The sequence below is a fragment of the Serratia sp. PL7 genome (assembly GCF_945957435.1).
The window spans coordinates 798,063-909,621 of sequence record NZ_CAMFLB010000001.1; the positions used below are offsets into that span (position 1 = coordinate 798,063).

The following is a 111,559-nucleotide window of genomic DNA, read 5'->3' on the forward strand; positions in this document are numbered from 1 at the left end:
CTTCAACGTTGGCAAGATGAACGCAAGCGCCAGGGATTGCCCAAGCCGCCGCAGCAGGGTTACGCACAATTTACCGAACGCTGGTGGCAGCCTGCCGATCTCAGCGGCAGCGACGACAGCGTCTGGTGGTTGGGGCATGCCTCGATGCTGCTGCGGTTGAGCGGGCGCTATATCCTGATCGATCCGGTGTTGTCCGAACGTGCATCGCCACTGAGCTTTTACGGCCCGAAGCGCAGAACGCCGCCGCCGCTGACGGTGGAGCAACTGCCGGCGGTGGATGCGGTACTGATCTCCCATAACCATTATGACCACCTTGACAGGCGCACGGTGCGGCAATTGGCGCGGCGTTTCCCTCAGGCCGAGTTCATCGTGCCGCTCGGCTTGAAGCGCTGGTTCCGCCGTTATCGGCTGAAGGTGCATGAGCTGGACTGGTGGCAAAGTCTGCCGTTGGGCGAGCTGACGGTCTACGCCACGCCGGCGCGGCACTGGAGCATGCGCACGCTGTGGGATCGCAATCGCTCACTGTGGTGTGGATGGGTGATCCACCATCCGGGGCTGCGGTTTTATTTTTCCGGCGACAGCGGTTATTCGGAACGGCTGGCGGAGATTGGTCAACGGCTGGGGCCGTTCGACGTGGCGGCGCTGCCCATCGGCGCCTACGCACCGCGCTGGTTTATGCAGGAGCAGCATATGGATCCGCAGCAGTCGGTGACGCTGTACCGTCAACTCAATCAGCCGCGCGCCATTCCCATCCATTGGGGGGTATTCGAATTGGCGGATGAGTCGCTGGACGAACCGCCGCAGCAGTTGAATCTGGCGCTGAGTGAGGCGGGGCTTGAACAGCATCAATTCCACCCGCTGAAGATTGGCGAGCGCATCGCGTTGCAGGATTCTCAGCAAGCGTGGTCTCTTCGCCCTGCGGTACAGAGGAAAGAATAAGAGCAACGGTTTGAAAGCGCGGCAGTAATTAGCAAAATTGATAAGTGCGGGTGGTGATTCAAATAACCACCCGATCTTCAGGATTTAATTCAACGCCACACTTTTGCTATTCATAAGATTATTCCGGTTATTCGGACTGATGGTTTTCGGATTATTTAGGATGAAGCCACTGGCCAGCGGGAGAGGCGTCTGGACGTTGCATGCTTATGCAACCGTTGTGCAGGACGGTAACATCATCGCCCGCCTGTGTGCTGCTCCTGCTCGTGCGGTGTGGCGGCAGGGCTGAAGGCTGATGATGATGCGTTTTCGACGGTAAAGGGGCGGAGCAGCGATGAATAAATTGGCCCCCGTTCATCGATATTCAAATGTTGCATATCAAATTCCATAAAGATTCAAATTTTTTAACGCTATAAGCGGCAAAAAAGCGAAAATGACGAGACGGACATGCGACAAAACGATGAAAGTTTTGTTAAAACTCCACCAGAATGCGGGGTCTGGTGCGGTGGTTTTTGCAAGCAGAAAATAGCCGATGCTTCAACATCTTTTGGCCTATTTAAGCAAATGTGGCTCTCGACCGTTTCAAATATGTGCGACATGTCGTTCAGTGATTAAAAATGGCTTGCCATCGCATACAGAGTATGTGATAACGCATCTGGGTAAAACGAGGTACAGTTCTGTATATGTGTGGCATTTTCAGTAAAGAAGTTCTGAGTAAAGACGTTAGCGTTGAATACCGCTTCTCTGCCGATCCTTATCTTAGTGCCTCAAGCAGTAACGACTCTAGTTTGTCTATGTAACGCCCACGGGCGGTTTAAACAATCCAAAGGAAATACTCAAGATGGCAAAGATCAAAGGTCAAGTTAAGTGGTTCAACGAGTCTAAAGGTTTCGGTTTCATCACCCCGGCTGACGGCAGCAAAGACGTGTTCGTACACTTCTCTGCAATCCAGGGTAACGGCTTCAAAACCCTGGCTGAAGGCCAGAACGTTGAGTTCGAAATCCAAGATGGCCAGAAAGGCCCATCTGCAGTAAACGTTACTGCTATCTAATCAGCGTCAGCTGTACAAAAAGCCCGCCTTCGCGCGGGCTTTTTCGTTTCCGTCATCCGGCGGCGATGACGATGCCTGCGTACTGGTTGCGGCCTTTGATCCCCGGATGCGTCGGATCCTGCGCGCGCCGATGGCTGTTGCGGCGATAGCTGGTGTATTTGAAGCGCTGCGGCCGCTGCGGGTCGACGTCCGGCGTGCAGATGGTGCAACTGCCGGCGCGGTCAACGGCGGCGAAACCGAGCGCCGTCAGCTTGTATTCGGCAATTGCGGCCAGATCCAGATGCCGGTAATGCGGGCTGATCAGCGTGGCGGGCAGCGGCAGGCGCTGTTTAAAATTCTCCACCAGCGCTTCATCGACTTCGTAGCAGCATGGGCCGGCGGCGGGGCCGATAGACACCACCCAATCGGCGGTGTCGCCATCTTGGCGAATGCGGGACGCCATCTGCTCCAGAATGCCGTCCAGTAACCCGCGCCAGCCGGCGTGTACCGCCGCGATAGCGCCACCGTCGCGGCGGCTGAACAGCACCGGCAGACAGTCCGCCGTCAGTACGCTGATCAGAATGCCGGGCTGGCGAGTGTAGAAACCATCGGCCTCGCCGCACGCCTGCGCCGGTTGCAGCACGTCGACGATGCGGGTGCCGTGTACCTGCTTTTTTTCCGGCAGCGTGGCGCTGTAGGGCAGTAGATGCCCTGGCAGCAGCGCGAGTTTGCTGCCGAAGCCGTGCTGAATGTGAGGCACCGCATCGAGCAGCGCGGAACGATCGCTCATAAGTTATGTTCACCTGCGTGAGAAAACAGACTCTCAGTGTAGCCAGCTTTTTCCCCGCTTGGCCAGGTGTTGTTGGCGGCGAAAGCGAGTGGGGATGCGCCTTGCATCAAACCGGCGCCTTCTTTAGACTAGCCGCGCCCTGTCTCTCTGGAAGCCCATTCATGTCTTATCAATGTCCCCTGTGTCATCAATCGCTGCATTTTTCATCACAACACTGGCGTTGTGGCGGCAATCATCAGTTCGATCAGGCCAAAGAGGGCTACGTCAATCTGCTGCCGGTACAGCACAAGCGATCGAAGCAGCCGGGAGACAGCGCGGAAATGATGCAGGCGCGGCGAGCGTTTCTCGACGGTGGATATTATCAGCCGTTGCAAGAGCAGGTGGCCGAGTGGCTGGATTTGGCGCTGGCGGCCGATGCTGGCGCGTTGTTGGACATAGGCTGTGGGGAAGGGTATTACACTGCCGCGGTGGCCGCCAGGCTGGCCCAGGAGCGCAATATGGCGGTCAATGGGCTGGATGTCGCCAAGGTGGCGATCCGCTACGCCGCTAAACGTTATCCGGCGGTCTCGTTCTGCGTCGCTTCCAGTCACCGTTTGCCGTTCGCCGATGGTGCGTTGGATGCGGTCTTGCGCATTTATGCACCTTGCAAGGCGGAGGAGCTGGCACGGGTAGTGAAGCCGGGCGGCGTGGTGCTGACGGTGTCGCCGGGCCCGCGTCATCTGTACCAGCTGAAAGAGCAGGTGTACCAGCAGGTGCAGCTGCATGCCGAACAGGATGAACAGTTCGCCGGATTCGACTGCGAGCGCAAAGAGGCGCTGGCCTATACGATGACCCTACCGGGCACGCAGGCCGCCAATCTGCTGCAGATGACGCCGTTCGCCTGGCGCGCCACGCCGGAGGTGCAACAGCGGTTGGCCGAGAGCGGCGAGTTTGTGTGCGAGACGGACTTCGTGCTGGCGTTGTACCGACGTCGCGCTTAAGGGGCCTTGAACTCAAAAACAAAAAAACCTGCCGCGGCAGGTTTTTTTCAAAGCGAGCGCTTCAGGCCAGGTAGCCGAGGTGCTCCAGCAGAATGTTGACGCCGATACCGATCAGCACCACGCCGCCGAGGATTTCGGCGCGCTTGCCCAGCAGCGGGCCGATAAAGCGGCCGATCATCATGCCTAGCGTCGCCATGATCATGGTGGCGCAGCCGATGGCCATCGCGGTATGCACGATGTTCACCTGCAGGAAAGCCAGACCGACGCCGATGGCCATCGCGTCGAGGCTGGTGGCGATGGCGGTGGCGACCAGCAACCAGAAACCATGACGTTTGACCTTCTCTTCTTCATCGGGCTTGTTACGTACCCCTTCGACGATCATGCGCATGCCGAGAATGAACAGCAGCGAGAAGGCGACCCAGTGGTCCCATTCCATGATGTATTGACTGGCGAACAGGCCGATGGCCCAACCGATGAGCGGGGTGATCGCTTCGACCACGCCGAAGATCAGGCCGGTGCGGATCGCTTCGCGGAAACGGGGTTGATGCAAGCTGGCACCTTTGCCGATCGACGCGGCGAAAGCATCCATGGACATGCCAAAAGCGAGAATAAGCGTTGCTGAAAGGTTCATGTGAAATAGCCTCGGCCGGGTGGCTCCATATACACGTAACCCACCCCCAACCAAACGACGGAGTTACGTGTCTATGGTCTCGCCAACCTTACCTGGCTGCCCGCACCACGTTTCTTACGGCGAAACGAGTATGTTGATACGGGCGTTTCTGGCTTTTTATTCTCCAGAAACCGGCTACTCCCCAATGACGGCGCAACCATATCATATTATTTCCGCCACGGACAACCTTATTCTATGGCAATGTTTGTTCTTAATTGAGACTCGTTTTCATTAATCTAATTTCATGCGGGAATATAATGTAGCCAGGGGTAACAATGTTGCAGAAATAATAGTCAGAAAGGAGATTGCGCTGCCGATTAATTACCCACAAGCAGCGCAAGGTTTGAGCTAAAATAACGTTAATTTTTCTTTATTTATTGATTATCAACAAAAAAGTGGTAAATCTTCTCCAGGTCGTCCAGGTGGGTCACCTGAACCAACAGCCGGCGCTGTTCCAGGTCGACGGCCAGAATGCCGTCCTCCGATAAATTCATGGCTTTAATGCGGTTATATTCGACAAACACATTGGCGAAGAAAAAACCGTGCGCTTTAAACACCATCTTGGGAGCGCGAATATAAGAAATATAGATGGCGAGCAACGCCAAAGAAATAAGCAGATAGGTGGTTAATACCGCACCGTTGTCGGTGACATTGCGGTAAATCAGAATGGCGATCAGGCCGACGAAAATCAGGCTGTCGAGGCGGTGGCGGCGTTTAAGCGGTACTTTGAGCCGCGTTTTACCTTTCAGCAGATCCATGCCGAATTCGTCGTACAGCGAATACAGCAACAGCAGGGCGATAAACAGCATCAGTACGGCGTCGGTCAGTGACATCTCTTGCTCCATAAAAAAGCCGGGGGTTGCCCCCCGGCCGTTTCGAACGATTACAGGCCCAGCAGGCCAATCCAATAGCCAAAGATACCGATGACGAAGAAGCCGATGATGATCCACAGCGCGTTGACTTTCTTGCGCAGCAGCCACATACAGGCGAAGGTCAGCAGCAACGGCACCAGGCCCGGCATCAGCTGGTCGAGGATGGTCTGCACCGTGGTGACGTTGGTATGCCCGGTCTGGTCGGTTATCTTGGACACCACTAGCGGGATATTCACGTGCGTCCACTTGTTGACCAGCGCCCCCATGACAAACAGGCCGAGAATGGACGCTCCTTCCGTCAGTTTCTGCAGGAAGCCGCCGCCCATGTCGTTGACGATATCGACCCCTTTACGGTAACCGTAGGCCACGCCGTAGTAGCGGGTCAGCAGGCGCACCAGGTTGAACAGCACGAAGAACAGGATCGGTCCAAGCAGGCTGCCGCTCATGGCGATGCCCGCCCCAAGCGCGGCGAACACCGGTCGCACGGTGCCCCAGAAGATCGGGTCACCGACGCCCGCTAAAGGCCCCATCAAACCGACCTTGATGCCGTTGATTGCGGCGTCATCGATCGGCGCGCCGTTGGCGCGTTGCTCTTCCATCGCCATGGTCACACCGAGCACCGGCGCCGCCACGTAAGGGTGGGTGTTGAAGAACTCCAGGTGACGCTTGATCGCCTGTTTGCGATCGTCATTGTTTTCCGGATACAGGCGGCGGATCACCGGCACCATCGAGAAGCAAAAACCCAGCGCCTGCATGCGTTCGAAGTTCCATGAACCCTGGAACAGGTTCGAACGCAGGAATACGCCGCGAATATCGGCCGGCGTGAGTTTCTTTTGAGCAGTTGTATCAACCATTTCTCTCACCTATTCCTAGTCGAGTTCGTTATCGAGATCGTTCGCGTTAGCCGGGCCGGCCTGTACAACTTGAGACTTGTTGTATTTCGGGCTGAGCTGGATATACAGCACGGCCATCACCACGCCAATGACGCCGAGCGCCACCAGGTTGAAGTTGGTGAAGGCAGCGGTAACGAAACCGAGATAGAAGAACGGCATCAGGTAGCCGGCGCGCATCATGTTAATCACCATTGCGTAACCGACCACGACGATCATGCCGCCGGCGATGTTCAGGCCGCTGGTGACCACTTCCGGGATCGAGTTGAGCAGGGCGTGTACCCCGGCGGTGCCGACCGAGATGGCGACAATGACCGCCGGGATGGCGATACGCATCGCCTGCAGCAGCAGGGCGCCGACATGGATCCAGCTAATGGCGCGCAGGCTGCCGCGCTCCGCCGCGCTGTCTGCTGCGTGCTGGAACGCCACGGTGAGGGTACGCACGATGATGGTCAACACCTGGCCGGCCGCCGCCAGCGGAATGGCCAGGGCGATACCGGCGCCGACGCTTTGCCCGCCGGCGATGACCAGAATGGTCGAGATGATGGACGCCAGGGCAGCATCCGGCGCGACGGCCGCACCGATGTTCATCCAGCCCAGGGCGATCATTTCCAGCGTACCGCCGATGATGATGCCGGTTTTCATATCGCCGAGAATGAAGCCGATCAGGGTACAGGCGACCAGCGGACGGTGGAACTGGAACTCGTCGAGGACGGAACCCATCCCGGCGATACAGGCAACGATAAATATCAGCACAATCTGAAGAGTGGTGATCTCCATTGCACTTCTCCTATGACCAAAAAAGCTCTGAGTAAAATAATTAGCGGCTGGCGCCACTAATTGAGTTTGTTAATCAGGTCCATCATTTTTAGCCGGCTGTCGGACGAGACCTTACGCACCTCCAGCTCGATACCGCGATCGTTCAGTTTCTTAAACGCTTCGATATCTTTTTCATCGACGGAAACGGCGTTGTTCACCTGGGTTTTCCCCTGGCGGAACGCCATGCCGCCGATATTGACGGATGTAATCTCCACGCCGCCTTCCACCAAACGCCAGACGTCAGTCGGGTTGGTGAATAACAGCATCACGCGATCGTTGGCGTATTTCGGGTTGTTCCAGACGCGGATGGCCTTCGCCACGTCCACCACGTGGGCGGTGACGCCCGGCGGGGCAACCTGGGTCAGCAGGGTCTTGCGCACATGGTCGGCGGCGACTTCATCGCTGACGACGATAATGCGGCTGACGTTGGTCTCTTTGGTCCAGCGGGTAGCGACCTGGCCGTGGATTAAGCGATCATCGATGCGCGCCAGGCCGATTTTCATGTGGTCGTTCGGCCCCAGCGGCGCCTGAGGGGCAGCGGCTTTGGCGACGGGTGCTGCGGGTTTTGCGGGTTCTTCCTGCGGTTTTTTCAGCGCTTTCACGCCTTCACGGCCGGTTTCCAACGCCAGCGCCACCAGTTCATCGAAAGCGGGGTTGTCGTCCCGCGCCATGAAGGTTTCCACCAGCATCGGGATGTTGACCCCGGTGACGACCTCATAGTTTTCTTTGTCGACCGCAATGCGGCTGGCGGCGTTGAACGGGCTGCCGCCCCAGGTATCCACCAGGAACAGCACGCCGCCGCTGGTATCCAACCCACTGATTTTTTCGTTGTACTTGACGATTAACGTTTCGGCATTCTCACCGGGAACGAAGTCTATAAAGGCGACGTTGTCCTGCTCGCCCAATAGCATCTCCGCCGTTTTCAGCAGTTGTTCCGCTGCAGCCCCGTGTGTGCCGATGATAATAGCTATTGCCACTCGCTACCTCCTCGTTGAACTCCAGACGCGGTGTGTGTCGTTTCTCCGCGCCGTCTTGGCAGTCACTTCCGCGGTTCAGATACATTATGGTAGAAAAAAAGAAACGCACGCCTAACATTTCTCACGCAGTTTCAAATGCCTGTGCGTGATACTTCACGAACGCGAGATTTATTTTAGTGAGTGAAAAAATATTTTTTGTGACGCTGCTCCGCTATTGAATGCTCGGAGAAATCTTAGCTGTCGCAGACGATATGGTGTGGCGCCACCCTAAACCGCCGTTGAAAAAGCCGCTTTGTCCCCCAGAAAAATCCTGATACAGTAATTTCTTCTTTCATCACTAAGGAGTGAAGGGCCTCAGCCCTCCCTATGGACTGTCACCGAAGTTACTGTTTTTCCAGGTTTCACCCGCCACCTGCTGGCGTTGTATATGCTGTTCGGCCCTTCGGCCATCTCCCGGTAACCCCATCCCGTCACCTTGCTATTGTCGACTGCGCCCATGCAGCGGCGGCATCGTCACGTCTGAGCGGCGAGCGCTCATTCCCACTTTTTTCTGGAGTCTGATATGGAATTTTTAATGGACCCCTCTATTTGGGCGGGGTTGCTTACGCTGGTGGTGCTGGAAATCGTCCTGGGCATCGACAACCTGGTGTTCATCGCCATTTTGGCCGACAAATTGCCGCCGAAGCAGCGCGATAAGGCGCGCGTTATCGGCCTGTCGCTGGCGTTGCTGATGCGTTTGGGCCTGCTGTCGGTGATCTCCTGGATGGTAACCCTGACCACACCGCTGTTCAGCGTCGGCGATTTCAGCTTCTCTGGCCGCGATCTTATCCTGCTGTTCGGCGGGGTATTCCTGCTGTTCAAGGCCACCATGGAGCTGCATGAGCGGCTGGAAGGGCAGACGCACCAGGATGGCGCCAACCGCGGTTATGCCAAGTTCTGGGCGGTGGTGGTGCAAATCGTGATCCTGGACGCGGTGTTTTCGCTTGATGCGGTGATTACCGCCGTAGGCATGGTGAACGATCTGCCGGTAATGATGGCGGCGGTGGTGATCGCGATGGCGGTGATGCTGTTGGCATCCAAGCCATTGACCAACTTCGTCAATGCGCACCCGACCATCGTGGTGCTGTGCCTGAGCTTCCTGTTGATGATCGGCCTGAGCCTGATCGCCGAAGGCTTCGGTTTGCATATTCCGAAAGGCTATCTGTACGCCGCGATCGGCTTCTCGATCCTGATTGAATTGTTCAACCAGATCGCGCGTCGCAACTTCATCAAGCATCAAGCGCGTCGGCCGATGCGCGAGCGCACCGCGGAAGCGATCATGCGCCTGATGGGGCAGCAGCGCGCGCAGCAGTCGGACGATGAGGTCGCTTTGCCGAGGGATGAAACCTTTGCGGCGGAAGAGCGTTATATGATCAGCGGCGTGTTGACGCTCGCCTCGCGTTCATTACGCAGTGTGATGACGCCTCGCACGGACATCTCCTGGGTCGACTGCGAGCGCTCCCGCGAGGAGGTGCGCGCCCAGTTGCTGGATACGCCACACAGTCTGTTCCCGGTGTGTCGTGATTCGGTGGATGAGATCGTCGGCGTGGTACGCGCCAAGGATCTGCTGGTGGCGCTGGAGCAGGGTGAAGATATTGCCGAGTTTGCCGCCCGCACGCCGCCGATCGTGGTGCCGGAAACCATGGACGTCATCAAACTGCTGGCGGTGCTGCGCCGCGCCAAAGGGCGTCTGGTGGTGGTCACCAATGAATTTGGCGTCGTGCAGGGGCTGGTGACGCCGCTGGACGTCCTGGAAGCGATTGCCGGTGAGTTCCCGGACGAGGATGAAACGCCGGATATCGTGGCGGAAGGCGACGGCTGGCTGGTGAAGGGGGGAACCGATTTGCACTCGCTGGAACAGGCACTGGCCTGCGATGACCTGGTCAGCCCAACCGCAGACTACGCCACCCTGGCGGGGCTGCTGTTGGCTCACTACGGCCAGATGCCGGTGGTGGGGGACATCATTGAACTGAACCACCTGCGTTTCGATATCGTCGAGGTCTCCGACTATCGCATCGAATTGGTGCGTGTTACCCGCGTCGTCTTTGACGAGCCGACGCAGTCGTAACCCTCCCGCCGGGGGCTCAGGCCTCCGGCGGATCCTCTTCCGCTTTCCTGACGCGCGATTCGTACTGTTGCAACCACAGCGGGAAAACGTGGATCGGCATCGGCTTGGCGAAATAATACCCCTGCAGGGCATTGACCTCGCGTGAGCGCAGATAGTCGGCCTGTTCCTCCGTTTCGACACCCTCTGCCACCAGTTTCAGCTTCAGCCTCTGCGCCAGCGTAATGATGGTGTCGGTCACCGTGGCGTTGACCGCGTCGGTGCCGATGGCCGCGGTAAACCCGCGGTCGATCTTCAACACGTCCGGGCTGAGGTTTTTCAGGTAGCTCAGCGAGCTGTGGCCGGTGCCGAAATCGTCGATAGCCAGCATGATCCCCATGTCTTTCAGCGTGCGAATCTGGTCATACTGGATCGCCGACAGCGCGGTGCGTTCGGTCAGCTCCAGCATCAATGAGGGCATCGGATGTGCCGGCAGCCAAATCTGGCGGATATCGTCGATGATGTTGAGCGTTTTAAAATGCTCGGCAGCAACGTTAATGCTGATGTAGAAGGACGGTCGTGGCGGGAACAGCTGCAGATTTTCCGTCACGGTGTTCATCAGATAGCGAGTGAGCGGAATGATGAGGTCATGCTGCTCGGCCAACGGAATAAACACGTCTGGCGAGATCCACCCCTGCCGCTTCTTTTTCCAACGCAGCAGCATCTCTACGCCGGCACAGCGCCCGGTATCGCTGTGAATGATCGGTTGGCAGTAAACGCGGAACTCCCGATGGGTAATGGCATGGCCAATGTGGTAAGACAGGCTCATGCGGTTAGCGGTGAGCAGGTAGACCACATAGGCCGCCAGCAGGCTGATCAGCAGCGCCAGCGGGATATGGCGCGGCAGTGCGGAAAACGCCAACATGCCGACCTGCGGGCCGAACAGCGAAATCGAGAACGGGTAACGCTCGGAACCGGCGGTGTAACGCAGATCGTTGGTCAGGGTGTCGCGGCGCAGGATTTCGCGGCGCCCGTATTCCAGGCTGCTGTCGGCTACGTTCAGCACCATGCGCTGAACATAAGGCTCCTGGGGTTCGAGTAAAAAGTTCGATAACAGCTCGATATTGAAGACGTGCAGCACGCCGCTGCTTCTATCGCCGGGGGAGGGTGTCCACATCACCAACGTGGGCAGTCCTTTGCTCACCGCCAACGAAGGGCGCAGCGCCAGCCTGACGTTGCTGTTGACGAAAATCGGCAGCACGGCGGCCAACTGATAATGTCGGGCGCCAAACAGACTGGAGCAGTAGATGATGCCATTTTTTACCAGCAGCATGGCGCGCAGCGCCTGATTTTGCGCGGCGCGAAAGCGCAGGGTCGATGAGACGTTCTCGCAGGGTTGTTCCAGCATGTCCATACTGCGTTCAGCCTGCAGCTGCGCGGGGGACAACAGCTGGTCAATTTTGCCGACGGTGCGGGTGGCCAACGTTTGCTGGCTCTGCTCGATGCTTTTGACCTCTTGATAGTAACGGGTATACAGCGATACCAACAGAATAGCCACGCCCACCGCTCCGGCCAGCAGCCAACGGTAGTAACGATATTGGGACGCGGCGAGGTGGGTCATCAACATCCGGTAAATCCTTGTTCGGTAATCCAGCTCCGAGTCACAGTCAGGCCACAGCTCCTTAAGTTGCGCTCGGCTAATTCTAGCCTGAGGTTATACAAGATTGATGGTAACTCAGTAAATTATTTCGATTTGGCAAAACAGAAGGTCAATTTGCAGGCTAACCGCTGGATCGATGAGAAAAATGCAGGATATTTTCTGGTGACATTGTCACTAAAAACGGTCAATGAATTGATTGCCCATAAAAAACCCCGCCGGGCGGCGGGGTTGTCTGTCAGTCGCATTGCACCTTGATTGCCAGGCCACCGCGTGATGTTTCTCGGTATTTGGCGTTCATGTCTTTGCCGGTTTCGTACATGGTCTCGATCACCTTATCCAGCGAAACGCGCGGTTCGCTGGTGCGGCGCAGAGCCATGCGGGCGGCGTTGATCGCCTTGACCGAGGCGATGGCGTTGCGCTCGATGCACGGCACCTGTACCTGGCCGGCGACCGGGTCACAGGTCAGCCCCAGGTTGTGTTCCATGCCGATTTCCGCCGCCACACAGACCTGCTCAGGGCTGCCGCCCAGCAGTTCAGCCAGGCCTGCGGCCGCCATGGAGCAGGCCACGCCGACTTCGCCCTGACAGCCGACTTCGGCGCCGGAAATGGACGCGTTCATCTTGTACAACGCGCCGATGGCGCCCGCTGCCATAAAGTAACGGATGTAGATATCCGGGCTGACGGACTCGATAAAGTGATCGTAGTAAGCCAGCACCGCAGGCACGATGCCGCAGGCACCGTTGGTCGGCGCGGTGACGACGCGGCCGCCGGCGGCGTTTTCTTCGTTAACCGCCAGTGCGAACATGTTGACCCAGTCGATCACGTTCATCGGATCGTTGGACAGTTTGTCCGACGCCACCAGCATGCGGCGCAACGCGGAAGCACGGCGCGGTACGCGCAGCGGCCCCGGCAGCACGCCTTCGGTGTTCAGACCGCGATCGATACAGGCACGCATGGTTTGCCAGACGTTGCCGAAGTAGGTTTCGATCTCTTGCTTGCTGTGCAGCGCCAGTTCGTTCTGCATCACCATGCCGGACAGTGACAGCCCGGTCTCGCGGCAGTGGTCGAGCATTTCGCGCGCGGAGTTGAATGGATAAGGCATTTGCAGCTCTTGCTCGGCGTCCTTACCGAAGTTCTCCTCGTCGACGATGAAACCGCCGCCGATGGAGTAATAGGTCTTGCTGTACACTTCTTTATCGCCGGCGAAGGCGTGGATTTGCATGCCGTTCTCGTGCAGCGGCAGGTTGTCGCTGCGGAAGACCATGCCGCCGTCGCGTGGGAAATCGACTTCATGCAGGCCGTTGGCCAGCATCAGGCGTTGACGTTGTTCTACATCGCGAATAAAGCCAGGAATGCTATCGATATCGACGGTGTCCGGCATGTTGCCGGCCAGGCCGAGAATGATGGCGATATCGGTATGGTGACCTTTACCGGTCAATGAGAGTGAGCCGTAAACGTCTACGGCAACACGCGTGATAGAAGGCATCAGGCCTTTATTTACCAGATCGTCGACAAACTGTTTGCCGGCTTTCATCGGTCCAACCGTATGAGAGCTGGACGGGCCGATGCCGATCTTAAACATGTCGAAAACGCTAATCACGCTAAAACTCCTTAAAGAGACGTATTGTTATGGCTGCGGCGGTTAAAAACCGCGCAGGGAACAGCGATATTGTAAAAGGGCCGTGCGGGTTCGGCTGCCTTTTTCGCATGAAATTAAATAATCCGTGGTGTCGCTTTTTTTACTGATTACCCGGGGCGAACCCTTATGCGAGGTATCCGCTTTCGCCCAAGCTCCATTAGCGGTAATCGCGCCAGCTTTCCGTGCTGAACGCCGCCGGCTTAATCCCTGTTTCTACAGTGGTTTATCTCGGACGGTGGTATTTTACAGGTATTTCGTAAGGTTTAAGAGAGGGTTTACAGTTTTTTTAAAACCATTCAATCGGAACGGTAGTTGAAAAAGCGTTCAAATGAAGTGATTTCGATCGCTTTACCGGCAGCGGAGGCCGTCGGCCATGCCAGATTGCGAGTCAGATCACGTAATATGGGCTAAATACTGACCTGCTGCGCCAGACGCCGAATGATGGCTGCGGTCAGCCCCCAGATAAACTGGCTGTGATACCAGGAGAGGTAAATGCGGTGCGTATGGCCGGCGCGATGAATATCCAGCGGATAGTAACGCGACAGGGTCAGCGCTTCCCTCAAGGGCATCTCGAACACGTCCGCCACTTCACCCTCATTGGCGTGGAACTGCACATCCGGCGAGACCAGGCCGACGATGGGCGTGACCTGAAATCCGGTGCTGCTGTCGAGCGGCGCCATTTGGCCGAGGACGGTCACCGCCTGCGGTGGTATCGCCACTTCTTCCTGCGCTTCTCGCAGCGCCGTGACGATCGCCGACCCGTCTTCGGCATCGGTTTTGCCGCCGGGGAAGGCCACCTGGCCGGCATGTTTGCGCAGCGAATCGGCACGGCGGGTCAACAGCAGCGTCGGCTCTGCGCGGCAGACGATCGGGATCAGCACCGCCGCCGGGCGCACATTGTGCGAGATCTGCGCCGCCTGCGGCAGCTGCAGTTGAAAACGGCTGATAAAGGCGTGCAGCGAGGCCGGTGTGTTCGATGGGATCACGACAGGGCACACTCCCCAAGCTGCGGCAGAATACGGCCAACCTTGTCGAAGGTCTCCTGGTATTCCGCCTGCTCCTGGCTGTCCGCCACGATGCCGCCACCGGCGGAGCAGTGGATGCGGCCGTTTTCGGTGACGAGCGTGCGGATGGTGATATTGGTGTCCATGGTACCGCAGGCGCTTAGGTAACCGATACTGCCGCAATAGGCATTGCGGCGCTGCGGCTCCAGCTCTTCGATGATTTCCATCGCCCGCACCTTGGGCGCGCCGGTGATCGAACCGCCGGGGAAGCAGGCGCGCAGCAGTTCGGCCGCCGAGGTCTGTTCCGGCAGGGTTGCGGTGATAGTGCTCACCAGGTGATGCACGGCGGGAAACGGCTCCACGGCAAACAGTTCCGGCACCCGTACGCTGCCAGGCTGGGCGACGCGGCCGATATCGTTGCGCAGCAGATCGACGATCATCAGATTTTCAGCGCGATCCTTGGGGGAATCGGCCAAACGGCGAGCCTGAGCGGCGTCCTGTTCCGCGTCCGCCAGCCGCGGCAGCGTGCCCTTGATCGGGCGGGTTTGGATACGCTGCTGCTCCAGCCACAGGAAGCGCTCGGGAGAGACGCTCAGTACGCTGTTGTGCGGCAGGCGCAGGAAGGCCGAGAACGGCGCGCGGTTGCAGGCGCTCAATCGACAGAAAGCCTGCCACTCATCTCCCTGATAGTCGGCGGAGAACCGTTGCGCCAGATTAATTTGGTAACAGTCACCGCTGCGCAGGTAGCGCTGAATACGTTGGAATTTCTCGCCGTATTGCCGCCGGCTCATATTGGCGCGCCAGTCGCTCAGCAGCGTGAAAGGGCGTTCTGTCGGCGCGGTTTGGCTATTGAGCCAGCACCAGCGCTGTTCCACGTCGCCATAGCTGAGCAGCGTCAGGGTTTGCAGACGGTGATCGGCGATCAGCGCCCAGTCATAAATGCCCACCGCCATGTCCGGCAAGGCGAGGTCGGCTGCGGCCAACTGCGGCAAGCTTTCCACCCGCCGCCCGAGATCGTAGCCGAACAGCCCCAGTGCGCCGCCCTGAAATGGCAGATCCGGGTTAAACGCCGGTTGCCAACCTTGCGCCACCAGGTGTTGCTGCAGCAGGGAGAATGGATCTTCCTTCGACTGAATAGTGACGCCGTCACTTTCTATTTTCGTGCTGGCGCCCTGGGTGGTGAGCGTAACGCACGGCTGCGCGACCAGGATGTCGAAGCGGTTATGCGAATGGTCGGCGAAGCCCGAATGCAGCAGCATCGCCCACGGGTGGGTTGAAATCGGGGCGAAAAGCGTCATCAGGGCACTGCGGCTGTAGGGCAAAGATTTTATGTTTGGGGCGGTTACGCTCATGAACGTCAATAAACCTGGCTGTGAGGACGGCGATATCTGGCGGCTAGTGTGCCATAGACGGTCACGTCATGCATGTTTTGCCACGCGCGACATGGAGCACAGTTCACATAAACGGCAGTTCAATAAACCTGAGATAAGGCATTTTTTGCGCCATTGATTATACTTCGATATGTTAAAAATTTAACGTCAAATGCACTGGACGTTTATTCATCGAGGGCGCAAGACCCGAGAAATATAAAAAAGGTTCGTTAATTTCATACTTTTATTGTTGCTTGCTGTTATTAAGCTGGCGATGCGAAACGGTTTTGCCTGTGTTTTTTCATGGTGGCCGTCTTGTGAAAGTTATCCCTTGTTGTGGAACGCTTTTCTTGTCGAAAGCATGAAAAGACAAACAAGATTAATCTTATTTAGCCTGCGGCGGAAATGTGAAGGTTCGCGTTTTATTTCGCTCGTGCGCTGAAGCGGTTTCTATTTTTTAAAAAAATAAAATTATCATTTTGTTACATTATTAGTGAAGAGCTACCTATGTCGTTAATGCTGAGCGTCATCGTCCCGATGCACAATGCGGGGGAGTTATTGGAGCCGTTCCTGGTCTCGCTGCTGGCCCAGCGCGAGCAACGGTTGGAGGTGATCATCGTCAACGATGGTTCCACCGACGGTTCGGGAGAGATCGCGCACCGTTACGCGGCGGTGCATCCGCATATTCGCGTGATCGATCAAGCCAATGCCGGCGTTTCTAATGCACGTAATGCCGGGCTCGCCGTTGCCCGAGGTAAATATGTGGCGTTTCCGGACGCCGACGATTTATTGGCGCCCGAGATGTATTCCACGCTGTTGGAACAGGCAGAACGACACCAATTAGACGTGATGCAATGTAATGGTGAACGCTATTTTACCAGCCAAGACGAATTACAGCCGATTTTTCCCGAGGCGCGTTTACGCACTACCGACGTTATCACTGGCGTTCAGTGGTTCGAACGTGCATTGAAGTCGCGAAAGTTTATTCATGTTGTATGGCTGGCAATATATCGCCTCGATTTTATTCGCCAGCATCGGCTTTATTTTGAGCCGGGGTTGCATCACCAGGATATTCCCTGGACGACGGAGGTCATGTTTAATGCCAAACGGGTCAAATATTTAAGCACGCCGCTGTACCGGCAACGGGTGCACGACAAGTCGATCAGTAACCGTCGTCGCACCGGCAAAGCGAACGTAGAGTATCAGCGTCACTATATGAAAATCGTCGAAATGCTGGAGCGGCTCAACCGGCGCTATGCGGGCACTGTCGCCATTCGTCCCGCTTTCCATTGGCAAATCACCCGTGAGGCGTTGGGCATTTGTCACAGTATCCGTCGTGAGCCGGATCCGGCCGCCCAGAGTCAGATTACCGAAGAGTTCTATCAGCGCGGCATCGACAGAGCGATGTTCGCCAATACGCGCGGCCTGAAGCAGGGGTGGCATGTCATGCTGTGGCGGCATCGCCTGAAGCAGTGGCGCAGCGATAACGGCTGTTCGCAACCGGCCTGAGCCACAAGACGTTGGGATCCGCCGCGTTAGCGCGTATACTCGCTCTCCCTTTTGCCGGAGAGAACGACACATGCATGCAGGTATGCCATTACTGAGCCACGCGGAGCAGCAGGAAGCGGCGGATCGCATCCATCAGCTGATGGAACAGGGCATGAGCAGCGGTGAGGCCATTGCTCGCGTTGCGCAGGAAATTCGTGAGCAGCATCAGGGCGCTCAGGTTGCGGTGCTGTTCGATGACGAAGACGAGCAGCAGGATGCCGCACCGGAGGCGTCGCGGGATGACGATGCTGAAGAAGACGAAGACTATTGATGTTATCGAGGCCGCGCAAGCGGCCCCGTGAGTGTCAACCGTTGACCACCACTGCGGTGGCGGCCTGTTTCGCTTGTTCCACCGCCTGTTCCGTGGTGTCCGCCGTCGCCAGCGCTACACCCAGGCGGCGCTGGCCGGCGATTTCCGGCTTGCCGAACAGACGCAGCTGGTTGTGCCCGCGCAGCGCGTTTTCCAATCCGCTGAAGCGCACATCGGTGCTGGTGAGCTGTGGCAGGATCACCGCCGAAGCGGAAGGGCCGAACTGGCGGATAGCGCCGATCGGCAAACCGAGAAACGCGCGCACGTGCAGGGCGAACTCAGACAGATCCTGTGAAATCATTGTGACCATGCCGGTATCGTGCGGGCGTGGCGACACTTCGCTGAAGATCACGTCGTCGCCGCAGACGAACAGCTCCACGCCGAACAGGCCGAAGCCACCCAGGGCTTTCACCACCTTCTCCGCGATAGCCTGAGCACGGCTCAGCGCCGTAGCCGACATACGCTGAGGCTGCCAGGATTCGCGATAATCTCCGTCTTCCTGACGGTGCCCGATCGGCTCGCAGAAATGCACGCCGTCCACGGCGCTGATGGTCAGCAGCGTAATTTCAAAATCAAATCTTACCAGCCCTTCGACGATCACCCGGCCACCACCGGCACGACCACCCTGTTGGGCGTAATCCCAGGCGCTTTGCAGCTGTTCGGGCGTGCGGATCAGGCTTTGGCCTTTGCCGGAGGAGCTCATCACCGGTTTGACGATGCACGGGTAGCCGATGTGTTCGACCGCCTGCCGGAAGGCGATTTCACTGTCGGCAAAGCGGTAGCTTGAGGTGGGTAGAGCGAGCTCTTCCGCCGCCAGACGGCGGATGCCTTCACGGTTCATCGTCAGGCGGGTGGCTTCGGCACAGGGCACCACGCGGTGGCCCTGGCGTTCAAGCTCGACCAGCATGGCAGTGGCGATCGCTTCGATTTCGGGAACGATATAGTCAGGCCGCTCTTGTTCGATAACGGCTTTCAGCGCGTCACCATCCAGCATATTGATGACGTGGCTGCGGTGCGCCACATGCATGGCGGGGGCGTCGGGATAGCGATCGACGGCGATCACTTCCAGACCGAGGCGCTGGCATTCAATGGCGACTTCTTTACCCAGCTCCCCGGAGCCGAGCAACATAACGCGGGTGGCGGAAGGGCGCAGGGCGGTTCCAATCGTTAACATAGTGTCGTACCTGGATCGGTGAAAGTAAGCGGATTGATGATCGGCGGGCAGTATATACGAAAACGATTGCGTTCACAGCCGCTGCGCCAGGTTTGTTGCTAACTGACTGTTTTTATAACAAACAGAAATATTTGCCCTGCATGAGCGATTATGCGTTAATAACCGACGGCGAAAGAAGGCCTACATATCACAGGGTTTTCGCGTCTCGTGCCGTTAAGGCAGGTTTATCAAGTAAAGGAAACACAAATGAGCAAGATCACTGGTCACGTTAAATGGTTCAACGAAAGCAAAGGTTTCGGCTTCATCACGCCTGCCGACGGTTCTAAAGACGTTTTCGTTCATTTTTCCGCTATCGTTAGCGATGGGTTCAAAACCCTGGCTGAAGGCCAGCAGGTTGAATTCTCCATCCAGGACAGCCAACGTGGCCCTGCTGCAGCCAACGTCGTTGCGATTTAACGACTGCGTTGCCAAGAAACCCGCCGCCGGCGGGTTTTTTTATGCCCGCACCCCGTAACGCCGCCCATCTCTGTTATCATTTACCCCTGATTCGGCGCCAACCTGCGGGCGCGCCGCCATTCCATTCGTCATATAAGAGTTATCGCCGTGAGCACAGTTTCTTTTTCTTCCCTGCCGCTGCCAGCCGAACAGTTGGCCAACCTCAACGAACTGGGGTACGCCGAAATGACGCCGGTACAGGCCGCCGCATTGCCCGCCATCCTGCAAGGGCGGGACGTGCGCGCCAAGGCGAAAACCGGCAGCGGTAAAACGGCGGCCTTCGGCATTGGTCTGCTGAACAGTATCGTCGTCGGTCAGGTCGCCACGCAGGCGCTGGTGCTTTGTCCCACCCGCGAGCTGGCCGATCAGGTGAGCAAAGAGCTGCGTCGCCTGGCGCGTTTTACGCAAAACATCAAGATCCTGACGCTGTGCGGCGGCCAGCCGATGGGGCCGCAGCTCGATTCGCTGGTGCATGCGCCGCACATCGTGGTGGGGACGCCGGGCCGTATCCAGGAACACCTGCGCAAGAAAACGCTGCAGTTGGACGAGCTGAAGGTGCTGGTGCTGGATGAGGCCGATCGCATGCTGGATATGGGGTTCGCCGACGACATCGACGATGTGATCAGCTATACGCCGCCGCAACGTCAGACGCTGCTGTTTTCCGCCACGTACCCGGCAGGCATCGAGCGCATCAGCGCGCGCGTTCAACGCCAGCCGCTGAGCGTCGAGGTGGACGATGGAGAAGCGCAGGCCTCCATCGAACAACGCTTTTATGAGACTACGCGCGATCAGCGCCCGGCGCTCCTGGTGTCGGCTATTCGCTATCATCAACCCGCGTCCTGCGTGGTGTTCTGCAATACCAAACGCGATTGTCAGACGGTGCTTGAGGCCCTGGAGGCCCGCGGCATCAGCGCGCTGGCGCTGCATGGCGATCTGGAACAGCGCGACCGCGACCAGGTGTTGGTGCGTTTCGCCAACCGCAGTTGCCGGGTATTGGTGGCGACCGACGTTGCCGCACGCGGGCTGGATATTAAAGAGCTGGAGCTGGTGGTCAACTACGAACTGGCGTTCGATCCCGAAGTGCATGTGCACCGTATTGGCCGTACCGGCCGCGCCGGCATGAGCGGGTTGGCGATCAGCCTGTGCACGCCGCAGGAAATGGCGCGTGCGCACGCGATTGAAGACTATCTGCAGATGAGCGTCGACTGGTCGCCGGTGTCCGAGCTGAGCGGGGCGGCCAACGGCTCGCTGGAGGCGGAAATGGTGACGCTGTGCATCGACGGCGGCCGCAAGGCGAAGATCCGTCCCGGCGATATTCTCGGGGCGCTGACCGGTGATGCCGGGCTGACAGCGGCGGAAGTGGGCAAGATCGATATGTTCCCGGTGCATGCTTATGTCGCGATCCGCAAAGCCAGCGCGCGCAAGGCGCTGCAGCAGTTGCAGCAGGGCAAAATCAAAGGCAAAAGCTGCAAGGTGCGGCTGCTGAAATAAGCCGAAGGCGGGCGGCGGTTTGCCTTCCCGCCACGATCTATTTATACTGTATATAACAACAGTAATTTGAGTATTTGAGGACGCACGCATGGCGGTTGAAGTTAAATATGTGGTGGTGAGAAACGGTGAGGAAAAAATGACTTTCGCGAGCAAGAAAGAAGCCGACGCCTACGACAAAATGCTGGATCTGGCGGACAACCTCGGGGAGTGGCTGCAGCAGGCGCCGCTGACTCTGGATGACGAACAGCGCGAAGGCTTGAGCTTCTTCCTGGCGGAGAATAAGGACGCGCTGGGTCTGATTTTGCGTGGCGCTTCGCCGGCGGAAACCCTCAAAAAACCGGCGGAAAGCAAAGCGAAAAAAGCGACATCTAACCCAAAAGAGGGATCTGCGTCAGAAAAGCAAGCAGCATAATGACTTATGTTGCGGTGTTGTGATGAAAAAGGATCTAAAATGAGCCGTGAAATAACTTTCTTCAGCCGCTTTGAGCAAGACATTCTGGCCGGGCGTAAAACCATCACCATTCGGGATGCCAGTGAGTCGCACTTCGAACCGGGCGAGGTATTGCGCGTAAGCCGCAATGAAGACGGCGTCTTTTTCTGTTTTATCGAAGTGCTGTCGGTAACGCCGGTGCGCCTGGATGCGCTGACCGAACGCCACGCACAGCAGGAAAACATGTCGCTCGGCGAACTGAAGCAGGTGATCAAGGAAATCTATCCGGGCCTGGATGCGCTGTTTGTCATCGAGTTCGTCAAACGGTAACTCTTTGCCGAAACCCTGTTGTGAGCCAGGGATGGGCGCCCGGATAGCGCTAATCACAACGGGAGGACATATGAAAAAAATGGGTTTGGCTATCGCCTTGTTGGCCATGATGGGAGCATCAACCGCGGTGTGGGCGCAGGATCAAGAGCAACGCACCGCCAAGGTGGGGCAGTGTGCGGGCCTGCAGCCGGCGGATATCGCCGCCCAGGTCAAGCGCGACTTCTTGCAGAACCGCATTACGCGCTGGGAGGCGGACAAAAAGCTGCTGGGTACCGCAACGCCGATTGCCTGGGTTAGCCCGGATGCCATCAGCGGCAAGGATCAGGTGTGGCAGGTACCGTTAACGGTGCGTGGCACCAAGGCAGATAAAACCTACAACGTGACGCTCAACTGCAACACCGGCGAAATCGCCTACAGCGCGCCGCAGTAATACTGTTTTGCAATAAAAAGCCCGCCTGGTGGCGGGCTTGATGCATCAAGACGAGGTCAGTCGCTGAACGGGATCACCAACTCACCCGGCTTCACTTCCAACCCCTTCGCCAGTTTTTTGGCCAGCGCTTCGGTTTTGCTGTTGTCAGGATTTAGCACATAAGCTGGCTTTTGGTCGAAGTAAGACTTCAGTGACTGGTTCAGATACGGCGTCAGCGCTTTCATTACCGTCTGCATTTTTTCCGGCTGCACGCTGTAATCAGTCAGCTCCATGTCCTTCAGGAAAATGGCGCCCTGCGCCCGGTCGTAAACCGGCTGCGCCTTCAGCGTCAGCTTCAGATCCGCGGTCTGCGGGCCGAGAATCGACGTGATATTGACCTTGGCGTCGCCGGAAAGGGTAACTTTACCCGGTTCGCTGCGGCCGATTTGGCTTTGCAGCTGAGTCAGCACGATATTGGCGTCCACCAAGCCGGGCACGCCGATCTGCTTCTGATAGTCGTTGTGTTTCTGCAGGTAATCATTCACTTCCTGCTCGCTCAGGGTGTACTGGGTCAGTTGATTGCAACCGGCCAATACGCCGGCGAACAGCAGGGCGGCTGCGCCCATCAGGATCTTCTTCATTAATGCCTCATTGCGACTGCTGGCGAAAAGTGCTGCAGATAATTGATTAATCATTATAAACGTTCCGCCTGCGCGTGAAAACGACAGGCGGCGATGTGCAAAGGATAGTGCGCGCAAAAGCGGGTGAGACCTATCGGACAACGCCGAAAGCATCAGCGCCGCAATCGTAGCGCCAAGAGAATTACGCCGGCCACGCAGGCCGCGCTCCCCAACAGCGGGAACAGCGGGATGCCCCACAGCCGCAGCGAAGAATGTATCAGATAAGGCGCCAGGCCCAGAGCAAAAGCGGCGGTGACGATGGCGATAGCCAGCGTGACGGCGGCGCGTTCCAGCGCTTTGCTCAATTGGCCGAGGTTCTTGACGTTGATCTCGGCATTGAGCTGCCCCCGCTTCAGGCGACGTACCAACAACCGCAGGGTTTGCGGCAGCTCCTCTCCGGCGTCGAGCGCTTCCCCGCCCAGGGCCAACAACCGCTGGCGCACGGCGTCGGGGGCATAGCGCTGCAGCACCGTTTGTTGCAACATCGGCTTGAGCGTGGCGACGATGTCGAAGGCCGGATCCAATCGGTGCAGTACGCCGTCGGCGGTGATTAATGCCTTGAACAGCAGCACCAGATCGGGCGGCAGCGCCAGCTGGTGTTCACGCGCCATCACCAGCAGGTCGGTCAAGGCTTTACCCAGCGTCAGGGTGGCGGCGGCCTGTTTGTCGAGAAAGTTTTGCGCCGCCAACTCCAGATCCAGCAGGTCCAACGGTTCGCTGTCCGACCAGGCGATCAGCGTGTTAACGATGCCTTCGGATTGGCGATCGGCGATGGCCTGCAGCAGCAGGAGCAACTGGTTGCGCCGCCGCTCGGACAGCTGGCCCACCATACCGAAGTCGATAAAACCGACGCGGTCACCGCTCAGCGCCATGACGTTGCCGGGGTGGGGATCGGCGTGATACAGCCGATGCTCCAGCACCATGCTCATAAAGGCGCGGGCGCCGCGTTGCGCCAGCAGCGGGCCGTCAAAGCCTGCCGCCGCCAATTGCTGAGGGTTCTCCGGCGCGGTACCGGGCAAGTATTCCTGCACTAACAGACGCGGAGACGACCATTGCCAATAGATTTTCGGCACGACCACGTCGGGTTCTCGTGCAAACATCTTGGCGACGCGATCGCAGTTATGCCCTTCGTGAGTCAAATCCAGCTCGTGATTGAGCGCCGTCGCCAGCGCTCGGACCATCTGCCGCGGCCGATAGCGTGCCAGCGTGGGGCTCTGCTGCTCCACGGTTTCCGCCAGCGAGGCCAGCAGCCGCAGATCGGCGTGGATGGTTTTCGCCAGACCGGGCCGCAGCACTTTCACCACCACCTGTTCGCCGCTGTGCAAGCGGGCGCGGTAAATTTGCGCCATCGACGCTGCCGCCAGCGGCGTGCGATCGAACTCGGCAAACAGGTGCTCGGGCTCGCCCCCCAGATCGGCAACGATCTGCGGCGCCAGTGTCTCCCATGGCAATACCGCCGCTTGGCTGTGCAGGCGATCCAGTTCGTCGGTCCAGGCCGGATCTAGGAGGTCAGAACGCGTGGCCAGGATCTGACCGAATTTGACGAAGGTGGGGCCCAGCGCCTCGAGCGCCTCCCGCAGCCGTTCAGGTAGGGTCTGTGCGTCCTGCAGGGCGGGCTCGCCGCGGACACCGCGCAGCAATGCCCCCAGGCCCAGCAAGCGCAGAACGTCTTGCAGACCATAACGAATCAGAACGGAGGTAATTTCCTTCAGCCGCGCCCGATCGCGAGCGGTGGCGAGCACCATTTTCAACATCAGTACGCCATGTCCTTTTTGTGACTCTCGAACGTTATTGTTCCATATCCAGTAGCAACGGCACCTCGCTGCGCTGCGCCATGCGGTTGCGGTAGGCTTCCACGTTATCCGGCAGCGCAACCCCGGCGACGATCGACAACGAGCGTAGCAGCGGGAACAGGTGAATGTCGTCCTCGGACAGCTCGCCGTTCACCGCGTCAGCGGAGACGATCAGCGGTGACAGGGTATGCAGATCGGCCTCCAACTGGGCGATCAGATCGGCGCTGTTGGCGAGATGCTCGGCGAAATCCCCGATTGACGCCTGTTTTTTATCGATAAAGTACTGGCGGGCACTGGCGGTGGCAAACTCTTCGAAATCGGCATGCGCAATACGCGGCAGCAGCAATTTTGCGCTGTAACCGCCGACCCGCTGCAGCCATTCGGCGATAGCCGGGTTGGTGCGGCCGGCCAGGACCGGCTTGCCGTCCAGCCCATCGACATAGCGTACGATATCCAGGCTTTCCGGCATCGCTTCACCGTTGTCTTTAATCAGGATAGGCACCATTTTTTGGCCGATCAGGTTGAACGGGGTCGTCTCATCGTCGTTGAGCAACGTGACCAGGCGAATCGGCAAACGTTTCAGGCCGAAAATCATGCGGGCTTTAACGCAGAATGGGCAATGATCGTAAATGAACAGTTTCATGCTTGCTCCGGGTTGTCAGGTTTTAACAGCAATAGTTACCACAGCTTATCGAGGCTGTCTTGACGTGCGTGTGTTGGATGGTGCGTTATTGCGATATTGCCCGCGCACCGGCACGGGCTAGAGGGCGTTATTTCTTGGCCGGTACCGAGTTGAGCACATCGATCAGGTGAATGCGAGCTTCTTCGAGGTCGATTTTGTCACGTTCATTGGCGGCGGTGACGACCTGCAGCTGCTTGATAATATCGTCCTTCAGGCCGGCGTCGCTGGCGAGGATGTGGGCCAGTGCTTTTTCCACCAGGGTGGACCGCGCATAAATCATGCGCAAGTTCAGTATCATATGTTCGAGTAGTTGCGGTAATTTTGCTTCTTCGCTCATGCCGACGGGCTCCTGTGGGTGTTTTTACTAACAGGATAGCAGCTGTTGCCGATTCGGCCGGATTTCTATGGCGTTAACCGCCGCGCAGCATCATCGGGGCGCTGCGTCGTGGGCTGAACTGCCAGTACAGCGCCAGCAGCGTAGCGAAGCCTACTGCCCCAAGCAGCAACCAGGGCAGCTCCGGCATGTTCATCGTGCGTCCGGTATCGTACATCCAGCCGCCGCCGGTGTAACCCAACGCGCCACCCAGCGCCAGGCCAAGGCGACTGAAGCCCATATAGCTGCCGCGCGCACGCGGATCCGCCAGCGAAGCGCTTAGCGTTTCGCGCGCCGGCTCGGCGATAATCGATCCCAGATAGAAGCAGCAGATCAGTGTGAACACCCCCTGCAGGCTGGTGGCGAGGCCAATCGGCAGCAGGCTGAGCGTCATCAGCAACAGGCCCGCCATCAGGCGTTGCTCAAGCCGGAAGTGTTTTTCTCCCCAACGCGCCAGCGGATAGAGCAGCGACAATGACAGCGCCGCTTCAATCGCATACATCCATTTTACTGCCGCCGGTGAACCGGCGATTTCGTTGACCACGATCGGCAGCATCAGCATCACCTGTACCGCCAGCATATAGTAACCGGTCAGCGTTAGGACATAGGTGAGGAAGCGGCGATCGCGCAGTACCCGCAACATGCCTTCCTTCATCGGTATACGCACGGTAGAGATGCGGTAAGCCGGCAGTAGCCAGGCGTTCCAGCCGGCGGCGAGCACGAAGATCGCCGCCCCAACCCAGCAGACAAAGTGGAAATCGTACTGCAGCAGCCAGCTGCCGAGCAGCGCGCCGACCACCGCCCCCGCGCTGTCCTGCATCATCAGCAGCGAGAAAAAACGGCCGCGTTCATGCGGGCGGGTCAACTTGATTACCAAAGCGGTGCGCGGCGGATCGAATAACGTGCCGCCGAGGGCGGACAGGGCGCAGGAGAACCACAGGAGCCAAGGTTCATCGGCCATCGCCATGGTAGCGAAACCGGCGGCGCGCAGCAGCATGCCGGTGACGATCATCGGCTTGGCGCCGAAGCGATCGGCGATGGCGCCGCCAAAGATGCCGAGCCCTTGTTGCAGCAGCTGACGCAAACCCAGCGCGATGCCGACGATCAGCGCCGCCCACCCTAATTGATCGACAAAGCGGATCGAAATAAGCGGGAACACGACAAAGAAGCCTAAAACCACCAGCAGGTTGTCGAGCAACAGAAAATATTTACCCAAGCTGCGCGCTTGCGACACCAGAGACATGCATCACCATGAGCAATTAAGAGAGAGGGGGAAGGCAACCCCCACCATTCTCTACCCAATTGCCGGGCGGCGACAGGGGCGGAGTAGATAATATTTTTTTATCGTCAAGGTGTTACCTGCACTGCAAAATGGGCGGAAAAACGCCGTAAAACGTGTGTTCGGCGATTTACTGAGCGACCGGGATTTTACCTCGGGGGCGGGCTACGGTTATATTGAATGCAGGGAAGTGCGGTTCTGAGGCGCTATTGGCTAAATAAAGTCATGGCATTAGATCGGCGCCGGATAATTAACCATGCGGCTTCCCAATAAATACTTCTTATCGAACCGTTTTGACTGCGGGGGAAATGATGTTCGGCTACCGCTCTGCATCGCCAAAAGTACGTCTTACTACCGACCGGATGGTGGTCCGTTTAGTGCATGAACGGGACGCCTATCGTCTGGCGGACTATTATGCCGAGAACCGGACCTTTCTCAAACCCTGGGAGCCGGTGCGCGATGAAAGCCACTGTTATCCGTCCGGCTGGCAGGCGCGCCTGGGGATGATCGCTGAAATGCAAAAGCAGGGCAGCGCCTACTATTTTATCCTGCTCGATCCGGAAGAGCAGGAAGTGCGCGGTGTGGCGAACTTCAGTAACGTGTTGCGCGGTTCGTTTCACGCCTGTTTCCTCGGCTATTCGCTGGGGGAGAAATGGCAGGGGCAAGGGCTGATGTTCGAAGCCTTGCAGTCCGCCATCCGCTATATGCTGCGCCAACAGCGCATGCACCGCATCATGGCCAACTATATGCCGCACAACCAGCGCAGCGGCGCATTGCTGACGCGTCTGGGATTCGAACGCGAAGGTTACGCCAAGGATTACCTGCTGATCGACGGCCAGTGGCAAGACCACGTTTTGACGGCATACACCAATAAAGAGTGGCTCCCCCCACGTTGAGGCCAAACGATGAAATATGAATTGAACGCCAAAGAGGCCCGGGTCATCGGCTGCCTGTTGGAAAAACAGGTGACGACGCCGGACCAATACCCGCTTTCGCTTAACGCCATTACCCTGGCCTGTAACCAAAAGACCAACCGCGAGCCGGTGATGGATCTGAGCGAGAGTGAGGTGCAGCAACTCCTCGATCTGTTGCTGCGCAAACATTTCCTGCGCACCCTCAGCGGATTCGGCAATCGGGTAGTGAAATACGAGCAGCGGTTTTGCAATTCCGAGTTTGGCCAGCTGAAACTTTCACCCGCCGAACTGGCGGTGATCGCCGCTTTGTTGCTGCGCGGTGCGCAAACACCGGGCGAGCTACGCACCCGCACCAATCGGATGCACGAGTTCAGCGATGTCAGCGAGGTCGAGCAGGTGCTGCAACAGCTGGCCACGCGGGAAGATGGCCCGTTCGTGGTGCGCCTGGCTCGTGAGCCGGGCAAGCGCGAAAGCCGGTTCATGCATCTGTTCAGCGGCCAGATTGATGAAGCGCCGCCGGCGGCGTTCGAATCCGAGGAAGACAGCGAACTAAGCGCCAGGGTCAGCGCATTGGAAAACGAAGTGGCGGAGCTGAAACGGCAGCTGCAACACCTGTTGGCGAGGGATGCGAATGACTAAATTACGAGTAGGCGTGGTGGGATTGGGCAGTATCGCGCAGAAGGCTTACCTGCCAATCCTCGGCCAAGCGGCGGATTGGACGCTGGTGGGCGGTTTTTCGCCCAATCAGCAAAAAGCGCAGCCGCTGTGCGACAGCTACCGCATGGCCTGTTTCTCCCGGCTGGACAGCCTGGCCGAACAGTGCGACGCGGTCTTTGTGCACAGCAGCACCGCCAGCCATTTTTCGGTCATTGGCGAGCTGCTAAACCGCGGCGTGCACGTTTACGTCGATAAGCCGCTGGCGGAAACGCTGGAGCAGGGCGAGCAGCTGCTTGAGTTGGCCGAGCGGCGGGGCAAAACGCTGATGGTGGGGTTCAACCGCCGTTTCGCACCGCTTTACCGGCAGCTCAAGCAGCAAATGAATCAACCGGCCTCCATTCGCATGGATAAACATCGGGCGGACAGCGTCGGTCCGCACGATCTGCGTTTTACCCTATTGGATGATTACCTGCACGTGGTAGACACGGCGCTGTGGCTGGCGGGCGGACGCGAGCAACTGTTGAGCGGCAGCTTACGGGCCAGCGCCGCAGGCGAAATGCTGTACGCCGAGCACCACTTCGCCTGCGGCGACACGCAGGTGACGACCAGTATGCATCGCCGCGGTGGCAGCCAGCGCGAAAGCGTGCAGGCGGTGACCGACGGCGCGCTGTATCAGTTGACCGATATGCGCCACTGGCTGCGTGAAGATGTACAGGGTGAGTTGGAACAGCCGGTGCCGGGTTGGCAAAGCACGCTGGTGCAACGCGGCTTCGACGGGGCGGTACGGCATTTCCTTGATGCCGTCGCCAACCAGAGCGCGCCGGAAACCGGCGGCGAACAGGCGCTGGTCGCCCAGCGGGTGGTCGAGCGTTTGCTGCGGGATAACTCTATGTAACATATGGCGGTAGCTATTCTTTTCCGGATGCGTAAACTGAGCCGATTGTTTCACTGACGCCTGCTGTTGCAGGCGTTGATATTTACGGTACCTATCAGACAACCACATGAACCTACTCAAATCCTTGGCTGCCGTCAGCTCGATGACGATGTTTTCGCGGGTGTTGGGCTTTGCCCGCGATGCGATCGTCGCGCGCGTGTTCGGGGCCGGCATGGCAACGGACGCCTTCTTCGTGGCGTTCAAACTCCCTAATCTGCTGCGCCGTATCTTTGCCGAAGGCGCGTTTTCGCAGGCCTTCGTGCCGATCCTGGCCGAATACAAGAGCCAGCAGGGTGAAGAAGCGACGCGCACTTTTATCGCTTATGTCTCCGGGCTGTTGACGCTGGTGCTGGCGGTGGTGACGGTGTTGGGGATGCTGGCCGCGCCCTGGGTGATCTACATTACTGCGCCGGGCTTTACCGACACGCCCGACAAATTTGCGTTGACCTCGGCGCTGCTGCGCATCACGTTCCCCTACATTTTGTTGATCTCACTGGCGTCGCTGGTGGGGGCTATTCTCAATACCTGGAACCGCTTCTCGATCCCGGCCTTTGCCCCCACGTTGCTTAACGTCAGCATGATCGGCTTCGCGCTGTTCGCCGCCCCGTATTTCCACCCGCCGGTGCTGGCGCTGGCCTGGGCGGTGGTGGTGGGCGGCGTGCTGCAGCTGGGTTATCAGCTGCCGCACCTGCGCAAGATCGGCATGCTGGTATTGCCGCGCCTCAAACTGGGTGATGCCGGGGTCTGGCGCGTGATGCGCCAGATGGGGCCGGCGATCCTCGGGGTGTCGGTCAGCCAAATCTCGCTGATCATCAACACCATTTTCGCTTCGTTCCTGGTGTCCGGCTCGGTGTCCTGGATGTACTACGCTGACCGCCTGATGGAGTTTCCGTCCGGCGTGTTGGGCGTGGCGTTGGGCACCATCCTGCTGCCGTCGCTGGCCAAAAGCTTCTCAAGCGGCAACCACGACGAGTATTCGCGCCTGATGGATTGGGGGCTGCGCCTGTGCTTCCTGCTGGCGTTGCCGAGCGCCATCGCGCTGGGTATTTTGGCCAAGCCGTTGACCGTCTCGTTATTCCAGTACGGCAAGTTCAGCGCCTTTGACGCAGCGATGACGCAACGCGCGTTGGTGGCGTACTCGGTAGGGCTGATGGGGCTGATCGTGGTTAAAGTGTTGGCGCCAGGCTTCTATTCGCGGCAGGACATTAAAACGCCGGTCAAGATCGCCATCATCACGCTCATCATGACACAGGTGATGAACCTGGCGTTTATTGGTCCGCTGAAGCATGCCGGTCTGGCGCTGTCGATCGGTTTGGCGGCCTGCCTGAACGCCACGTTGTTGTATTGGCAGCTGCGCAAGCAGAAGATCTTCCAGCCACAGCCGGGTTGGGCACTGTTCCTCACCAAGCTGGTGATCGCCGTGCTGGTGATGTCGGCGGTGCTGATTGGTGTGATGTGGCTGATGCCGGCCTGGGATCAGGGCAATATGCTGGAGCGTTTGCTGCGCTTGGCGGCGGTGGTCGTGGCCGGCGTGGTGGCCTACTTCGGCGTGCTGGCCGGGTTGGGTTTCCGCCCGCGTGATTTTGCGCGCCGCGTCGCCTGAGTCGAATGCAAGAATAAAAAAGGTCGCCTTGGCGACCTTTTTGCTTTCCGCGCAGTGCGGTTTACATACGTTCGACGGTTTCGATGCCGAGCGTGTCCAGACCCGTTTTCAGCGTTTTAGAGGTCAGCAGCGCCAGCTTCAGGCGGCTCTGACGCGCTTCTTCGCTGTCGGCGTTGAGGATCTGGCAGTGCTCGTAGAAACCGGAGAACAAGCCCGCCAGATCGTACAGGTAGCTGCACATGACGTGCGGCGTGCCTTCACGTGCAACGGTAGTGAGCACCTCTTCGAACTGCAGCAGGCGAGTGGCCAGTGCAATTTCACGCTCTTCGGTCAGTGTCAGCGGCAGCGTCAGGCTGCTTTCGTCGATCCCGGCGCGTTTGAATACCGATGCCACGCGGGTATAGGCGTATTGCATATAAGGCGCGGTATTGCCTTCGAAGGCCAGCATGTTATCCCAGTCGAAAACATAGTCGGTGGTGCGGCTTTTCGACAGATCGGCGTATTTCACCGCGCCGATGCCGACCACGCGGGCCACGGTCTTCATTTCCTCTTCCGGCATGTCCGGGTTTTTGCCGGCGATCAGCTGTTCGGCGCGTTCGATGGCCTCATCCAGCAGATCGGAGAGCTTCACGGTGCCGCCTGAGCGGGTTTTGAACGGCTTGCCGTCTTTGCCCAGCATCATGCCGAACATGTGGTGTTCCAGCGAGACGGACTCAGGCACGTAACCGGCTTTGCGCACGATGGTCCAGGCCTGCATCAGGTGCTGATGCTGGCGGGAGTCGATGTAATACAGCACGCGGTTGGCGCCCAGGGTCTCGTAGCGATATTTGGCGCAGGCGATATCGGTGGTGGTGTAGAGGTAGCCGCCATCCTTTTTCTGGATGATGACGCCCATCGGGTCGCCGTCCTTGTTCTTGTATTCGTCGAGGAACACCACGGTGGCGCCTTCGCTTTCCACCGCCAGCCCTTTGGCTTTCAGATCGGCGACGATGCCCGGCAGCATCGCGTTATACAGGCTTTCGCCCATCACGTCGTCTTCGGTCAGCGTGACGTTCAGGCGGTTATAGGTCAGCTGGTTTTGCGCCATGGTGATGTCGACCAGCTTGCGCCACATTTTCAGGCAGTACTGATCGCCGCCCTGTAGCTTCACGACGTAAGCGCGCGCGCGCTCGGCGAACTCGGCGTCTTCGTCGTAATGTTTCTTGGCTTCGCGGTAAAACTGCTCGAGATCGGACAGGCCCATATCGCTGGCGTTTTCATTCTGCATTTTTTCCAGGTAGGCAATCAGCATGCCGAACTGGGTGCCCCAGTCGCCGACGTGGTTGGCGCGGATCACTTTGTGGCCCAGAAACTCCTGGGTACGTGCCGCGGCGTCGCCGATGATGGTGGAGCGCAGATGGCCGACGTGCATCTCTTTCGCCACGTTCGGCGCAGAGTAGTCGATAACGATGGTTTGCGGTTCAACCGGGGCAATGCCCAGCTTCGGTGCATTCAGCACCTGGTCGGCCTGGCGGGCGACCCAGTCGCTGTTCAGGAAAATGTTGATAAAGCCGGGACCGGCGATTTCCACTTTACTGGCGACATCGCCGAGATCCAGCAGTTGCACCACTTTTTCCGCCAGCTGACGGGGCGGCATGCCCAGCTTTTTGGCGACTGACATCACGCCGTTGGCCTGGTAATCACCAAACTGCGCCTTGGCGGAAGGGCGGACCTGCGCTTCGCAATCGGCTGGCGCACCAGCGGCGATCAGCGCCTGGCTGACTTTATCTGAAAGAAGAACCTGAATATTCACCGGGTTACCTTAATGACGAACGAGGAGCTGAAGCCAGCCCCTGCGGGATTCAACGGTGGCGGGCGCGACGGGCGACCTCCACAAAACAGCCTGCAATTGTAACCGATCTGACGGAGCCCGTCAGCAGTTGGCGCGGCCGCTGCGATGAAACAGTTGTCGGGTGCGGCGCGTAGAATGCCTGAAGGTGAAAAGCAGAATGACCTGACCAGAATGTACGGAGGGGAGAGTTATGAGGCTAACGCTTTTTATTGTGACGCCTGGCATCCAGCGTGTTGGTGCGGCGTGATTTAAAATGACGGTAGATGGCGTATACGGCGATAATTATCAACACCAAGGAAATCGTCAGCAATAACATAATGATCATCTCGAATTTAAATTTTCTCCAAAGTAGCTGAGTTGTACTGGTGAATCAATTGTCCGAGGTTAAATTAAGATAATCCTTAGTTTTTTATTAATTATTGAATTTTATTGTCTTTGTTTACAATGGGTTGATTGTTGTTTTTTTGTGAATTTGATAAGTGGCTAAAGTGTGATTAAATGAAGCGATTCAATCGGTTTAACCCGCGAATCACGAATGGTTTTGTGAAAAATAACTTAAATCATAACGTCATGATTAAGGGTTATAATGGCTTGCGAAAATTCTTAATTTTTATTTTTCTGTTGACTTAATAAGCTGCCTTCTTAATAAAAAGTTGGTTTTTTGCTCTCTCCGCACGCAACCGAAAATCATTCTGAATGACTGCTGAAAACCCTCTCAACGCTGGCGAGCGCTGTCGCCACCGTGTAAATTACGGCGTTTAACTTTGTGCTCCGTTGTTTTGAGGTTCCTATGACCACTCCCTTGCAGGCCATTGCCGAGCTTGACGATCTGAAGCTCGACCTGCCGCGTTTCGAGCAGGCGTTGCAACAATTTGCCGCCAGATTGCGGCTTGATCTGTCTGCCTTTATCGCCGATCACATCTCCCTGCGTTGTCACCAGAACGCTACCGCCGAACGCTGGCGCCAGGGATTGATGCAGTGTGGGACACTGCTGTCCGAATCGATGATCAACGGGCGGCCTATCTGTTTGTTTGATTTACAGCAGCCGCTGGCCGTGGGGCCGTGGCGCATAGATTGCGTCGAGCTGCCGTACCCCGGGGAGAAACGCTATCCGCATGAAGGGTGGGAACATGTCGAATTGGTGCTCAGCGGCGATCCGCAGACGCTGCATGCACGGGCGTTGAGTCACCTTGCTGATGAAGCGTTGTTGGCGCCGGGGATCAAGCTGAAGCAAAGTTCGCCAAAAGGCGAAGGCGAACGGCTGCCGAACCCGACGCTGGCCATCACCGATGGAACGGTTACGATCAAGTTTCATCCTTATTCCATTAGAGACATCGTCGCCAGCGAACAAGGCTAGCCAGCCAGTGCCGCACAGGCTTGCGCCATGCGATCGAGCGCTTCATTGAGCAGGGCCCGCCGGCAACCGAAGTTCAGCCGTACAAAGCGCCGATCGCCGAAATCCAAACCGGCGCTTAACCCAACGCCTGCGCGCTCGAAGAACTGATGCGGGTTATCCACCGGCAAAGCGCTGCAGTCGATCCAGGCCAAATAGGTGGCTTCGATCGGTAACAACGTCAATCCCGGCATAGCGTTGATGCGCTCTGTCAACCGATCGCGATTGGCGCGCAGATAAATTAACTGCTCATCCAGCCAGGGTTGCCCGTATTGATAGGCCGCCTGGGCGGCGACCAGCGCCAGCAGATTAACCTCCGGGACAATGCCGCTGCGTGCGCGTTTCAGCTTTTGTCTCAACGCTTCGTTGGGGACGATCGCCATCGAGGCGCCGAGCCCGGCGAGATTGAATGTCTTAGACGGTGACATCAGCGTCACGCTGCGTTGGGCCGCATCTTCATTCAGGGTGGCGAAAGGGATGTGTCGCACGCCGGGTTCAAGTAGCAGCTCGCAGTGGATTTCATCGGAGCAGACGATTAAATCGTGCTCGCGAGCGAACTGATGGTGCTGCAACAGTTCATCCCGGCGATAAACGGTGCCTCCGGGATTTTGCGGGTTGCACAGCAGCAGGAGCTTCTCATTGCCGCTGAGCCGATCATGCATCGCGGAAAAATCCAGCACCCAACGTTGGCCTGCCGCCGTTAGCGGCACCGAGAGGTGTTTACGCCCCGCGAATTTGGCCGCTTTGCGAAACGGCGGATAAATGGGAGAGGGAGCCAGCGTGCTCTGATGTTCTTCGGTGCAGGCGCGCACGCACAGGTTCAGGCCACACACCAACCCAGGCAGGAAAATGATCCATTCAGGCTTGATGTGCCAACCGTAGCGCTCTACCATGCGGCGGATAAAAACCTCAAGAAGATCAGGGGATGGGTGGGTGTAGCCGAATACGCCGTGCGCTACGCGCCGCTGCAAGGCTTCTATCACCGCCGGCGGCGAGGCGAAATCGCTGTCGGCGACCCAAAGCGGGAGGATGTCGCGGCCGCGATATTTATCCCACTTAACGCTGTCACTGTGACTGCGGTCTACCCATTGATCAAAATTGAATGCCATAGTTACAACCCTGAACCGGTTTATGCCTATGCATGAGCCTACGTGAGAAATGAAGAAATGAACAATTGCCGCCGTATGTTGGCCGTTATCTGGGGGTGACAATGATAAAACTGGAAGTTTGTTGCTTTAGCGTCGACTGTGCGCTGACGGCCGAACGGGCGGGCGCCGATCGCATCGAGTTGTGCGCCAGCCAGAGCGAAGGGGGATTGACGCCGAGCTATGGCACGCTGCGTCTGGCGCGCGAGCGGGTTGCGATCCCGGTGCATCCGATCGTTCGCCCTCGCGGTGGTGATTTTTGCTACGGCGCGGTGGATTTCGAGGTGATCAAGCAAGATATCCGCCACATCCGCGAGATGGGATTCCCCGGCGTAGTGGTAGGCATGTTGGACGAAGAAGGGCACATCGATCTGCCGCGCATGCGCGAAGTGATGAGGCTGTGCGAGGGGATGGCGGTGACGTTCCACCGCGCGTTCGACATGTGCCAGAATCCGATGGTGGCGCTGGAGCAACTGACTGAGCTGGGCGTGGCGCGCATTCTGACCTCCGGCCAACAGCAGAGCGCCGAACTTGGCCTGCCGTTGCTGCGTGATTTGCATCAGGCCAGCCAGGGCCCGGTGATCATGGCGGGTGCCGGTGTGCGCCTCAGCAATCTGCACAAGTTCGTCGATATCGGCCTGCATGAACTGCACAGCTCTTCCGGCCATCTAGCGCCGTCGACCATGCGTTATCGCAAGGCGGGTGTCACCATGTGCTCCGATAACGAGTTTGACGAATTTAGCCATTATTGCGTGGATGGCGAAATGGTGGAGGCGATGAAAAACGCGCTGGCCTTGGTTGATCCCCTGGCGCAAAGCGCATAAACACGCAGCTAACCGTGTTTGATAACCGGTTTCCGGGCCGTAAGACCCCTTTGCGTGTCACCGAGCCCTCGGCGATCACGCAAGTACCAGGCCCCGGCGTTTTGCCGGGGCTTTTTTTATTTTGCGGATGAGATGATTAGTGCTGTGCATCGGGCGAGAAGTTGAAGACTTCGCCCGGAGTAATGCCGCAGTTTAAAACGCGCACCGCATTATTGCCACTTCCGGGATTGACCAGGATATCGTGGATAGTGCGATTGTTGTTCATGACAAAACGCGCGTAGTAGAGGTTGCCGATGCGTATCCAGGGAATCGCTTCATTGCTCTCGACAGTGTCGGTATAATTATCGTTGTACGAGCGGGCCCAAATGCCAGTCGAAGCTTGCGCGGTAGATTGATCGCCGATAGAGGATGCGATGGCCCAGAATGTTCTCAATCCCATGCTCCGATGAATACGTTGACCCAAACCTTTATAAGCCGGGTTGTCTCCATTGGCGGTCAGGATATTGCTATCCGCCGTCAGATTCCCGTCAATAAACCAGCCAACAGGCTGTTTGTCAGCACCGATGGCGATCATGTTGCTGTTCGTCAAACAATTTAGCGGAGCCGCATGTAGCTGATAGCTGCGTTGCGCAATGCTCAGTGTGCCTCTAAGAATGTTGTAACCCGCTTCATTGTTCAGACTGCCGTTCGTCCACATTGGCATGACGGTGTTGCTGAATGAAAGTTGATACCCGCCGTTCGCTTCGAAGCGAATGGCCTGAGGGGAGAGTGAACCCTTCGGTCCATTAGCGGTAGCGAAGTTAACATTGCTGATTTGCACTGGGGTGATATTTGATTGGCCAGTAGACTTTCTTAATACCAGGAACCCTCCAACGGTATCACCATAGTCATTAATATAAGAACCGTTGGCGATTTGAATATTGGCGGAGGAATCCGAGTCGATATCAATTCCGGTACCATTTCTGTCTGCCATGAAATTGCTCAGGCTAAGGCCGCCTAAATAGGAGGTTCCTTGTGTTGTAGTTTTGATAAAGATCTTTTTGCCATAAGAGAACACATTCACCATAAACGTATTGTCGTGGCGATCGAGATTGAAAGCACAAGAACCGGCTACGGCGATAGAGGCAGTCACCGCGTTTTCTGTCGGGCGCACGACGTTGGCATTGACGTGAACATTGGTAAATCTGTTGATGTCCCTGCTTTCATAAACCCTGTAGTCGCAGCGTACTGCCCAACCGTAGATATTCTCAAAGCTGTTGGCTTCTCCACGAGCTTCAACAAAATCATAGGCGCCTACATAACGGCAGTTGGCGACTGACAGAGCGCCGGTTGCGGTAATGGTGGCTCCGTATGGAACAAACGCCTCCGGCTGGGTGGCAGTATATTTCTGATCTGGATAGAGGAACGACCACCCATCAAAGACAACGTTCTTATCGCAGGCGAAACAAACCGTACCTGCCGGCTTTTTGATGATGAAAGCACTATCGTCAGCAAGGCCTGCCCGATTAGGGCCATTGTTTGTAAGACTTGCAGGGCCTTGAGCAATACCGCGGCGGGATCCTCTGACTGTGACGCCATTTGCGACGTTGATAGGTTGAGTGCTGGTCAGCAGATATTGAGCATTTTCCGAAGCATAGACCACTTTGTTTTTTAAACTCGCGGCATAGTTTAATGTCGCGCTGATTGCTGCGTCAGAGGCGGAAGTGCCACTAGGATCGGCACCGAAGTGATCGAAAGTCAGTTTCTGATCCAGTCGTTTCCAGCGCGCTCCTCCCGTTGTAACCACCACGGTACCGTTATTGTCCGCACTGGTTGTATCCGTTTTCGCATAATAGAATTCGCCGCCTCCGGTGAAGTGTCCAGCGGTGTGAGAAACTAAAAAGACAATCTGGTCATCTGTAACTGGCGTCAGATTACGCAATTCACTGATGTTATTAACACTAATCATATTGTTCATGAAATTTCTCCTGTTGGTTGGCAACACTATTCTCAATCAGGCTGGACGTTTCAAAAAGTCGATGAGGTTTGCTGGGTGCTGATACAGCGTGAAGTTCAGGCCGCGGAAAGTGGAGCATGGATTGGCCTGGTACCTTGTAAAGACGCAGCACCGTTTCAACGCTGTTATTCGGTCGGCGGCCCCATCTCTTCTTGCGCTCGCTATGCCCTGCTGATAAATTTGTGAGTTAAAATCCTTTAAATATCATGATATTAAATGATTTTTTGGTATTTATTTGCGTGGTGAATGATTTGCGCTCTGCCGCTCATTATCGCGTCTGCATTTTATACCTGCTCACCGCCGGTTTTATGGCCGGAACATCACAGCATCAATTGAGGAGAGCCGTCGGCGCAGCCACAGAGCACGCCGACGGCGGACTTTACAAGGAGATAACGATAATGACCCGAACGGCACACTGTTTGACCGCTGCGCTTTTGCTGACGTTGGCCCTGACCGGCTGCCAGACCGCCAAGCGGCCTGTTTCTACATTAAGTAAGCCGCCCAGCGCGGAAGAAGTTGCCGAGCAAGACAAACGGCAGCGTGAAGCTGAGCGCATGCAGCAGTGCCAGCGCGAACTGGATGCCATGCGCGGTATGGATAACGAAAAATACCAAAAATTCAAACGCGAGTTCGATACTTTGATGGGCGGCGCGGCGCAGTATGCCGGGGTACGCCAGCGGGTCAACACGGGCACGCAGGAAACCGTTGACGCCCTGTATCGTTATCGCACCAGCCGTCTGTGCGCAGACATCAGTTCTGCCATGATGACCGGCCTGGCTGAGCGCGGAGAACGCGCCCAATGACTCTCCGTGCGAGAAAGGCGCTACTGAGCCTGATGATAGCGTTGGCGTTTGCGCCGGCGGTGGTCGCTGCGGATGACGACGTGCCGGCGTTATTGCAGTTTGCCGAGCGCTATCAGCGGCAAGATGCACCGGCAGCGGATACCGCAGTCACTCAATCCCAAGCCCCACAAAAGTCAGCATCCCGGCCGGTTCAAACGCGTGAGACGGCGGCGCATAAGAAGCAGCTGGCGCAGTGGCAAAAGGCGCTGCGCGAGAAAGAGGCCCGATTGGAGCAACAGCAGGCGGTAATTCAATCACTGCAGCAGGAGCTGACCGCGTTGCGCGTCGCGTCCACCCTGACGGCTGCCGACAAACCGTCACCGGCGCCCGATCTGAGCGCGTTGAGCAACTTCGCCAGCGGCGTGCGGCAGGCGCTGAACCTGACGCCGCAGGAGCGTAAGGCTCAGGCGCAGATCGCCGAAACGCAAGCGGCGTTAGCGCGGCAAAAGCAACAAACCGCGGAGCGCGATCGGCGTATTGCCTTGCTGGAACAACGGCTGGCGGTGCTGCCTGGCCAGGCGGATAACGCCTGGCAGGAGAAATTGGCCGCGGTGCAGACCGCCCACGATAAAGCGCGCCAACGTTATGAGCAGGATAAAAAAGCGGCCGCCGCTGAGCTGGAACAGCAGAAGGCCGAGGCTGCCAGGCTGACGGGCGAACTGCAGCAGCAGCTGGCGAAACTGCAAAAAGAGCAGGTGGATCAACGGCAGCAGGGGGGGCAGCAAGAGCAAAGCCTGAAGACGACGCTGGCGCAGCAAAAGGCCGAAACCGCCAAGGCTGCGGGTGAACTTCAGCAGCAGCTGGCGCAGGTGCAAAAAGAGAGGGATATCGTACGCCAACAGGCCGAGCGGCAAGAAAAAAGCCTGAAGACGGCGCTGGCGCAGCAAAAGGTCGAAGCCGCCAAGGCTGCGGCTGAACTTCAGCAGCAGCTGACTCAGCTGCAGAAAGAGCGTGATGGTCAACGCCAACAGGCTGAGCAACAAGAGCAAAACCTGAAGACGGCGCTGGCGCAGCAAAAGGCCGAGGCCGCCAAAGCGACGGCTGAACTTCAGCAGCAGTTGGCAACGCTGCAGGGAAAAAACAAAACGCAAACCGAGCAGGCTAAGGCGCTGGAACAGCGTCTGGCGGCGCTGACGACGGAAAACGCGCAGACAGTGCAGCTACGGAATAAAGCGGCGCAACAGGCGGATAAAACGGCGACGGAGCTGGCGGCCGCGCAACAGGCACAGCAAGCCTTGCGCGAGGAACTGGATGGGCTGAGATCGCGGGCTAAATGGCTGCCGGAGAGTCAGACGCTCAAGAAAAAGCCGGAGCAACAGAGCTACGCCGCCGGTGTCGCTTTGGGGCGCGATATTCAAACGATGCTGGCGGAACGTAAAAATTGGGGTATCACGCCCGACAAAACCGTGCTGCTGGCGGGCGTGATCGATACCTTCAGCGGCCATTACCAGTTGAGCGATGCGCAGTTGACCAGCGCACTGGCGGAGTCGGAAAAAGCGGTAAATGACGCCAGAAACCAGGCGGCGAAGACGCAGACCAGCAAGGGTGAGGCGTTCGTCGCTGAGTTTAAAAAGAAGAAGGGTACGCAGAAGTCGCCTGCCGGTTTCTGGTATCGCATCGATTATGCGGGTGATGAGGCCATTAAGGAAAACGCGCGGGTGGACATCGTGGTGAAAGAAAGTTTAACCGACGGTCGCGTGATTCAGGATATGGATCGCAGTGGGAAGGTGATGTCCCAGCCGCTCTCCGCCTATCCGCCGTTGTTCCGCGAGGCGATCGGCCACCTGAAAAATCACGGCTCGCTGACGATGGTGGTGCCGCCGGCGTTGGCGTACGGTGAAACCGGCTATGCGCCGCAGATCCCGCCGAACGCGACGATGGTCTATGAGCTGCGAATTGTCGATGTCAGTAACGGGTGAATTCGGGCCGGCGCAGGCCGGCCCGATTAGCGAGTACTAGGGTTTTTTGGCGGTCAGTACGGCGCGCAGGGGCGCCGGATAGCCTTCGACCGTTTTGCTGCGATCGTTCGGATCGAGGAAGTCGGCCAGCGACTCGCTGGTCATCCAGTCGGTGCGGCGCTGCTCCTCGAGGCTGGTGACACACATATCGGCGATCTTCACGTCGACGAAGCCACACTTCTCCAGCCAGCATTTCAGCGCTTCGGCGGAAGGGATGAAATACACGTTGCGCATCTGCGCATAACGATCGCCCGGCACCAGCACCTGGTGGCGATCGCCTTCCACAACCAACGTTTCCAGCACCAGTTCACCTTCAGCCACCAGCTGATTTTTCAGCTGATACAGATGATCAAGCGGCGAGCGGCGGTGATACAGCACCCCCATCGAGAACACGGTGTCGAACGCCGCCAAATCTGGCAACTGCTCGATGCCGAGCGGCAGCAGGTGGGCGCGCTGATCGCCGCCCAACAGTTTGCGCACCGCTTCGAACTGGCATAGGAACAGCTGCATGGGATCGATGCCTACGGCGAAGTGGGCACCGGCGCCGATCATGCGCCACAGGTGATAACCACTGCCGCAGCCAACGTCGAGAATGGTGCGGCCGGCCAGCGGAGAAATGTGCGGCAGCACGCGATCCCACTTCCAGTCGGAATGCCATTCGGTATCGATATCGATGCCATACAGCGAGAACGGCCCTTTACGCCACGGCATCAGGGTGCGCAGCATTTTCTCGATGCCTTCGAGCTGGCCCGGCGACAGGCCGGGCTCCATTTCGGCGCGCACGCCGTGCAGCAGATCGAGGCGGGTTGGGGTCAGCGTCGGCAAATGTTCTACCGAGTTGAACCACTGTTTGAATTTGCCGTGCAGCGATTCACGTTGCCAGGCGCTGAGCTGCGCGGGCAGGGTATCCAACCAATGGCTGAGGGGACTCTTGGCAATATGCTGATAGAAATCACCGAACTCAATCATTGTGCCTCTCCCGCTTTCAGGGCGATCAGCGAACCGAAGTTGAAGCACTGGAACCACACTTCGGCATGCTCGAACCCGGCCTGTTGCAGTCGCGCTTTGTGCGCTTCTACCGAGTCGGTGAGCATCACATTTTCCAGCATGCTGCGTTTTTGGCTGATCTCCAGCTCGCTGTACCCGTTAGCGCGTTTGAAATCGTGATGCATGTTGAACAGCAGTTCGCCGACTTCGGCGTCTTCAAAGCTGAATTTCTCCGACAGCACCAGTGCGCCGCCTGGGCGCAGGCCGCGATAGATTTTCTCCAGCAGACGCAGGCGATCGGCCGGCTCGAGGAACTGCAGCGTAAAGTTCAGCACCACCATCGAGGCGTTTTCGATGTCGATGTCGCAAATGTCGGCTTCGATGATGTCGACCGGCGTGTCGGCGCGGAAGGCGTCGATATGGCGGCGGCAACGTTCCACCATCGCCGGCGAATTGTCGACGGCGATGATAGTGCAGCCTGGCACCTTGATATTCCGCCGCATCGACAGCGTCGCCGCGCCCAGCGAGCAGCCCAAGTCATACACCCGGCTGTCGGGTTGCACAAAGCGTTCGGCTAGCATGCCGATCATCGAGATGATGTTGGAATAGCCGGGAACGGAGCGTTGGATCATGTCGGGAAACACTTCGGCGACGCGTTCGTCGAAGGTCCAGTCGCCCAGTTTGGCGATGGGGGCGGAGAAAAGGGTATCGCGGTTTGGCATAGCGGCAAATCAGTTCAGAATTCGAAGCTGCGTAGTCTAACAGAAAAGCGTAAAAAAGCGGAGCGGAAGCAGGCGGCGCGGCCGCCTGATGATAAAACGGGATCAATGCAGGCTGAAAATTAGATCCCAGGGCAGATAGAAGATATTTGCCAGAACCATCAACAACAAAGAGATATAGGTCGCGGCCATGCCTGAACGACGCCAGCGAACCTCGCGGTTGCGCAAACCGTAGTAATGCACCAGTCGCCCGGCCATCAGCATCAGGCCGCAAAGGTGAATCATCCAGATTTCCGCGCCGTTCATCTCCATGATCACCAGCAATACGGCAGCGATAGGAATGTATTCAACGGCGTTGCCATGCACGCGGATGGCGGTCTGCAATTCGTAAAAACCGCCGTCGCCGTAGGCTACGCGGTACTGCATCCTTAATCTGACTACGTCATAAGAGAGTTTGATCAACAACAATGCGCCGAGCACTACATAAAGCGCGCTTACCATTTTTAACTCCGTTCCCTAACCAAAACTGGCAGCCAGCATCATAGCCGTCATTGTATTCACTGTCGCGGGGAAATATTTGATGTTATTGGTCAGATTAATAGGTCAAAACAGTGCATCTTGCTCTGGCCAGTCCGGCGGCGCAGGCAAATCGGGGATCGCTCGGCGCAACTGCTGCCAAATTTTTTGCGCTTGCTGGGGTGAATCGCCGTTGTCCGGCGTATGAATAAACAGATACGGTTGATGTTGTTGCTGCCACAGCGGCAGTTTTTGCTGCCAGGCTTCGAACCAGCGCAGGTTGTCGGCCAATTGGTCGCCGCCGATAAAGCGCACCAGCGGTTGGTCGGCGGTGACCAGAGCGTGCACCGGCAGCTTCGGTTTTTTCTGCTGGGCATCGCGCACGGCGGCGGTATGGGGGGCGGCGTGATGCACCGGGCGGCTGTCGAGGATCACCCGATTGATGCCGCGCTGATGCAGCCCCTGATTCAACGCGCGCTCTTCCTCGCCTTTGGCGAAAAATGCCGGATGACGCACTTCGACGCCGTAGGTGAATTCCTGCGGCAGGCTTTCGAAGAACTGCCACATGCGCGGCAGCTCGTCGGGGCCGAAGGCGGCGGGCAACTGCAGCCACAATTGCCCGATGCGTTGATGCACCGGGCTCAGGCAGTGGTAAAACGCCTGCAGCTCGGCGGCGCAGTTGCGCAGGGCGGCCTTATGGCTGATGTCCGACGGGAATTTGAAGCAGAAGCGAAAATCGTCGCCGGTCATGTCGCGCCAGCGTTGCACGATTTCCAGCTTCGGCAGCGCGTAGAAGGTGGTATTGCCTTCCACGCAGTTGAAGTAGCGGCTGTAATCCGCCAAGTCACGCAGCCCGATACGATTCCAGGCTGAATGTTGCCACTGGGGCAGTCCGATGTAGATCACGGCGTCGTCTTCCTTTACTTATCCTTGGCTTATCAGGCTACAACTTAACGTTACCGGTCGAGCGCGGCAAGAATTTCGCCGGTGTCGCGCACTCGCGCCAAACGCGGGAAGATGTGTTCGAACGCGAAACGGTGCATTTCCGCGTTCTGCGCGCTGCAGACGTCTTCGGCGATCACCAGCTCATAGCCGTGTTCCCAGGCGGCGCGGGCGGTGGATTCCACGCCGATATTGGTGGAAATACCGCCCAGCACCACAGACTTGATGCCGCGACGGCGCAGCTGCAAGTCCAGATCGGTGCCGTAGAAGGCGCCCCATTGGCGCTTGGTGATCAGAATATCGCTGTCGCAGACCGCCAGCGGCGCGGGGAACTCCCACCAGCTGGCCGGCAAACCGCCGGCGGGCGCGGGAGCCGGCTTGTCCACAGGCTGTTTCAGCGCCTCGGCGAAAGTGTCGGACCAGCCGACGCGCACCAGCAGCACCGGCGAGCCCAGCAGACGAAAACGCGCGGCCAGCAAAGCGGCGTTCGCGACCACTTGGTCGGCGCTGTGCGGGCCACCGGCGTAGGGCAGAATGCCGTTTTGCAAATCGATCAGCACCAGAGCGGTGGTTTGGGCGTCAAGTTTCAGCATGGATTTCATCTCGTTGCGAAGTGAATAAAAACTGTTCGGCGCGCCAGGCGAGCAGCGCACGGCGCAAAACCGGGGGAGAATCAGGCTACGTGAAAAAACTGTCGCAGGTTAATGGGAAATTTGTTAACCGATGTGTTGATTCGAACAAAAACGCGCCATTTAGTGCGGTAACAATGCTGTGTTCGCACTTATCGGGCGGATGAATTTCCTTTATAATGACTCCCTTTTTTCAACACTCTTTAATCCAACGACCTATGCCGATTTATGAATATGCATGTGGTGCTTGCAACCATCGGTTAGAGAAATTGCAAAAATTTTCCGATGCGCCGCTGGCAGACTGCCCGGCGTGTGGGCAGCCCGCGTTGACCAAGTTGATTTCATCCTCCGGCTTCCAGCTTAAGGGCACCGGGTGGTATGCGACGGATTTTAAACCGGGTAACAAGTAGAATTTATCAGATAACAGCCGCGCGACAGGGGCGCAGTAGCCCGGCGCGGCATCGGCTGTGTAAAAGGATAGCGTATGCGTACTGAATATTGCGGACAGTTGAATCTGTCCCACGTGGGCCAGGAAGTCACTCTGTGTGGTTGGGTCAATCGTCGTCGCGATCTCGGCGGCCTGATCTTTATTGATATGCGCGACCGCGAAGGCATCGTGCAGGTGTTCTTCGATCCGGACGAGAAAGTGGCGTTCGACAAGGCCTACGACCTGCGCAATGAGTTCTGCATCCAGATCGTCGGCACCGTGCGTGCGCGTCCGGACAGCCAGATCAATAAAGATATGGCCACCGGCGAAGTGGAAGTGTTTGCCCACGCGCTGGAGATCATCAACCGCTCCGAGCCGCTGCCGCTGGACTCCAACCAGGTCAACAGTGAAGAAGCGCGCCTGAAATACCGCTACCTGGATCTGCGCCGCCCGGAAATGGCTGAGCGTCTGAAGACCCGCGCCAAAATCACCAGCTTCGTACGCCGCTTCATGGACAGCCATGGCTTCCTCGATATCGAAACGCCGATGCTGACCAAGGCGACGCCGGAAGGCGCCCGCGATTACCTGGTGCCAAGCCGCGTGCACAAGGGCAAATTCTACGCGCTGCCGCAGTCTCCGCAGCTGTTCAAACAGCTGCTGATGATGTCCGGCTTCGATCGTTACTATCAGATCGTCAAATGCTTCCGTGACGAAGACCTGCGTGCGGACCGTCAGCCTGAATTCACCCAGATCGACGTCGAAACCTCCTTCATGACCGCCGATCAGGTGCGTGAAGTGATGGAGAAACTGGCGCGCGAGCTGTGGCTGGACGTGAAGGGCGTGGATCTGGGCGATTTCCCGGTCATGACCTTCGCCGAAGCGATGCGTCGCTTTGGCTCCGACAAGCCGGACCTGCGTAACCCGCTGGAGCTGGTGGACGTGGCCGACCTGGTCAAAGACGTCGAGTTTAAAGTGTTCTCCGGCCCGGCTAACGACGCCAAAGGCCGCGTGGCGGCAATCCGCGTACCGGGCGGCGCACAGCTGACACGCAAGCAGATCGACGAGTACGGCGCTTTCGTCAACATCTACGGCGCGAAAGGCCTGGCCTGGCTGAAGGTCAACGACCGCGCCGCCGGCATGGAAGGCGTGCAGAGCCCGATCGCCAAATTCCTCAGCGCTGAAGTGCTGGAAGCTGTCCTGGCGCGCACCAACGCGCAGACCGGCGACATCCTGTTCTTCGGCGCAGACAGTTTCAAGATTGTCACCGACGCGATGGGCGCGCTGCGCCTGAAGCTGGGTCGCGATCTGGGGCTGACCCAACTCGACAGCTGGGCGCCGCTGTGGGTGGTCGACTTCCCGATGTTCGAAGAAGACGAAGAGGGCGGCCTGGCGGCGATGCACCACCCGTTCACCTCGCCGCGCGACATGAGCCCGGAAGAGCTGGCGGCAGCGCCGGTCAACGCTATCGCCAACGCCTATGACATGGTGATCAACGGTTACGAAGTGGGCGGCGGTTCGGTGCGTATTCACCGCAGCGAAATGCAGCAGACGGTATTCAGCATTCTGGGCATTAACGAACATGAACAGCGCGAGAAGTTCGGCTTCCTGCTGGACGCGCTGAAGTACGGTACGCCGCCGCACGCCGGCCTGGCCTTCGGCCTGGATCGTCTGGTGATGCTGCTGACCGGCACCGACAACATCCGCGACGTGATCGCCTTCCCGAAAACCACCGCGGCGGCCTGTCTGATGACCGACGCACCGAGCTTCGCCAACCCGGCGTCGCTGCAGGAGCTGGCGATCAGCGTGGTAAAGAAAGCCGGTGCGGAACAAGAGAGCGAGTGATGAGTTATAAGCGCCCTGAATCTATCCTGGTAGTGATTTACGCGAAATCCAGTGGTCGGGTGCTGATGTTACAGCGGCGCGACGATACCGAGTTCTGGCAGTCGGTCACCGGCAGCCTGGAACAGGATGAGTCACCGCCGCATGCCGCGCGGCGTGAAGTCATGGAAGAAGTCGGCATCGATATCGAAGCAGAGCACCTGCCGTTGTTCGATTGCCAACGCTGCGTGGAGTTTGAACTCTTTGTCCATTTGCGACATCGCTATGCGCCGGGAACCACGCGCAATAAAGAGCACTGGTTCTGTCTGGCGTTGCCCGAGGAGCGCGATCCGGTGATTACCGAGCACCACGCTTACCAATGGCTTGAGGCGGCCGAAGCCGTGAAGTTGACCAAGTCATGGAGCAATCAGCAGGCGATTGAAGAGTTTGTGATCAATTCAGTCCAGTAGTTTTTTTCGGAGATTTTTTATGGCAGGTCATAGTAAGTGGGCCAACACAAAGCACCGTAAAGCGGCGCAGGACGCCAAACGCGGTAAAATTTTCACCAAGATTATTCGTGAGCTGGTCACTGCCGCGAAGCTGGGCGGCGGCGATCCGGATTCCAACCCGCGTCTGCGCGCGGCGATGGACAAGGCGCTGTCGAACAACATGACGCGCGACACCATGAACCGTGCGATCGCGCGCGGCGTGGGCGGCGATGATGATACCAATATGGAAACCATCATCTATGAAGGTTACGGCCCTGGCGGCACCGCCGTCATGATCGAATGCCTGAGTGACAACCGCAACCGCACCGTGGCGGAAGTGCGTCACGCTTTCACCAAGTGTGGCGGCAACCTCGGCACCGACGGTTCCGTAGCTTATCTGTTCACCAAGAAGGGCGTGATCACTTACGCACCGGGCCTGGATGAAGACAGCGTGATGGAAGCGGCGCTGGAAGCCGGTGCGGAAGACATCGTGACCTATGACGATGGCGCCATCGACGTGTTCACCGCCTGGGAAAGCCTGGGCGCGGTGAAAGACGCGCTGACCGCGGCGGGCTTCGAGGCCGAAGCGGCGGAAGTGTCGATGATCCCATCGACCAAGGCCGACATGGACGCGGAAACCGCGCCTAAGCTGTTGCGTCTGATCGATATGCTGGAAGACTGCGACGACGTGCAGGAAGTTTACCATAACGGTGAAATCTCCGACGAAGTGGCGGCGACGCTGTAATCCGGTAAAACGGGCGCCGCCGTTCGGCGGCGCCGTGCATGCAAGGTGGATGTAGATATGGCGATCATACTCGGTATCGATCCCGGTTCACGCGTCACCGGCTATGGCCTTATCCGCCAGCAGGGGCGTCAGTTGAGCTATATCGCCAGCGGCTGCATCCGCACGGTGGTGGACGACATGCCGACGCGGCTGAAGCTGATTTACGCCGGCGTCAGTGAGATCATCACCCAGTTTCAGCCCGACTTCTTCGCCATCGAACAGGTGTTTATGGCTAAGAATCCGGATTCGGCGCTCAAGCTCGGCCAGGCACGCGGCGTCGCGATCGTGGCGGCGGTGAATCAGAATCTGGAAGTGTTCGAGTATGCGGCGCGGCAGGTCAAACAGACCGTGGTCGGCACCGGTGCGGCCGAAAAGGCGCAGGTACAGCACATGGTGCGCTCGCTGCTCAAACTCTCGGCCAACCCGCAGGCGGACGCCGCCGATGCTCTGGCTATCGCCATCACCCACTGCCACCTCAGCCAGAACGTGCTGCGGATGAGCGAAGGGCGGTTGAACCTGGCGCGCGGGCGTTTGCGCTGACGCAAAGCGATGATTGCTCAGGCTGGATATTCATCCAGCCTTTTTTATGTTATAAGCTTTACCAGCAACGGCATGGCAGGGCGCCATGCCCGGTCATTCTGCAGGAGGGTAAATGATAGGTCGTCTCAGAGGAAATATTCTGGAAAAGCAGCCGCCGCTGGTGTTACTGGAGGCGAACGGCGTGGGCTACGAGGTACACATGCCGATGACCTGCTTTTACGAGCTGCCTGAACTGGGGCAAGAGGCCATCGTGTTTACCCACTTCGTGGTGCGTGAAGACGCGCAGCTGCTGTACGGTTTCAACGACAAGCAGGAGCGTGCGCTGTTCCGCGAGCTGATCAAGGTCAACGGCGTCGGGCCGAAGCTGGCGCTGGCGATCCTGTCAGGCATGTCCGCGCAGCAGTTCGTCAGCGCGGTGGAGCGTGAAGAGATCACCGCACTGGTCAAGCTGCCGGGCGTGGGCAAAAAAACCGCCGAGCGCCTGGTGGTAGAGATGAAAGACCGCTTCAAAGGGCTTAACGGCGACCTGTTCAACAGCAGCAGCGAGATCAGCCTGCCGTCCGCCGCCGACAACGCGCCGGAAGCGGACGCGGAAGCCGAAGCCGTTTCGGCGCTGGTGGCGCTGGGCTACAAGCCACAGGAAGCGAGTCGCATGGTCAGCAAAATTGCCAAACCGGGCGCCGACTGCGAGACCCTGATCCGCGACGCGTTGCGCGCTGCTTTGTAAGGCCGCTAAGAGGTAGATAATGATTGAAGCCGATCGCCTGATCTCCGCCGAACCGATCAACGAGGAAGAAGTCCTCGATCGCGCCATTCGTCCCAAGCTGTTGACTGAATACGTGGGTCAGCCGCACGTACGCGAGCAGATGGAGATCTTCATCCAGGCGGCCAAGCAGCGCGGTGACGCGCTCGACCACCTGCTGATCTTCGGCCCGCCGGGCCTGGGGAAAACCACCCTGGCCAACATCGTGGCCAACGAAATGGGCGTGAATCTGCGCACCACTTCCGGCCCGGTGCTGGAGAAGGCGGGCGATTTGGCGGCGATGCTGACCAACCTCGAACCGCACGACGTGTTATTCATCGACGAAATCCACCGTTTGTCACCGGTGGTGGAAGAGGTGCTGTATCCGGCGATGGAAGACTACCAGCTGGATATCATGATCGGCGAAGGGCCGGCGGCGCGTTCGATTAAGCTCGATCTGCCGCCGTTTACCTTGGTGGGCGCGACCACCCGCGCCGGTTCGCTGACCTCGCCGCTGCGCGATCGTTTCGGCATTGTCCAGCGGCTGGAGTTTTATCAGGTGGCGGATCTGCAGCATATCGTCTCACGCAGCGCCGGGTGCCTGGGGTTGGAGCTGTCCGACGAGGGCGCCCATGAGGTGGCCCGCCGCGCGCGCGGTACGCCGCGTATCGCCAACCGCCTGCTGCGCCGGGTGCGTGACTTCGCCGAAGTGCGCGCCAACGGCGTGATCAGCGGCGCAGTGGCGGCGCAGGCACTCGATATGCTCAACGTCGATGCCGAAGGCTTCGACTATATGGATCGCAAGCTGCTGCTGGCGATTATCGACAAGTTTACCGGCGGCCCGGTCGGGTTGGACAACCTGGCGGCGGCGATCGGCGAAGAGCGTGAAACCATCGAAGATGTGATCGAACCGTTCCTGATCCAGCAGGGCTTTATCCAGCGCACGCCGCGCGGCCGTTTGGCGACGCAGCATGCCTACCGGCATTTCGGCCTCGAACGCGAAGCATAAGTTTTCCACCCATCATAAAAAAGGGCCGCATTCGCGGCCCTTGTCATATTCTGCTGCTGGCTTTAATCAAGCCTGCTGTTTTTTGAACAAACTCAGCGTAAACAGCACGGCGGCGCTCAGCACCACCGAAGGGCCGGCCGGCGTATCGTAAAATGCCGAGAAGGTCAGGCCGCCGGTGACGGCCACCATGCCGAGCAGCACTGCGACGCCCGCCATCTGCTCCGGCGTGCGTGCGAAGCGCCGAGCGGTGGCTGCCGGAATGATCAGCAGTGAGGTGATGATCAGCGCGCCGACGAATTTCATCGCCAGACCGATGGTCAGGGCGGTGACCAGCATCAACACGGTGCGTGCGCGCACCAGATTAACGCCGTCGACGTGCGCCAGCTCCGGGCTGATGGTCATCGACAGCAGATCGCGCCACTGCCACCACAGCACCAACAGCACCACGGCGACGCCGCCGGCAATCATCACGATATCGCTCAGCGTAACCGACAGCAGATCGCCGAACAGGTAGGCCATCAGATCGACCCGTACGTTAGACATCAACGCCACCACCACCAGCCCCAGCGACAGCGCGCTGTGGGCCAGAATGCCGAGCAGGGTATCCACCGAGAGCTGCGGGCGACGTTCTAGCCACACCAGGGCCAAAGCCAGCAGCAGCGTAATGGCGATCACCGCATAGAAGGGGTTGATGTCCAGCAGCAGACCAAAGGCGACGCCGAGCAGCGAGGCGTGCGCCAGGGTATCACCAAAGTAGGACATGCGGCGCCAGACCACGAAGGAACCCAGCGGCCCGGCGGCGCTAGCCAGCAACACGCCGGCCAGCCAGCCGGGAAGTAACAGTTCAATCATGCTTCGCGGCTCCCGGTTTTCTTCAAGACAATTCTTCCCTGCAGATCGTGGCGGTGGTTGTGATGGTGGCGATACACCGCCAGCTGCTCTGCGCCGCGGTTGCCGAACATGGCGATGAATTCGGGATGCATCGAGACCACCTCCGGCGCGCCGGAGCAGCAGATGTGCTGATTGAGGCACAACACCTCGTCGGTTTTCGCCATCACCAGATGCAGATCGTGCGAGACCATCAGCACGGCGCACCCCAGCTCTTTACGCAGCTGATCGATCAGATCGTACAGCGCCAGCTGGCCGTTGACGTCCACCCCTTGCGTGGGTTCGTCCAGCACCAGCAGCTGCGGTTTATTCAGCAGCGCTCGCGCCAGCAGCACGCGCTGGTTTTCACCGCCGGAGAGCTTTTGCATCGGCTGGTCGAGCAGGTGGGCGGCGTGCACGCGTTTGAGCGCCGGCAGAATGTCGGCTTTCTTTACGCCAGGTTTAAGACGCATAAAGCGGCTGACGGTCAGTGGCAGGGTGGCGTCGAGGTGCAGCTTTTGCGGCACATAGCCGATGCGCAGATCGGGCTCACGCTCCAGCGTGCCGGCGGTCGGTTTGACCAATCCCAGCACCACGCGCACCAGCGTGGATTTGCCCGCGCCGTTCGGGCCAAGCAGCGTGAGAATACGGCCGGGTTGCAGGCTGAGGGAAATGTTCGACAGCACCTTGCGGCTGCCGAAGGCGACGGAGATATTTTTTAGCGTTATCAGTGTAGACATCTCGAGATTACAGGTTGCAGAACGAAGCGAATGTTATAATATCACGCCTTGTTGATGAAAACGATGGGATTACTGATGATGGCAAAGAAAAATAAATGGCTGCAGCGTACGCTGTTGGCCAGCGCATTGTTGATGGCCGGCCCGCTGAGCAGCGCTTCCGCGGCGGTGGTGACCACGATTCGTCCGCTGGGCTTTATCGCTTCGGCGATCGCCGACGGCGTGACACCGACCGAGGTGTTGCTGCCGGACGGCGCTTCACCGCACGATTTTGCGCTGCGTCCTTCCGATATCCAGCGTTTGCGCTCTGCGGACCTGGTGCTATGGGTTGGGCCGGACATGGAAGCGTTCCTGAACAAGGCGCTGGTGCCTATCTCGGCAACCCGAAAGCTGGCTGTCAGCGAACTGCCGGCGGTGAAGCCATTGCTGATGAAAGGCGAAGATGACGACGATCATGATCATGCAGGTGAAGCGCATAACCATGCCGATGACGATCATGGGCATCATCACGGCGAGTACAATATGCACGTTTGGCTGTCGCCGGAGATAGCAAAAGTGACCGCGATCGCGATTCACGACAGATTGTTGGAACTTATGCCGCAAAATAAGGACAAATTAGACGCAAACCTGCGCCAGTTCGAGAATCTGCTGACGCAAACTGACAAAAATGTTGGTAACATGCTTACGCCTGTGCAAGGTAAGGGTTATTTTGTTTTTCATGATGCTTACGGCTACTTTGAGAAACACTACGGTTTGAGTCCGCTGGGCCATTTCACCGTCAATCCCGAAATTCAGCCTGGAGCACAGCGCCTACACCAAATTCGAACACAGTTGGTTGAGCAGAAAGCGGTATGCGTTTTTGCTGAGCCACAATTCAGGCCGGCCGTAATCAATGCCGTCGCCAAGGGTACCAAAGTGCGTTCCGGAACGCTGGACCCGCTGGGCATCGGCATCGCGCTGGGGAAGGACAGCTACGGGAAATTCCTGACTCAGCTGTCAAACCAGTACGTGAGCTGCCTGAAGTAAAGCTTATGAGGATAATATCGAGTGCAGCAGATAGTCCGAACTATCGCTCTGGCGTATAACAACCTGCCACGGCCCCATCGCGTCATGCTGGGGTCGCTGACAGTCGTCACATTGGCCGTCGCTGTTTGGCGGCCTTTTGTTTACCACCCAGAACACAACCCCATCGCCAAGAGCGTCGAGTTAGAATCCAGCCAGATGCGGTCATTGCTCCCTGAAGCCAGTGAACCGATAGATGTCGACCAACCCACCCCCGATGACGAAATCCCGCAGGATGAGCTGGATCAAAAAGATGCCGGCGACGATGGCGTGCATGAATATGTGGTTTCCACCGGCGACACCCTCGGCAGCATTTTGACGCAATATGGCATCGATATGTCGGATGTCACCTTGCTGGCTTCGCAAAACCGCGATCTGCGTAATCTGAAGATAGGCCAACAGCTGTCGTGGACCGTCAATGATGCAGGCGATCTGCAGCAGTTGACCTGGGAAGTTTCCCGCCGCGAAACCCGCACCTATGACCGCGTCGGCAATAGCTTCAAAGAGTCTAAAGAGGCGCAGCAGGGCGAATGGCGTAACAATGTGATCAGCGGCCGGGTCAACGGCAGCTTCGTCAGCAGCGCCGGCGACGCCGGGCTGAGCCGTAACGAAATCAACTCGGTGATCAAAGCCCTGCAGTGGCAGCTCGATTTCCGCAAGCTGCGCAAAGGCGACCAGTTCTCCGTGCTGATGTCGCGCGAGCATTTCGACGGTAAGAAATCGCAAAGCCAGCTGTTGGGCGTGCGTCTGCGCACCGGCGGCAAAGATTACTATGCGATCCGCGCCGAAGACGGCAAATTCTACGATCGTCAGGGCTCTGGCCTGGCGCGCGGCTTCATGCGTTTCCCGACCATGAAACAGTTCCGCATCTCCTCCAACTTCAACCCGCGCCGCGTGAACCCGGTGACCGGCCGCGTGGCGCCGCATAAGGGCGTCGATTTCGCCATGCCGGTCGGCACGCCGGTGCTGGCGGTCGGCGACGGTGAGGTGGTGATCGCCAAACGCAGCGGCGCAGCGGGCAACTATGTGGCGATCCGCCACGGTCGTCAGTACACCACGCGCTATATGCACCTGAAAAAACTGCTGGTGAAACCAGGCCAGAAGGTGAAACGCGGCGATCGCATTGCGCTCTCCGGCAACACCGGCCGTTCCACCGGGCCACACCTGCACTTTGAACTGTGGACCGGCCAACAGGCGGTGAACCCGCTGACGGCCAAACTGCCGCGTTCCGAAGGGCTGGGCGGCAAAGACCGCAGCGATTATCTGGCACAGGTGAAGGAAGTGGTTCCTCAGCTGCAGTTGGATTAACGTCCCCCTTTTTTCCGGCGCTCCGGCGCCGTTAATTTCATCGGCCTGATTGCGGGCCGATGCTGTTTTATCTGGGTGGTTCGCGGTTGTTAATTGCAAAATCGGTGATGGCAATTATGATTAGCCGAATCGCTAAGCGAAGAGCACGTGCATGCAAAACGAGAAGAAATCGAACGTAGAGTTCATCCCGCAGTTTCAAAAAGCCTTTTTATATCCGCGCTACTGGGGCGTGTGGTTGGGAACCGGTCTGATGGCCGGCATTTCGCTGGTGCCTGCGCGCCTGCGCGATCCGGTGCTGGGTGCGGTCGGCAAACTGGCCGGCAAGCTGGCGAAGGGCGCGCGCCGTCGTGCCCGCATCAACCTGCTGTATTGCTTGCCTGAGCTGCCTGAAAGCGAACGCGAGCACATTATCGACCAGATGTTCGCCTGCGCGCCGCAGTCGATGGTGCTGATGGCGGAACTGGCCTGCACCAAGCCCGAAAAAGTGCTAAAGCGCGTGCGTTGGCACGGTGAAGAGGTGCTGGACAAGATCCGGGCGGAAGGGCGTAACGTGATTTTCCTGGTGCCTCACGGCTGGGCGGTGGATGTGCCAGCGATGCTGATGGCTGCGCGCGGCCAACCGATGGCGGCGATGTTCCACAACCAGCGCAATCAGCTGATCGACTACCTGTGGAATGCCGTGCGTCGTAAATTCGGCGGCCGCATGCACGCGCGCAACGACGGCATCAAACCGTTTATCAGTTCGGTACGGCAGGGGTACTGGGGCTACTACCTGCCCGATCAGGATCACGGCGCCGAGCACAGTGAGTTCGTCGATTTCTTCGCGACCTATAAGGCGACGCTGCCGGCGGTAGGCCGGTTGATGAAGGTTTGCCGTGCGGCGATCGTGCCTTTGTTCCCGGTGTACGATGGCAAAACCAGCATGCTGGATATTTATATTCGCGAGCCCATGGACGATCTGGCCGAAGCCGATGACCCACGGATTGCGCGCCGCATGAATGAAGAAGTGGAAAACCTGGTGGGCCCGAACCCTGAGCAGTACACCTGGATCCTAAAACTGTTGAAGACGCGCAAGGAAGGGGAGATTGAGCCTTACTCGCGCGACGATCTGTATCGCTAATCCTTCCTAACGTTAACGCCGGTCGGGCTATAACCCGGCCGGTATCACTTCAGATGTGCACCATACAGCCGCGCGCCCGCAGGATGTCGATGACTTTAGGCGTGCGGGTGAAGTCATTCCAGCGCAGATCCAGCTTGCGCAGCCGGCTCAGTTCGCCGAGGCTTTCCGGCAGCTCGCTCAGGCGGTTGGCGCGCAGATCCAGACTTCTCAGCGCTGTCAGCTCACCGATATTTTCCGGCAGGCGCGTCAGTTGATTGAAACGCAGGTTCAGCTCGCTCAATCGCGGCAGGCGGCAGAAGGCTGCCGGCAGTTCGGTGATAGCATTGTTGGCCGCATCGAGTATCTCCAACTCACCGAGCAGAGCCATTTCCGCCGGCAGCGTGGTCAGGGCATTTTTCATGATATGTAGTTCGCGCAGCGCGCGCAGCTGCCCGATTTCGGCGGGCAGGCTGCGGATGCGATTGTTGTATAAACGCAGCTCCTGCAACGCCGCCAGCCTCGGTATTGCCTGCGGCAAGGCGGTCAGTTGGTTATCGGTCGCGTTGAGATAGATGAGCTGCTGCAGCTGTGCCAGCGAATGGGGCAGGTCGCTAAAACCGTTATCGCTCAGATAGAGGTATTTCAGCCGGTGCAGTTGCCCCAACGCTTCAGGCAGTTCGCTCGCGCGATTGTGGCCAAAGTCGAACATCTCGAGCTGTTGCAACTGACCAATCTCCGGCGGCAGACGGTCGAGCTGATTGCAGGAGATATTCAGCACCTGCAGATTCTGGTGCCGGAAGATTGGGGTGGGGAAGGCCGTCAGCTGATTGTCGTACAGGCTGACCTTGCGCAGCGCGCGGCCGGCAAGCTGCGATTCGTCGAGCTGCGTCAGGCTACGGCCGTCGAGATCGAGCTCATCAGCGCTCGCTGCGGGGTTGTGTTGGTGGAGCATGGCGTTCTCCGTCGTTTATGGCGATGTCAGCGCAAAAAAAATGCCGGCCAACGTGAGCCGGCCGGCATTTCGTCTGCGGCGTGAATTACTCGACGCGCAGGATACGGCTGGTATTGGTGGTACCGACGGTTTCCATCACGTCGCCCTGGGTGACGATCACCAGATCGCCGGAGACCAGGAAGCCTTTGTCACGCAGGCGATTGACGGCTTCATTGGCGGCGATCACGCCGTCTTTGTGGCTGTCGAAATATACCGGCGTCACGCCGCGATACAGCGCAGTCAGGTTCAGCGTGTGCTCATGACGCGACATGGCGAAGATCGGCAGGCCGGAGCTGATGCGTGACATCATCAGCGCGGTGCGGCCGGACTCAGTCATGGCGATCAGCGCGGTGACGCCTTTCAGGTGGTTGGCCGCATACATCGAAGACATGGCGATCGCCTCTTCGATATTGTCGAACTGCACGTCCAAACGGTGTTTGGAAACGTTGATGCTCGGGATCTTCTCGGCGCCCAGACAAACGCGCGCCATCGCCGCCACGGTTTCCGCCGGGTATTGGCCAGCAGCGGTTTCCGCCGACAGCATGACGGCGTCGGTGCCGTCCAGCACGGCGTTGGCCACGTCCATGACTTCGGCGCGGGTCGGCATCGGGTTGGTGATCATTGACTCCATCATCTGAGTCGCGGTGATCACCGCGCGGTTCAGGGTGCGTGCGCGGCGGATCAGTTTCTTCTGAATGCCGACCAGTTCCGGATCGCCGATTTCGACGCCGAGGTCGCCACGGGCAACCATCACCACGTCGGAGGCCAGAATAATGTCGTCCATCGCTTCGTCGGTGCAAACCGCTTCGGCGCGCTCAACCTTGGACACGATCTTGGCGTTGCAGCCCGCATCGCGCGCCAGGCGGCGGGCATAGTTCAGGTCTTCACCGGTACGCGGGAAGGAGACCGCCAGATAGTCGACGCCAATCTTGGCGGCGGTCACGATGTCCGCCTTGTCTTTTTCGGTCAGCGCTTCGGCTGACAGGCCACCGCCTAGCTTGTTGATGCCTTTGTTGTTGGACAACGGGCCGCCGACGGTCACTTCGGTAAACACTTTCATGCCCTGAACTTCGAGCACTTTTAACTGAACGCGGCCGTCGTCAAGCAGCAGGACATCGCCCGGCACGACGTCGGCAGGCAGGCCTTTATAGTCGATACCGACTTTTTCTTTATCGCCTTCGCCTTTTGACAGGTTGGCGTCCAGCAGGAATTTATCACCCACGTTGAGGAAGATTTTGCCTTCCTTGAAGGTGGATACGCGGATTTTCGGCCCTTGCAGATCGCCGAGGATAGCGACGTGACGTCCCAGTTTGGCAGCGATTTCGCGCACTTTGTCTGCGCGAGCCTGGTGATCTTCCGGGCTGCCGTGGGAGAAGTTAAGCCGAACTACGTTGGCACCGGCGGCAATGATCTTTTCCAGATTATTGTCGCGGTCTGTAGCCGGACCCAGGGTGGTAACGATTTTGGTTCTTCTGAGCCGTCTGGACATGTATTACTCCGTTGACTGGTGAAGCAAATATTGGTGTTGCGATAACTTCGGATAACGAAACCAGGCGTGAAATGTAATTTTACAACACTGATATTTCACCCGGGTTACCCGCATGAGCATGTTAACAGGGTACCGCCTCTGATGCCGTCATTCAAATGTCTGTTGAACGGCGATTTTTTTCTTCGTCGGGTCACGAATCAAAACTGTTGGGAATGACCACGCCTTTATCAAAGCGCGATTCTTTGAGCGCTTCTTTGACCCGCTTCAAGTTATCTCTGAATTTAGCCCCTCGGCGCAAGGTAAATCCGGTGGCAAGCACGTCAATGAGCGTTAATTGCGCGATCCGCGACACCATCGGCATGTAAACGTCGGTGTCTTCGGGCACATCGAGCAGCAACGCGAGGGTCGCCGCTTGGGCGAGCGGGGTGTCGCGCGAGGTGATAGCCAGTACCGTGGCGTCGTTCTCCCGCGCCAGGTGAGCCATCTCCACCAGATTTTTGGTGCGGCCGGTGTGTGAGATCAGCACCACCACGTCGCCCTCGCCGGAGTTCATGCAGCTCATGCGTTGCATGACGATGTCATCGAAGTAGACCACCGGAATGTTGAAGCGGAAAAATTTGTTCATCGCGTCGTGCGCCACCGCTGCGGAGGCACCCAGGCCGAAGAAAGAGATCTTTTTTGCCTGGGTGAGCAGGTCAACCGCACGATTGATTGCGGCAATATCCAAATTTGCCTTTACTGTATCCAGGCTGGCCATGACCGATTCGAAGATCTTGCTGGTATAGGAATCGACGCTGTCGTCTTCCTCAACGTTACGGTTTACGTAGGGCGTGCCGTTAGCCAGGCTTTGGGCGAGGTGCAGTTTGAAATCGGGAAAGCCTTTGGTATCAAGGCGGCGGCAAAAACGGTTGACGGTAGGTTCGCTGACGTCGGCCATGCGCGCCAGCGTGGCAATGCTGGAGTGAATGGCGGTCTGTGGGGAGGCCAGGATCACCTCGGCGACTTTCCTTTCAGATTTGCTCAGGCGTTCCAGATGGTTCTGGATTTTGTCCAGCGTATTCATATAACGAGAGTCACTCATGGTTTTATCCCTGTGGCTTTCAAGCAACAGCGCCGAATTTCGCCCGTGTTCGCCGTGCACGCAGACGCCAAACGAGCGGCTGTAACCTGGAATCGATAGGGTATGTCGATTTCAAACAAAGGAGAAATCAATGCCGGTTTAGTGAAAATATACTACGTGCTGGTAAACGTTGGCAGTCTCGACAGGGCGTATGCAGGCTTTTTTCACCAGAATATGACCTGTGTCTAACTTTCATAATGGTAACAGAGCGTCAAAAAAGACGAAAAATTACAGTTTTGCCCGCCTGTGCGGGCTCTGGCGCGCATTGGCGCTACCGCTGGAATCTTGAGGTCTTTTTTCCTGCTTCTGCACCGGGTTTGCTGGCCGTAGTCAAACAGAGTACATTAGTAATGTAAGAAAATTACAAATATCCTGCAACGAGGAGATGAACATGGCGGTAACCTCTACAGCCCAGGCGTGTGACCTGGTTATTTTCGGCGCGAAAGGTGATTTGGCGCGCCGTAAGCTGCTGCCTTCCCTGTACCAGTTAGAGAAAGCCGGACACATCCACCCGGATACGCGGATTATCGGCGTCGGCCGCGCGGAGTGGGATAAAAAAGCGTATACCGAAGTGGTCAAGGAAGCGCTTGGCACCTTCATGAAGGAAAAATTGGATGACGAACTCTGGGCCACGCTGAGCGCACGCCTGGACTTTTGCAACCTGGACGTCAACGACAGCAAGAACTTTACCAAACTGGGTAAAATGCTGGATCAGAAACACCGCACCACCATCAACTACTTCGCCATGCCGCCAAGCACCTTTGGCGCCATCTGCAAAGGGTTGGGCGAAGCCAAGTTGAACCATGAGCCGGCGCGCGTGGTGATGGAGAAACCGTTGGGCACCGATCTGGCGTCTTCCCGCGTGATCAACGATCAGGTGGCGGAGTACTTCAACGAATCCCAGGTTTACCGTATCGACCACTATCTCGGCAAAGAGACGGTGCTGAACCTGTTGGCGCTGCGTTTCGCCAACTCGCTGTTCGCATCCAACTGGGATAACCGCACCATCGATTCGGTGCAGATCACCGTGGCGGAAGAGGTGGGCATCGAAGGGCGCTGGGGTTACTTCGACCAGGCCGGCCAGATGCGCGACATGATCCAGAACCACCTGCTGCAGATCCTGACCATGATCGCCATGTCGCCGCCGGCGGACCTGACGACCGACCGTATCCGCGACGAGAAGGTGAAGGTATTGCGCTCGCTGCGCCGCATCGATCAGACCAATGTACGGGAAACCACCGTGCGCGGGCAGTACACCGCCGGTTTCGTCCAGGGCAAGAAAGTGCCGGGTTATCTGGAAGAGGAAGGCGCGAACAAGAGCAGCAGCACCGAAACCTTCGTCTCCATCCGCGTGGATATCGACAACTGGCAGTGGGCCGGGGTGCCGTTCTACCTGCGTACCGGTAAACGCCTGCCGACCAAATGTTCGGAAGTGGTGGTGTACTTCAAAAACCCGCCGCTTAACCTGTTCAGCGATTCGTACCAGCAGCTGCCGCAGAACAAGCTGACCATCCGTCTGCAACCGGACGAAGGCATCGAAATTCAGGTACTGAACAAGGTGCCGGGGCTGGATCACAAGCACCGTCTGCAGACCACCAAGCTGGACCTGAGCTTCTCGGAAACCTTCAACCAGGAGCACGTGGCGGACGCCTACGAGCGCCTGCTGCTGGAGACCATGCGAGGCATTCAGGCGCTGTTCGTGCGCCGCGATGAAGTGGAAGAGGCCTGGAAGTGGGTCGACTCCATCATGGATGCATGGAAAGCCGACAACGAGGCGCCTAAACCTTATCAGGCGGGCACCTGGGGGCCGGTGGCCTCGGTGGCGATGATCACCCGCGACGGCCGTTCCTGGAACGAGTTCGAATAATGCGCAATGCCGGCAGCCTGTCTGCCGGCTTTTTTTTGCCTGCGATCTGCGCGTGGGCCACATCACTTACGGTACGGCCGGACGTTCGCGCGCTTGCGCGGAGCCCTGTGGCAGGGGCGTGCCATTGTTAACCGCGAGTCATGGAGAAATAACGATGAAAAACTGGAAAACCAGCGCCGAGCAGATCCTGACGGCAGGGCCGGTGGTGCCTGTTATCGTGATCAATAAGTTGGAGCAGGCGGTGCCGCTGGCGAAAGCGTTGGTTGCCGGCGGCGTGCGGGTATTGGAGGTGACGCTGCGCACCGCCTGCGGGCTGGAGGCTATCCGCGCTATCGCCAAAGAGGTGCCGGAGGCGATCATCGGCGCCGGTACGGTGATCAATCCGCAGCAGCTGCGGGAGGTGACCGAGGCGGGGGCGCAGTTCGCCATCAGCCCGGGGCTGACCGACGCTTTGCTGCAGGCGGCGACGGCGGGGTCAATCCCGCTGATCCCGGGCATCAGCACCGTATCTGAACTGATGCTGGGCATGGATTACGGCCTGCGCGAATTCAAATTCTTCCCGGCGGAAGCCAACGGCGGCGTTAAGGCGCTGCAGGCGATCGGCGGCCCGTTCCCCCAGGTGCGTTTTTGCCCGACCGGCGGCATTACGCCGAACAATTACCGCGATTATCTGGCGCTAAAAAGCGTATTGTGCATCGGCGGCTCCTGGTTGGTGCCGGCCGATGCGCTCGAAAGCGGCGACTATGCGCGCATCACTGAACTGGCGCGCAGCGCGGTCAGCGGCGCCGCGTTGTAACCCGCGCCAGGCCTGGGATTGGCGCTTATTTGCTCACCCGCGGATATCGCAAGGCTCAACGCTCCGTTGGGCCTTTTTTAATTTTTATCGCGATTAACTTTCTTATTTTTAACCCGTTTTTTTCTGCTTTTTTATGAAAACGGCAGTTTGCTTTCTAATTTTGGCTGTGGTAAAAATATCTCAGTTGAAAATTTTACTTTTATGAGGATATTGGGCAAATCGCACGGTGTGCGGCTGATAATAGAGAACTATTATGATGACTATTAACGGAACTACCCTCAGAACCTCTACGTGCCAACTCTTCCTGTCTGCGATCCTTGCCAGTGAGCATCACTGGTGCAGCGAGCTATAGCGTCTTTCTCCCTTAACCGGTGCTGGTAGCGGGCTTAGGCCTTCGCATTACCGTTCAGCCGGGCAAACATTCTTTTTGCGTTTGGGTCAGTTTATCCCCAGGGATCTCTGCGTCTTGCGCGCCGCATTGCGGCCGTTCGACGAGATAAATCGGGATAAATATGCCTTGGCGCGCGTTATTCGCCGTTTGGGAGAAAAATTATGATTTATTGGATCTTTTTAGGTTTGGCCATCATGACCGAAATCATCGGCACCTTGTCGATGAAATACGCCAGCGTCAATGGCGGCATGATCGGGCATATCGTGATGTACGTGATGATCACCGCGTCTTATGTATTGTTGTCGGTAGCGATAAAACGCGTGGCGCTCGGCGTGGCCTATGCGCTGTGGGAAGGCATCGGCATTCTGTTCATTACCCTGTTCAGCGTACTGTGGTTCGACGAGCCGATCTCGGCGCTGAAGGTGCTGGGCTTGGCTACGCTGATCGCCGGCATCATGTTGGTGAAATCCGGTACCCGCAAAGAGCGAAAACAGGTCAGCCCGCGAGGTGACAACCATGCAACAGTTTGAGTTGTACCACATTGGGTTCCTGGGGCTGGCCATCGTGCTGGAAATTATCGCCAACATCTTCCTGAAGATGTCGGACGGCTTCCGTAAAATTTGGCTGGGATTGCTGTCGCTGCTGTCGGTGCTCGGTGCGTTCAGCGCCCTGGCGCAGGCGGTTAAGGGTATCGATCTGTCGATCGCCTATGCGCTGTGGGGCGGTTTCGGTATCGCCGCCACCATCGCCGCAGGCTGGATCATGTTCGGCCAGCGGTTGAACGCCAAAGGCTGGATTGGCCTGGCGCTGTTGCTGACGGGGATGGTGATCCTTAAACTGTCTTGATAGCGGGCAATAAAAAACCGCAGGCGTCGCCGTCTGCGGTTTTTTTTCGTCTGCGCTCAGGCTTACAGCGCGGCGATGATTTTGATTTCCACCTTGTACTTCGGATTCATCAGCTGCGCCTGCACCGTGCAGCGCACCGGCGCGCTGCCGGCGACCACCCAGGCGTCCCAGGCGGCGTTCATCGCGGCGAAGTCGGCGCTGTTGGCCAGGAAAATGGTGGCATCCAGAATACGGCTTTTGTCCGACCCTACGCGTTCCAGCAGCACGTCGATGGCGGCGAGGGCGTTGGCGGTCTGCGCGGTCGCGTCGTCGTCCAGGTTCTCCGGCACGCTGGTGTAGTAAACGGTCTCGTTGTGCACTACGGCTTCGGACCAGCGCTGATCGGGATCAATTCTTTCGATATTCATTTGCTTATCTCCATATCATAGTCGCGCTAAGGGTAGCACAGCCGGTGATGAAAAAGCGCGGCGATAAAGTGGGTGGTAGCCGGGCGGCAGGCTTGGCATAATCACCGCTGAATGACACCGGCAGAGAGACAGCGTGACAGACGATTTTGCAACAGACGGCGCATTGGCGCAGGCTATCAAGGGATTCAAACCGCGTGAGCCGCAGCGGCAGATGGCGCAAGCCGTTACCGAAGCGATCAATTTCAAGCAGGAACTGGTGGTGGAAGCCGGCACCGGCACCGGCAAAACCTTCGCTTATCTGGCGCCGGCGCTGCGTGCCGATCGCAAAGTGATCATCTCCACCGGTTCGAAAGCGCTGCAGGATCAGCTGTATGCGCGCGATCTGCCCACCGTCGCCAAGGCGTTGAAGTACAAAGGCAAGCTGGCGCTGCTGAAGGGGCGCTCCAACTACCTGTGTCTGGAGCGTCTTGAGCAACAGTCGATGGCCGGCGGGGAGCTGGCGGGGCAGACGCTGATCGATTTGGTGCAGCTGCGCAAGTGGTCGTCGCAGACCAAAGAGGGTGATATCAGCACCTGTAGCGAAGTGGCGGAGGACAGCTTCGTCTGGCCATTGGTGACCAGCACCAATGACAACTGTCTGGGCAGCGACTGCCCGCTGTATCAGGATTGCTTCGTGGTCAAGGCGCGCCGCCGCGCGATGGATGCAGATGTGGTGGTGGTAAACCATCACCTGTTCCTGGCGGATATGGTGGTGAAAGAGGGCGGTTTCGCCGAGCTGATCCCAGAAGCCGAGGTGATGATTTTCGACGAGGCGCACCAAATCCCCGACATCGCCAGCCAGTATTTCGGCCAGCAGCTCACCAGCCGCCAGCTGCTGGATCTGGCGAAGGACATCACCATCGCCTACCGCACCGAGGTGCGCGATGCGGCTCAGCTGCAAAAGAGCGCCGATCGTCTCAGCCTGAGCACGCAAGATTTCCGTCTGAATCTGGGAGAACCGGGGTTCCGCGGTAATCTGCGTGACGTGCTCGGCGAACCCAACGTGCAGCGTGCTCTGTTGCTGCTCGATGACGCGCTGGAGCTGTGTTATGACGTGATGAAGCTGTCGCTGGGGCGTTCGGCGCTGCTGGACGCCGCCTTTGAGCGCGCCACGCTGTACCGCGCGCGTCTCAAACGCCTCAAGGCGGTAACGGAACCGGGCTACAGCTATTGGTATGAGTGCAATTCGCGCCACTTCGTGCTGGCGCTGACGCCGCTGACGGTAGCCGATCGTTTCCGCGAAATGCTGGACGAGAAGCCGGGCAGCTGGATCTTTACCTCGGCCACGCTGTCGGTCAACGATCAGTTGGGCCACTTCACCGAACGGCTGGGGCTGACCAAGGCCAAAACGCTGCTGTTGCCGAGCCCGTTCGACTATGCCAAACAGGCGTTGCTGTGCGTGCCGCGCTTTTTGCCTTCGCCGAATCAGCCCGGTGGGGCGCGCCAGCTGGCGCGCATGCTGCGCCCATTAATCGAAGCCAACAACGGCCGCTGCTTCTTCTTGTGCACATCGCACCAGATGATGCGCGAGCTGGCGGAAGAGTTCCGCGCCACGATGACGCTGCCGGTCTTATTGCAAGGGGAAACCAGCAAAGGGCAGCTGTTGGCGCAGTTCGTCGCCGCCGGTAACGCGCTGTTGGTGGCGACCAGCAGCTTCTGGGAAGGGGTGGACGTGCGTGGCGATGCGCTGTCGTGTGTCATCATCGATAAGCTGCCGTTTACTTCACCGGACGATCCGCTGCTGAAGGCGCGCATTGAAGATTGCCGCCTGCGCGGCGGCGATCCGTTCAATGACGTACAGTTACCGGATGCGGTCATCACCCTGAAACAGGGGGTGGGCCGTTTGATCCGCGATACCGACGACCGTGGCGTGCTGGTGATTTGCGATAACCGTCTGGTGATGCGCCCTTATGGCGAGGTGTTCCTCAATAGCCTGCCGCCTACGCCGCGTACCCGCGATCTGAAACAGGCCATCGCCTTCCTGCAGGCCGCCGATACGTCGGCCACGTGAAAGATGAAGGGCTTACGGGGCTGTGCTACAATGCGCGCCCTGTATGAAAAACCCAGTTTTATTCCCGCCAGAGGTTGGCATGTCCACGCGAATTTTAGCGATCGATACCGCGACGGAAGCCTGTTCCGTCGCCGTCTGGAATCAAGGCGAAATCCACGCCCTGTTTGAGCTGTGCCCACGCGAGCATACGCAACGAATTTTACCTATGGTGCAGCAGGTGCTGGCGGAATCCGGTCTGGCGCTCAACCAGCTCGATGCGCTGGCCTTCGGCCGCGGCCCCGGCAGTTTTACCGGGGTGCGCATCGGCATCGGCATCGCTCAGGGCCTGGCGCTGGGCGCCGATTTGCCGATGATTGGCATTTCCACGCTGCAAACCATGGCGCAGGGCGCCTGGCGCGTCAGCGGCGCGGCGCGCGTGCTGGCAGCGATCGATGCGCGCATGGGGGAAGTCTACTGGGGGCAGTTCGAACGCCAAGTGGACGGCAGCTGGTTGGAAAGCGAAGGCGAGGCGGTGCTGTCGCCGGCGCAGGCGCTCGAGCGTGCACAGCGCCTGCAGGGCGAATGGGCCCACGTTGGCACCGGCTGGCAAACCTACCCCGATCTGGTCAACGGTTCTACGCTGAGCGTGCGTGACGGCCAAATGCTGCTGCCGCAGGCGCAAGACATGCTGCCGCTGGCGCTGCACGCCTGGCAACAAGGGTTGGCGGTGGCGGTGGAAAACGCCGAGCCGACCTATCTTCGCAATGAAGTCACCTGGAAAAAACTGCCGGGCCGCGAGTAATCGCGGCGTATTGTGCTGTTGTTGATGCCGGGCGATGAAGGCCTGCAACTTGAACGACGAAATGCGGTCAAAGTTACAGGCATTTCAGGAGATTGCGACCATGTTAATCCGCACTGCAAGTAAAAAGCTGTCGCTGCTGGCCGTCGCCTGCGGCGCGCTGGTTCTGACCGGGTGCGTCACCGTACCGGATGCGATCAAAGGCTCCAGCCCTTCGCCGGTGACTCAGCTTTCCTCGGTACAAAATGCACCGAACCTGTTTACTGGCGCGGAAGCCCGCTTCGGCGGCACTGTGGTGAACGTCGCCAACGAACAAGGGCGTACGCTGCTGGAGATCGCGGCGGTGCCGCTCGACAGCGGTGCGCGGCCGATACTGGGTGAACCGTCGAACGGCCGCTTGCTGGCCACGGTGAACGGCTTCCTCGAACCGGTCGATTTCAAAGGCCAACTGGTGACCGTCGTCGGCCCTATCACCGGCCTGAAAGAGGGGCGGATCGGCATGACGCCATATCGCTTCGTAACGATGAACGTGACCGGTTTCAAGCGCTGGCATCTGGTGCAGCAGGTGGTGATGCCGCCTGCGCCGATGGGCCCTTGGGGCTGGCGCGGTGGTCCGTGGGGGCCCGGCTGGGGCGCAGGCTATGGCTGGTACAACCCCGGTCCGGCACAGGTGCAAACCATCGTAACCGAGTAGCATACGCTTGATGTGAACATATTTGACAGGGCGGCTCAGGCCGCCCTTTTGCTTTTTGGGATAGGGAATATCCGACAATTAGTGACGTACATCGCAACCTGAATAATGTTTAAAACCCGAACTGGTCTGCTGAGTTAAAATATTGTTATGGTTAGGCTGCGAGTTTGAGGGCTGCGATGATAATTAGTAATGATTTCAGGAGTAATACCTTGGATAAGGTCTGGTTAAAACGGTATCCGGCAGATGTGCCCGCAGAGATTGATGCCGATCGCTATTCGTCGTTGATCGAAATGTTTGAGCATGCCGTGCAGCGTTATGCCGATCAGCCCGCCTTTATCAACATGGGCGAGGTGATGACCTTCCGCAAACTGGAAGAACGCAGCCGGGCTTTCGCGGCTTACCTGCAAAATGAACTGGGCCTGAAGAAGGGTGACCGTGTCGCGCTGATGATGCCTAACCTGTTGCAATACCCCATCGCTCTGTTCGGCATTCTGCGTGCCGGCATGGTGGTGGTCAACGTCAACCCGTTGTATACCCCGCGCGAGCTGGAGCACCAGTTGAACGATAGCGGGGCCAGCGCCATCGTTATCGTTTCCAACTTTGCCCATACGCTGGAAAAAGTGGTGTTCAACACCCAGGTCAAACACGTGATCCTGACGCGCATGGGCGACCAGCTTTCGGCCGCCAAAGGCACGCTGGTTAACTTCGTGGTCAAATACGTCAAGCGCCTGGTGCCCAAATACAACCTGCCGGACGCCATTTCATTCCGCAGCGCGCTGCAACGCGGCCGCCGTCTGCAATATGTAAAACCGGACATCATTAATAGCGATTTGGCTTTCCTGCAATACACCGGCGGTACCACCGGCGTGGCGAAGGGCGCGATGCTGACGCACCGTAACATGCAGGCCAACCTTGAGCAGGCCAAGGCCGCTTATTCGCCGCTGTTCCGTGAAGGGCAGGAACTGGTGGTGACGGCGTTGCCGCTATACCACATTTTCGCGCTGACGGTGAACTGCCTGCTGTTTATCGATCTGGGCGGGCGCAATTTGCTGATCACCAACCCGCGCGATATTCCGGGGCTGGTGAAGGAGCTGGGTAAATATCCGTTCACCGCCATGAGCGGGGTGAATACGCTGTTCAACGCGTTGCTGAACAACGAAGAGTTCCACAAACTCGATTTCTCTACGCTGCGTTTCTCGGTCGGCGGCGGTATGTCGGTGCAAAAAGCGGTGGCCGAGAAGTGGGAGAAAACCACCGGTAAACACCTGCTGGAAGGCTATGGTCTGACCGAGTGCGCGCCGCTGGTGGCCGGTAACCCTTACGATCTGAAACACTACAGCGGCAGCATCGGCCTGCCGGTGCCGTCGACGGACATTCGGTTGGTGGACGACAACGGCCATGACGTGCCGCCGGGCGAACCGGGCGAACTGTGGGTCAAAGGGCCGCAAGTTATGTTAGGCTATTGGCAGCGTCCGGAAGCCACCGATGAAGTGCTTAAAGATGGCTGGCTGGCGACCGGCGATGTGGTGACCGTGGACGATCAGGGATTTGTGCGCATCGTCGACCGCAAGAAAGACATGATCCTGGTCTCGGGTTTCAACGTGTATCCGAACGAGATTGAAGATGTGGTCAGCCAGCACCCGAAAGTGCTGGAATGTGCGGCAATCGGCGTGCCCAGCGAGGCCTCCGGTGAAACGGTGAAGATCTGCGTGGTGAAGAAAGACGCCTCGCTGACCAAGGAAGAGCTGTTGACCCATTGCCGTCGCCACCTGACCGGGTATAAAGTGCCTAAAATTGTTGAGTTCCGCGATGAACTGCCGAAGTCGAACGTCGGCAAGATTTTGCGGCGAGAACTGCGCGATGAGCTAAAAACGCCGAAGCCGGCCGATGCCGCCTAGGTGTCGCTTTCGCGTCTGACTATCAACAACGCCGGTGAATGCCGGCGTTGTTGTGTTTGAATCCTACAAGAGAATGATGTTTTGAATTATCAGTTGATCACTACCGATGCCGGATTGCAGCAGGTCTGCGAGCAGGCGAGAAAGCATGCCCAGATTGCGCTGGACACCGAGTTTGTCAGAACGCGCACCTACTATCCTCAGCTGGGCCTGATCCAGCTCTACGACGGTGAACAACTCTCCCTCATCGATCCTCTGCCGATCAAGCAATGGCAGCCGTTTGTCGACCTGCTGGCCGACACCGCCGTGGTGAAGTTCCTGCATGCCGGCAGTGAAGATCTTGAAGTGTTTCTCAACGCCTTTAAAACGCTGCCGACGCCGATGATCGACACCCAGATCCTGGCGGCCTTTACCGGTCGGCCGCTCTCCTGCGGTTTTGCGACGCTGGTGGCGGAGTACATGAAGGTTGAACTGGACAAGAGCGAGTCGCGCACCGACTGGCTGGCGCGCCCGCTGACCGAAAGACAGTGCGTGTATGCGGCCGCCGACGTGTTCTACCTGCTGCCGATGGCCAAACAGCTGGTGCAGGAGACCGAAGAGGCCGGCTGGACCGCTGCGGCCCATAACGAGTGCCTGCTGCTGTGCCAACGCCGTAGCGAGACGCTGGCGCCGGAAGTGGCCTATCGCGAAATCAGCAATGCCTGGCAGCTGCGCCCGCGTCAGCTCGGCTGTTTGCAGAAGTTGGCAGAATGGCGGTTGCGCCAGGCGCGTGAGCGCGATCTGGCGGTGAACTTCGTGGTGCGTGAGGAGAACCTATGGCAGGTGGCGCGCTATATGCCGTCTTCGCTGGGAGAACTGGATTCTCTGGGGCTGAGCGGGCCGGAGATCCGTTATCACGGCAAAACGCTGCTGGCGCTGGTGGCCGAAGCCGAAGCGCTGGAGGAGTCCGAGTTGCCCGCGCCGTTGGCTAACCTTATCGATCAGCCGGGCTACAAGAAGGTGTTTAAGGACATCAAGGCCGCTATCGCTACCGTCAGCGAGCAAAGCGGGTTGAGCAGCGAGCTGCTGGCATCCCGTCGCCAAATTAACCAATTGTTGAACTGGCATTGGAAACTGAAGGACGGCGAGAGTCGCCCTGAATTAATCAGCGGCTGGCGCGGCGATTTATTAATGGCGCCGTTGCAGGACATCCTGAAAGATTATTAATCGCTGGTTATCACCAGGGCAGGGTAGGGAAACTCTGCTCGGGTGAATATAGGCAGGAAATAATGCGTTGAAGGTAAATCTGGCCAGAATTTACTTTAAACGAGGTGGCGGCAAAGTTAATTGGGAATTGTCCCAAAGGGAAAAATCAATTTTTTGCTGCCGATAATGCTTAATAACTGGATACACATACAGTTACCCCCTGCATAAAATATACAGGGGGTAATTAATGCGTCGCAATCATTTAGCTGCTTCTTCCGATTCCGGTAATGTCACGTTAAGTTCAAGTACCGAAATATCGTCCCCTTTCTGCTCGAACTGCACATGCAGCATTTCAGGATCGATCTGAATGTATTTGCAAATAACCGCCAGAATATCGCGTTTCAGATCAGGCAGATACGGGGGCTCACTGTCCCCGCGACGACGCTCTGCGACGATAATCTGCAGCCGTTCCTTGGCTATATTGGCTGTCTGTTTTTTGCGGGACAGAAAGAAGTCTAATAAGGCCATGGTTTATCCCCCAAAAAGGCGTTTCAGGAAACCCTTCTTCTCTTCTTCAATGAAGCGGAATGGGCGTTCTTCCCCCAACAAGCGGCAAACGGTATCGTCGTACGCCTTACCGGCGTCTGACTCGGCATCCAGAATGACAGGCTCACCCTGGTTGGAAGCGCGCAGCACGGACTGGTCTTCCGGGATCACACCCACCAGCGGAATGCGCAGAATTTCAAGCACGTCTTCCATGCTCAGCATGTCGCCACGGCTGACGCGGCCCGGGTTGTAACGGGTCAGCAGCAGGTGTTCCTTGATTGGCGATTCGCCTTTCTCGGCGCGGCGTGACTTGGAAGAGAGGATACCCAGGATACGGTCAGAGTCGCGTACCGAAGACACTTCCGGGTTGGTGGTGATGATAGCTTCGTCGGCGAAATACAGCGCCATCAGCGCACCGGTTTCGATACCGGCCGGTGAATCGCACACCACGAAGTCAAAATCCATCTCGCCGAGATCGTTGAGGATTTTTTCAACGCCTTCGCGGGTCAACGCGTCTTTGTCGCGCGTCTGCGAAGCCGGCAGGATATAGAGGTTTTCAGTGCGTTTGTCTTTGATCAACGCCTGATTCAGCGTGGCATCGCCCTGAATCACGTTCACGAAATCATACACTACCCGACGTTCGCAGCCCATAATCAGGTCAAGATTACGCAGGCCGATATCGAAATCGATCACGACGGTTTTCTTGCCTTTCTGGGCCAGGCCGGTAGCGATGGCCGCGCTCGAAGTGGTCTTGCCAACGCCCCCTTTACCCGATGTAACAACAATAATGCGTGCCATGAAATGGATTCCTTGTCAAAAGGGCTTAATTTAAAGGTTGTATGGTTAAAGCGTTATCCAACAGGCTGAGTCGTACGGCCTGCCCGACGTAATCGGACGGGATTTGGTCGCTCAACCAGTACTGCCCTGCGATAGAGACTAGCTCAGCCGCCAGGTGGGTGCAAAAAATCTGACATTGCGTGTCGCCTGACGCGCCTGCCAGTGCGCGACCGCGCATCATGCCGTAGACATGAATATTGCCATCGGCAATCAATTCGGCGCCGGCGCTGACGCTGCTGGTCACGATAAGATCGCAGTTGCGGGCGTAAATCTGTTGGCCGGAACGGACAGGCGTACTGATGATGCGCGTTTTGGCGGGGGCGTTATCCGCCACCACGGGCGCAGGTGCAGGCTCCGGCGCAGCCATCTTCTGGCCTTTGCCTTCGCTCAGCAGCGGCAGCCCGGCACGGGCTATCGCGCGCTTTTGACGCTCATCTCTGCAACCGCTGATACCCACAACGCGCAGGCCTGCTGCCGCGACAGCCTGTTGAAGTTCTTTCCAGTTCGCATCGCCTTCCAGCGTTGCGACGTTGATAACAACAGGGGCGTTTTTCAGAAAAGCGGGCGCTTGCTCAACTTTTTCCTGTAACGCCTGACGTATTACCTCGGGCTGTGAATTATGCAAATGAACAACCGATAGGGTAAAACTGCTGCCTTTTAGCTCAATTGGCGATTGTGACATCTATCCTGACTCAGTCTCAGCAACTTTAAATCCCCGGAATACCACTCGGGGTGCGATATTCCGATGTACTATAAGCATGTTATAGTCAGAGTTATATCCAGGCAAGACGCTCCCTCAATTAAATAGAGTTAAAAAAATGCTTTGTGTGATCTATAGAAGCCCGAAACGCGATCAAACTTATCTTTATGTCGAAAAAAAAGACGATTTCTCTCGTGTGCCGGAAGCGCTGCTGAAAAGTTTCGGTGTACCGCAATTCGCCATGATGCTGTCGCTCGATGAGCGCAAGAAATTGGCCTCGGCGGATATCGAAAAGGTGAAGCAGGCGTTGAAAGACGAAGGCTATTACCTGCAGTTCCCGCCGCCGGTAGAAAACCTGCTCAACCAGCATCTGGCGGGCGACAAGGCCTGAGACAGTGGCCACGGCCAGGGGAGGCGCGATGACACCTTCGGCAAGAAGAATTGTATTGGCCGCCTGGCTGACGTTGGGCGGGGTGCTGATGCCGGGCGCAGCGCAGGCGGCGCAGGAGACGACGCTGGCGACGAGCGGCCGGGATCCGGCGCAGTTCCCGGCGTATGTCGAACAGCTCAAGCGCCGGGCGCGGGAGCAGGGCATCAGTCAGGCCACCCTCGACCGCGCCTTTGCGCAAATCCATTTCGTCGATCGGGTGATCAAGGCCGATCGCAATCAGCCGGAGCAGAAGGTAACCCTGGACGACTATCTGCGGCGGGTGATGACGCCCGTTAAAGTGCGCCAGGGGCGCGAACTGTACCGGCAGCGCCACGCGCAATGGACGCGCGCCGGCGAGCGCTACCGGGTGCCGGGGCGCTATATCATCGCGCTGTGGGGCATGGAGAGCGCCTACGGCAAGATTCAGGGGCGGGAAGATGTGGTGTCCGCGCTGGCGACGCTGGCGTTTGAAGGGCGCCGCGAAGCCTTTTTCAGCCAGGAGCTGATGGCGGCACTGCAGATAGTCGAGCAGGGGCACGTCGGCGATACACCGCTGAAAGGTTCCTGGGCCGGCGCGATGGGGCAATGCCAGTTTATGCCGAGCTCTTTCCTGCGCTATGCGGCGGACGGTGACGGTGACGGGCGCATCGATATCTGGAACAACATTGATGATGTCTTCGCGTCTACGGCCAGTTATTTGTCCAAAGAGGGCTGGCAGCCCGGCATCGGCTGGGGGCGTGAGGTCAAACTGCCCGCCGGTTTCAATCGGGCCGAGCTGGGGTTGAAAGACGCGCAAGCGCGCAGCGTCAACGCCTGGCAACAACGCGGGGTACGTCGTGCGGATGGCAGTGCGTTGCCGCATGCCGTTCAGCGCGGTTGGATCATTGCGCCGGATGATCTGCAGGGCCGGACGTTCCTGGTCTATGATAATTTCCGCACCCTCATGCACTGGAATCGCTCTTACTATTTCGCTATCGCCGTGGGTATGATGGCGGACGCGATCGGACATTGATCCGGCACACCAATAATCGGCTTGGCGCGCCAAGCCTCTACAGTTTGGGAGAAGCGGTATGTATCAACATAGAGACTGGCAGGGTTCGCTGCTCGATTTCCCGGTGAACAAGGTGGTTTGCGTCGGCAGTAACTATGCCGATCACATCAAGGAAATGGGCAGCGCGGTTTCCGTCGAGCCGGTGGTATTCATCAAACCGGAAACGGCGCTGTGCGATATTCGTCAGCCGGTGGCCATCCCCAAAGAGTTCGGTGCGGTGCATCATGAGGTGGAGCTGGCGGTACTGATCGGCACGCCGTTGAAACAGGCCAACGAAGACCGCGTTGCGCGGGCGATCGCCGGCTACGGTGTGGCGCTCGATCTGACGTTGCGCGATTTGCAGGCGGGCTTTAAAAAAGCCGGCCAACCGTGGGAAAAGGCCAAGGCCTTCGACGGTTCCTGCCCGATGTCGGGGTTTATTCCGGTGGCGGAATTCGGCGATCCGCAAAACGCCGAGCTGTCGTTGACCGTCAACGATCAACTGCGCCAGCAGGGCAATACGCGCGACATGATCACGCCGATCCTGCCGCTAATCAGCTATATGAGCCGTTTCTTCACGCTGCGCGTCGGCGACATCATCCTGACCGGCACGCCGCAGGGCGTGGGCCCGATGGCTTCCGGCGACATGCTGAAAATCAGCCTGAACGGCAAAACGCTCAGCACCCGGGTGATCTGATTTCTCCTTGCCGCCGGCGGTGTCGGCGGCAAAGCTTGCATCTTGTGGCTAAAATGTCTATATAGTCCCCCCTCGAACCTGTGCGCAGGTGACTTATCCATTTACCGAAACCGGACGCTAACATGTCACAACTCGCTTTTTGGCAACAGAAAACGCTGGCGGAAATGTCAGAACAAGAGTGGGAATCGCTGTGCGACGGGTGCGGGCAATGCTGTTTGAATAAGCTGATCGACGAAGATACCGACGAGATTTATTTTACCAACGTAGCCTGCAACCAGCTCAACATCAAATCCTGCCAATGCCGTAACTATGAGCGGCGCTTCGAGCTGGAAGAAGACTGCATCAAACTGACGCGCGAGAATCTCACTACCTTTGAGTGGTTGCCACCGACCTGCGCCTATCGCCTGATCGGTGAAGGCAAGCCGCTGTTCCCCTGGCATCCGCTGCTGAGCGGTTCCAAGGCGGCAATGCACGGCGAGCGCATTACGGTGCGGCATATCGCGGTGCGTGAAAGCGAGGTGGTGGACTGGCAGGACCATATCCTCAACAAGCCGGACTGGGCTAGGTAAAGGCGGGCGCCTGCAGAGCAATACGCGTTTTCATGCAAGAGGGCGGCGTGTTCAGACATGCCGCCCTCTGCGTTATTGAGCTAACCAACGGGTGTGGGGCTCATGGTATAAGCCGCCATTTCACGCTTTTTTGTCGCGGCGATGCCAGTTAGCCAGATTTTTCAGCGGCTGCTTCACATATGGGCTGGCTTTGATCAGGCTGAACAGCAGTTTATTCACCGCCGTACCTACTTTGTCCATTGGCCGGTCGATATCGAGAAACAGCACAGCGCGCAGTTCGTCGGTATCATTGCGAACCTCGTGTTCGTAGGAATCATCAAACAAAATCACCTTGCCTTCATCCCAGTGCAGAATTTGGTCGTCAACGCGGATCCAGAGTTTTTCCCGATCCTTTGGCACGATTAATCCCAAATGCGCGCGCACCACGGCACGAGTCGGGCCTTTGTGGGGGACGATGTGATAGTGCGGCTTAAGGATCGAAAACATGGCGGTGCGCATGCCGGGGATCTCGCAGACCGCCTGTGCGGTCTGCGGGCAAATGGCGCAGTTCTCATCAACCCGCTGCCCGTAGACAAACAGCCCGAAGGTTTTCCAATTATCCCCTTTGGAGATGCGTTGCTGATCCGGTGATATTTGGTGGAACGCGGGGATATCCTCCGGGTGCTCCAGCAACCGATCCAACTCCTCGCGAATGGCAGGCCAACGGGCTTCCAGCGCCGTGACCCAATTAAATTCATGATTACCGATCCGCGGTGTGGTGGAGATCAGCGAATGGCGAGTCTGAAAATCGCCGTTCCAGCGCAGGAATTTTTTCCCGGCTTTGAGCAGCATGCGCCGCAGGAACGGGCGCTGAGACGAAGGGGGCAATGTGGTATCCGGCATAGTATCGTGTCCTTGATGTCATATGATGTGCAGTAGTCAGCCAAAGCCTGGCTCACAGGAAGAAAGGGTGAGAGTCAACACGTCATTCAGCATAGGGAAAGCATCGCGAACGATTTTAATCTTTAATGCGCGAATGGCGTTGATGCTTGGTGCCGGATAGAGGGAAATTCCAACAATTTATTTAAGGCGGGTAAGGGGGTGCGTGATGGGGGATAGGGGGAAAAAAGCCCCTGCAAAGATGAGGGGCAAGACACACAACAACACCAGGGAAATCGGTAGTACTCACGTTGCCGATACTATAAGGATTTTATGGGTAAACTTCACCAAAATATTGTGCTCTGAATGTGACAAAGGCGCAGTCGTTCATAAGTAACGGTAATTTATTGATGCTCGAAGGTTGAAAGGAAGGGCCGGTTTTAGCCGCCGCTATTGCAGAAGTTTAATGTTATGTAAATTACGTGCTGAACTGAGCCGGGATGCTTCTTTTTAAACGATAAGTTGGGTAATTTGGCCGCTCTCCCGCAAGTTCGAGAGCATAACAATGAAAATGGTCCGTCTGTTTGCCGTAGCTGGAGCGCTAATCGTGCTCGTTTACTTCCTTACACATACCTGAAATGGGGTTATCTCTGAATTTGACAGTAATACCCTAAAAAAACGGCGCCTGGTGGCGCCGTTTTTTGTTTGTCTGCCGTTCAGCGGCCGAACAGATCGCGGCGGCGTGGGCGGACAAACTGTGCGATCAGTACAATCAGCGCCACCAGCAGATAGGCGCCGAAGATACCAACCAGCCATTGTGGCATTTCCAGCGTCAGGAACTGCCATTGACGCACGGAACAGTCACCGGAAGCGTGGAACACCGCCGGCAACCATTTGTCCAGCGGCAGCCAGGACGGGAAGCTGACGAAGAAATCGCAGGTATTGAATGGCGAGGGGTGCAGTTGGATCATGGTGTGTTTCCACGCCAGCTGTACGCCTTCCCAGGCGCTGTAGATCCACAGCAAGATCGCCGCGTAGCGCAGCGGGGTTTTCGGCGCGATAGCGCCTACCAACGAGGCGCCGAGGATGCCGAATAGCGCGCAACGCTCGTAAATGCACATCACGCACGGCTGCAGCAGCATAACGTGCTGGAAATAGAGCGCGACCAGTTCCAACACCAACGCTGTCAGGGCCATCAGCAGCCAGGCGCCGCGTCCTTGTGAACAGCGGTTAAAGAATTGCAACATATCTAGATTCTTCCATGCAGTAAGCAATTGAACCGGCAGTGTAAACCAATTCCCCCTCGCTGCCAGCCACTTGGGCCGGTTTCAGCGTAAAAATATCGGTTCACCCTGCCGGCGCCGTCTCAGTGGCTGACGGTGTCGATGGGCGGCAGCGTCAGCCAATGCCACTGCGTCAACAGCTCGGTCGCCGGCTCCAAAGTGAATTGGACGCACAGCAGGCCAACTACCGTCAACACCACCGTATAAGGCAGGGCCATCCAGACCATGCGGCCATACGACAGACGCACCAGCGGCGCCAATGCCGACGTCAGCAGGAACAGAAACGCCGCCTGCCCATTAGGGGTGGCGACCGAGGGCAGGTTGGTGCCGGTATTGATGGCGACCGCCAGCAGCTCGAACTGCTTCAGCCCGATCGCGCCGGTTTCCAGCGCGGTGCGCGCCTCGTTGATGTAAACGGTGCCGACGAACACGTTGTCGGAAACCGACGACAGCAGGCCGTTGAACAGGTAGAACAGCGAAAGCTGAGAGGAGGGCTCGGCGCGCAGCACAAACTGGATCACCGGGCTGAACAGGTGCTGTTCGATGATCACTGCGACCACGGTGAAGAACACCGTCAGCAGAGCGGTGAATGGCAGCGCTTCCTGGAACGCTTTGCCGATGGCGTGCTCGTCATTCACGCCGCACAGGGAGGTGGCGAGAACGATGACCGACAGGCCGATCAGCCCAACTTCTGCCAGATGGAAGGCCAACGCCAGCACCAGCCAAACGCCGATCAGCGCCTGCATCACCAATTTAAGCCGTTCTTGTTTGCTACGGCCTGCGCTGGCCTTGCGGTCATACTCTTTCAGCACGTCGCGCACCGCTCCCGGCAATTGCGCGCCGTAGCCAAACAGGCGAAAACGTTCTACCAGCCAACACACCAGCAGGCCGCACACCAACACCGGCAGCGTGACCGGCGCCATACGCAGGAAGAAATCGATAAAACCCCAGCCCGCGTTTTTGGCGATAATCAGGTTTTGCGGCTCGCCCACCATGGTCATGACCCCGCCGAGCGCGGTGCCGACGCCGGCGTGCATCAGCAGGCTGCGCAGAAAGGCGCGGAATTGCTCCAGCGTCTGTTTGCGCTCTTCGCCGGTAAAATCACTGTCATCGCCAATGTCGCCGTCAGGGCGGTTTGACGTCACGTTGTGATAGATGGAATAGAAACCGGTGGCCACGCTGATCACTACCGCCACGACCGTCAGCGCGTCGAGGAAGGCAGAAAGGAAGGCGGCGGCCAGGCAAAACGCCAGCGACAGCAGCGTTTTCGAACGGATGTTGAGCAGCAGCTTGGTGAACACGAACAGCAGCAGCTGCTTCATAAAGTAGATGCCTGCCACCATAAAGATCAGCAGCAGCAACACTTCCAGATTATGTTCGATTTCCTGCGAAACCTGCGCCGGGCTGGTCATGCCGATGGCCACGGCCTCTAGCGCCAGCAGGCCGCCCGGCAGCAACGGGTAGCATTTCAGCGCCATCGCCAGGGTAAAGATGAACTCGACCACCAGCAGCCAACCCGCAATAAACGGGCTGGCGAAAAAGAACACCAGGGGGTTGATCGCCAGAAAAATGAGAATGGTCAGTTTGTACCAGTCGGGAGATTGCCCCAGAAAATTTTTGAGCAGGGCGCTGCGCAGGGTTGTTTCCATTGTCCTCTATGCATCCTTAATCAGTCGTAGCACGTACCCTAACAATGCGGTGGGGGCGTGTGCAACCGGAGCTTGTTTTACGGCGGCAAATTTCCTTCGGCCGGTGTTTTTGCGCGTTTTTTGCCACTTTATGCACACTTTCGTTTATTGTTTTTCGCTCACGCTATGTCATGTCAGCACGATCTGGTATGATGAGCTGATTACTTTTACTGATTTTATCGTCGCAACGGAACGTCAAACACATGGTCATAAAGGCGCAGAGTCCTGCCGGTTTCGCGGAAGAGTACATTATTGAGAGTATTTGGAATAATCGCTTCCCCCCTGGCTCTATTTTGCCCGCGGAGCGTGAGCTTTCGGAGTTGATTGGCGTCACGCGCACTACGTTACGTGAAGTGTTGCAACGTCTGGCCCGCGATGGTTGGTTGACCATTCAGCATGGCAAACCGACCAAAGTGAACAATTTCTGGGAAACGTCCGGCCTCAATATCCTTGAGACCGTAGCCCGTCTCGATCACAAAAGCGTCCCGCAGCTGATCGATAACCTGCTGTCCGTGCGCACCAATATCGCGTCGATCTTTATTCGCGCCGCGGTGCGCAATCATCCGGAACAGGCCCAGGAAGTGCTGGCGAAAGCCGCCGAGGTAGAAGATCAGGCAGACGCGTTCAATCTGCTCGATTACGAGATCTTCCGTGGTTTGGCGTTCGCTTCTGGCAACCCGATCTACGGCTTGATTTTCAACGGCCTGAAAGGGCTGTACACCCGCGTGGGCCGTTACTACTTCTCCAACCCGGAAGCGCGCAAGCTGGCGCTGACCTTCTACAGCAAGCTGTCCACGCTGTGCCATGAGAAGCTGTACGACCAGGTGATGGACACCGTGCGCAACTACGGTAAAGACAGCGGGGCGATTTGGCAGAGCATGCAGGGCACCATGCCGAGCGATCTGACCGAAGCGCGTCGCTGATTGCGTATTAATGAAATTAAGAAAGGGCGCCATTTTGGCGCCCTTTGTCGTTATGGCGGATTACAGCGGCGTTGGTCGCGGCGGGCACCGATCGAGCAGCTCCACGCTGCCGTCTTCGTTTTGCTGTTCTAGGATCACGTCGAAGCCCCACAGGCGGTGCAGGTGCTTCAACACGTCGCGACGGCTTTTATCCAACGGCGCACGCTCCTGTGGGATATAACGCAATGTTAGCGAGCGGTCGCCGCGCAGGTCCACGTTCCAGATCTGAATGTTCGGCTCGTGATTGCTCAGGTTGTATTGTGCAGACAGCTCCTGACGGATCGCCCGGTAGCCGGCCTCGTTGTGGATCGCGGCAATTTCCAGATAGTTGTTGCGATCGTCGTCCAGCACGGTGAACAAGCGGAAGTCGCGCATCACTTTGGGCGACAGGAACTGGCTGATAAAGCTCTCGTCCTTGAAGTCGCGCATGGCGAAGTGCAGTGTCTCCAACCAGTCTTTTCCGGCGATGTCCGGGAACCAGTAGCGGTCTTCCTCGGTCGGTGATTGGCAGATGCGCTTGATGTCCTGGAACATGGCGAAGCCCAGTGCATAAGGGTTGATGCCGTTATAGTACGGGCTGTTGTAAGGCGGCTGATACACCACGTTGGTGTGGCTGTGTAAAAACTCCAGCATAAACCGCTCGGTCACACGACCCTCGTCGTACAAATGGTTGAGGATGGTGTAGTGCCAGAAGGTGGCCCAGCCTTCGTTCATCACCTGAGTCTGTTTTTGCGGGTAGAAATACTGGCTGACTTTGCGCACGATGCGTAACACCTCACGCTGCCAAGGTTCCAGTAGCGGTGCGTTCTTCTCGATAAAATAGAGGATATTTTCCTGCGGTTCGCTTGGATAGCGACGAGCCTGCTCCGGCGACTCTTCGCGCTCGACGCGTGGCAGGGTCTTCCATAGCGTGTTCACCTGGCTTTGCAGATATTCTTCGCGGCTTTTCTGGCGCGCTTTCTCTTCCACCAAGGAGATTTTCTGCGGGCGTTTGTACCTGTCGACGCCGTAGCTCATCAGTGCGTGGCAGGAGTCCAGCAACCGTTCCACTTCTTCTACGCCGTAGCGTTCTTCGCACTGGCTGATGTAGTGACGGGCGAACAACAGATAATCGACGATGGAACTGGCGTCGGTCCAGCTGCGGAACAGATAGTTATTCTTGAAGAACGAGTTGTGGCCATAGCAGGCGTGTGCCATCACCAGCGCCTGCATGGTGATGGTGTTCTCCTCCATCAGGTAGGCGATGCAGGGATTGGAGTTGATGACGATTTCATACGCCAGCCCTTGCTGGCCCTGTTTGTAGCGCTGTTCGGTTTCGATGAACTTCTTGCCGAAGGACCAATGGGTATAGTTGATCGGCATGCCGACGCTCGAATAGGCGTCCATCATCTGCTCGGAGGTGATCACCTCGATCTGATGGGGGTAGGTGTCGAGCCGGTAATGCTTGGCGACGCGGTCGATCTGCTCCAAATACACCTGCAGCAGTTCGAACGTCCAGTCCGGTCCATCGCTCAGACGTTTATCATCCTTAACCTTTTCATGTGTTGAAGTAGTCATCAGCGCACCCTCATTATTCACGGGTCTTGCTCAAACGGCAGACCCTGTAACAAGCATAGTTCAAGTCATAATTAATCATTGCAAATCAGTGAAATAAAAATGCCGGTACGCAAAGGCGCGAACGGCGCTCAATTCGACGCCCGTCCTGGCAGAAGGCGGCACAGCACCGCGCGTCTTCTCCGAGTATAGCCCTGCGGCAAGGGCGTGCAACACATGCCTGTTGTACGACAGGGATTGAAAATTGTTATGTTATATTGTAACTTTTAATTTTCTCAATAACGGACAAGGAGCGCATTTTGGCGAGGCATTTTGGCAAAGTGGCGGTGGCGCTGGCAGCGCTGTTTATCAGCGGGCAGGCGTTTGCCCACGGGCATCATTCACATGGCAAGCCGCTGACGGAAGTGGAAAAAAAGGCCGAGGCGGGCGTGTTCGACGATAAGGACGTCAAAGATCGCGACCTGGCGGATTGGGAGGGTGTGTGGCAATCCGTGTACCCTTACCTGCTCAATGGGGATCTCGATCCGGTGTTCAAGAAGAAAGCGGCGCAGGATAAGAGCAAGACCTTCGCAGAAGTGAAGGCGTATTACCGTAAAGGGTACGCCACCGATGTGGATACCATCGGTATTGAAAACGGCGTCATGGAGTTTCACCGCGGCGACCAAGCCAGCGCTTGTCAGTATAAGTACGCCGGGCATAAGATCCTGACCTATGTCTCTGGTAAAAAGGGCGTGCGTTATCTGTTCGAATGCCAGGAAGCCGGCAGCCTGGCGCCGAAATTCGTGCAGTTCAGCGATCACATTATCGGCCCGCGCAAATCGGCGCATTTCCATATCTTTATGGGCAACACCTCGCAGGAAGCGTTGCTGAAAGAAATGGATAACTGGCCGACTTACTACCCATTCCAACTGCAGACCAAAGAAGTCGTGGACGAGATGCTGCATCATTGATGCCCCCCGCTCCCGCGACCCCAAGCCCGCTTAGGTGGGCTTGTCCTCAGTCAAACGGTCTGACTTGCAGATAATCGTCCGTCACTTCCATTTCAAACAGCGTTTTATCCGCCAGCAAGGTCGCACGCATTCGTTCCCGGGCTTGCCGGTAGCGTTCATCCAACTGAATATCACCGGCGCTTTCCCATGCGACTCGGCTTGGCCATTGTGCATAGCCGATAAACTGCCCGCTCACATCCTGATGCAGGCGCGAGCCTTGGCTGCCGCGCTGCAGATAGATACCTTGGGTCAATTCAAGCCAGGCCTGGCGAAAGGCGTGTTCGTGCCCGGTTTTGACTGAAAATTGGTAGATGGCGATGAACATAAGGCGTTCTCCACGATAGCGACAGTGTGAACTTTAGGCGTTGCTTCTGGCGTTAACGTTCATATCGTGCTGCAGCGTTCAATGTAAACGGGCGGGCTAAGGGCTCGGGTGTTTTATTCCAGCACTGAAAGCAAGGTTAACGGTAGCTGTAATTTTACGCGATTTTTCTGCTGCGGAGGGAGGGGGCTCTCTTTGTTTGTTATGTTGGAATTTTTTATTTTATTAGTTTTTTGTTCTGCTTATGTACTGGCTGGTATTTTTATATTCTGTTAAATCAATGTTGCTTATTACGCCTTTTTTGATTGCTATCATTGATAGCATTGCTATCTATTCAGCGGCGGTTTGACGCCATAGGCCCCTCTAAACCGCATCTTATCGCTATTTTCAGGTGGCTATTGCAAATGCATGACCCATCGACGATAAATTAATTGTGAATATTGTCACGTTTGATGACGAAGTTGTTGGACGGATTTTTTCACTGAGTTAATTTCCTGTGAGCAGAAGATTATGCTTTGTGAAGCCTTAGGCTGGAGTCAGCGATGCGAGTGGTAATTTTAGGTAGTGGAGTGGTGGGCGTAGCCAGTGCCTGGTATTTGGCGAAGGCGGGGCATGAGGTGACGGTGATCGATCGTCAGCCAGGCCCCGCACTGGAAACCAGCGCTGCGAACGCTGGGCAGATCTCACCGGGCTATGCCGCACCCTGGGCGGCGCCGGGCGTGCCGCTTAAGGCCATCAAGTGGATGTTCCAGCGCCATGCGCCGCTGGCCATCCGTTTCGATGGCAGCAGCTTCCAGCTCAACTGGATGTGGCAGATGCTGAAAAACTGCAACACCGAACACTACATGACCAACAAAGGCCGCATGGTACGTCTGGCGGAATACAGCCGCGATTGTATCAAGGCGCTGCGTCAGGAAACCGGTATCCAGTACGAAGGTCGCCAGGGCGGCACGCTGCAGCTGTTCCGCACTCAACAACAGTTCGAAAACGCCGCGAAAGACATTGCGGTATTGGAAGATGCCGGCGTGCCTTACCGATTGCTGGAAGCCGGCCAACTCGGTAGCGTCGAGCCGGCGTTGGCGCAGGTGGCGCACAAGCTGACCGGCGGCCTGCAGTTGCCGAACGACGAGACCGGCGATTGCCAGCTGTTTACGCAACAGTTGGCGAAGATGGCAGAGCAGGCGGGCGTAACCTTCCTGTTCAACCGCGGCGTCGATCGTCTGCTGGTTGAAGGCGACAAGATCGCCGGCGTCCAGTGCGGCGAGGAAGTGTTTAAGGCCGACAGCTATGTGGTGGCGTTCGGCTCGTACTCCACGGCGCTGCTGCGCGGCCTGGTGTCCATTCCGGTTTACCCGCTGAAGGGCTATTCGTTGACCATTCCTATCACCGACGAAGCGGCGGCGCCGTTCTCTACGGTATTGGATGAGACGTATAAAATCGCCATCACGCGTTTTGACCAGCGCATTCGCGTCGGCGGCATGGCGGAGATCGTCGGTTTCAATACCCAGCTGGAGCAAAAACGGCGCGAAACGCTGGAGATGGTGGTGCGCGATCTCTACCCGAACGGCGGCAGAGTGGAAGAGGCGACGTTCTGGACCGGCCTGCGGCCGATGACGCCGGACGGCACGCCAATTGTCGGCCGCACTTCGCTGAAGAACCTGTATCTCAATACCGGGCATGGCACGTTGGGCTGGACGATGGCCTGCGGCTCCGGGCAGTTGTTGTCCGATCTGATGTCCGGCATTACGCCGGCGATCCCTTCCGATGACCTGGCGGTGGCGCGTTACAGCGCCGGGTTTCGCCAGCAACACGCGGTTCCGCTGAACGACGTGCATCCCGCACGTTAATCGTCGACGTTGTCATAGACTTTTCCGGCCACGCGCAGGCGCGCGTGGCCGCTGTACGCTGCCCCAAGGAGAACCGATGCCCCGTCCGATAACCGCCACGATGCATCTCGGCGCGATTGAAAATAACCTGCAGGTGGTGCGCCGTTTCGCTCCCGGCGCCAAAGTTTGGGCGGTGGTCAAGGCCAACGCCTATGGCCACGGCATCAAACACGTTTGGCGCAGCATGGCGCAAACCGACGGCTTCGCCATGCTAGATCTGGCCGAAGCGGTGCTGCTGCGCGAGTCGGGTTGGCAAGGGCCGATTCTTCTGCTGGAGGGATTCTTCCAGCCGCAGGATCTGGCGTTGCTCGACCGTTATCGCCTGACGACGGCGGTGCACAGCGACTGGCAGCTGTCGGCGATCGCCGACGCCACGCTGAACGCGCCGCTCAATGTCTATCTGAAAGTGAACAGCGGCATGAATCGGTTGGGGTTCGCACCCGATCGGCTGCATGAGGTGTGGCGCAGGGCGCAGGCGGTTGCCAATATCGGCGAGCTTACGCTGATGAGCCATTTCGCCACCGCCGACGGCCCGGAAGGTGTGGCCCAGCAGATGGCCACTATCGAGGCAGCGGCAGTCGATATACCGTTGCCGCGCTGCCTGGCTAACTCGGCCGCCACGCTGTGGCACCCTTCGACCCACGGCAGTTGGGTCCGCCCTGGGATTGTTCTCTATGGCGCTTCGCCGAGCGGTTGCTGGAATGATGTTGCGGGGACGGGGCTGCAGCCGGCGATGACGCTGAGCAGCGAGATCATCGGCATTCAGCAACTGAAGTCTGGCGATCGCGTGGGGTATGGCGGCCGTTACAGCGCCGCCGGCACGCAGCGTATCGGCGTGGTGGCCTGCGGTTACGCCGACGGCTATCCGCGTCATGCGCCGACCGGTACGCCGGTGTGGGTTGACGGCGTGCTGACGCGCACCCTGGGAACGGTGTCGATGGATATGCTGGCGGTGGATCTGACGCCCTGTCCACAAGTCGAATTGGGCGCCGACGTGGAGCTGTGGGGGAAACGCCTGCCGGTGGACGAGGTGGCCACGGCGGCAGGAACGTTGGGTTATGAGCTGCTGTCGGCGTTAGCGGCGCGGGTGCCGGTCGTCACCGAAGCCTGAGCCGCGGCTCAGGCGACTTTTTTTATCTGCCCTTTAATCTGCTTGCTGAGCCGCCGCGCGTGCAGCGCCAGCAGGCAGCCCGCCAGCATGACCAATGCCAGCGACAACTTCGGCTGCAACGGCAACGCCATCGCCACCAGCCCCAGTGCGGCACCGCCGGCCATCTGTACGAAACCGACCAGCGCGGACGCGACGCCTGCCTCATTGGAGTACGGCTCCAACGCGTAGCTGGTGGCCGGACCCATCACGAACGCCAACCCGGCGCAGGCGCTGGCGACCGGCAGCATATACGCCAGCCAGTGCGCTTGCGCCGCCGCGGGCAGCAGCATGACGCCCAGCAGCAACCCCAGACAGCCCAGCCCCATCAAAATGCCGCCGGTCGCCAGGCAAACCGGACGGCCTACCTTGTGGATGATGCGGTTGGCGAAGAAGCTGACCAGCATGATCCAGAAACCGTTGGCGCCGAACACCAGCGAAAATTGCAGCGGGGTCAGGCCGGCGGTGCCCATCAGCACGTTCGGTGCCAGGGAAACGTAGGTCAGCGCCATGCCCATCGCCCCGGAGTTCACTACCGCAAAGGAAAGGAAACGCCGTTCGCTGAGGATGCGCGCATATTGGCGTACCGGCAGCCCCTTGACTGGGACGGTGTCGGCAGGGCGGGTTTCCGGCAGGCGCAGCGCGATGAGCACCAACACCAGCAGCGCATAACCGACCAGGAACCAGAAAGGGGCTCGCCAGCCGAAGGCTTCGGCGAGCAGGCCGCCGAGCAGCGGCGCCAGCGCGGGGATGATGTTCAGCGTGCCATTGAGAAAGCCGAAGGCGCGGGCAGCGTCGTCACCATTCAGGCGGTCGCGCACGCCGCTGAAGGCGACGACGGCGGTGCAGCAAACCGCCACCCCTTGCAGCAGACGCGAAGCGATGAAAAGCGTCGGGCTGGTAGCCAGCGCCGCCATCGCGGCGCCGATCATGTAGAGGATAATGCCGGCCAGCGCCACCGGCTTGCGGCCATAGTTATCCACCAGCGGGCCGGCGATGACCTGGCCGAGGCCGAGCACCAGAATAAACAGTGAAATGGTGGATTGGATCAGCGCTTCGCTGCTGCCCAGGCCGACGGCAATGGCGGGAATGGTCGGCAGGTAAAGATCGATGCCTAATGGGCCGAGCAGCACCAGGCTGAGAAGCATAAACAGAAACTTTTGCATAACAGGAAAGGCACGTCCGAGTGACAAAGAGGGCTAGAGTAGAGACTCCGGCGACAAATGAAAAGGGGCAAAGCGGGTCAGCGCTACGCCCCCTGGCGGTAATAGAGCGCCGAGACGGCATCGGCCACGTAACGGGCCTGGTGGCGAGCATCATCCAACGCACGGTGCGGCATGCCTTCGAACGGGCGTGTCTTTTTGGGGTTAAAGCCGTGAAGTTCTGCCAACGTGATCACCGTGCGCACGTCCTGAGTATCCCAGAATTTCCACGGGCAGGGCATTTCCAGCTGCTGGAAGGCGTGTTCGAGGATCGCACAGTCGAACTCTTTGCCGTTGCCCCAGACTTTCACCGTATCGGTGCTGTTCATATGGATAAAGCGGCTGAGGCTGCTCAACACGCGTTTCAGGCTCTCGGTGCCGCCGAAGGCCTGTTTGCGCGCTTCGTCGGACTGTTTCGCCCACCAGGCAACCGTATCCAGGCTGATGGTACGGCCCGGTTGCTCTTTCTGGCAACTGACGGCGGCTTCGAATTCGGCGCCCAGTTCCCCGGTTTGGGGATCGAAAAACACCGCCGCAACCACCAGAATGACGGCGCTGGGTTTTGTGTCCAGGGTTTCAATGTCTAACATCAGATGGTGCATCGGCGTTTCCGGTGGTAGGCGTGGTGGCTTAATATTACTACAGAACGTGCGCCGATGCGGGCCGATGCGCACATGAAATCCTTTTAAAGCGCCGCGTTCAGGTTATGATGCTCGGGATACTCTTATCAGGTTGGTCGTTATCGGTGAGAACGCTTATCTTTATTCTGTGCATGGTCGGCTACTTGCTGTTGCTGGGCTACCTTAGCATGTTCGTCACGGACAAGATCTGTGAGAAGGCGGGCAACTTCACTAAAATATGCCGCGTCGTAGACATTTCCGAACCTCATATCCCTAAGTAGCAGTCTGTTTACCCCAGATAGTCGGTGGTAATCAACGGGGTCAGGATGGCCGCCAGCGCCATGAGCGCTCCCCATTGCCGCCAGCCCAGCCGCGCCAGCCAGTCATGTCGCTGCGGCGGCGTGGCCAACTGCCCGACGGCCACGCCGCCGGTCAGCAGCAGCGTCAGAATCAGCAGCACCAGGCCGCGGCTCACCAGCGTGAACTCGACATGCAGCACATTGGCGTAATAGAGGCGCATCAGAATAAAATAGCTCAGCAAGATCCAGGCGAAAACGACGTTCTTCCTGAGTACCTGCTGCAGCATCAACGCGATGAACAGGCTGTGAAAAAGCGACAGTAGCGGGGCCTCGATCGGATGCCGAACGCAGACGTTGTAGACCGCCATGTAAATGTTGAAAACCAGCAGGATATAGATCACGTAAATATACCAGCCGTAGATGACTTTGAGCTTTTTCGGGTTCGGCGGCAGGGAGAGTGCGTCCGGTTTCATTAATGCCTCCTGATGATGCCATGCAAACGCTGCGGTTGAAGACGACGCGGCGACATCGTAATTTTAAATCCACTGGGTATATATCACCCGTGCGCTAAATGACAATTAAACGCATGAACGGCTTTATTTCCGCGTTGACCTGGAACTCTTTGGCGCTTGCGGGGTCGATTAGCGTGCGAATGTCTGGCGGTTTTCCCACCACAATGGAAGACGTAATACATTGATATGAGAGATTATAAAAACACTTCTGGCACAAAAATCCTGCTGCTGTTCAGCCTGACATTTTACACACTGTTGCCACCGTTGTTGACGACGGCCGTGTTCAACCGTTTCAATCTTAATCCGTTCGCGATCGTCAAATTTTTTCACTTTAACCCGTTTTTGGCCGATCGGGGCATACCCAGCTATCAGACTTTCTTCTATTTGCTGATGCTATGGTTGGGGTTCAATGTTTTGCTCTGGCTGCTGGTGTGGGGGGGAGGGCGACTGTATCAGCGCTGGCGAGCGCCGCGCGGCTGATAGTTTTCCAAAGGGAAAAAGTTGCGTGGGGAAATGACTTTACATTCAATAATGAGACGTATTATCATTTGTTTCGCCGGTGAGGGGAAAAGGGTTGTCTCCTTCTGTGCCCCCCGATCCGGCACGACATTGCTCACATTGCTTCCAGTTTTCATGCCAGCCTTGCGCTGGCGTTTTTTTATCCCTCGCCCAAAACCACGACGTCGGTGGTCAGCCTCATTTCATTAACACGATTGCTTAAAAGCCACCGCGCGGCATGGGGGGCGTTAGAACAGCGAAAACAGCAACACGACCGGCAGGCTCAACGGCCAGGTTAACCCGATGGTCACTGCGCTGATACAGCGAATTTTGACGGTGTCCCGGCTAACCAGGTAGGTGAAAACCATAGAAACTAAAAGACCAATAAAATAACAGTATTGCGTTGCAACCCACAGCGGCGACATGAAACCCGATCCCAATTGTATTTTTACGCGCGAATTCTAGGAGCTTGGCGGGGGATAATCAATGACCAAAGGCCGTTTATTCAAACCTTTATTCATAAGGACGCATAATTCATTTCTATAAAGAACGTGGGGTTATTAACGGCTTTACGTTTATTACCAAAAGAAATCAACAGCATAGTTACCGGTAACATTCTGCGTCAGGCAAGCCATCGTTTTGGAGGAACTCCGCTGAGCAGTAAAAGGGCCTGTGAGGGGGGGGAAACGCGATGAGTCTATAATTCATAAAAATTAATGATGTATTTGCGGCAAAAAGGCTGAGGTGAAGTGCCGTTGTCCGTTCGCGAGCCCTTTAAGCGTCGGTTTTAGCGCATCGTAACGATGCGCCGCTGACGAGTCGGGAAGAGGGATTGTTGTCGTTGTAGGTTTAATGAATGTTAAGACCGTAGACGAACAGCCACGAAAACAGCAGCGCCAGCAGGCATGCCATAAAAACGATGGAGATCATTTCCTTCACAACTTCATTCCTTTTCCCGTGAGTCAAATTTACTTCTCTTTGTTTTTGCGCGAAATTTTAGATCGTCATGGGTAAAAATCCTAGTTTTAATCCCGTTTTTTTCTCTGGCATTGCGGCGTAAGCCGCGTCGATAGGCCGTGGCGACGCCGGAAAAGCAGGGGACGTTAACTCGTCGTAGCTATTGCTGAACGCTGTGGGGCTGACTATATAAAATAGGGACTGTGTGACGTCGAAGGCAGCCAGGCGTGTCTCTTAAGGGGGGGCGTTCATCTGTCTACGGCGCTTTCCTATGAGATGAGGAGTCGGCAATGAGCACAAAACCCACTATCGTGCTGGTACATGGATTCTGGGGCGGCGCCGCGCACTGGAGTAAGGTTATCATCGAGTTGTCACGCAGGGGCTATTCGGCGATTCATGCGGTAGAAATGCCGTTGACCCGGTGGCTGAGGATGCCGAACGTACGCGTAAGATGGTCGCGCAGCAAGCGGGACCGGTAGTGTTGGTAGGGCACTCTTACGGTGGTGCCGTGATCACGGAAATGGGCAACCAGCCTAACGTGGTTGGCCTGGTCTACATCGCCGCGTTTGCGCCGGATGCCGGTGAAAGTGCCGGCGGTATTACGCAAGCGCATCCTCCTGCGGCAGTCGAGAATTTGACCCCGGACAGCGACGGTTATCTGTGGATCAAAACCGACAAGTTTCACGAAAGCTTTTGCCAGGATCTGACCGCCGACGAGGCGCTGGTGATGGCGGTGGCGCAGAAGGCTCCGCTGGCTGATACCTTTGGTAACACCCTCGGTGAACCTGCCTGGAAACATAAACCGTCATGGTATCAACTCTCCAGCGACGATCGCATGATAGCCCCGGAGAATCAGCGACGTATGGCGCAGCGGCTGCAGCCTAAGAAAGTGATGGTACTCAATGCCAGCCACGCCTCGCTGGTCTCTCACGCCGAGGAGGTGGCGAGTTTGATTGACGAAGCGGCCGGTTCGCAATAAAGCAAGAGCCGAAAGGTTCTTCGGAATAAAAGGTGACAGACTATTCCTCCGCTGCCTATTACGCCGGGCTAAAGAGCCGGCGTAATAGGGGCCCATTAAGGATAAACGCTGATATCGCTATCGATATTAATGATTAACAGCATCATCAGCACGACGGCGGTGGCAATAATGGCGTAGATGTCTGCCTTACGCATATCGCCTTAACGCCCGTTAACCCCGATCATTTCTATTGCCGCACGATGCAGCCTCTGAAAATAATCATCGGGCTGTTTTTCTATCTCCTGGATAAGGCTGGCGAGCAGGTTCTGTTTGGTTATCGGCTTGTTGGCGGTCAGCACCAGAAGCACGTTTTTGCCGAGCAGGCAGCATATTTGCTTATGGTATTCATCAACGTCGTGTTTGTTGAGGCCATAGAGGGTGTAGTCGATCATGATGTTTAACCTGCTGACAGGTAGATGCCCGCCGCAGCGGGCTGAGAAGCCATAGAAAAATAAAATGAGGCAAATTTCGCTTAGGAGAGGTCTTAAGCGATGGGATAACGATAACTGAATGGGAATATTCCTATCAAGCCGTGTGGACGTGGAGGCGAATGTTTAGGAATAACCTCAGAAGAACAAATAATAGAGAGGGTCGTTCTGGGGAACGCGACTTATTATTGACATTGTTATTGTGTAAAAAACAAACACGGATGATGTAAATATAATGCGGAAAAGAAACAGCCGGAAAACGGCGTTTTCCGGCTGTGGTGACATTCACGCGATGTTATTCACACGGTCTGCTTGCGAAACAGTTCGCGGAATACCGGATAGATATCGTCCGGTTCGCGGATATGCTGCATGGCGAAGTTGTCGAACTTCGCCTGCAGATCCTCATATTCACGCCACAGCGTTTGGTGAGCGCGGCGAGTGATCTCTATGTAGCTATAATAACGCACCATCGGCAGGATCTTCTTCGCCAACAGTTCATGGCACAGCGGTGAATCGTCGGCCCAGTTGTCGCCGTCCGAGGCTTGCGCGGCGTAGATATTCCATTGCGCCGGGTCATAACGTTCTTCGACGACGTCGTTCATCAACTTCAGCGCACTGGAGACGATGGTGCCGCCGGTTTCCTGTGAATAGAAGAACTCCTGTTCATCCACCTCTTTTGCCTGGGTGTGATGGCGAATATAGACCACCTCAACGTTTTTGTAGGTTCGGCTCAGGAACAGATAAAGCAGAATGTAAAAACGCTTGGCCATGTCTTTGGTCGCCTGATCCATCGAACCGGACACGTCCATCAGGCAGAACATCACCGCCTGGCTCGAGGGCTCCGGCCGGCGCTCATAGTTTTTGTAGCGCAGGTCGAAGGTATCGATAAACGGCACGCTTTCGATTTTCTTGCGCAGTTCGGCAATTTCTTTGCGCAGCCGCTCCTCTTCCAGCAATTGCACGGGTTCGGTGTTTTCCAACTGGGTCAGCGCGTCTTCCAACTCGTGCAACGCGCGTCTTTTACCGGCGGTCATGGCGGTACGCCGCGCCAGCGAGTTCTGCAGCGAACGCACGACGCTGATGTTGGCCGGCACGCCGTTGGCGGTATAGCCGGCGCGATGGGTTTTGAACTCGGTCAATTGCTTGTACTGATTCTTCTTCAAGTTGGGCAGGGCGAGATCCTCGAACAAAAGATCGAGATACTCATCTTTGGATATCTGGAAGACGAATTCATCCTGGCCCTCACCGTCCTGACTGGCGTTCCCTTGGCCGCCGCCACCGCCTGCGCCGCCCTGAGGCCGCTCAACGCGATCGTTCTGCACGAAGTGGTCATTGCCCGGGTGAACGCGATGGCGAGTGCCGCCGCGCCCCTGATGAAACATCGGTTCGTTGATATCGTCAGTGGGGATGGAGACCGACTCCCCGCTGTCTACGTCGGTGACCGAACGCTTGTTGATGGCTTCGGCAATCGACTGTTTGATTTGCGACTTGTAACGGCGCAAGAAGCGCTGGCGGTTCACCATGCTCTTGTTTTTGCCGTTCAGCCGTCGGTCAATGAAATAGGCCATACTTCCCCCAAACGACGTTGCCAACTCTTCATGTCCCGGTCGCGGCAGCGCAATGTGCCAGCCCCTCCGTGGGCTGCGCTGCAACGTCCATGACTGTGGACATGGCCCTGATAATGCCGCTTACCTGAGGCGTTATGAGGATTTTCTGACCCGCAGATACCATTCACACAGCAGGCGCACCTGCTTGCGGGTATAGCCTTTCTCCATCATGCGGTCGACGAAGTCGTCGTGTTTTTTCTGCTCGTCCGTCGACGTTTTGGCGTTGAACGAAATCACCGGCAACAGCTCTTCGGTATTGGAGAACATTTTTTTCTCGATCACGGTGCGCAGCTTCTCGTAGCTGGTCCAGTTCGGATTGCGGCCGTTGTTGTTGGCGCGAGCGCGCAGCACGAAGTTCACGATTTCGTTACGGAAATCTTTCGGGTTGCTGATACCGGCCGGTTTTTCAATTTTTTCCAGTTCGGCGTTCAAAGACTCACGATCGAACAGCTGGCCGGTATCGGGATCGCGATACTCCTGATCCTGGATCCAGAAGTCGGCGTAGGTCACATAACGGTCAAAAATGTTCTGTCCGTATTCCGAGTAGGATTCCAGATAGGCGGTCTGGATCTCTTTGCCGATAAACTCGGCGTATTTCGGGATCAGATAGCCTTTCAGGTGTTCCAGGTATTTCTCGGCCAAATCCTGCGGGAACTGTTCGCGTTCGATCTGCTGCTCCAGCACATAGAACAGGTGTACCGGGTTGGCCGCCACCTCGGCGTGATCGAAGTTGAATACCCGCGAGAGGATTTTAAAGGCGAAACGGGTGGAGAGGCCGTTCATGCCTTCGTCAACCCCAGCGTAGTCGCGGTACTCCTGATAGGACTTGGCTTTCGGATCGGTATCCTTGAGACTTTCGCCGTCATACACGCGCATTTTCGAGTAAATGCTCGAGTTTTCCGGCTCTTTCAACCGCGACAGCACGCTGAACCGCGCCAATGTTTCGAGGGTGCCCGGTGCGCAGGGCGCGTGGGTCAGCTCACTGTGATCCAGCAGCTTGTCGTAAATTTTGATCTCTTCAGACACGCGCAGGCAGTAAGGTACTTTGACGATGTACACGCGGTCGAGGAACGCTTCGTTGTTCTTGTTGTTGCGGAAGGTCACCCACTCGGATTCGTTGGAGTGCGCCAGAATAATGCCGCTGAACGGCAGGGCGGAGATGCCTTCAGTGCCGTTGTAGTTGCCTTCCTGGGTCGCGGTCAGCAGCGGATGCAGCACCTTGATCGGCGCTTTGAACATCTCGACGAACTCCATAATCCCCTGGTTGGCGCGGCACAGGGCGCCGGAGTAACCGTAGGCGTCCGGATCGTTCTGCGCGTGGTTCTCCAGTTTACGGATATCCACTTTACCGACCAGCGCCGAGATGTCCTGGTTGTTTTCATCGCCCGGTTCGGTTTTGGCGATGGCGATCTGTTCCAGAATGGAAGGGCGCACCTTCACGACTTTAAATTTGGTGATGTCGCCGCCGAACTCATGCAGGCGTTTCGCCGCCCACGGCGACATGATGGTGCCGAGATAGCGACTCGGGATGTTGAACTCTTTCTCCAGGATCGAGGCATCTTCCTGCGGGTTGAACAGGCACAGCGGATGATCGTTGACCGGGCTGCGCTCGCCGTTGGCGCTGAGGGTGTAGATGGGCACGCGCTGCATCAACGCCTTAAGACGTTCCGCCAGCGAGGACTTACCGCCGCCCACCGGGCCCAGCAGGTAAAGGATCTGTTTCTTCTCTTCCAGGCCCTGCGCGGCGTGTTTCAGGTAAGAGACGATCTGTTCGATGGCCTCTTCCATGCCGTAGAATTCTTCGAAGGCCGGATAGCGTGCGATCACGCGGTTGGAGAACAGGCGCGACAGGCGTGATTCTAGCGCAGTGTCGACCATCACAGGTTCACCGATAGCCATCAGCAGACGTTCGGCCGCATTGGCATAGGCACTGCGATCTTGCCGGCAAATGGTAAGAAATTCCTGCAGTGTGAACTCTTCGTCCTTGGCAGCTTCGTAGCGCTGGCGATAGTGGTCAAATATGTTCATGATGCCCGTCCTTTCGTTATTAGCACAGGTTAAAGAGAGCGTGTGATAGTGTTCTGGCCCCCGGAAGATGAGAATACGCCTGAGTACAGCAACCCGTATGCCAACTTGGTGCGCTTATTATCGCGAGTTGCGCTGTATGCCACTGGGCCCAGGATAAATTCACCTTCTGATTTAAGCTTAGTTTGCTTGCCGGAAAATTTCCTGCCGCAGAAAAAGCTTTTTTTAAGTCATATCAATGACTCAGTTATTACCGTGTTAGCCAAATGCCTTGTCTGGCGCGGCCTGCGGGATAAAACGTCATCGATCCGCCATGATTAATTCATAATTCCGCTATAAGTTATTCGATCTTGGTCGTTTTCTATTGTAAAGATTAGGCGCGCAACTAAATTTTCACATAAACTATTGCGGCTATTAACCCTGTAATTTATGGAAAAAGAACCAGTGAAGATTTCAAAACTCAAAACGCTAGCAATTATCGCTTCCGCAATGGTTTGTGCGCAAAGTGCTCAGGCGGGGACCTGGTCACTTGGCGCTGCCGCGCTGGTTAGCCCGGACGCGTATCGCGGTTATCAGGACCGCGTTTATCCGGTGCCCGTCATCGACTATGAAGGTGATGACTTCTACTTCCGTACTCTGACCGCCGGTTACTACCTGTGGAAAGATCAAGAAAACCAGCTGAGCATCATGGGTTACTACACGCCATGGGGCTACCGTCCGGGCGACAGCGACGACGATCGCATGAAGCGCCTCGACAAGCGTCGCGGCACGCTGATGGCCGGCCTGGCCTATTCGCACAACGCGGAGTGGGGCACTATCCGTACTACTTTCACCGGCGACACGCTGAACAATAGCAACGGGCTGGTGGGCGATGTGGCTTACCTGTACAAGTTTGATCTGGACGCATTGACGCTGGTCCCGGGCGTGGGCGTAATGTGGAACAGCAAGAACCAGAACAAATATTACTACGGCGTCAGCGCCAATGAATCCCGCCGCAGCGGCCTGGATAGCTACACCCCAGGCGATAGCTGGGCACCGTATCTCGAGCTGAGCGCCAATTACCAGCTCAACAAGAGCTGGAACGCTTTCTTCGTCGGCCGCTATGTGAAGCTGTCGGATGAAGTAAAAGACAGTCCGATGGTGGATAAATCCTACACCGGTTTGTTGATGACGGGTGTGAGCTACACCTTCTAATCACGCATTGCACGATTATCGTGCATGGCGTGCATTAAAAAGGGGCGCAAGCGCCCCTTTTGCACATCTGCAGTGCGCTGCCGCGCACGATCCCTCAGGCTTTTTTACGGCTGCGGAAGGTGACTCCCAAACGGGCGGGTTGCTCGCCGGCGGCGATCAGCGGTTTGCTGACGCGCCCGGTCTCGATACAAACCATGGTCTTGTAACCGTCGTTCGGCATATCCCCCATGCTGCAGGAGAGTTCTGCGCCGGGGTTCCAGGCGATGACGTCGCTCATATGATGGTGGTGAACCTCGATGGTGCGTGCGAGCGCCGGATCGCGGATCTGGCTGAAGGCCTCCGGGCGAGTATAGACACGGTCGGTTTGGCCGACGAAGGTCACTTCACCTGCCTGACGTGCCTCTGCACCGCCCGCCACCTTGTCGATATAAGGCTCGCCCAGACCCGCCACGCTGACCCGTTCGATGTCGCCGACCTGGAAGTAGCTATGTAGCGCCGCCGTGGCCTGATAATCGCCGTGCGATTCCAGTTCGATCTCGCACTCTGCACCCAGTTTGAAGCGGGCAATCAGCGTGAAGGCGTGCGGCCACAGTTTTCGGGTCTGCTCATTGTCTTTCAGCGTGAAGGTCAGAATGACGCCGTTGTCATCTTCATCGTGCGCCGTCAGGCTCCAGGGCTGGTTACGGGCAAAGCCGTGGGAGGGTTGCGCCACTGGACCGAACCACGGCCAGCAGATCGGTACCCCACCGCGGATGGCCTTGCCTTTGGCAAACGGGGTATTGTTGCTGAGCCAAATTACCGGCTGCTCACCGCTGGGCTGCCAGGCCAGCAAATGGGCGCCCTGCAGCGCGACGGCCGCGCGCACTTTCGGGTGCGAGACCACCACCACGCCCAGCTCATCGAGCTGACGTTGGCTGATGTAAGGTGAAATCTGTTCGGAAACGGGCAGGGTGAAAATTTTCTCGTTCATTTCATGACCTATTGTTTGCCGGAGAGACAAATAAAAAAGGGCGACAAAAATGTCGCCCTCATTATCAGCTTAACATCATGCCATTACTTGGAGATGTGAGCGATCAGATCCAAAACCTTGTTGGAATAACCGGTTTCGTTGTCGTACCAGGAAACCAGCTTCACGAAGTTGTCGTTCAGTGCGATACCGGCTTTGGCATCGAACACGGAAGTCAGCACTTCGCCGTTGAAATCGGTGGAAACCACGTCGTCTTCAACGTAGCCCAGAACGCCTTTCATAGAACCTTCAGCGGCGTCTTTGATGGCTTTCTTGATTTCTTCGTAGGTAGCCGCTTTTTCCAGACGTACGGTCAGGTCAACAACGGATACGTTAGGCGTCGGTACGCGGAACGCCATACCGGTCAGTTTGCCTTTCAGCTCTGGCAGAACCACGCCAACCGCTTTCGCTGCGCCGGTAGAAGAAGGGATGATGTTCTGGGATGCGCCGCGGCCGCCGCGCCAGTCTTTGTGAGACGGGCCATCAACGGTTTTCTGAGTAGCGGTGGTCGCGTGAACGGTGGTCATCAGACCTTCAACGATACCGAAGTTGTCGTTGATGACTTTAGCCAGTGGCGCCAGGCAGTTGGTGGTGCAAGAGGCGTTGGACACGATGTCCTGGCCAGCATATTTGTCAAAGTTGGCGCCGCGCACGAACATTGGGGTCGCATCTTTGGATGGGCCAGTCAGAACCACTTTTTTAGCGCCGGCGGTGATGTGTTTACGCGCGGTTTCGTCGGTCAGGAAGATACCGGTCGCTTCAGCAACCACGTCAACGCCTACTTCGTTCCACTTCAGGTTAGCCGGGTCTTTCTCTGCGGTAACACGGATGGTTTTGCCGTTAACAACCAGGTGGCCGTCTTTAACTTCTACCGTACCGTTGAAACGGCCGTGAGTAGAGTCATACTTCAGCATGTAAGCCATGTACTCTGCGTCCAACAGGTCGTTGATTGCAACGATCTCGATGTCAGAACGCTCTTGAGCAGCACGGAAAACAATGCGACCGATACGGCCAAAACCGTTGATACCTACTTTGATAGTCATATATTCCACCAGCTATTTGTTAGTGAATAAAAGGTTGGTTGTAAAATTACAAAAACCTTACCCAGCGTCAAGCGGAATCGTGTCAATTCTTGCGGCAAGTCAAACCAGAAGGGTGGTTTTGCACGCTTATTGCACAGTCCATTTGCGCTTGGCCTCATCCGTTATATGGGGACAAGCCGCCAAGTATAAAGTCAGCATACGCAAGATGTGTGATCGCTATCACATATCATCGTGACGTAGCCTTTATGGGCTACAGTTTAGGCCAAAAACCCCTGCAGCGGTGTTAATTTTTTGTTATTATTAATCATTGTTTTCGTTGACATTATCCACATTCAGAGATAAGCACAAATGGCTAAAGAGACAACCCCCGGTCATCCGGTCACGGAACTGAATGAAATCCAACGTTATGTGACGCAACAGCGTGGTACCGAAGCGCCGTTCAGCGGCAAATTGCTGCACAACAAGCGCGAGGGCGTGTACCATTGCCTGTGCTGCAACCAGCCGCTGTTCTATTCCGAAACCAAATACGATTCCGGCTGCGGTTGGCCGAGTTTTTATGAGCCGGTTTCCGCCGATGCAATCCGCTATCTTGATGATAATTCGCATAATATGCATCGTGTTGAAATCCGCTGCGGCCACTGCGACGCGCACCTGGGGCACGTTTTCCCCGATGGCCCGCAGCCGACAGGCGACCGCTACTGCGTCAACTCCGCTTCGCTGAGTTTCACCGATGGCGAAAATGGCGACCAAACGGCCGGTTAAGTGGTAATTTAACTAACAAAATCGATTCAGCTAATTATTCATCCGTAAGCGAGAAGGGCTCTGATGGACGTGAAAGATCTGATTGCGGCGATGACGCCCGAGATATACCAGCGCCTGGTACTGGCGGTTGAGCTGGGTAAATGGCCGGACGGCGTGGCGCTGACGCCGGAACAGAAAGAAAATAGCTTGCAGGCGGTGATGCTGTGGCAGTCGATGCACAACGTCGATCCGCAGCACATGAGCATCGGTACCGACGGGCAGATTGTGATGAAGAGCAAGCAAGAGCTGAAACAGCAGTTCGTTGCCGAGCCGCTGGCCAAACTCAAACCGCAGTAACGCGACCCTAAAGCGGGGCGATGTCGCCATCGCCCCGTCGACTCACCGTTTTTCGCCCTTAATCCCCAACGATTCCGCCAGCTGCTGTGCCAGCCGGTTGTTGTCGTCCGCGCCGTATTCCCAGAACATCGCACCGCCTAATCCCTGGCTTTTGATGTATTCGGCCTTGATGGCCACCGAACGCGGGTTCTCGTAGGAGATGGCAAACAGCGGCTTGCCTTCGGCGGATTGCAGCGTCAAGTATGGCACTTTGGCGTCGTCATCCCAGTGTTCGCGAAAACGATGCTGCGGATCGTTGAGCAATTTGCTGACGATATCGTGGTATTTAAAGTAAGTGTCTTTGCTGAGATCCAGCCCCAGCGCGTTGAACAGGGCGGTTTCGCGCGCGCTGAAGTCAGGCTGCGTCACCGGATGCTTGGCGGCGTCCGGTTTGTCCCAGTCGATGCCCGCCTCGGTCGCCCGTTTCGGCACCCGGCCGTAGAAACCGATGCCCAGGTTCATCTGTGCCGGTTTCAGTCCGGCAGCCAGATAATGCTTTACTACGAAATCGGCGCTGTAGCGGTCGGCGGCCGCCACGGTTGGCCAACGCGTTGAATCGTACAGGTTGGCATTGAAGTACTGTGTGCCGTAAGCCATGTCGTAAGTCATCAGATTGATGTAGTCGAGGTAAGGGGCAATGCTTTTCACATCGACCCATTCCTGTGGGCTTTTGACGTTGGCCCCGACGGCGATGGTTAACAGCTTGCCTTGCCCCAGCGCTTGGTGAAGCTCTTTCAGCAGCAGGGTGAAGTTATCGCGATCCGCCGGTTGGCTTTCCACCAGCCCCCAGGCGCCGTTCACCGGGTATTCCCAGTCCAGATCGATCCCATCCAGCCGGTACTGTGCGATCACCTGCAGCGCGGAGCGAATGAATATCGCCCGGTTTTCCGCGGTAGCGGCGGCGGCGGAGAAACCGCGTGCGCCCCAGCCACCGACCGACAGCAGCACTTTCAGCTCGGGGTTCTGTTTGCGCAGCACCGGCAGCCGTTGCAGATCGGCCGTGACTTTCGGCGACAGGTAGATCTGGTGGCGGCGAGCGGGGTCTTTCAGCGCCGCATTGGTTTCGTCTTTCTCGCCGTTGTAGATCAGGCCGAACGAATAGTTGAGGTGGGTGATTTGCGTGACGTCCAGCTTATCGATATCGCCACCGGGGCCGGCGGTGACGTCGCCGCCGCCGTTGAAGTAGCCGACGGAGAGATAGGCCGCCTGGGCCGTGCTTGCGCCAGCCATAGCCAATTGCACCGCCGCCAGCAAAGGCAGCAGTTTTCGGGTTATTTTCATGTCAGTCTCCTTGTGGTCGGCAAGGCCGACCGTACCGCCAGGGGCGGGCACAATAAAGCCGGGCTCAGCGGGCCCCGGATGCGTATAACCGATTGACGCCAAAAGCGTCGCAGTCATAACAGCAAAAGCGCCTGCCGGTCACAAGCCGTTGGGGAAGAAGAAAGACGGTATTGTGAGCAGCGTCGATAATTTCGCCGCCGCGCAGAGAGGGCGCCGGTGGCGCCCGAGCGGATTTAGTTGGCGAGAAATTGTGACAGGGTAACTAGCTGCGCGCCGGCGCGCGCCATGTCCTGCAGCGCTTGCTCACTGTCGTCCGGCTGCAGGTTCACGCCGCGGCAGCCGTCGACGATCACTTGCGTCGGATAGCCGGCAGCCAGCGCATCCAGCACGCTGAACTTCACGCAGTAGTCGGTCGCCAGGCCCATGACAGCCAACCGCCGGACGCCCTGCGATTGCAGCCAGCCGTGGAGTTCGGTTTGCGCACGGTGGCCGTTATCGAAGAACGCGCTGTAGCTGTCGATGTTCGTATCTTGCCCTTTGCGAAAGACGGCATTGATGTGTTGCCGCTGTAACTGGGGATGAAAATCGGCGCCGTGGCTCCCTTGCACGCAGTGCACCGGCCACCACACCTGCGGCAGGCCTTCCAGCTCACCGAGAGTGCCGACCTGCGCATCGGAGTTCACCGCAAAGCTGCGGTGATTGGCGGGGTGCCAGTCCTGGCTGGCCACCACCGGCTCTCCCCGCGCCAGGCAGGCGGCGATCGCCTGATTGGCGACCGGGATGACGGCGTCGCCCGCCGTGACCGCCAGCGCGCCGCCGGGGCAGAAGTCGTTTTGCAGATCGATCAACAACAGGGCCGTTTTCATCGCCGCTCCAGAGTTCAGTCGATTAACCGTTGATGCTCAGCTCGCCGCGCAGATCTTGCTGCATCAGGGCGCGGATTTGTTCCGGCATCAGCGGCTGGCTCAACAGATAGTGCAGCTTGGTCAGGGCGGCTTCCACCGTCATGTCGAAACCGCTGATCACCCCGGCGTGCGCCAGCGCGTTGCCGGTGGCGTAGCCTTCCATATTGACGCGCCCGGAGATGCACTGCGTCAGGTTGACCACCACGATGCCGCGTTCGGAGGCCGCACGCAACTCGTCGATCAGCTCGGCCTTCTGCGGCGCGTTGCCGACGCCGTAGGAACGCAGGATCAGCGCCTTGACCGGCTGCAGCAGGAAGTTACGCACCACCGCGCCGGAAATGCCCGGATAGATAGTGACCACGCCGATCGGCTGCGGCGTGATGTCGTGCACTCGTAACCCGCCGTTGCAAGTCGGGCTGTCGATGCCGTGCTGGCGACGAATGTGGATACCGGCTTCCAGCAGCGGCGGCAGGTTGGGTGAAGCGAAAGCGTCGAAGCCGTCGGCATGCGCCTTGGTGGTGCGGTTGCCGCGGAACAGCTTGTTGTTGAAGAACAGGCTGACTTCGTTCACCGGATGGTTGGCTGCCAGGTACAATGCATTCAGCAGATTGGTTTGGCCATCGGAGCGCAGCTCCGCCAGCGGAATCTGCGAGCCGGTGACGATCACCGGCTTAGCCAGGTTCTCCAGCATGAAGGAAAGCGCCGAGGCGGTGAACGCCATGGTGTCGGTGCCGTGCAGGATCACGAAGCCGTCGTAGCGATCGTAGTTCTGCTTGATGTCGTCGGCGATGTGCTGCCAGTCTTCCGGCGTCATGTCCGAAGAGTCAATCAATGGCGCGTATTCATGAATGGTGAAATCCGGCATTTCCGGCCGATGGAATTCCGGCATCAGCGCCAGTTGGCGCTGCAGGTGGCCGGAAACCGGGATATAGCCGTGATCGGAGCGCTGCATGCCGATGGTGCCGCCGGTGTAGGCGACGTAAATGGATTTCTTTTGCATGGTCATGATTTTAACAAAGATAAGATGGGCTGAATTATAGGGGCATGGCGGCAGAAAAAAAGCCCGGCGATGGCCGGGCTGTAGAATTATTTGTTAGCGGACTTCTCCGCAGGTCAGACAGATCGCGTAGCGGTTCTGCGGATCGTTCAAGTTATTGAACAAACCCGGCTGCTCTTTCACCGCATTGGCGACCGAGGCCAGCGGGGCAGGCAGCATGGCCTGAATCGCCGCTGGCAGCATGGCGTGAATGGAAACGCCGAACTGGCTGAGCACCATATCGCTCAGGCTCGGGGTGTCGACGAACCAGTCGAGCTGCCACTGTTGCAGTTTCGCCAGCTCAGCGGCTTTCTTCACCGCGTCGTCGAAATCGCCCAACTGATCGACCAGGCCGTTGGCCTTGGCGTCGCTGCCGAGCCACACGTGGCCCTGCGCGATTTGGTCAACCTGCTGCGGGGTCATCTTGCGTGATTTGGCGACCAGATCGAGGAAGTTCTTATACCCGTTTTCGATATTCAGCTGCATCATCTGCGAGAACTCCTGCGGCAACGCCTTGGTGACCGCGATATCGGCCAGCGGCGATGTCGCCACGCCGTCGGTGTGCACGCCCAGCGTATCCAGGGTTTTCTCGTAGGTATTGATGATGCCGAAAATACCGATGGAGCCGGTCAGCGTGCTCGGGCTGGCGATGATGTAGTCGGCCGGCGTCGAGACCCAGTAACCGCCCGACGCGGCCATGCCGCCCATCGACACCACCACCGGTTTGCCGGCGGCGCGCACGGCGGCCAGCTCGGAGCGGATCACTTCGGACGCGCTGACGCTGCCGCCAGGGCTGTTGACGCGGAACACCACGGCTTTGACGGCCGGATCCAGACGGGCCTGACGCAGCTCGGCGGCGGTGGTGTCGCCCCCAACGTTGCCCGGCGTCTGCGGGCCGTCCATGATGGCGCCGTTGGCGAACACCACGGCGATCTTGCCACCCTGGTTGGCGTCCGGCTTCGGCTGGTAGTCGTAGATGCTGATGGCGTTGAAATCGTTCGCCTGTTTGTCCCAGCCGAAGGTTTTGACCAGCTGATTTTCGATCGCGGTGCGCGACGCCAGCTCGTCCACCAGCTTATTGTCCAGCGCATAGCGGGCGGTGTCGCCGCCTGCCGCCTGCAGGCCGCTCAGCACGCCGGCGGCGCCGGGGAACAGCTGCTGCGGCGTCAGCTGCCGGTTGGCCGCCACGGTTTCCAGATAGTTCTGCCACAGGCCGCCAATCCAGCGGCTGTCCGCTTCACGCGCCGCCGGGGACATGTCGTCGCGGATCAGCGGTTCGACCGCCGATTTATAGGTGCCGACGCGGAAGATATTGGTGGTGACCTTGAGCATGTCCAGCAACGACTTGTAATACAAGTTGTTGGTGGCGAAACCGTGCAGATCGACCGCGCCCTGCGGCGACAGGTAGACCTTGTTGGCGTAGCTGGCCAGGTAGTATTGCGTTTGATTGTAACTGTCGCCGATGGCGAAGATCGGTTTGCCGCTGTCGCGGAACTCGCGCAGCGCTTTGCCGATATAGCGCAGCGACGGCTGATCGGCACCGGCAAAGTCATTCAGCTGCAACACCATGCCGGTAATGTTTTTGTCGTCTTTGGCCTTGCGGATGCTGTCGACTACGTCGAACAGCGAGTTTTCCTGCAGGCGGCTGCTGGAGGCGCCCAACAGTTCGCGGCCCCATTGCCGCACTCGGTTGTTTACCGAAGGCTGATCGACCACCACGCCGCTTAAATCGACCAGCAGCGCGCCGCGCGCCGGGGCCGTCGAGGTGGAGGAACTTTGGAAGGACAGATAGATGCCGACCCCAACCAGGATCAGCAAGACCAGGAACAGGTTAAGGATCAGTTCCCTGATAAAATTCAGCAGACGCCATGTCCACCGGAAAATGCCGGCAATAATTTGCCACAATGTGCGCATGTGCTCTCCAACAAGAGTCGAGAATGTTCCGCTATCCTAATGAGCGGCCGGGTAAATGTCAGCTTTAAATCGTGGCACACAGACGCTATCGCCGAGGCTGTAACTCGTCGTTTAGCTATGTTAACGTGGCCGGAATGAAAATTGTTATCAGGAGTTTACGATGGATGCTCTGGATCTTTTATTGAATCGTCGCTCGGCTTCGCGCCTGGCGGAACCGGCGCCGGCGGGGGAAGTGCGCCAAAATATCATCAACGCGGGCCTGCGTGCACCCGATCACGGCGCGCTGCAGCCGTGGCGTTTCGTGATGATCGAGAATCAGGGCCTGGAACGCTTCAGTCAGCTGCTGCAGGCGGCGGCGAAGCAGGATCAGCTGGACGAGGCGGCGATCGAAAAAGCCACCAAGGCGCCGTTCCGCGCACCGCTGATCATCACCGTCATCGCGCACTGCACGGAAGAGACCAAAGTGCCGCGCTGGGAGCAGGTGGTTTCCGCCGGTTGCGCCGTGCAGGCGATGCAGATGGCGGCGCTGGCGCAGGGCTTTAACGGCATCTGGCGCACCGGCGCCTGGACCGAGCATGCGCTGGTGCGTGAAGCCTTCGGTTGCCGCGCGCAGGACGAGATCGTCGGCTTCCTCTATCTGGGGACGCCGCAGCTGAAGGCTGCCACCAAGGTGACGCCGCCGGACAGCACGCCTTTCGTCAGCTATTTCTGAGTTTTTTCCAACGGGGCGCGGTGAAAATGCGCCAAACCCCGCAAAATTGCATGGTTTCTGAGCAGGCCGTTCGCTTATCGGCGGCCCGCTCTTATCAATCCCCTCGGCAAGCGCTACCCTATGTTATCTTGAGTGCCGTTACCGAAGGGAGTGGACTATGACATCGCCAGCGATCCGTTTAACCCAGTACAGCCATGGCGCTGGCTGCGGCTGCAAAATCTCACCGAAAGTTCTCGAAACCATCCTGCATAGCGAGCGGGAAAAGTTTGTCGATCCGCGCCTGCTGGTCGGCAATGAAACCCGCGACGATGCGGCGGTGTACGACATTGGCAACGGCGTCGGTATCATCAGCACCACCGACTTCTTCATGCCGATCGTCGACGATCCATTCGATTTCGGCCGCATTGCGGCTGCCAACGCCATCAGCGACGTGTACGCCATGGGCGGCAAACCGATCATGGCGATCGCCATTCTCGGCTGGCCGATCGCCAAGCTGCCGCCGGAGGTGGCGCAGCAGGTGATCGACGGCGGCCGTTTCGCCTGCCAGCAGGCGGGGATCGCGCTGGCCGGTGGCCATTCCATCGATGCACCGGAACCTATTTTCGGCCTGGCGGTGACCGGCGTGGTCAATACCGAGCGGGTGAAGAAAAACAGCGCGGCACAGGCCGGATCAAAACTTTATCTGACCAAGCCGTTGGGCATCGGTGTGCTGACGACCGCCGAGAAGCAAAGCAAGCTGCGCCCTGAGCATCAGGGCCTGGCGACTGAAGTGATGTGTCGCCTGAATAAACCGGGTGCTGATTTTGCCGAGGTGGCGGGCGTCACAGCGATGACCGACATCACCGGCTTTGGCCTGCTGGGTCACCTGAGCGAGGTATGCCAGGGCTCCGGTCTGCAGGCGACGGTCTGGTTTGATCGGGTGCCGAAACTGCCGGACGTCGAGGCGTATATCGCCGAGGGCTGTGTGCCGGGCGGCACCGGGCGCAACTTCGACAGCTATGGCCATCTGGTGGGCGAGATGAGCGATTTGCAGCGCCAGCTGCTGTGCGATCCGCAAACCTCCGGCGGCTTGCTGTTGGCGGTATTGCCGGAGGCGGAAGCGCAGGTGCTGGCGATTGCCGAACAGCACGGTATCACGCTCAACGCTATCGGTGAATTGCATGTGGCATCGGCCGATAAGCCGCTGATCGAGGTCGCGTAGTGTCCAACATGCAAGGAAGGGCGGACAGCGACGATTACCAACGCATTTTCCTGCAGGACGTGCCGCTGATTGACGTGCGCGCACCGATCGAGTTTCAGCAGGGCGCCTTCGCTCAGGCACTGAATCTGCCGCTGATGATCGACAGCGAACGCCAGGCGGTCGGCACCTGCTATAAGCAGCATGGGCAACAAGCGGCGATCGCGCTCGGCCACAGCCTGGTGAACGGCAAACTGCGCGAACAGCGCACCGCCGCCTGGCTGGCGGCCTGCGCAGAGCGGCCCGAAGGCTATATTTACTGCTTCCGCGGCGGGCTGCGCTCGCAGCTGGTGCAGCAATGGCTGCATGAGGCCGGCGTCGAGTACCCGCGTATCATTGGCGGTTATAAGGCGCTGCGCAATTATTTGCTCGGCGTGCTGGCGCAAAGCGCGGCATTGCCGATGGCCCTGGTGGGCGGCAATACCGGCAGCGGCAAGACGTTGCTGGTCAACGAACTGGCCGACGGCGTCGATCTGGAAGGCGTGGCGCGCCATCGCGGTTCATCTTTTGGTCGAACGCTGGCGGGCCAGAGCTCGCAGATCGATTTTGAGAATCGTCTGGCTGTGTTATTGCTGAAAAAACAGCATGGTGGCAGCCGCCGTTGGGTGCTGGAAGACGAAGGGCGGATCATCGGCAGCAACAATCTGCCGCTGCCGCTGTTCAATGGGATGCAGCAGGCGCCGGTGGCGGTGATCGACGATCCGTTCGACATTCGTCTGGCGCGTCTGCAGGCGGAATATATCGACGGCATGCGCGAACAGTTCGAACAGGCCTATGGTGTGGAAGACGGCTGGCGACAGTACGACGACTATTTGCACCACGGCCTGTTCGCCATACGCCGCCGCCTGGGGCTGGAACGCTTCCAGCAGCTGACGCAACGACTGGAAGCGGCGCTGCGGGCACAGCGGCTCAGCGGCCAGGGCGAGGCGCACCGTGAATGGTTGGCGCCCCTGTTGCAGCAGTACTACGATCCGATGTATTGCTATCAGTTGGAAAAGAAAGCCCAGCGGATTGTCTTCCGTGGGAACTATGCAGAAGTAAGAGAATTCTTGATGACGTTCAGCCAGAAAAACGGTGAATAATGCGACTGTTCATAGCCGAGAAACCGAGTTTGGCGCGCGCCATTGCCGACGTTTTGCCCAAGCCGCATCGCCGCGGCGACGGGTATATCGCCTGCGGCAACAACGACGTGGTGACCTGGTGCGTCGGCCACCTGTTGGAGCAGGCTCAGCCTGACGCTTATGACAGCCGCTATGCGCGCTGGTCGTTGGCGGATCTGCCGATCATTCCCGAAAAATGGCGGTTGCAGCCGCGGCCTTCGGTCAGTAAACAGCTCAACGCCATTAAAAAGTTGCTGCTTGAAGCCGATGAAGTGGTTCACGCCGGCGACCCGGATCGCGAAGGGCAACTGCTGGTGGATGAGGTGCTGGACTACCTGGATTTGACGGCGGAGAAGCGCCAGAACGTGCGCCGCTGTCTGATCAACGATCTCAACCCGCAGGCGGTGGAGCGCGCGGTCGAGCGGCTGCGCGACAACCGAGACTTTATCCCGCTGTGCGTGTCTGCGCTGGCACGTTCGCGCGCCGACTGGCTGTACGGCATCAATATGACCCGCGCTTATACGCTGCTGGGCCGCAACGCCGGTTACGACGGTGTGCTGTCGGTGGGCAGGGTGCAGACGCCGGTGCTGGGATTGGTGGTGCGGCGCGATGAAGAGATCGAAAACTTCGTGCCGAAAGATTTCTTTGAGGTCAAGGCGCACATCGTTACGCCGAAAGAAGAACGCTTCGTGGCGCTGTGGCAACCCAGCGACTCCTGCGAGCCTTATCAGGATGAAGAGGGGCGTTTGCTGCACCGGCCGTTGGCGGAGCACGTGGTCAAGCGCATCGAGGGCCAGCCGGCGCTGGTCACGTCCTATAACGATAAACGGGAATCAGATACCGCGCCGCTGCCGTTTTCGCTCTCCACGCTGCAAATTGAAGCGGCCCGGCGTTATAACCTCAGCGCCCAACAGGTGCTGGACGTTTGCCAGCGGCTGTACGAAACCCACAAGTTGATTACCTATCCGCGTTCCGACTGTCGTTACCTGCCGGAAGAGCATTTCGCCGGCCGCCATGCGGTGCTGAACGCCATCAGCGTGCACCAGCCTGAACTTTACCCGCAGCCGGTGATCGACAGCGATCGCCGCAACCGCTGCTGGGACGATAAAAAGGTCGATGCGCACCACGCTATCATTCCTACCGCCCGTGCCGGCAAGATTAACCTGACGCAGGATGAACGGAACGTGTATGGGCTGGTGGCGCGCCAGTATCTGATGCAGTTTTGTCCGGATGCGGTGTTCCGCAAATGCGTGATCGAGCTGGATATCGCCGGCGGCAAATTCATCGCCAAGGCGCGTTTTCTGGCGGAGGCCGGTTGGCGTACGCTGCTGGGCAGCAAGGAACGCGACGAGGAAAATGAGGGCGCACCGTTGCCGGTGGTGGCTAAAGATGATGAGCTGCTGTGTGAGCGCGGTGAAGTGGTGGAGCGCCAGACGCAGCCCCCGCGGCCGTTTACCGACGCCAGCCTGTTGTCGGCCATGACCGGCATCGCGCGGTTCGTACAAGATAAAGCGCTAAAGAAAATCCTGCGAGCGACCGATGGTTTAGGTACGGAAGCGACGCGAGCGGGGATCATCGAATTGCTGTTCAAGCGGGCGTTTCTGTACAAGAAGGGACGCTATATTCACTCCAGCGAAACCGGGCGCGCGTTGATTCACTCGCTGCCGGATCTTGCTGCACGCCCTGATATGACGGCAAACTGGGAAGCCACGCTGACGCAAATCAGCGAGAAATCCTGCCGCTATCAGGACTTTATGCAGCCGTTGGTCGGCACGCTGCAAGAGCTGATTTATCAGGCCAAGCAGAGCCGGGCGAGCATGGCGTTTCGTGGATTGCCGCCGCCGCCCTCCAGCGGGGGCAAAAAACGCAGGAAAAGCGCCGGCAAGGCGCAGGAGAAAAGTGAATGAAGCGTGGACTCAATGGGGTGCTGGCTGCCGCTGTCCTGGCGTACTGCGGCCTGGCGGCCGCCAACCGGGGCGATGTGGACGTGGTGTTGCCGGTTTCGCCGGAGATCTGGGGCACGGCCAAAAGCGGCGTCAACCCGCCGCCGGCGCAGCCCTGCAACCGCTGTTGCGTCTACCAGAACCAGAACTATTCCGAGGGCGCGGTGCTTAAAGTGGAAGGGGAAGTGCTGCAGTGCGTGCGTGAGCCTAACACCATTGGCACCAACCCCTTGATTTGGGTGCGATTGAAGAAGTGACGATGTAACCTATCGCCGCGCTCAGCGTACATCGCCTTGCGCGGCGATATAGCCCGCCAGCAGTGGAACGTCAGCGGGTGCCAGAGCGTATTCCTGCGCCTGTTGCGGCGTGACCCAGACCAGCGCCGAGTGGCAGCGCTGTTGCAGTTCACCGGAGAACTCCGCGACTTGCCAGGCGTGCAGCCGGATGAGGCGTTCGCCTTGCTGCCACTGATTGCTGCCCACATAGTTGCCGATACGGGCGCAAATTCCCAATTCTTCATCCAGCTCGCGCGCCAGCGCCTCTGGCTGGCTTTCGCCGGCTTCAACCTTGCCGCCGGGGAATTCCCACAGACCGGCCTGGTCGCTGCCTGCGCCGCGCTGGGCCAGCAAAATGCGGCCATTTTTTTCCAGAATGGCGGCTACCACGTCGATAATTTTCATTGGCTTCACAGAGTAAAACCCCGGCGAGCGCCGGGGTGATGGGGTTACAGCGTAAATTCCGCCCAGACCGGTGCATGGTCGGAAGGTTTCTCCATACCACGGGTTTGGTAATCGATGCCGGTGGCGATGCAGCGCGAAGCCAGCGGGGTGCTGGCGAGCAGCAGATCGATACGCAGGCCGCGGTTGTCGTCGAACCCTTTGGAGCGGTAGTCGAACCACGAGAATTCGTCGCTGCGCCCCGGGTTGGCGTGGCGGTAGGTATCCACCAGGCCCCAGTTCAGCAGGCGGTCCATCCATTCACGTTCTTCCGGCAGGAAGGAGCATTTACCGGTGCGCAACCAGCGTTTGCGGTTGTCTTCGCCGATGCCGATATCGTAATCGCTGGGGCTGATATTCATGTCGCCCATGATCAGCACCGGGGATTCTGCCGACAGCTGTTGCTCCAGGTAATTTTGCAGGTCCTGATAAAACCGCGTTTTAGCCGGGAATTTGATCGGATGGTCGCGGCTTTCACCTTGCGGGAAGTAGCCGTTGATCACCGTCAGCGTGCCCTGTGGCGTAGCCAGATCGGCCATGATGATGCGACGCTGCGCATCTTCTTCATCGGTCGGGAAACCGCGGCGCACGGCCAGAGGCTCCGCTTTGGTCAGCAGCGCCACGCCGTAATGGCCTTTTTGCCCGTGATAGAATACGTGGTAGCCGTGTTGGCTGACGTCTTCCAATGGGAACATGTCATCGTGAACTTTGGTTTCCTGCAGACCGATCACGTCGGGCTGGTGCTGTTCGATAATTGCCGCCAGCTGATGCGGACGCGCGCGCAGTCCATTGATATTAAAAGAGACAAACTTCATGAGCGGTGCCGTTTTCACGAGAAAAATGTGCTGTGATAGTAGCAGAGTTTGGCGGGAAATGTAACGCAGACAGCGGCGGGACCGCTGACTGCGCAGCGGGTTTATTTCGCCCAGCGGTCGTAATTTTTAGGTTGATAGTCGTCAAACTGTTGCAGCAGCGTTTGTGCCGATTCACTGATGTGCAGGGTACCGAGATAGTCGTGGCGCATGAAACCCTGATCGGCGACGTGCTCGAGGAACTGGCTCAGTGGGCGGTAGAATCCGTTGACGTTCAGCAGGCCGACCGGCTTGTTGTGATAGCCGATTTGCCCCCAGGTCCAGATTTCAAACAGCTCTTCCAGCGTGCCGATGCCGCCGGGCAGGGCGATAAAACTGTCCGCCAGCGCCGCCATACGGGCTTTGCGCGTATGCATATCGGGTACCACTTCCAGTTCGGTCAGGCCGCGATGCGCCGTTTCCGCTTCCACCAGGCGCTCGGGGATAATGCCGACAGCTTCACCGCCCGCTGCCAACACCGCGTCTGCCACGATCCCCATCAATCCTTTTTTGCCGCCGCCGTAGATTAAACGGCGCCCCTGAGCGGCCAGCAGCTGCCCCAGTTGACGAGCCTGCTCGGCATAAGCGGGATTGACGCCCTCACTGGCGCCACAAAAAACGCAAATATTGTTTCGCATCCACCTTTCCTTACTGCACTAAAGAAGCCAGTGGTATAGCGAATTGTCGGCCGGAGTTCAAGTTACTGCTGGGAGTGAGGAAATAAAACATCGAGGTGAAAGCGGGGAATAAGGGGAGATAAATTGAGTTTATTGATACGAGGGCATTGGGTGCGATGTGCTTTAAGTCGATTTGGGAGTCTTGGTCG

The 111,559-nt window shown here is 57.7% G+C and carries 112 protein-coding genes, 1 pseudogene and 1 riboswitch (1 of these 114 running past the window's edge); of the genes and pseudogenes, 59 read left to right on the forward strand and 54 right to left on the reverse strand.

Annotated elements, in window-relative coordinates; all coding sequences use genetic code 11:
* The 4 genes from N6G83_RS03775 to cspE all read left to right on the forward strand — a co-directional run.
* Positions 1-939: the 3' portion of an MBL fold metallo-hydrolase gene (locus N6G83_RS03775; RefSeq protein ID WP_197824830.1), read on the forward strand. The gene continues 96 nt to the left of window position 1, outside the view; the window shows 939 of its 1,035 coding nt (coding positions 97-1,035); the start codon falls outside the window, past its left edge; its stop codon occupies positions 937-939.
* 160 nt (positions 940-1,099) lie between these two features.
* On the forward strand, positions 1,100-1,225 hold the full coding sequence (locus N6G83_RS03780) for a hypothetical protein (RefSeq protein WP_260523924.1): 126 nt from the start codon (positions 1,100-1,102) through the stop codon (positions 1,223-1,225).
* 394 nt (positions 1,226-1,619) lie between these two features.
* Complete coding sequence (locus N6G83_RS03785) at positions 1,620-1,736, forward strand: DUF2627 domain-containing protein (RefSeq protein ID WP_002211058.1); 117 nt, start codon at positions 1,620-1,622, stop codon at positions 1,734-1,736.
* Positions 1,737-1,777: 41 nt separating this feature from the next.
* Complete coding sequence (gene cspE / locus N6G83_RS03790; protein ID WP_002221949.1) at positions 1,778-1,987, forward strand: transcription antiterminator/RNA stability regulator CspE; 210 nt, start codon at positions 1,778-1,780, stop codon at positions 1,985-1,987.
* Positions 1,988-2,039: 52 nt separating this feature from the next.
* Here cspE and pgeF read toward each other — a convergent pair whose 3' ends face one another.
* Complete coding sequence (gene pgeF / locus N6G83_RS03795) at positions 2,040-2,756, reverse strand: peptidoglycan editing factor PgeF (protein ID WP_025303163.1); 717 nt, start codon at positions 2,754-2,756, stop codon at positions 2,040-2,042.
* A 161-nt stretch (positions 2,757-2,917) separates the two neighbouring features.
* Here pgeF and rlmA point away from each other — a divergent pair, with 161 nt between their 5' ends.
* Positions 2,918-3,736, forward strand: a complete 819-nt coding sequence (gene rlmA, locus N6G83_RS03800; protein ID WP_260514729.1) for a 23S rRNA (guanine(745)-N(1))-methyltransferase — start codon at positions 2,918-2,920, stop codon at positions 3,734-3,736.
* 61 nt (positions 3,737-3,797) lie between these two features.
* On the opposite strand, the gene mntP is transcribed toward rlmA, so the two are convergent.
* The 5 genes from mntP to manX form a co-directional block, all read right to left on the reverse strand.
* Positions 3,798-4,367, reverse strand: coding sequence for a manganese efflux pump MntP (gene mntP / locus N6G83_RS03805; protein ID WP_025303161.1), 570 nt, complete (start codon positions 4,365-4,367; stop codon positions 3,798-3,800).
* A gap of 7 nt (positions 4,368-4,374) precedes the next feature.
* Positions 4,375-4,562: riboswitch (yybP-ykoY riboswitch) on the reverse strand.
* Positions 4,563-4,780: 218 nt separating this feature from the next.
* Entirely contained in the window at positions 4,781-5,239 is a 459-nt protein-coding gene (locus tag N6G83_RS03810) for a DUF986 family protein (protein ID WP_025303160.1), read from the reverse strand.
* A 50-nt stretch (positions 5,240-5,289) separates the two neighbouring features.
* Positions 5,290-6,132 carry a PTS mannose transporter subunit IID gene (locus tag N6G83_RS03815; RefSeq protein ID WP_015378157.1) on the reverse strand — a complete coding sequence of 281 codons (843 nt, stop codon included), beginning with the start codon at positions 6,130-6,132 and terminating at the stop codon, positions 5,290-5,292.
* 15 nt (positions 6,133-6,147) lie between these two features.
* Positions 6,148-6,948, reverse strand: a complete 801-nt coding sequence (locus N6G83_RS03820) for a PTS mannose/fructose/sorbose transporter subunit IIC (protein WP_015378156.1) — start codon at positions 6,946-6,948, stop codon at positions 6,148-6,150.
* 56 nt (positions 6,949-7,004) lie between these two features.
* On the reverse strand, positions 7,005-7,964 hold the full coding sequence (manX, locus tag N6G83_RS03825) for a PTS mannose transporter subunit IIAB (RefSeq protein WP_025303159.1): 960 nt from the start codon (positions 7,962-7,964) through the stop codon (positions 7,005-7,007).
* Positions 7,965-8,526: 562 nt separating this feature from the next.
* On the opposite strand from manX, the gene N6G83_RS03830 reads away from it, so the two are divergent.
* Positions 8,527-10,071, forward strand: coding sequence for a TerC family protein (locus N6G83_RS03830; RefSeq protein ID WP_043143573.1), 1,545 nt, complete (start codon positions 8,527-8,529; stop codon positions 10,069-10,071).
* 16 nt (positions 10,072-10,087) lie between these two features.
* On the opposite strand, the gene N6G83_RS03835 is transcribed toward N6G83_RS03830, so the two are convergent.
* The 4 genes from N6G83_RS03835 to pabB all read right to left on the reverse strand — a co-directional run bounded on the left by N6G83_RS03835 (position 10,088) and on the right by pabB (position 15,702).
* Entirely contained in the window at positions 10,088-11,674 is a 1,587-nt protein-coding gene (locus N6G83_RS03835; RefSeq protein WP_025303157.1) for an EAL domain-containing protein, read from the reverse strand.
* A 268-nt stretch (positions 11,675-11,942) separates the two neighbouring features.
* Positions 11,943-13,307: an L-serine ammonia-lyase gene (gene sdaA, locus N6G83_RS03840; RefSeq protein WP_025303156.1), complete on the reverse strand. Its 1,365-nt coding sequence runs from the start codon at positions 13,305-13,307 to the stop codon at positions 11,943-11,945.
* A 446-nt stretch (positions 13,308-13,753) separates the two neighbouring features.
* Complete coding sequence (locus N6G83_RS03845; protein ID WP_025303155.1) at positions 13,754-14,332, reverse strand: CoA pyrophosphatase; 579 nt, start codon at positions 14,330-14,332, stop codon at positions 13,754-13,756.
* A complete protein-coding gene (pabB, locus tag N6G83_RS03850) occupies positions 14,329-15,702 on the reverse strand; it encodes an aminodeoxychorismate synthase component 1 (protein WP_043143602.1) in 1,374 nt (457 codons plus the stop codon). Before pabB ends, N6G83_RS03845 begins: the two co-directional genes overlap by 4 nt.
* A 525-nt stretch (positions 15,703-16,227) precedes the next feature.
* Here pabB and N6G83_RS03855 point away from each other — a divergent pair.
* Both N6G83_RS03855 and N6G83_RS03860 read left to right on the forward strand, forming a co-directional pair.
* The gene (locus tag N6G83_RS03855; RefSeq protein ID WP_049209167.1) at positions 16,228-17,229 is read left to right on the forward strand and encodes a glycosyltransferase; all 1,002 of its coding nucleotides are present in this window, start codon (positions 16,228-16,230) and stop codon (positions 17,227-17,229) included.
* A gap of 70 nt (positions 17,230-17,299) precedes the next feature.
* Complete coding sequence (locus tag N6G83_RS03860; protein WP_025303152.1) at positions 17,300-17,539, forward strand: YoaH family protein; 240 nt, start codon at positions 17,300-17,302, stop codon at positions 17,537-17,539.
* Between the two features lie 34 nt (positions 17,540-17,573).
* Here N6G83_RS03860 and purT read toward each other — a convergent pair whose 3' ends face one another.
* Entirely contained in the window at positions 17,574-18,752 is a 1,179-nt protein-coding gene (purT, locus tag N6G83_RS03865; RefSeq protein WP_173889469.1) for a formate-dependent phosphoribosylglycinamide formyltransferase, read from the reverse strand.
* A gap of 246 nt (positions 18,753-18,998) precedes the next feature.
* On the opposite strand from purT, the gene cspC reads away from it, so the two are divergent.
* The 5 genes from cspC to yebF all read left to right on the forward strand — a co-directional run bounded on the left by cspC (position 18,999) and on the right by yebF (position 21,928).
* Complete coding sequence (gene cspC, locus N6G83_RS03870) at positions 18,999-19,208, forward strand: cold shock-like protein CspC (RefSeq protein ID WP_004927572.1); 210 nt, start codon at positions 18,999-19,001, stop codon at positions 19,206-19,208.
* 147 nt (positions 19,209-19,355) lie between these two features.
* Positions 19,356-20,738, forward strand: coding sequence for an ATP-dependent RNA helicase DbpA (gene dbpA / locus N6G83_RS03875; RefSeq protein WP_043143580.1), 1,383 nt, complete (start codon positions 19,356-19,358; stop codon positions 20,736-20,738).
* An 88-nt stretch (positions 20,739-20,826) separates the two neighbouring features.
* A complete protein-coding gene (locus N6G83_RS03880; RefSeq protein WP_025303149.1) occupies positions 20,827-21,150 on the forward strand; it encodes a YebG family protein in 324 nt (107 codons plus the stop codon).
* Between the two features lie 39 nt (positions 21,151-21,189).
* Positions 21,190-21,498 (forward strand): N(4)-acetylcytidine aminohydrolase, encoded by a 309-nt coding sequence (yqfB, locus tag N6G83_RS03885; protein WP_004927562.1) that lies wholly within the window; start codon positions 21,190-21,192, stop codon positions 21,496-21,498.
* A gap of 70 nt (positions 21,499-21,568) precedes the next feature.
* A complete protein-coding gene (gene yebF, locus N6G83_RS03890) occupies positions 21,569-21,928 on the forward strand; it encodes a protein YebF (protein WP_025303148.1) in 360 nt (119 codons plus the stop codon).
* Between the two features lie 56 nt (positions 21,929-21,984).
* Here the strand turns inward: yebF and N6G83_RS03895 are convergent, their stop codons facing one another.
* The 5 genes from N6G83_RS03895 to mdtH all read right to left on the reverse strand — a co-directional run bounded on the left by N6G83_RS03895 (position 21,985) and on the right by mdtH (position 26,678).
* A complete protein-coding gene (locus N6G83_RS03895; RefSeq protein WP_025303147.1) occupies positions 21,985-22,548 on the reverse strand; it encodes a lipoprotein in 564 nt (187 codons plus the stop codon).
* Between the two features lie 152 nt (positions 22,549-22,700).
* The gene (locus N6G83_RS03900) at positions 22,701-24,341 is read right to left on the reverse strand and encodes an AarF/ABC1/UbiB kinase family protein (RefSeq protein WP_260514738.1); all 1,641 of its coding nucleotides are present in this window, start codon (positions 24,339-24,341) and stop codon (positions 22,701-22,703) included.
* A 34-nt stretch (positions 24,342-24,375) separates the two neighbouring features.
* The gene (grxB, locus tag N6G83_RS03905; protein ID WP_197824050.1) at positions 24,376-25,023 is read right to left on the reverse strand and encodes a glutaredoxin 2; all 648 of its coding nucleotides are present in this window, start codon (positions 25,021-25,023) and stop codon (positions 24,376-24,378) included.
* 127 nt (positions 25,024-25,150) lie between these two features.
* Positions 25,151-25,399: a hypothetical protein gene (locus N6G83_RS03910; protein WP_197824049.1), complete on the reverse strand. Its 249-nt coding sequence runs from the start codon at positions 25,397-25,399 to the stop codon at positions 25,151-25,153.
* A 73-nt stretch (positions 25,400-25,472) separates the two neighbouring features.
* Positions 25,473-26,678 (reverse strand): multidrug efflux MFS transporter MdtH, encoded by a 1,206-nt coding sequence (mdtH, locus tag N6G83_RS03915; protein WP_197824048.1) that lies wholly within the window; start codon positions 26,676-26,678, stop codon positions 25,473-25,475.
* 347 nt (positions 26,679-27,025) lie between these two features.
* On the opposite strand from mdtH, the gene rimJ reads away from it, so the two are divergent.
* From rimJ to murJ, 4 genes are all read left to right on the forward strand, one after another.
* Entirely contained in the window at positions 27,026-27,610 is a 585-nt protein-coding gene (gene rimJ, locus N6G83_RS03920; protein ID WP_025303142.1) for a ribosomal protein S5-alanine N-acetyltransferase, read from the forward strand.
* Between the two features lie 9 nt (positions 27,611-27,619).
* Complete coding sequence (locus tag N6G83_RS03925) at positions 27,620-28,267, forward strand: YceH family protein (protein WP_043143596.1); 648 nt, start codon at positions 27,620-27,622, stop codon at positions 28,265-28,267.
* Positions 28,260-29,180: a Gfo/Idh/MocA family protein gene (locus tag N6G83_RS03930; protein WP_142590303.1), complete on the forward strand. Its 921-nt coding sequence runs from the start codon at positions 28,260-28,262 to the stop codon at positions 29,178-29,180. The genes N6G83_RS03925 and N6G83_RS03930 overlap by 8 nt, the downstream gene beginning before the upstream one ends.
* 106 nt (positions 29,181-29,286) lie before the next feature.
* A complete protein-coding gene (gene murJ, locus N6G83_RS03935) occupies positions 29,287-30,822 on the forward strand; it encodes a murein biosynthesis integral membrane protein MurJ (protein ID WP_043143599.1) in 1,536 nt (511 codons plus the stop codon).
* A gap of 61 nt (positions 30,823-30,883) precedes the next feature.
* Here the strand turns inward: murJ and argS are convergent, their stop codons facing one another.
* Positions 30,884-32,614 (reverse strand): arginine--tRNA ligase, encoded by a 1,731-nt coding sequence (gene argS, locus N6G83_RS03940; protein WP_025303138.1) that lies wholly within the window; start codon positions 32,612-32,614, stop codon positions 30,884-30,886.
* A gap of 829 nt (positions 32,615-33,443) precedes the next feature.
* Here argS and N6G83_RS03945 point away from each other — a divergent pair.
* A complete protein-coding gene (locus N6G83_RS03945; RefSeq protein WP_025303137.1) occupies positions 33,444-34,010 on the forward strand; it encodes a VOC family protein in 567 nt (188 codons plus the stop codon).
* On the opposite strand, the gene N6G83_RS03950 is transcribed toward N6G83_RS03945, so the two are convergent.
* On the reverse strand, positions 34,007-35,155 hold the full coding sequence (locus N6G83_RS03950; RefSeq protein WP_089195964.1) for a MalY/PatB family protein: 1,149 nt from the start codon (positions 35,153-35,155) through the stop codon (positions 34,007-34,009). The two genes, N6G83_RS03945 and N6G83_RS03950, sit on opposite strands and share 4 nt — an antisense overlap.
* A gap of 101 nt (positions 35,156-35,256) precedes the next feature.
* Here N6G83_RS03950 and cutC point away from each other — a divergent pair, with 101 nt between their 5' ends.
* Positions 35,257-36,015, forward strand: a complete 759-nt coding sequence (gene cutC / locus N6G83_RS03955) for a copper homeostasis protein CutC (RefSeq protein WP_260514742.1) — start codon at positions 35,257-35,259, stop codon at positions 36,013-36,015.
* A gap of 136 nt (positions 36,016-36,151) precedes the next feature.
* Here cutC and N6G83_RS03960 read toward each other — a convergent pair whose 3' ends face one another.
* Positions 36,152-37,972, reverse strand: a complete 1,821-nt coding sequence (locus N6G83_RS03960) for a hypothetical protein (protein ID WP_060447816.1) — start codon at positions 37,970-37,972, stop codon at positions 36,152-36,154.
* A gap of 437 nt (positions 37,973-38,409) precedes the next feature.
* Here N6G83_RS03960 and N6G83_RS03965 point away from each other — a divergent pair, with 437 nt between their 5' ends.
* Together N6G83_RS03965 and N6G83_RS03970 are read left to right on the forward strand one after the other, a co-directional pair.
* Positions 38,410-38,814 carry a hypothetical protein gene (locus N6G83_RS03965; protein WP_025303133.1) on the forward strand — a complete coding sequence of 135 codons (405 nt, stop codon included), beginning with the start codon at positions 38,410-38,412 and terminating at the stop codon, positions 38,812-38,814.
* Complete coding sequence (locus N6G83_RS03970) at positions 38,811-40,772, forward strand: FKBP-type peptidyl-prolyl cis-trans isomerase N-terminal domain-containing protein (RefSeq protein ID WP_260514744.1); 1,962 nt, start codon at positions 38,811-38,813, stop codon at positions 40,770-40,772. The genes N6G83_RS03965 and N6G83_RS03970 overlap by 4 nt, the downstream gene beginning before the upstream one ends.
* 36 nt (positions 40,773-40,808) lie before the next feature.
* Here N6G83_RS03970 and cmoB read toward each other — a convergent pair whose 3' ends face one another.
* The 5 genes from cmoB to N6G83_RS03995 form a co-directional block, all read right to left on the reverse strand.
* Positions 40,809-41,780, reverse strand: a complete 972-nt coding sequence (gene cmoB, locus N6G83_RS03975; protein ID WP_197770681.1) for a tRNA 5-methoxyuridine(34)/uridine 5-oxyacetic acid(34) synthase CmoB — start codon at positions 41,778-41,780, stop codon at positions 40,809-40,811.
* The gene (gene cmoA, locus N6G83_RS03980; RefSeq protein ID WP_260514746.1) at positions 41,777-42,520 is read right to left on the reverse strand and encodes a carboxy-S-adenosyl-L-methionine synthase CmoA; all 744 of its coding nucleotides are present in this window, start codon (positions 42,518-42,520) and stop codon (positions 41,777-41,779) included. The genes cmoB and cmoA overlap by 4 nt, the downstream gene beginning before the upstream one ends.
* 102 nt (positions 42,521-42,622) lie before the next feature.
* Positions 42,623-43,018: an MAPEG family protein gene (locus N6G83_RS03985; protein WP_004932387.1), complete on the reverse strand. Its 396-nt coding sequence runs from the start codon at positions 43,016-43,018 to the stop codon at positions 42,623-42,625.
* A 102-nt stretch (positions 43,019-43,120) separates the two neighbouring features.
* A complete protein-coding gene (locus N6G83_RS03990) occupies positions 43,121-43,936 on the reverse strand; it encodes a DUF72 domain-containing protein (RefSeq protein WP_260515560.1) in 816 nt (271 codons plus the stop codon).
* Positions 43,937-43,989: 53 nt separating this feature from the next.
* Positions 43,990-44,568: a hydrolase gene (locus N6G83_RS03995; protein WP_260514747.1), complete on the reverse strand. Its 579-nt coding sequence runs from the start codon at positions 44,566-44,568 to the stop codon at positions 43,990-43,992.
* A gap of 254 nt (positions 44,569-44,822) precedes the next feature.
* Here N6G83_RS03995 and N6G83_RS04000 point away from each other — a divergent pair, with 254 nt between their 5' ends.
* The 7 genes from N6G83_RS04000 to ruvB all read left to right on the forward strand — a co-directional run bounded on the left by N6G83_RS04000 (position 44,823) and on the right by ruvB (position 50,412).
* Complete coding sequence (locus N6G83_RS04000) at positions 44,823-45,014, forward strand: FmdB family zinc ribbon protein (RefSeq protein WP_033632845.1); 192 nt, start codon at positions 44,823-44,825, stop codon at positions 45,012-45,014.
* A 74-nt stretch (positions 45,015-45,088) separates the two neighbouring features.
* Complete coding sequence (aspS, locus tag N6G83_RS04005; protein ID WP_025303127.1) at positions 45,089-46,873, forward strand: aspartate--tRNA ligase; 1,785 nt, start codon at positions 45,089-45,091, stop codon at positions 46,871-46,873.
* Complete coding sequence (gene nudB, locus N6G83_RS04010) at positions 46,873-47,319, forward strand: dihydroneopterin triphosphate diphosphatase (protein WP_004932373.1); 447 nt, start codon at positions 46,873-46,875, stop codon at positions 47,317-47,319. Before aspS ends, nudB begins: the two co-directional genes overlap by 1 nt.
* 19 nt (positions 47,320-47,338) lie before the next feature.
* Complete coding sequence (locus N6G83_RS04015; RefSeq protein WP_004932370.1) at positions 47,339-48,082, forward strand: YebC/PmpR family DNA-binding transcriptional regulator; 744 nt, start codon at positions 47,339-47,341, stop codon at positions 48,080-48,082.
* Positions 48,083-48,139: 57 nt separating this feature from the next.
* The gene (ruvC, locus tag N6G83_RS04020; RefSeq protein WP_004932367.1) at positions 48,140-48,661 is read left to right on the forward strand and encodes a crossover junction endodeoxyribonuclease RuvC; all 522 of its coding nucleotides are present in this window, start codon (positions 48,140-48,142) and stop codon (positions 48,659-48,661) included.
* Between the two features lie 112 nt (positions 48,662-48,773).
* Positions 48,774-49,388 carry a Holliday junction branch migration protein RuvA gene (gene ruvA / locus N6G83_RS04025; protein ID WP_025303126.1) on the forward strand — a complete coding sequence of 205 codons (615 nt, stop codon included), beginning with the start codon at positions 48,774-48,776 and terminating at the stop codon, positions 49,386-49,388.
* A gap of 19 nt (positions 49,389-49,407) precedes the next feature.
* Positions 49,408-50,412, forward strand: a complete 1,005-nt coding sequence (gene ruvB, locus N6G83_RS04030; RefSeq protein WP_025303125.1) for a Holliday junction branch migration DNA helicase RuvB — start codon at positions 49,408-49,410, stop codon at positions 50,410-50,412.
* A gap of 66 nt (positions 50,413-50,478) precedes the next feature.
* Here the strand turns inward: ruvB and znuB are convergent, their stop codons facing one another.
* Entirely contained in the window at positions 50,479-51,264 is a 786-nt protein-coding gene (gene znuB / locus N6G83_RS04035; protein ID WP_025303124.1) for a zinc ABC transporter permease subunit ZnuB, read from the reverse strand.
* Complete coding sequence (znuC, locus tag N6G83_RS04040) at positions 51,261-52,019, reverse strand: zinc ABC transporter ATP-binding protein ZnuC (RefSeq protein ID WP_004932357.1); 759 nt, start codon at positions 52,017-52,019, stop codon at positions 51,261-51,263. The genes znuB and znuC overlap by 4 nt, the downstream gene beginning before the upstream one ends.
* A 78-nt stretch (positions 52,020-52,097) precedes the next feature.
* Here znuC and znuA point away from each other — a divergent pair, with 78 nt between their 5' ends.
* The 3 genes from znuA to lpxM all read left to right on the forward strand — a co-directional run bounded on the left by znuA (position 52,098) and on the right by lpxM (position 55,506).
* Positions 52,098-53,042, forward strand: coding sequence for a zinc ABC transporter substrate-binding protein ZnuA (znuA, locus tag N6G83_RS04045; protein ID WP_025303123.1), 945 nt, complete (start codon positions 52,098-52,100; stop codon positions 53,040-53,042).
* Positions 53,043-53,063: 21 nt separating this feature from the next.
* Complete coding sequence (mepM, locus tag N6G83_RS04050; protein WP_004932347.1) at positions 53,064-54,386, forward strand: murein DD-endopeptidase MepM; 1,323 nt, start codon at positions 53,064-53,066, stop codon at positions 54,384-54,386.
* Between the two features lie 151 nt (positions 54,387-54,537).
* Positions 54,538-55,506, forward strand: a complete 969-nt coding sequence (gene lpxM, locus N6G83_RS04055; protein ID WP_015378127.1) for a lauroyl-Kdo(2)-lipid IV(A) myristoyltransferase — start codon at positions 54,538-54,540, stop codon at positions 55,504-55,506.
* A gap of 49 nt (positions 55,507-55,555) precedes the next feature.
* On the opposite strand, the gene N6G83_RS04060 is transcribed toward lpxM, so the two are convergent.
* From N6G83_RS04060 to N6G83_RS04070, 3 genes are all read right to left on the reverse strand, one after another.
* A complete protein-coding gene (locus tag N6G83_RS04060; RefSeq protein WP_043143025.1) occupies positions 55,556-56,437 on the reverse strand; it encodes a leucine-rich repeat domain-containing protein in 882 nt (293 codons plus the stop codon).
* Between the two features lie 85 nt (positions 56,438-56,522).
* Positions 56,523-57,965, reverse strand: coding sequence for a pyruvate kinase (gene pyk, locus N6G83_RS04065; protein WP_004932339.1), 1,443 nt, complete (start codon positions 57,963-57,965; stop codon positions 56,523-56,525).
* Between the two features lie 190 nt (positions 57,966-58,155).
* On the reverse strand, positions 58,156-59,028 hold the full coding sequence (locus N6G83_RS04070; RefSeq protein WP_025303120.1) for a MurR/RpiR family transcriptional regulator: 873 nt from the start codon (positions 59,026-59,028) through the stop codon (positions 58,156-58,158).
* A gap of 448 nt (positions 59,029-59,476) precedes the next feature.
* On the opposite strand from N6G83_RS04070, the gene zwf reads away from it, so the two are divergent.
* From zwf to mdtI, 4 genes are all read left to right on the forward strand, one after another.
* Positions 59,477-60,952: a glucose-6-phosphate dehydrogenase gene (gene zwf / locus N6G83_RS04075; protein ID WP_019452799.1), complete on the forward strand. Its 1,476-nt coding sequence runs from the start codon at positions 59,477-59,479 to the stop codon at positions 60,950-60,952.
* A gap of 154 nt (positions 60,953-61,106) precedes the next feature.
* Positions 61,107-61,748: a bifunctional 4-hydroxy-2-oxoglutarate aldolase/2-dehydro-3-deoxy-phosphogluconate aldolase gene (locus N6G83_RS04080; protein WP_025303119.1), complete on the forward strand. Its 642-nt coding sequence runs from the start codon at positions 61,107-61,109 to the stop codon at positions 61,746-61,748.
* 552 nt (positions 61,749-62,300) lie between these two features.
* Complete coding sequence (gene mdtJ / locus N6G83_RS04085; RefSeq protein ID WP_025303118.1) at positions 62,301-62,669, forward strand: multidrug/spermidine efflux SMR transporter subunit MdtJ; 369 nt, start codon at positions 62,301-62,303, stop codon at positions 62,667-62,669.
* The gene (gene mdtI, locus N6G83_RS04090) at positions 62,656-62,985 is read left to right on the forward strand and encodes a multidrug/spermidine efflux SMR transporter subunit MdtI (protein WP_016927446.1); all 330 of its coding nucleotides are present in this window, start codon (positions 62,656-62,658) and stop codon (positions 62,983-62,985) included. The genes mdtJ and mdtI overlap by 14 nt, the downstream gene beginning before the upstream one ends.
* 62 nt (positions 62,986-63,047) lie before the next feature.
* On the opposite strand, the gene N6G83_RS04095 is transcribed toward mdtI, so the two are convergent.
* Positions 63,048-63,392 carry a RidA family protein gene (locus N6G83_RS04095; RefSeq protein ID WP_025303117.1) on the reverse strand — a complete coding sequence of 115 codons (345 nt, stop codon included), beginning with the start codon at positions 63,390-63,392 and terminating at the stop codon, positions 63,048-63,050.
* A gap of 133 nt (positions 63,393-63,525) precedes the next feature.
* Here N6G83_RS04095 and N6G83_RS04100 point away from each other — a divergent pair, with 133 nt between their 5' ends.
* From N6G83_RS04100 to rnd, 5 genes are all read left to right on the forward strand, one after another.
* Complete coding sequence (locus N6G83_RS04100) at positions 63,526-65,442, forward strand: ATP-dependent DNA helicase (RefSeq protein WP_004932318.1); 1,917 nt, start codon at positions 63,526-63,528, stop codon at positions 65,440-65,442.
* A gap of 79 nt (positions 65,443-65,521) precedes the next feature.
* Positions 65,522-66,223, forward strand: a complete 702-nt coding sequence (gene tsaB, locus N6G83_RS04105) for a tRNA (adenosine(37)-N6)-threonylcarbamoyltransferase complex dimerization subunit type 1 TsaB (protein WP_025303116.1) — start codon at positions 65,522-65,524, stop codon at positions 66,221-66,223.
* Between the two features lie 100 nt (positions 66,224-66,323).
* Positions 66,324-66,914: a Slp family lipoprotein gene (locus N6G83_RS04110; RefSeq protein WP_021503867.1), complete on the forward strand. Its 591-nt coding sequence runs from the start codon at positions 66,324-66,326 to the stop codon at positions 66,912-66,914.
* Positions 66,915-67,123: 209 nt separating this feature from the next.
* Positions 67,124-68,812 (forward strand): long-chain-fatty-acid--CoA ligase FadD, encoded by a 1,689-nt coding sequence (gene fadD / locus N6G83_RS04115; RefSeq protein WP_025303115.1) that lies wholly within the window; start codon positions 67,124-67,126, stop codon positions 68,810-68,812.
* An 81-nt stretch (positions 68,813-68,893) separates the two neighbouring features.
* Complete coding sequence (gene rnd, locus N6G83_RS04120; protein WP_025303114.1) at positions 68,894-70,015, forward strand: ribonuclease D; 1,122 nt, start codon at positions 68,894-68,896, stop codon at positions 70,013-70,015.
* Between the two features lie 237 nt (positions 70,016-70,252).
* Here the strand turns inward: rnd and minE are convergent, their stop codons facing one another.
* Genes minE through minC form a run of 3 tightly spaced genes read right to left on the reverse strand, consistent with a single transcriptional unit; the run spans position 70,253 to position 72,059 of the window.
* Complete coding sequence (minE, locus tag N6G83_RS04125) at positions 70,253-70,522, reverse strand: cell division topological specificity factor MinE (protein ID WP_004932303.1); 270 nt, start codon at positions 70,520-70,522, stop codon at positions 70,253-70,255.
* A 3-nt stretch (positions 70,523-70,525) separates the two neighbouring features.
* Positions 70,526-71,338: a septum site-determining protein MinD gene (gene minD / locus N6G83_RS04130; RefSeq protein WP_016927452.1), complete on the reverse strand. Its 813-nt coding sequence runs from the start codon at positions 71,336-71,338 to the stop codon at positions 70,526-70,528.
* 25 nt (positions 71,339-71,363) lie between these two features.
* Positions 71,364-72,059 carry a septum site-determining protein MinC gene (minC, locus tag N6G83_RS04135; RefSeq protein WP_025303113.1) on the reverse strand — a complete coding sequence of 232 codons (696 nt, stop codon included), beginning with the start codon at positions 72,057-72,059 and terminating at the stop codon, positions 71,364-71,366.
* A 136-nt stretch (positions 72,060-72,195) separates the two neighbouring features.
* Here minC and N6G83_RS04140 point away from each other — a divergent pair, with 136 nt between their 5' ends.
* From N6G83_RS04140 to N6G83_RS04155, 4 genes are all read left to right on the forward strand, one after another.
* On the forward strand, positions 72,196-72,468 hold the full coding sequence (locus tag N6G83_RS04140; RefSeq protein WP_025303112.1) for a YcgL domain-containing protein: 273 nt from the start codon (positions 72,196-72,198) through the stop codon (positions 72,466-72,468).
* An 88-nt stretch (positions 72,469-72,556) separates the two neighbouring features.
* Positions 72,557-73,519, forward strand: coding sequence for a lytic transglycosylase domain-containing protein (locus N6G83_RS04145; protein ID WP_225735592.1), 963 nt, complete (start codon positions 72,557-72,559; stop codon positions 73,517-73,519).
* Positions 73,520-73,577: 58 nt separating this feature from the next.
* Positions 73,578-74,234: a fumarylacetoacetate hydrolase family protein gene (locus N6G83_RS04150; RefSeq protein ID WP_260514751.1), complete on the forward strand. Its 657-nt coding sequence runs from the start codon at positions 73,578-73,580 to the stop codon at positions 74,232-74,234.
* Between the two features lie 122 nt (positions 74,235-74,356).
* Positions 74,357-74,803, forward strand: coding sequence for a YcgN family cysteine cluster protein (locus tag N6G83_RS04155; RefSeq protein ID WP_025303110.1), 447 nt, complete (start codon positions 74,357-74,359; stop codon positions 74,801-74,803).
* 120 nt (positions 74,804-74,923) lie between these two features.
* On the opposite strand, the gene N6G83_RS04160 is transcribed toward N6G83_RS04155, so the two are convergent.
* From N6G83_RS04160 to nhaB, 3 genes are all read right to left on the reverse strand, one after another.
* Positions 74,924-75,685 carry an aspartyl/asparaginyl beta-hydroxylase domain-containing protein gene (locus N6G83_RS04160; protein ID WP_142590307.1) on the reverse strand — a complete coding sequence of 254 codons (762 nt, stop codon included), beginning with the start codon at positions 75,683-75,685 and terminating at the stop codon, positions 74,924-74,926.
* 692 nt (positions 75,686-76,377) lie between these two features.
* Positions 76,378-76,908, reverse strand: a complete 531-nt coding sequence (gene dsbB, locus N6G83_RS04165; protein ID WP_004932277.1) for a disulfide bond formation protein DsbB — start codon at positions 76,906-76,908, stop codon at positions 76,378-76,380.
* A gap of 119 nt (positions 76,909-77,027) precedes the next feature.
* The gene (gene nhaB / locus N6G83_RS04170; RefSeq protein WP_025303108.1) at positions 77,028-78,593 is read right to left on the reverse strand and encodes a sodium/proton antiporter NhaB; all 1,566 of its coding nucleotides are present in this window, start codon (positions 78,591-78,593) and stop codon (positions 77,028-77,030) included.
* A gap of 242 nt (positions 78,594-78,835) precedes the next feature.
* Between nhaB and fadR the strand changes: the two genes are divergently transcribed.
* On the forward strand, positions 78,836-79,555 hold the full coding sequence (fadR, locus tag N6G83_RS04175; protein ID WP_025303107.1) for a fatty acid metabolism transcriptional regulator FadR: 720 nt from the start codon (positions 78,836-78,838) through the stop codon (positions 79,553-79,555).
* 60 nt (positions 79,556-79,615) lie between these two features.
* On the opposite strand, the gene N6G83_RS04180 is transcribed toward fadR, so the two are convergent.
* On the reverse strand, positions 79,616-81,151 hold the full coding sequence (locus N6G83_RS04180; protein WP_025303106.1) for a SpoVR family protein: 1,536 nt from the start codon (positions 81,149-81,151) through the stop codon (positions 79,616-79,618).
* Positions 81,152-81,447: 296 nt separating this feature from the next.
* Here N6G83_RS04180 and zinT point away from each other — a divergent pair, with 296 nt between their 5' ends.
* On the forward strand, positions 81,448-82,098 hold the full coding sequence (zinT, locus tag N6G83_RS04185) for a metal-binding protein ZinT (RefSeq protein ID WP_025303105.1): 651 nt from the start codon (positions 81,448-81,450) through the stop codon (positions 82,096-82,098).
* 46 nt (positions 82,099-82,144) lie between these two features.
* Here the strand turns inward: zinT and N6G83_RS04190 are convergent, their stop codons facing one another.
* Complete coding sequence (locus tag N6G83_RS04190; RefSeq protein WP_260514760.1) at positions 82,145-82,462, reverse strand: antibiotic biosynthesis monooxygenase; 318 nt, start codon at positions 82,460-82,462, stop codon at positions 82,145-82,147.
* Between the two features lie 539 nt (positions 82,463-83,001).
* Between N6G83_RS04190 and N6G83_RS04195 the strand changes: the two genes are divergently transcribed.
* Complete coding sequence (locus tag N6G83_RS04195) at positions 83,002-84,306, forward strand: D-amino acid dehydrogenase (protein WP_167324364.1); 1,305 nt, start codon at positions 83,002-83,004, stop codon at positions 84,304-84,306.
* A 76-nt stretch (positions 84,307-84,382) separates the two neighbouring features.
* Entirely contained in the window at positions 84,383-85,456 is a 1,074-nt protein-coding gene (gene dadX / locus N6G83_RS04200; protein WP_043143003.1) for a catabolic alanine racemase DadX, read from the forward strand.
* 8 nt (positions 85,457-85,464) lie between these two features.
* Here the strand turns inward: dadX and N6G83_RS04205 are convergent, their stop codons facing one another.
* From N6G83_RS04205 to N6G83_RS04215, 3 genes are all read right to left on the reverse strand, one after another.
* Positions 85,465-86,658 carry a multidrug effflux MFS transporter gene (locus tag N6G83_RS04205; protein ID WP_025303101.1) on the reverse strand — a complete coding sequence of 398 codons (1,194 nt, stop codon included), beginning with the start codon at positions 86,656-86,658 and terminating at the stop codon, positions 85,465-85,467.
* Between the two features lie 83 nt (positions 86,659-86,741).
* A complete protein-coding gene (locus N6G83_RS04210; RefSeq protein WP_060433215.1) occupies positions 86,742-87,296 on the reverse strand; it encodes a 3'-5' exonuclease in 555 nt (184 codons plus the stop codon).
* Between the two features lie 307 nt (positions 87,297-87,603).
* The gene (locus N6G83_RS04215; protein WP_025303100.1) at positions 87,604-88,086 is read right to left on the reverse strand and encodes a hypothetical protein; all 483 of its coding nucleotides are present in this window, start codon (positions 88,084-88,086) and stop codon (positions 87,604-87,606) included.
* Positions 88,087-88,311: 225 nt separating this feature from the next.
* On the opposite strand from N6G83_RS04215, the gene N6G83_RS04220 reads away from it, so the two are divergent.
* Positions 88,312-88,605, forward strand: a complete 294-nt coding sequence (locus N6G83_RS04220; RefSeq protein WP_043142999.1) for a hypothetical protein — start codon at positions 88,312-88,314, stop codon at positions 88,603-88,605.
* Between the two features lie 266 nt (positions 88,606-88,871).
* Here N6G83_RS04220 and N6G83_RS04225 read toward each other — a convergent pair whose 3' ends face one another.
* Positions 88,872-89,048 (reverse strand): GhoT/OrtT family toxin, encoded by a 177-nt coding sequence (locus N6G83_RS04225; protein WP_025303098.1) that lies wholly within the window; start codon positions 89,046-89,048, stop codon positions 88,872-88,874.
* An 822-nt stretch (positions 89,049-89,870) separates the two neighbouring features.
* Here N6G83_RS04225 and N6G83_RS04230 point away from each other — a divergent pair.
* Positions 89,871-90,559 (forward strand): annotated as a pseudogene (locus tag N6G83_RS04230) (alpha/beta hydrolase).
* 200 nt (positions 90,560-90,759) lie between these two features.
* On the opposite strand, the gene N6G83_RS04235 reads toward N6G83_RS04230, so the two are convergent.
* The 3 genes from N6G83_RS04235 to yeaG all read right to left on the reverse strand — a co-directional run bounded on the left by N6G83_RS04235 (position 90,760) and on the right by yeaG (position 94,661).
* Entirely contained in the window at positions 90,760-90,990 is a 231-nt protein-coding gene (locus N6G83_RS04235) for a hypothetical protein (RefSeq protein ID WP_004932237.1), read from the reverse strand.
* A 335-nt stretch (positions 90,991-91,325) separates the two neighbouring features.
* On the reverse strand, positions 91,326-92,594 hold the full coding sequence (locus tag N6G83_RS04240; protein ID WP_004932234.1) for a YeaH/YhbH family protein: 1,269 nt from the start codon (positions 92,592-92,594) through the stop codon (positions 91,326-91,328).
* 132 nt (positions 92,595-92,726) lie between these two features.
* Positions 92,727-94,661: a protein kinase YeaG gene (yeaG, locus tag N6G83_RS04245; RefSeq protein ID WP_025303096.1), complete on the reverse strand. Its 1,935-nt coding sequence runs from the start codon at positions 94,659-94,661 to the stop codon at positions 92,727-92,729.
* Positions 94,662-94,703: 42 nt separating this feature from the next.
* On the opposite strand from yeaG, the gene N6G83_RS04250 reads away from it, so the two are divergent.
* Together N6G83_RS04250 and N6G83_RS04255 are read left to right on the forward strand one after the other, a co-directional pair.
* Positions 94,704-94,979 carry a hypothetical protein gene (locus N6G83_RS04250; protein ID WP_173889450.1) on the forward strand — a complete coding sequence of 92 codons (276 nt, stop codon included), beginning with the start codon at positions 94,704-94,706 and terminating at the stop codon, positions 94,977-94,979.
* Between the two features lie 108 nt (positions 94,980-95,087).
* Positions 95,088-95,852, forward strand: a complete 765-nt coding sequence (locus N6G83_RS04255; RefSeq protein WP_147823886.1) for a MipA/OmpV family protein — start codon at positions 95,088-95,090, stop codon at positions 95,850-95,852.
* Between the two features lie 94 nt (positions 95,853-95,946).
* On the opposite strand, the gene N6G83_RS04260 is transcribed toward N6G83_RS04255, so the two are convergent.
* Entirely contained in the window at positions 95,947-96,822 is an 876-nt protein-coding gene (locus N6G83_RS04260) for a D-hexose-6-phosphate mutarotase (RefSeq protein ID WP_025303094.1), read from the reverse strand.
* Between the two features lie 83 nt (positions 96,823-96,905).
* On the reverse strand, positions 96,906-97,901 hold the full coding sequence (gene gapA / locus N6G83_RS04265) for a glyceraldehyde-3-phosphate dehydrogenase (RefSeq protein WP_004932222.1): 996 nt from the start codon (positions 97,899-97,901) through the stop codon (positions 96,906-96,908).
* Positions 97,902-98,249: 348 nt separating this feature from the next.
* On the opposite strand from gapA, the gene msrB reads away from it, so the two are divergent.
* Together msrB and N6G83_RS04275 are read left to right on the forward strand one after the other, a co-directional pair.
* A complete protein-coding gene (gene msrB, locus N6G83_RS04270) occupies positions 98,250-98,663 on the forward strand; it encodes a peptide-methionine (R)-S-oxide reductase MsrB (protein WP_004932219.1) in 414 nt (137 codons plus the stop codon).
* Positions 98,664-98,726: 63 nt separating this feature from the next.
* Complete coding sequence (locus tag N6G83_RS04275; RefSeq protein WP_025303093.1) at positions 98,727-98,999, forward strand: YeaC family protein; 273 nt, start codon at positions 98,727-98,729, stop codon at positions 98,997-98,999.
* A 42-nt stretch (positions 99,000-99,041) separates the two neighbouring features.
* Here the strand turns inward: N6G83_RS04275 and N6G83_RS04280 are convergent, their stop codons facing one another.
* The 4 genes from N6G83_RS04280 to sppA form a co-directional block, all read right to left on the reverse strand.
* Positions 99,042-100,319 carry a glycoside hydrolase family 18 protein gene (locus tag N6G83_RS04280; protein WP_025303092.1) on the reverse strand — a complete coding sequence of 426 codons (1,278 nt, stop codon included), beginning with the start codon at positions 100,317-100,319 and terminating at the stop codon, positions 99,042-99,044.
* Positions 100,320-100,552: 233 nt separating this feature from the next.
* A complete protein-coding gene (gene pncA, locus N6G83_RS04285; RefSeq protein WP_142590311.1) occupies positions 100,553-101,185 on the reverse strand; it encodes a bifunctional nicotinamidase/pyrazinamidase in 633 nt (210 codons plus the stop codon).
* A 22-nt stretch (positions 101,186-101,207) separates the two neighbouring features.
* Entirely contained in the window at positions 101,208-102,224 is a 1,017-nt protein-coding gene (gene ansA / locus N6G83_RS04290) for an asparaginase (protein ID WP_148123871.1), read from the reverse strand.
* A 93-nt stretch (positions 102,225-102,317) separates the two neighbouring features.
* The gene (gene sppA, locus N6G83_RS04295) at positions 102,318-104,174 is read right to left on the reverse strand and encodes a signal peptide peptidase SppA (protein ID WP_033643311.1); all 1,857 of its coding nucleotides are present in this window, start codon (positions 104,172-104,174) and stop codon (positions 102,318-102,320) included.
* A gap of 160 nt (positions 104,175-104,334) precedes the next feature.
* Here sppA and N6G83_RS04300 point away from each other — a divergent pair, with 160 nt between their 5' ends.
* The 5 genes from N6G83_RS04300 (at position 104,335) to N6G83_RS04320 (ending at position 109,423) form a co-directional block, all read left to right on the forward strand.
* On the forward strand, positions 104,335-104,886 hold the full coding sequence (locus tag N6G83_RS04300; RefSeq protein WP_197832028.1) for an NAD(P)H nitroreductase: 552 nt from the start codon (positions 104,335-104,337) through the stop codon (positions 104,884-104,886).
* 157 nt (positions 104,887-105,043) lie between these two features.
* Positions 105,044-106,087 carry a selenide, water dikinase SelD gene (selD, locus tag N6G83_RS04305; RefSeq protein ID WP_025303088.1) on the forward strand — a complete coding sequence of 348 codons (1,044 nt, stop codon included), beginning with the start codon at positions 105,044-105,046 and terminating at the stop codon, positions 106,085-106,087.
* Positions 106,088-106,095: 8 nt separating this feature from the next.
* Positions 106,096-107,205, forward strand: a complete 1,110-nt coding sequence (mnmH, locus tag N6G83_RS04310) for a tRNA 2-selenouridine(34) synthase MnmH (RefSeq protein WP_038629396.1) — start codon at positions 106,096-106,098, stop codon at positions 107,203-107,205.
* Positions 107,205-109,130 (forward strand): DNA topoisomerase III, encoded by a 1,926-nt coding sequence (locus N6G83_RS04315; RefSeq protein WP_043142985.1) that lies wholly within the window; start codon positions 107,205-107,207, stop codon positions 109,128-109,130. The genes mnmH and N6G83_RS04315 overlap by 1 nt, the downstream gene beginning before the upstream one ends.
* Positions 109,127-109,423, forward strand: a complete 297-nt coding sequence (locus N6G83_RS04320) for a YnjH family protein (RefSeq protein WP_099817185.1) — start codon at positions 109,127-109,129, stop codon at positions 109,421-109,423. The genes N6G83_RS04315 and N6G83_RS04320 overlap by 4 nt, the downstream gene beginning before the upstream one ends.
* A 21-nt stretch (positions 109,424-109,444) precedes the next feature.
* Here N6G83_RS04320 and N6G83_RS04325 read toward each other — a convergent pair whose 3' ends face one another.
* The 3 genes from N6G83_RS04325 to N6G83_RS04335 all read right to left on the reverse strand — a co-directional run bounded on the left by N6G83_RS04325 (position 109,445) and on the right by N6G83_RS04335 (position 111,371).
* A complete protein-coding gene (locus tag N6G83_RS04325; RefSeq protein ID WP_025303084.1) occupies positions 109,445-109,846 on the reverse strand; it encodes a pyrimidine (deoxy)nucleoside triphosphate diphosphatase in 402 nt (133 codons plus the stop codon).
* A gap of 44 nt (positions 109,847-109,890) precedes the next feature.
* Positions 109,891-110,697: an exodeoxyribonuclease III gene (gene xthA, locus N6G83_RS04330; protein ID WP_025303083.1), complete on the reverse strand. Its 807-nt coding sequence runs from the start codon at positions 110,695-110,697 to the stop codon at positions 109,891-109,893.
* A gap of 101 nt (positions 110,698-110,798) precedes the next feature.
* Positions 110,799-111,371, reverse strand: coding sequence for a TIGR00730 family Rossman fold protein (locus tag N6G83_RS04335; RefSeq protein WP_004932190.1), 573 nt, complete (start codon positions 111,369-111,371; stop codon positions 110,799-110,801).
* Between the last annotated feature and the right edge of the window lie 188 nt (positions 111,372-111,559).

Excerpts from the sequence above, each read along its gene's own strand:
- N6G83_RS03780 (WP_260523924.1), top strand. The coding sequence starts at position 1,100 with ATGAAGCCACTGGCCAGCGGGAGAGGCGTCTGGACGTTGCATGCTTAT.
- N6G83_RS03785 (WP_002211058.1), top strand. The coding sequence starts at position 1,620 with ATGTGTGGCATTTTCAGTAAAGAAGTTCTGAGTAAAGACGTTAGCGTT.
- cspE (WP_002221949.1), top strand. The coding sequence starts at position 1,778 with ATGGCAAAGATCAAAGGTCAAGTTAAGTGGTTCAACGAGTCTAAAGGT.
- pgeF (WP_025303163.1), bottom strand. The coding sequence starts at position 2,756 with ATGAGCGATCGTTCCGCGCTGCTCGATGCGGTGCCTCACATTCAGCAC.
- rlmA (WP_260514729.1), top strand. The coding sequence starts at position 2,918 with ATGTCTTATCAATGTCCCCTGTGTCATCAATCGCTGCATTTTTCATCA.
- mntP (WP_025303161.1), bottom strand. The coding sequence starts at position 4,367 with ATGAACCTTTCAGCAACGCTTATTCTCGCTTTTGGCATGTCCATGGAT.
- N6G83_RS03810 (WP_025303160.1), bottom strand. The coding sequence starts at position 5,239 with ATGTCACTGACCGACGCCGTACTGATGCTGTTTATCGCCCTGCTGTTG.
- N6G83_RS03815 (WP_015378157.1), bottom strand. The coding sequence starts at position 6,132 with ATGGTTGATACAACTGCTCAAAAGAAACTCACGCCGGCCGATATTCGC.
- N6G83_RS03820 (WP_015378156.1), bottom strand. The coding sequence starts at position 6,948 with ATGGAGATCACCACTCTTCAGATTGTGCTGATATTTATCGTTGCCTGT.
- N6G83_RS03830 (WP_043143573.1), top strand. The coding sequence starts at position 8,527 with ATGGAATTTTTAATGGACCCCTCTATTTGGGCGGGGTTGCTTACGCTG.
- N6G83_RS03835 (WP_025303157.1), bottom strand. The coding sequence starts at position 11,674 with ATGTTGATGACCCACCTCGCCGCGTCCCAATATCGTTACTACCGTTGG.
- pabB (WP_043143602.1), bottom strand. The coding sequence starts at position 15,702 with ATGAGCGTAACCGCCCCAAACATAAAATCTTTGCCCTACAGCCGCAGT.
- N6G83_RS03855 (WP_049209167.1), top strand. The coding sequence starts at position 16,228 with ATGTCGTTAATGCTGAGCGTCATCGTCCCGATGCACAATGCGGGGGAG.
- N6G83_RS03860 (WP_025303152.1), top strand. The coding sequence starts at position 17,300 with ATGCATGCAGGTATGCCATTACTGAGCCACGCGGAGCAGCAGGAAGCG.
- purT (WP_173889469.1), bottom strand. The coding sequence starts at position 18,752 with ATGTTAACGATTGGAACCGCCCTGCGCCCTTCCGCCACCCGCGTTATG.
- cspC (WP_004927572.1), top strand. The coding sequence starts at position 18,999 with ATGAGCAAGATCACTGGTCACGTTAAATGGTTCAACGAAAGCAAAGGT.
- N6G83_RS03880 (WP_025303149.1), top strand. The coding sequence starts at position 20,827 with ATGGCGGTTGAAGTTAAATATGTGGTGGTGAGAAACGGTGAGGAAAAA.
- yqfB (WP_004927562.1), top strand. The coding sequence starts at position 21,190 with ATGAGCCGTGAAATAACTTTCTTCAGCCGCTTTGAGCAAGACATTCTG.
- yebF (WP_025303148.1), top strand. The coding sequence starts at position 21,569 with ATGAAAAAAATGGGTTTGGCTATCGCCTTGTTGGCCATGATGGGAGCA.
- N6G83_RS03895 (WP_025303147.1), bottom strand. The coding sequence starts at position 22,548 with ATGAAGAAGATCCTGATGGGCGCAGCCGCCCTGCTGTTCGCCGGCGTA.
- N6G83_RS03900 (WP_260514738.1), bottom strand. The coding sequence starts at position 24,341 with ATGTTGAAAATGGTGCTCGCCACCGCTCGCGATCGGGCGCGGCTGAAG.
- grxB (WP_197824050.1), bottom strand. The coding sequence starts at position 25,023 with ATGAAACTGTTCATTTACGATCATTGCCCATTCTGCGTTAAAGCCCGC.
- N6G83_RS03910 (WP_197824049.1), bottom strand. The coding sequence starts at position 25,399 with ATGAGCGAAGAAGCAAAATTACCGCAACTACTCGAACATATGATACTG.
- mdtH (WP_197824048.1), bottom strand. The coding sequence starts at position 26,678 with ATGTCTCTGGTGTCGCAAGCGCGCAGCTTGGGTAAATATTTTCTGTTG.
- rimJ (WP_025303142.1), top strand. The coding sequence starts at position 27,026 with ATGTTCGGCTACCGCTCTGCATCGCCAAAAGTACGTCTTACTACCGAC.
- N6G83_RS03925 (WP_043143596.1), top strand. The coding sequence starts at position 27,620 with ATGAAATATGAATTGAACGCCAAAGAGGCCCGGGTCATCGGCTGCCTG.
- N6G83_RS03930 (WP_142590303.1), top strand. The coding sequence starts at position 28,260 with ATGACTAAATTACGAGTAGGCGTGGTGGGATTGGGCAGTATCGCGCAG.
- murJ (WP_043143599.1), top strand. The coding sequence starts at position 29,287 with ATGAACCTACTCAAATCCTTGGCTGCCGTCAGCTCGATGACGATGTTT.
- N6G83_RS03945 (WP_025303137.1), top strand. The coding sequence starts at position 33,444 with ATGACCACTCCCTTGCAGGCCATTGCCGAGCTTGACGATCTGAAGCTC.
- N6G83_RS03950 (WP_089195964.1), bottom strand. The coding sequence starts at position 35,155 with ATGGCATTCAATTTTGATCAATGGGTAGACCGCAGTCACAGTGACAGC.
- cutC (WP_260514742.1), top strand. The coding sequence starts at position 35,257 with ATGATAAAACTGGAAGTTTGTTGCTTTAGCGTCGACTGTGCGCTGACG.
- N6G83_RS03960 (WP_060447816.1), bottom strand. The coding sequence starts at position 37,972 with ATGAACAATATGATTAGTGTTAATAACATCAGTGAATTGCGTAATCTG.
- N6G83_RS03965 (WP_025303133.1), top strand. The coding sequence starts at position 38,410 with ATGACCCGAACGGCACACTGTTTGACCGCTGCGCTTTTGCTGACGTTG.
- N6G83_RS03970 (WP_260514744.1), top strand. The coding sequence starts at position 38,811 with ATGACTCTCCGTGCGAGAAAGGCGCTACTGAGCCTGATGATAGCGTTG.
- cmoB (WP_197770681.1), bottom strand. The coding sequence starts at position 41,780 with ATGATTGAGTTCGGTGATTTCTATCAGCATATTGCCAAGAGTCCCCTC.
- cmoA (WP_260514746.1), bottom strand. The coding sequence starts at position 42,520 with ATGCCAAACCGCGATACCCTTTTCTCCGCCCCCATCGCCAAACTGGGC.
- N6G83_RS03985 (WP_004932387.1), bottom strand. The coding sequence starts at position 43,018 with ATGGTAAGCGCGCTTTATGTAGTGCTCGGCGCATTGTTGTTGATCAAA.
- N6G83_RS03995 (WP_260514747.1), bottom strand. The coding sequence starts at position 44,568 with ATGCTGAAACTTGACGCCCAAACCACCGCTCTGGTGCTGATCGATTTG.
- N6G83_RS04000 (WP_033632845.1), top strand. The coding sequence starts at position 44,823 with ATGCCGATTTATGAATATGCATGTGGTGCTTGCAACCATCGGTTAGAG.
- aspS (WP_025303127.1), top strand. The coding sequence starts at position 45,089 with ATGCGTACTGAATATTGCGGACAGTTGAATCTGTCCCACGTGGGCCAG.
- nudB (WP_004932373.1), top strand. The coding sequence starts at position 46,873 with ATGAGTTATAAGCGCCCTGAATCTATCCTGGTAGTGATTTACGCGAAA.
- N6G83_RS04015 (WP_004932370.1), top strand. The coding sequence starts at position 47,339 with ATGGCAGGTCATAGTAAGTGGGCCAACACAAAGCACCGTAAAGCGGCG.
- ruvC (WP_004932367.1), top strand. The coding sequence starts at position 48,140 with ATGGCGATCATACTCGGTATCGATCCCGGTTCACGCGTCACCGGCTAT.
- ruvA (WP_025303126.1), top strand. The coding sequence starts at position 48,774 with ATGATAGGTCGTCTCAGAGGAAATATTCTGGAAAAGCAGCCGCCGCTG.
- ruvB (WP_025303125.1), top strand. The coding sequence starts at position 49,408 with ATGATTGAAGCCGATCGCCTGATCTCCGCCGAACCGATCAACGAGGAA.
- znuB (WP_025303124.1), bottom strand. The coding sequence starts at position 51,264 with ATGATTGAACTGTTACTTCCCGGCTGGCTGGCCGGCGTGTTGCTGGCT.
- znuC (WP_004932357.1), bottom strand. The coding sequence starts at position 52,019 with ATGTCTACACTGATAACGCTAAAAAATATCTCCGTCGCCTTCGGCAGC.
- znuA (WP_025303123.1), top strand. The coding sequence starts at position 52,098 with ATGGCAAAGAAAAATAAATGGCTGCAGCGTACGCTGTTGGCCAGCGCA.
- lpxM (WP_015378127.1), top strand. The coding sequence starts at position 54,538 with ATGCAAAACGAGAAGAAATCGAACGTAGAGTTCATCCCGCAGTTTCAA.
- N6G83_RS04060 (WP_043143025.1), bottom strand. The coding sequence starts at position 56,437 with ATGCTCCACCAACACAACCCCGCAGCGAGCGCTGATGAGCTCGATCTC.
- pyk (WP_004932339.1), bottom strand. The coding sequence starts at position 57,965 with ATGTCCAGACGGCTCAGAAGAACCAAAATCGTTACCACCCTGGGTCCG.
- N6G83_RS04070 (WP_025303120.1), bottom strand. The coding sequence starts at position 59,028 with ATGAATACGCTGGACAAAATCCAGAACCATCTGGAACGCCTGAGCAAA.
- zwf (WP_019452799.1), top strand. The coding sequence starts at position 59,477 with ATGGCGGTAACCTCTACAGCCCAGGCGTGTGACCTGGTTATTTTCGGC.
- N6G83_RS04080 (WP_025303119.1), top strand. The coding sequence starts at position 61,107 with ATGAAAAACTGGAAAACCAGCGCCGAGCAGATCCTGACGGCAGGGCCG.
- mdtJ (WP_025303118.1), top strand. The coding sequence starts at position 62,301 with ATGATTTATTGGATCTTTTTAGGTTTGGCCATCATGACCGAAATCATC.
- mdtI (WP_016927446.1), top strand. The coding sequence starts at position 62,656 with ATGCAACAGTTTGAGTTGTACCACATTGGGTTCCTGGGGCTGGCCATC.
- N6G83_RS04095 (WP_025303117.1), bottom strand. The coding sequence starts at position 63,392 with ATGAATATCGAAAGAATTGATCCCGATCAGCGCTGGTCCGAAGCCGTA.
- tsaB (WP_025303116.1), top strand. The coding sequence starts at position 65,522 with ATGTCCACGCGAATTTTAGCGATCGATACCGCGACGGAAGCCTGTTCC.
- N6G83_RS04110 (WP_021503867.1), top strand. The coding sequence starts at position 66,324 with ATGTTAATCCGCACTGCAAGTAAAAAGCTGTCGCTGCTGGCCGTCGCC.
- minE (WP_004932303.1), bottom strand. The coding sequence starts at position 70,522 with ATGGCCTTATTAGACTTCTTTCTGTCCCGCAAAAAACAGACAGCCAAT.
- minD (WP_016927452.1), bottom strand. The coding sequence starts at position 71,338 with ATGGCACGCATTATTGTTGTTACATCGGGTAAAGGGGGCGTTGGCAAG.
- minC (WP_025303113.1), bottom strand. The coding sequence starts at position 72,059 with ATGTCACAATCGCCAATTGAGCTAAAAGGCAGCAGTTTTACCCTATCG.
- N6G83_RS04140 (WP_025303112.1), top strand. The coding sequence starts at position 72,196 with ATGCTTTGTGTGATCTATAGAAGCCCGAAACGCGATCAAACTTATCTT.
- N6G83_RS04145 (WP_225735592.1), top strand. The coding sequence starts at position 72,557 with ATGCCGGGCGCAGCGCAGGCGGCGCAGGAGACGACGCTGGCGACGAGC.
- N6G83_RS04150 (WP_260514751.1), top strand. The coding sequence starts at position 73,578 with ATGTATCAACATAGAGACTGGCAGGGTTCGCTGCTCGATTTCCCGGTG.
- N6G83_RS04155 (WP_025303110.1), top strand. The coding sequence starts at position 74,357 with ATGTCACAACTCGCTTTTTGGCAACAGAAAACGCTGGCGGAAATGTCA.
- N6G83_RS04160 (WP_142590307.1), bottom strand. The coding sequence starts at position 75,685 with ATGCCGGATACCACATTGCCCCCTTCGTCTCAGCGCCCGTTCCTGCGG.
- dsbB (WP_004932277.1), bottom strand. The coding sequence starts at position 76,908 with ATGTTGCAATTCTTTAACCGCTGTTCACAAGGACGCGGCGCCTGGCTG.
- nhaB (WP_025303108.1), bottom strand. The coding sequence starts at position 78,593 with ATGGAAACAACCCTGCGCAGCGCCCTGCTCAAAAATTTTCTGGGGCAA.
- fadR (WP_025303107.1), top strand. The coding sequence starts at position 78,836 with ATGGTCATAAAGGCGCAGAGTCCTGCCGGTTTCGCGGAAGAGTACATT.
- N6G83_RS04180 (WP_025303106.1), bottom strand. The coding sequence starts at position 81,151 with ATGACTACTTCAACACATGAAAAGGTTAAGGATGATAAACGTCTGAGC.
- N6G83_RS04190 (WP_260514760.1), bottom strand. The coding sequence starts at position 82,462 with ATGTTCATCGCCATCTACCAATTTTCAGTCAAAACCGGGCACGAACAC.
- N6G83_RS04195 (WP_167324364.1), top strand. The coding sequence starts at position 83,002 with ATGCGAGTGGTAATTTTAGGTAGTGGAGTGGTGGGCGTAGCCAGTGCC.
- dadX (WP_043143003.1), top strand. The coding sequence starts at position 84,383 with ATGCCCCGTCCGATAACCGCCACGATGCATCTCGGCGCGATTGAAAAT.
- N6G83_RS04205 (WP_025303101.1), bottom strand. The coding sequence starts at position 86,658 with ATGCAAAAGTTTCTGTTTATGCTTCTCAGCCTGGTGCTGCTCGGCCCA.
- N6G83_RS04210 (WP_060433215.1), bottom strand. The coding sequence starts at position 87,296 with ATGCACCATCTGATGTTAGACATTGAAACCCTGGACACAAAACCCAGC.
- N6G83_RS04215 (WP_025303100.1), bottom strand. The coding sequence starts at position 88,086 with ATGAAACCGGACGCACTCTCCCTGCCGCCGAACCCGAAAAAGCTCAAA.
- N6G83_RS04220 (WP_043142999.1), top strand. The coding sequence starts at position 88,312 with ATGAGAGATTATAAAAACACTTCTGGCACAAAAATCCTGCTGCTGTTC.
- N6G83_RS04225 (WP_025303098.1), bottom strand. The coding sequence starts at position 89,048 with ATGTCGCCGCTGTGGGTTGCAACGCAATACTGTTATTTTATTGGTCTT.
- N6G83_RS04235 (WP_004932237.1), bottom strand. The coding sequence starts at position 90,990 with ATGATCGACTACACCCTCTATGGCCTCAACAAACACGACGTTGATGAA.
- N6G83_RS04240 (WP_004932234.1), bottom strand. The coding sequence starts at position 92,594 with ATGGCCTATTTCATTGACCGACGGCTGAACGGCAAAAACAAGAGCATG.
- yeaG (WP_025303096.1), bottom strand. The coding sequence starts at position 94,661 with ATGAACATATTTGACCACTATCGCCAGCGCTACGAAGCTGCCAAGGAC.
- N6G83_RS04255 (WP_147823886.1), top strand. The coding sequence starts at position 95,088 with ATGGAAAAAGAACCAGTGAAGATTTCAAAACTCAAAACGCTAGCAATT.
- N6G83_RS04260 (WP_025303094.1), bottom strand. The coding sequence starts at position 96,822 with ATGAACGAGAAAATTTTCACCCTGCCCGTTTCCGAACAGATTTCACCT.
- gapA (WP_004932222.1), bottom strand. The coding sequence starts at position 97,901 with ATGACTATCAAAGTAGGTATCAACGGTTTTGGCCGTATCGGTCGCATT.
- msrB (WP_004932219.1), top strand. The coding sequence starts at position 98,250 with ATGGCTAAAGAGACAACCCCCGGTCATCCGGTCACGGAACTGAATGAA.
- N6G83_RS04275 (WP_025303093.1), top strand. The coding sequence starts at position 98,727 with ATGGACGTGAAAGATCTGATTGCGGCGATGACGCCCGAGATATACCAG.
- N6G83_RS04280 (WP_025303092.1), bottom strand. The coding sequence starts at position 100,319 with ATGAAAATAACCCGAAAACTGCTGCCTTTGCTGGCGGCGGTGCAATTG.
- pncA (WP_142590311.1), bottom strand. The coding sequence starts at position 101,185 with ATGAAAACGGCCCTGTTGTTGATCGATCTGCAAAACGACTTCTGCCCC.
- ansA (WP_148123871.1), bottom strand. The coding sequence starts at position 102,224 with ATGCAAAAGAAATCCATTTACGTCGCCTACACCGGCGGCACCATCGGC.
- sppA (WP_033643311.1), bottom strand. The coding sequence starts at position 104,174 with ATGCGCACATTGTGGCAAATTATTGCCGGCATTTTCCGGTGGACATGG.
- N6G83_RS04300 (WP_197832028.1), top strand. The coding sequence starts at position 104,335 with ATGGATGCTCTGGATCTTTTATTGAATCGTCGCTCGGCTTCGCGCCTG.
- selD (WP_025303088.1), top strand. The coding sequence starts at position 105,044 with ATGACATCGCCAGCGATCCGTTTAACCCAGTACAGCCATGGCGCTGGC.
- mnmH (WP_038629396.1), top strand. The coding sequence starts at position 106,096 with ATGCAAGGAAGGGCGGACAGCGACGATTACCAACGCATTTTCCTGCAG.
- N6G83_RS04315 (WP_043142985.1), top strand. The coding sequence starts at position 107,205 with ATGCGACTGTTCATAGCCGAGAAACCGAGTTTGGCGCGCGCCATTGCC.
- N6G83_RS04320 (WP_099817185.1), top strand. The coding sequence starts at position 109,127 with ATGAAGCGTGGACTCAATGGGGTGCTGGCTGCCGCTGTCCTGGCGTAC.
- N6G83_RS04325 (WP_025303084.1), bottom strand. The coding sequence starts at position 109,846 with ATGAAAATTATCGACGTGGTAGCCGCCATTCTGGAAAAAAATGGCCGC.
- xthA (WP_025303083.1), bottom strand. The coding sequence starts at position 110,697 with ATGAAGTTTGTCTCTTTTAATATCAATGGACTGCGCGCGCGTCCGCAT.
- N6G83_RS04335 (WP_004932190.1), bottom strand. The coding sequence starts at position 111,371 with ATGCGAAACAATATTTGCGTTTTTTGTGGCGCCAGTGAGGGCGTCAAT.